We start from the raw sequence: 113,962 nt of genomic DNA, 5'->3' as shown, positions 1-113,962 counted from the left end.
CACGGTGGTGGTGCTCTCGCCGAGCACGCGGCGGCTGGGGCTTACCGACGCCCATAATGGCCTGCGCGCGTTTAACCGTCGGGTAGCCCAAGAGCTGAACCTGCGGATGAACGGGATGAGCCATGCCAGCGAGTTCGTGGACCTGATGAGCCAGAATCAGTGGCGGGTGGCCGAACAGCCGGTAGATATTTTGTACACCGAGTATTCGATGGCGAAGGGCCAGTCGTTGATTAATGGCGTCAATATTCTGGCCGATGGTTTTGTGTCGAAGAGGCTGCGATGAGTTCTCAGATGTTGATCCAGTCCCTGCTGCTGCTCGCGATGCTGGGCGTGATGCTCTACTTCGTCGCGAACCGACGGAAAGCCCGCGCGAAGGCTGGTGTGAAAATTGGTTTTGTGGTGTTTGTGGCCGCCTGTGTGTGGGCGGTGCTGCGCCCCGATGACCTGACGGTGGTGGCCAATTGGGTGGGGGTTGCCCGCGGCACTGACCTGCTGCTGTACCTGGTGACGATGGCTTTTGTGTTCGTCACGGTCAGTGCGTATATCCGGTTCCGCGAATTGGAACTGCGCTACGCCCGGCTGGCCCGCGCGGTGGCATTATCCAATGCGGTGCCGCCGGATACTTCTGGGGATGAGCCGGTCGTGCACAATGGCGAGCATGACTGATTCCGAGAACACGCCGCCGAACGCCTCCCCCACCCCGGATGGGGCAGGCCCCGCTGAACCTCAGGAGGCAGCTGAGGCTTCTGAAGCAGTTGACACCACTGCGGATACGCAGGAAAAAAGCCTGCGCACGGTTCCGACCTGGCTGTGGCCAGCTGTGGCCGCGGCGCTGCTATTCGTCGCTGGCGCCGGCTATTTCGTGGGTGCCGGCACCGCCGGTCCGGATGTGTCAGAAGGCTCGGTGAACTGGGCTAATGTGGCCGCGGGCAGTGAGGACAACGACCCCACTGCCGACGCGGATGGCCGCTATGACGCGGATATTTATGGTCCCCGTAAGGGCACCCAGATCCAGGGCGCTGAGGATATTCTCAATATCCACCGCCGCGACCCCAATGACCCCTTCGCTATGGGTGCGGTCGATGCGCCGGTCGTGATCTCGATTTTCTCTGACTTCGAATGCCCCTACTGCGCTAAGTACGCCTTAGAGACCGAGCCGCGCCTCATCGCCGACTATGTCGACACCGGCCTGGTGCGCCTGGAGTGGAATGACCTGCCGCTGGGCGGTAAGGAATCGCTGCTCGCCGCCCAGGCTGGTCGCGCCGCCGCCGCGCAGAATACGTTCTGGGAGTTCAATAAGGCCGTCTACGAGGCCGCCCAGGAAAAGGGCGGCGGGCACCCGAAGTTCACCCAAAAGGACCTCATCGCTGTCGCCAAGGACGCTGGTGTTCCCGATATTGACCAGTTCACCAAGGACCTGAAGGACGAGAAGTACAAGAATGCCGTTAATGCCGCCGGCGGCTTCGGCAACAGCCTGGGCATTGGCGGCACCCCGGCGTTCATCGTCGGCGCCAGCAGCATCTCCGGCGCCCGGGATTACAGCATCTTCCAGGATGAGATCGAGATGCAGCTAATGAAGCTGAAGCGAGCCCGCTCTTAGTCGCGGAAGTACTCCACGGTGCGGCGCACCCCGTCGGCAATATCGACCTGGGGGCGCCACCGGAGCACCTCACGGGCCCGGCTGGCATCCAGAGCAGAACGCGGCACATCACCCAGGCGTTCCGGGGCGTGTTCGGGTTCATCGGGGCCGCCGACAGCCTCGGCGACGAGGCTGTGTAGGCGCCGGTCCGTGGTTTCCACACCGGTGCCGATATTGAACCGCATGCCGCCACCGGTGTCGCCGGAGGCCCGCACAAAGGCGTCCACTACATCGCCGACGTACACGTAGTCGCGGGTATTGGCGCCCTCACCGAAGACGCGGGTGGGCTGACCAGCCAGTAACCGCTGGGCGAAAATAGCCACCACACCGGCCTCGCCGTGCGGGTCCTGGCGCGGCCCGTACACATTGGACGGGGCGATGAAGGAGCACTCCAGCCCATAGAGGCGACGGAACGTGTTGAGGTAGACCTCGCCGGCGTACTTCGAGGCCGCGTACGGGCTCATCGGCTGCACCGGGACATCCTCAGACACCGGGAAATGGTCCGGCACGCCATAAATCGCGCCGCCGGACGACGTGTGCACCACCTTGCGCACATCCTGTCGCCGAGCAGCGTCGGCCAGACGGATCGTGGCCATAATATTCAGCTCAGCGTCGGCAAGCGGGTCGGCGACGGATTCGCGCACATCAATCTGCGCGGCAAGGTGGAACACCACTTCGGGGCGCACCCGGGCGAAAAGCTCATCGAAATCAATCTCGCGGATATCGGCGACAACCAACTCGACGCGGTCGCCGTAATCGCGCTCAGCAGCGGCAAGATTGGCGCGTTTGCCGTGGGAGAGGTTATCGACCACGACGACGCTATGGCCGTCGGCAAGCAAACGATCAACGAGATGGGACCCAATAAAGCCGGCTCCGCCGGTAACAACAGTGCGCATATAGCCCATCCTAACGATGTAACCGACGCTCAGGTTGGCTAATCCGTACCGCCCTGCGGCAGGTACGCCCGCGAATACTTGCTGACAATCACCAACATGCCGACGGCAACGACCATGCCGAAGGTAAGCATCACCGGGTACGTCATCCATTCCCAGTGCTTCGCAAGCTCGGTGAGCATAGCCGGGAACGCGAAACCGATATAGGACAGGCCGTAGAAAATACCGGACAGGCCCGCCAGGTCCCGGGGGCCAGCGATGCGCTGCACCTCATTGAGGCCGGTGTACATCACCAGGCCATAGCCCATCCCCAACACCATCGAACACGGGATGGCGGTAGCCAAATGCGGGTCGCGGGACATCAACGCGGCCATGCCCATACCAATAAAAACAAGCACCAAGGCCACTACCGAACCACGCGCCGAAGTGTCCGAGGAAATCCTCGGCCCGAACTGTTGGATGGTGAAACCGCAGATAAGCGCCACACCGGTGAGCACACCGGAAATAAAGATCGGTTGGGACACCTCCTGCTGCACCAGCGACGGGATGATCGCGTAGGCCACCGCCGCGCACCCGAATACCCACGGGGCGGTCAGGGCCGGGATAAGCAGGAACCGGGGGTGCTTGACCGACGGTGTCCGCAACGCCTGCACCAGCGACGGCACCCCGCCGGTGGTCGGCGACTGGCGGGTTTCCGGCACGGCGAGCAGCAACAGCACCGTCGGAATGGTGACCACAATATGCAGGATGTACGCCAACTGCCCCGGCAGCGGGGCGAATTGGGCGAGGATGGCGGCGATAAAAGCACCCACCCCAAACCCGGCGGTCAGCGCCATGGACTGGCGTTTTGCGCCTGAGGTACTTTTCGCAGCCGCGTCGAATCGCGGTGTGGACAGTTCTTTTACCCAGGAACCACCCACAGCCATGCCAATGCCGACGGCAATACCGGACAGCAACCGCCCTACCGCGAGAACCGGCGCGGTGGTCTCCCCCACCGCAATCAGCACCGACCCCAGGACGGAAAATAGCGGCCCGGCCAGCATCACCGGTTTGCGGCCAATGCCGTCGGAAAGCGGACCCGATAACAACAGGGCCGGGACAATACCAACGGCGTACACAAAGAGCAGGAGGTCCACGAATACGAGGTCGAGTTCGCCCTCCTGGCGGTAGAGAACCATCAGCGGGGTGAACTGGTTGCCGCCCCAGGCAATGGCGAAAACGGCCAGCGCAACCACAAGCCAAGGTTGCGCCGACCGGGACTGGGTGCTCGCTGCCGACGTTGCCATGCGGCACATCATACGACCGGGGTGGACATGATCGGCGGCTAATCCGCAGACAGCCCCCGCCCAATCTGCTGACCGGGCGGGGGCTGTTTTTACGAGCCGCCTGCGAGAATCGAACTCGCGACCTTTTCATTACGAGTGAAGCGCTCTACCGACTGAGCTAAGGCGGCATGTGCCCGCGCAAGCGAACACCCGACGTATGTTAGTGCACGGATTTATTGCACACCAATTCGGCATACCTGCTGCAGATCACCAATCAAGCCCGTCAGCACAACCTCAGGCCGGGCGAAAGTTAACCGCTGGCGGGCCGCAGCAATACAATCCGTACACCGCACCAGGTCCTCGCTGGATAAGCGCCGGGCGAGCTCATGGATGGTGTGCTCCCGATCGATATTGATGATCTCGGTGGCCCCACCCATCGACACCATCAGCGCATCCCGATACAGGGTGAGCATGTCGATCATGGCCTGGTCGATAAGGTCCAGCTCAACGCGCCTGCGGCGGCGTTTATTATCCTTCTCCAGCGCTTTCACCTGCGCCGCGTGCCCAGGAATAGCAGAACGCACGCCCTTGCCCTGGGCACCTACCCCCAAAGAATTCAGCAGCCGATCCTTCTCCCCTTCCTCAACCGGCTTGAGCACTTCAGTAGCGCGCTGGGCCGCGCCCTTAGCCAACTCGGCGGCATCGAGATACACCCGCGCTGGGGAGTACACATTTTCCACCAGATCCAGCGCCCGGGCCCGCCACTGCCGGGTGGTGTCATCAATCACCAAACCGCGCGCCCGGCCCACATGACAATTCGACACCCGCGCGGCCCAAATGAGTTGCTCATCGGTGGGTTGGACCTGCTGCACGACGGGGTCGTCGGTAAGCAAAGAGGCGACCTCACTGGTCGTCGAGGCCGGGATATAGAGGTGGCGGCAGCGCGAACGCAAGGTCACCGCGAAATCGCGGGCACTATCGGTCGGCGCGCAGAAAATCACAATGGTGCGCTGCGGGGGTTCCTCCACCACCTTCAGCAAAGACTGGGCGGCTTCCTCCTCCAGGCGGTCGGCCTCCTCAATCACAGCCACCCGCCAATCAGCGGTGGTGGGGCGCCGATATAACCACGGCACAAGATCATCACGCACGGTGGCGGTAAGAATCGTCGCGCCCGTAGACATCACCCACCGGAACTCGGGGTGACTCCTGCTGCGCACCGTAGCCAGTGTGCGCTCCGCGTCGGCGGCGCCACGACACAACAAGGCGGCGGCGAAATTCTCCGCAGCAATAGTGCGCCCAGAACCCGGCGGGCCGGTGAATAACCAGGCGTGGGCGAGGGCGGAATCCCCAGAATTATCGAGGCGGGCGTGTTCTGCATCGGTAATGCCAGTGCCGTCCCCAGCGCGCACCCGGGCGGCGAGGACAGCGTCGGTAAGCACATCGCGTGCACCACCGGCGGTGGGGATGCGCTCCAAGGCAGACCGGAAATCCATGCCGCCAAGCGTAGCGTTCGGTTGCGACAACGGCCTCGGCATGTCCGTAGTCCAGTTAAAGTAGTGGGTATGCGCGCGATGTGGCGGAATCTTCGGTGGCTTGCTGGCACCCCCTGGCCGGCATATGCCGCTGGCGTGTGCATGTGCAACCTGATCGGCGGCATCGGCGTCGGTATTTTCCTCACCCTGCTGCCGCTGGAAAGGCTCACCGGTTTTTCCGAACTTCCCGCCAGTATGGTCATCGGCCTGGCGATATATGTCGCCGTCGCAGCAATCGTCGGTATTGCCACCACCTATGTGCTTTTCCGCCCGCTGCTGGCCTGGCAACGCCACCGCGATACCGCAGACCCGAAACGAGTACGCATCCTGGTGCTGCGCATCCCGGTCTTCCAAGCCCTGCTGGGCGGGGTGATCTGGATTCTCGGCGAGGTCGTTTTCGGTGTGGTCGCCTACCGGGTGGACCCGCGTTTGGGGGCAGTGGTGGTGATTACCGCCATGTTCGGTGGCGCCACAGTTGCGGTGATGACGTACTTCATCTGTGAGCGTCTGGTGCGCCCAGTGGCCACCGAGGCACTCAACCGGCATATGCCGGAGTCCTCACTGGAACCACCGGTTTCCCAACGCCTCATCCTGACCTGGCTGCTGACATCTGGCTTGCCGACGATCGGCATCGTGCTGGTGCTATTCGCCCAAAAACGCGGCTTTTTCACCTCGGACAGCTCGGACCTCATCCCGGCAATTAGTGCCCTGGCGCTGCTGACAATTATTTCTGGCGTATTCGGTACCTTGCTGATGTCGATGTCCGTGGTGGACCCGATCCGCGACCTCACCGACGCGGTCAACCGGGTGCGCCGGGGCGATACCGGCATTCGGGTGCCGATTTATGACGGTTCCGAAATGGGTGTGCTGCAGGCCGGTTTCAACGAAATGATGCGTGGCCTGCATGAACGGCAGCGGATGCGGGACCTCTTCGGCCGGTACGTCGGCACTGAGGTGGCACGTAAGGCCCTGGAGGAACGCCCAGAGCTCGGCGGTGAGGACAAACTTGTCGCGGTGCTGTTCGTCGACGTTATTGGGTCAACGAAATTCGCGGTGAATAATCCCCCGGAGACAGTGGTCGCCGAGCTCAATGCTTTCTTCGAGCATGTGGTGGACTGTGTGCACCGCAACCGCGGCATCATCAATAAGTTCCAGGGAGACGCGGCCTTGGCGGTCTTCGGCGCTCCGCTGCCGCTTGACGACGCTGCCGGCCACGCGCTTACCGCTGCCCGCGAGCTGCGCCAGGAACTGCGCAATCTAACCCTGTCGGCCGGTATTGGTGTGGCCGCAGGGCACGTGGTGGCCGGCCATATCGGTGCCCGGGATCGTTTCGAGTACACCGTCATTGGGGACGCGGTGAATCAGGCCGCCCGCCTTGTGGAGCTGGCCAAGGACACCCCTGGTGGGGTGCTGGCCACGGCGGCGACAGTGCGCCGCGCCCATGAGGACGAGCAGGCCCGCTGGACCTCCATGAAGTCCGTGGAGCTGCGCGGGCGTAAGCACATCACGCAGTTGGCCCGCCCGGTGCGGCCGACCTTGGCCGACCGCTCCTAGCGTGCCGACGCTGGCGCCTGCCGGCGGCTAGCGGTTCGAGCGGCGCGACACGGTCCGCTTCGTCAGCGTCGGGGCGGACTTTTTCCGAGTCGCCTTCTTCGCTGATTTCTTCGCCGTTTTCTTGGCCGACTTCTTCGCGGTCTTCTTCGCCGCCTTCTTGGTGGCCTTCTTCTTAGCACCACCATTGGCTGCGTCCTTGGCGCGGCGCTCAGAAAGCAACTCACAGGCCCGGGCGTCAGTGATGGTCTCCGGGGTGTCGCCCTTGCGCAGCGAGGCGTTGGTTTCACCATCGGTGACATAGGGGCCGAAGCGACCATCCTTGACCGACATCGGCCGGCCCGAGACGTCGTTATCGCCCAGTTGTTTCAGCGGCGGCTTCGCAGCAGCCCGGCCCCGACGCTTCGGTTCGGCGTAAATACGACGCGCCTCATCGAGGGTGACTGTGAAAATCTGCTCCTCATTTTCCAGAGAACGCGAGTCACTGCCCTTCTTCAGGTACGGGCCGTAGCGGCCATTCTGGGCGGTAATGGTCTCCCCATCAGCAGGGTCCACACCCACCGTGCGCGGCAGCGACAGCAGACGCAGCGCCTCCTCGAGAGTCACCGTGGAAGGCTCCATGCCCGAAAACAGCGAAGCCGTCTTAGGTTTCAGGGTTTCCTCGATGATCTCGGCGGTGCGCTTTTCCTTCTGCTTCGCCGCGGTTTTGGTCTCCCAGTTCTTCGCCCGCTTGCCTTCTTCGGCGCGCTGCTTATCCTCGGCGGCGCGTTCTTCAGCGATGATCGCCTCGGCTTTTTCGGCAACCGATTCACGCTCGTCGTCGGTGACCAGTTCGGTGACATACGGGCCATAACGGCCATCGCGGGCAACCACCATGCGGCCATTGGCCGGGTTCTCCCCCAGCTCACGGCCACCCTGCGGCATGGCCAACAGTTTTTCCGCGGTCTCCAGGTTCAACTCATCGGGGGTCAGTGACTCCGGCAGGTTAGCGCGCTGCACCTCATCGGCACCGTTTTCCCCGGCACCGGGGCGGATGCGCTCCAGGTAGGGGCCATAGCGGCCAACGCGCACCACAATCGGGTTGCCGTCTTCATCATCGAAAACGTGCAGGGAATTGACCCGACGGGCGTCGATGGCCTCCAGGTTGACGTCGATGATGTTCTTCAGGCCACCGCGGGCGGCCACAGCGTCGGCAACGCCATTACCAGCCGATTCCGCGCCGAAGTAGAAACCACGCAGCCATTCTGTGCGGTCTTCTTCACCGGCTGCGATCTCATCGAGCTCATCTTCCATCCCGGAGGTGAAGTCGTAGTCGACGAGGTCTTCAAAGTTCTGTTCAAGCAGGCCGGTGACGGCGAAGGCCACCCAGGAAGGCACCAGGGCGTTACCGCGCGGGTACACATAACCACGGTCCTGGATGGTTTTGATGATGGAGGCGTAGGTCGACGGGCGGCCGATACCGAGCTCTTCCATCTTCTTCACCAACGAAGCCTCGGTGTAGCGGGCCGGCGGGTTGGTGGTGTGGCCTTCAGCAGCGGCCTTCGTGGCGGTGAGGCCATCGCCCTGCACCAGGCGGGGTAGGCGGGAACGCTGGGAATCGCTGCGGGTATCGCCCTCATCAGCGTAGGCCCGCAACCAGCCCGGGAAGGTGATGGTGCGGCCAGAAGCGGTGAACTCGAGATCACTGCCTGCGGCTTCGCCGGCGACGGTGACCTTCATCGAGGTACCGCGGGCATCGGCCATCTGGGAGGCGACGGTGCGCTGCCAGATGAGTTCGTAAACCTTGAACTCCTCCGCGTCCAGGGAATTAGCGAGCTCTCCTGGGGTGGCGAAACGCTCCCCGGCGGGGCGGATGGCCTCGTGGGCTTCCTGGGAGTTTTTCACCTTGCGCTGGTAACTGCGCGGCGCTTCAGAGACGAACTCACGGCCATAGAGTTCGGTGGCCTGGGCGCGGGCAGCGGCCGTGCCGGACTTCGACAGGTTCGTCGAGTCGGTACGCATATAGGTGATGTGGCCGTTTTCGTACAGGCGCTGGGCCACGCGCATGGTGCGCTCGGAGGTGTAGTGCAGGCGTCGGCCGGCTTCCTGCTGCAGCGTCGAGGTCATGAACGGCGGGTAGGGGCGCCGGGTGTACGGCTTCTCCTCTACCCCGGTGACCTGGAAGGACGAACCGTTGACTGCCTCGGCAAGCGCTTCGGCGGCGGACTGGTCAAGCACGGTGACCGAGTCGGGCTTCTTCAGCCGACCCCGGTCGTCGAAATCGCGGCCCTGGGCGACCCGGTCACCATTAACGGTGCTGATCCGGGCTTCGAAAGAACGCGGCTGGGTGTCATCACCGGGCTGGCCGGTGTCGAACGTGGCGGAAAGATCGTGGTAATCGGCGGCGCGGAAGGCCATCCGTTCCCGCTCCCGCTCAACGATGACGCGGGTGGCTACCGACTGCACACGCCCCGCAGACAGGCGCGGCATGACTTTCTTCCACAGCACCGGGGAGACCTCGTAGCCGTAGAGGCGGTCCAGGATGCGGCGGGCTTCCTGGGCGTCGACGAGGTTCCCGTCGAGTTCGCGGGTATTAGCGGCGGCCTCGAGGATGGCGGGTTTGGTGATCTCGTGGAAGACCATGCGGCGCACGGGCACCTTGGGTTTGAGTACCTCAAGCAGGTGCCAGGCGATAGCTTCGCCCTCACGGTCGGGGTCTGTGGCGAGATAAAGTTCGTCTACCTCTTTGAGCAGGCGTTTAAGCTCGGCGACCTTTTTCTTCTTATCCGGGCTGACGACGTAAAGAGCCTGGAACTCGTCATCAACATTGACGCCGAGGCGTGCCCACGGCTTGTCTTTGTCCTTTTTCGGCACGTCGGCAGCACCGCGCGGAAGGTCTCTGATATGACCCACTGAGGCCTCGACGATGTAGTCGTTGCCCAGGTAAGGCGCGATTTTGCGGGCCTTTGTCGCCGACTCGACGATCACCAGGCACTTGCTGCCGTTGTTATCTGCCACTTCGGAACTGTCCTGCATCTCTCGCGGTCATATCCGCCTGCGGTGGGGTGCCCACGTGGCGGGACGAACTGACCTTTTTAGGGAACTTGCTGTGGATCTAAAGGAATACCGTACACATGTCGGAGAAACAGTCCCGTAGTTTGCTGTCTCTTCGCGTTTTTGTACTACCCCCTAGGCAGCACAAAACCCCGGGGCGACAGTGCCTAATGCACTGTGGCTTCTCCGGGGTCTCCGATGGATACGGCAGGAAACGAGAACGTCGTTACTGCATTATCCGGGGATTAATGGCTGCCCTACGGGGCATGTGTAAGTCTGTAACTTACAGCGCCTGGACGTTAAGAGCCTGGGGGCCCTTCTGGCCTTCGCCGACCTCGAACTCAACCTGCTGGTTTTCTTCGAGGGTCTTGAAGCCGTTGCCCTGAATTTCGCTGTAGTGGACGAAGACGTCGTTACCGCCGTCGGCCGGGGCGATGAACCCGAAGCCCTTCTCCGAGTTGAACCACTTTACGGTGCCCTGTGCCATTAAAATACTGCTCCTTGCTTAGAAAAATTGAGAACGCAGTCAGGGCTTCCCTCGGGAACTCCCTGGTGCGCATTGGCCATTGTGCCACGTCTGGTCCCAGATCGACGCACTGAGTTTTTGGCACCGGTAGTTCTGCGCCACTTCAGCGCACAATTGAGGTGCAGATAATCGCTTCTAGGAGGGCAGCCACGATGGGTGAATTTGGTCGCGAGTTGCTTGCCCCGGTGCTGCGCGCCGCCCCGCCAGCGGCACTAACTCATCTCAGCGACACCCCGGCCCGGCCCGCCCAGCACGCCCCGTGGCCGCAGTGGGTGGGCCCGGATCTGCGGGCCGCTTTTGCCGAACGAGGCATCGATACTCCCTGGTCACACCAGGTGGCGACTGCTGACTATGCCCACGCGGGCGCACATGTGGTCGTCGCCACCGGCACCGCATCAGGCAAATCCTTGGGCTATTTATTACCGGTTTTGCACCAGTTGGCTTCCTCCCCGGCAGCGACTGCGCTGTACCTGTCCCCCACCAAAGCACTAGGCGCAGATCAGCTCGCGGCGGCGCGGGAATTGGCTATGCACGTCGCCCCGGAGGCGGGGGTAGCTAGCTATGACGGGGATACCCCCTCCGCGGCCCGGCCGGTGGTGCGGAACTCGGCTCGGTGGGTATTCACCAACCCGGACATGCTTCATCTTGGTGTCCTTGCCCACCATCAGCAATGGACCCGGTTATTGCGCAATCTTCGTTTTGTGGTGATTGATGAATGCCACGCCTACCGGGGTGTCTTCGGCGCCCATGTGGCGCTGGTGCTGCGCCGCCTGCTGCGCATTGCCCGCCGTTATGGGGCGAATCCGACGGTGGTGTTCGCTTCTGCGACGACGGCGGACCCGGCTGCTCATGCCAGTGCCCTCATTGGCGAGGATGTTGTTGCTGTCACCGAGGACGGCGCGCCCGTAGGTGAGCGCACTATCGCTTTATGGGAGCCGGTGGCTCGCTCGGCTGGCCAGGGCCAGGTGGATTTATTGCGTCCGCCTGCCGACGATGGGGTCGTCGACCTGCTGAATCAGCCCGCCGTGGGTGGGCAGCACCATCGTCGGTCGGCTACGGCGGAGGCCGCGGAGATCATGGCGCGGCTGCTCGGTGAGGGCGCCCGGGTGTTGACTTTCGCGCGTTCCCGGCATGGTGCCGAGCAGATTGCGATGAGTGTGCGCGAGTTGCTCGCCGACTCCCACCCCGACCTCGCCCAGCGCGTGGAGAGTTACCGGGCTGGCTACCTCGCCGAAGAGCGCCGCGATATTGAGCGCCGCCTTGATAACGGGGAGTTATTAGGTGTGGCGGCAACGAATGCCCTGGAGTTGGGCATTGATGTCGGTGGGCTGGATGCGGTGGTGGAGGCCGGTTTTCCGGGGACGGTCGCCAGTTTTTGGCAGCAGGCGGGCCGGGCGGGTCGGCGTGGCCAGGGCGCGTTGGTGGTGTTGGTGGCCCGGGCGGACCCGATGGATACGTATTTGGTGCACCACCCGGAGGTGTTGTTGGGCCGGCCGGTGGAAAAGACGGTTTTCGACCCGACGAATCCGTATGTGCTGCGCGGGCATGTGTATTGCGCCGCGGTGGAGCGCCCCCTGGAGCCGGCCGATATTGAGGCCTGGGGTGCGGGCGCGGTGGTGTCGGAGATGGTGGCCGATGGGTGGCTGCGCCAGCGCGGTGGCCGGTTGTTCCCCCGGGATCGTCGGGACATACCGGATGGGCCGACGTTGGCGGGTGCCCATGCTGCGGTGAGTCTGCGTGGCGGTAGCGGCACTGAGGTCACCATCGTCGATGCCACTGATGGCCGGGTGTTGGGGTCTATTTCTGCGTCGAAGGCGACGACCCAGGTGCATGACGGGGCGGTCTACCTGCACCGCGGGGAGTCTTTTGTGGTTGATGAGCTGGATGTGGATGGCGCGTTGGCGCTGGTGCACCCGGAAAGCCCGGAGTGGACCACGATGGCCCGCTCGGATACTGATATCCGGGTGTTGCGCACGGTGGAGTCCCGTCAGCTTCCCGACGGGGTGGATATCGCGTTGGTCGAGGTGGAGGTCGAACGCCGGGTGACGTCGTATCTGCGCCGGATGCGCAGCGGTGAGGTGCTGGACACGGTGCCGTTGGATTACCCACCTGAGCTGCTGCATACCCGGGCGGTGGCGTACACGGTGCGTGATGCTGCCCTGCGCCGGTGGGGTGTGGATGCTGCTGATGTGCCCGGGGCGTTGCATGCCGCCGAGCACGCCGCGATTGGTATTTTGCCGCTGGTGGCCACCTGTGATCGGTGGGATATCGGTGGGGTGTCAACAGCGGTGCATATCGATACTGGCTTGCCGACGGTTTTTGTTTATGACGGCTACCAGGGCGGCGCGGGTTTCGCCGATCGTGGTTTTGAGGCTTTTGCGCACTGGTTGGCGGCTACGTGTGATGCGGTGCGTGAGTGTGCCTGCGCGGACGGGTGCCCATTGTGTATTCAGTCGCCGAAGTGCGGCAACGGCAATGAGCCGTTACATAAGGAAGCGGCGATCAAGGTGCTCATGGGGGTCTCAGAGGCCGCCTCGATTTAGTCCCGTTGTTTAGGCCCGGCGCGAGCTGACCCGAGCTGCTGCCCCACGTCGACGCTGACGATGATGTCTTCGCCGTCGGTGTTGCATTCGGTGAGGTGCGCGTTATTGGCGTGCGCGATCCTTGCTGCGGTGCGGCAGGGGTGGGCCACGCCGCGTTGTTTGACTGTTGCTGCACCAATAGCGGCAAGGTCGGCTGCGTTGTGGGCGCGGTGCTGGTCAATAAGTGCGGTGGCGGCGATCAGTACAGCGGCGACCACCACCGCGATAGCGCTGGTCATCAGCGCCGCGGTGATGGTGGTGGAGCCGCGGTGGGCGCGCCAGGCCGGGTGCATTTAGGCACTCTCCTCGTCCAGGGCGACGGCGTGGGCGTGCACGTCGAGCAGCGGCATCTCGACGGTGAGGTCCACCATGACCATGCCTGCGGTGGTGCTGGTGTGGACGGTGGCGTCGGGAAGCTGGTTGGCGAGTGCGTCGGCGGTGTCGGTGTCCCCACGGGCGGTGGCCCGGGCTATCTGGGAGGCGATGCTGGTGGCGCTGAGGTGGGTGGTCACGGTGGTGATCGCCCCGATGATGAGGACCAACACGGCGCATAGCGCGGCGATCGCGAAGGCGGTTTCGACGGTGGCTTGGCCGGAGTCTGCGCGCACCAGCCGCCCCGGCACCAGGTGCGGTGCGGGGGCGAGCCATGCCTGGGTGGTGCTCATCGAGTCGACAGTGCCTGTTCGATGATGTCGGTTAGTGCTTCGGTAATCGTGCCGCCGGTGACGACGGTGTAGAGCAGTGCGCCGAAGGCGGCAGCGGCGACGGTGCCGAGGGCGTATTCGACGGTGCTCATGCCGGATTCGTCGGCGGCGTAGCCGGTGATGGTGGACATGGGAATGGGTTCCTTTCTGGGTTGGTGTGTGGTTGTGGGTTTTTTGGGTGCGCTGCGGTGCGGTGGTGCGCGGCAGCGCCCGGTGTGAGTGGCGGGTCTCATCGGGTGGCCTCCACCATCGGGCCGGCCAGTCCGGCAATAGCGGGCACGAGGCCGAGGGCGATGAATGCGGGCAGGAAGCACAGTGCCAGCGGGCCGGCGATGAGCACCCCGGCGCGTTCGGCTGCGGCTTCGGCGCTGTCGGCGGCGCGGCTGCGGAATCTGTCGGCGAGTTCTGCAATGGCGTGCGCGAAGGCGGTGCCGGAGTCAGCGGATCGCTGGGCAAGGGCCGGTAGTTCACTTAAACATGGGTTGTCGGCCACGGGTTCCCATGGGCGTGCTGCGCCGAGCTGTAGTCGCGCTGCGGTGGTGGTGAAGCATTCGGCGAGGTCGTCATCGACGACCGCTGCGGTGGCGTGCGCCGCAGCTGTGATGTCAAGGCCGCAGCGCAGGCAGGCGGCGAGGATACCGAGAGCTTCGGCGGCAGCGAGTTGGCCGGATGCGCCTCGGCGTGGCCTGCGCACGGTGGCGGCGATGGGGTCGAGGACCCGCCGCACCCATGCCGGCATTCTTAACGCTGCTGCTGGTGGCGCGATGGATGCGCTCATCTCCGGCAGCCGCAGCGCAGGTCTGGGCGGGCAGCTCAGCACTAGCGCACCCGCGAGGACTAAGAGGGCAAGACTCATCGGGGTTGCTCCGCCCCGCGCAGGATAGCCAGTGCCCACAGCACCCCGGCGCAACTCAGTGTTACTCCCACCACCAGCACCACCGCGCCTAGGCCGTGGGTGAAAAAGCGCAGCGGGTCCGCGCCCAGCAGGTGCCCCATCACCAGGCCCAGCAGCGGCAGGCCAGCGAGGATGTACATCGTTGCCCGCGGCCCAGCAAGGCTCGCATTCGCCCGGCTGCGGAAGGCTTGTCGGCCCCGGGCGTCGGCACGCACTCCCTCTGCCATATCCGCCGGGGCGAGTCCGTAGTGCTCGGCCAGCGCCCAGGCGGCAGCAAGGCCACGCAACTCATCGATTCCGCTGGCACGAATAGCTGCCGCCGCCGAACCACCTAATTGGGCGCGAGTCGCCGCGGTGGTGAGTGCCTCCCCAATAGGTGGCCCCGCATCGGTGCCCGCCGCGTATAGGGCAGTTGCCGCACTCGCCCCGGCCCGTAATTGGGTGGCCAGGGTGTCGGCGGCGCAGGCGGTGGCAGTGAGCACCGCGTCCTGGTGCGTGCGGTGGGCCCGCCACCGGTGCACTGACAACACCGTGCGGGCAATCAGCACGACGGCAATCGCCACTGCCGGGGACGACCACAACGCAATCACTAGCCCAGGCACACACCACACCAATGCGCTGACCTGCGGCAGGTGCCGGGCAGGTACCAGAATGTCCAGGCGGTGCTTGGGGTTGGCGGCTGGCCAGGCCAGTACCGCACCGGCCCCGGTGAGCAGGGCAAGCGGCAAGCTGGTCATGACAGCTCCCCCACCCGACGTTGGAAAGCGTCCCGGTCCCCGGGCCACACCTGGCTCACCCGCATCGGCTGGTCGGGTTCGACCACACCAATAGCGGCCAGCCGACGGCCCTGGGCACTTCGGCGCACCCCAATGACCACGTGTACTGCCGCGATGAATTGGGCGGCGATAGCCTGCGCGGACACCCCTCCTAGGGCCCCGAGGGCCTCCACGCGGGCGGGCACATCACCGATGGTGTTCGCGTGCACGGTGCCGCCACCGCCCTGATGGCCGGTATTGAGCGCACCAAGCAGGTCCACGATCTCCCCGCCGCGGACCTCACCGACCACCACTCGGTCCGGCCGCATGCGCAGCGCCTGCCGCAGCAACTCAGCCCGGGTGATTTCACCAGCGCCTTCGATATTCGGCGGGCGGGTCACCAAGCTCACTACATGCGGGTGCGCGGGCTGCAGTTCCGGGGTGTCCTCAATGCACACAATCCGCTCAGTCGCGGCGACCTCTGCCAACAGAGCCGACAGCAAGGTGGTCTTGCCCGTGCCGGTGCCACCAGATACCAGGAACGAACACCTGTGGGCGATGACCGCGCGCAGCATGGCGATGGCCTCTGGTGGGGCGAACCCGCTTTCGGCCAGGTCCACAAGACCACGCCGGGCCGGGTGCAGCACCCGCAGCGAAATGAGGGTGTGGTCTTTTGCCGGCGGGCTCAGTACCGCGTGCACCCGCACTCCGGCGCCCCCGACCCCGCCGATACCACCAGGCAGATGGGCATCCACGTAGGGCTGGGCATCATCGAGGCGTCGCCCGCAGGCCCCCGCCAGGCGCACCGCAAGCCGACGCACTTCAGCCGGCCCGGGGAAGCACACCTCGACTCGTTCCATGCCGGCGCCGCGGTCGATCCACACCTCATCAGGGCTGGTCACAAGGATGTCGGTGACACCTGGCAGGCGCAGCAGCGGGTCCAGAACTCCCGCCCCGGTGAGCTCATCGCGCATCGTGCGCACCATGCGCAGCAACTCAGCATCACCAATGACACCGCCAGCTTCCTGGCGCACCGCCTCGGCGATTGCCTCGGCAGTCGCGGCGGTGGGATCAGAAGCGTCGGCAAGGCGGCGGCGGACCCGGGTGAGCAGGTCATCGGCAGGGGGCTGCGCCACTAGCTGGCCCATCGTTGCCACCACCTCGGGTGCGCCTCGTCGGCGGCAATGTCGGTATCGATAAGACCGCGCACAGCGTCGGCCAACCGACTTGAGCTGCGCGCAAGACCGGTGTGCTCAATTTCGGCCGCAAGACCCCGCAGCCACGGCATGGTGGCGACCACGCTCATATCGGTGGCGTACTCAATATCGTCAGCGCACACCCCGCCGGGTGCTGGACCAGTGGCGATGGCAACTGGTTCGGGGCCCAGCGCCCGCACCATGCGGGCTTGCTCAACGCTGGCGGCGATACCCCGCACAGTGCGTGGCACCACCACCGCAGCAATATCGGCCCGGGGCAAGATGTCGGCGAGTACCTCGCCACGGCGGGGCAGGTCCACCACGCCCACTCCCCCGTGGGCGACGACTGCATCCGCGACGGCCCCGACGGCCCCGGAAGCAATGGACTCAGGTACCCCACCGCGGGCACGCGGCATGGTGATAAGGCCCGGCCCGCCGGAAGCCCAGGTAGAACGCGGCAGGGCGTCAATCAGTGCGGCGCTGTCGATGCGCCCACCGGTGCGGATATCGGGCCAGCGCACCCCGGGGATATGTTCCATGCCGAGCAGCAGGTCCGCCCCACCGGAAAGTTCATCGGCATCAATGAGCACCGTTGGCCAGGTATAGGCGCTAGCCAGGGCACATGCTGCGGCGGTGACGCTGGTGCCCGCCCCGCCTGCAGCCCCGATGAGGGCCAGCACAAGGCCATCACCGCTGCCGCGCTCTGGGCGGCCCAGGTGCTCGATGAGGCGGGCGCCGCCGCTGGGCAGGGCGAAGGTTTGTTCCGCACCAATATTCAACGCGGCACGCAGGTCCGGTTCCTCAGTGTCGTCGTGGATGAGGAAAACCGCGTCCCGGCGGTTGTGGGCACCATCGGCGGCGATGAGTTGCGCGGTGGGTGCGTCAATGAGGATGGCTGCTGCCCGGCGCCACGCTCCCCCAGCCGGGTCAGGAGTTGCCACGGTACTGCTGGCGTGCCCCGAGGCCGCAGCGATGGCGGTGGCTTCTTCGCGCAGGCAGGCCTGGGCGGTGGCGATGAGGATTTCGGGTGTGGACTCGGCAGGTGGTGTCGCGGCGCTCATGGCCCGCATCCTGCCGCGGATCTAGCCACCACCGACGCCCGCCGCGGTGGGGATAAGCCGTAATTGTGGACGAGGCGTATTCGGTGGATAACCCACCAGCAGGGGCCGAAAAAGGCCTAGATATAGGTAAGACGCCTCGCCCGGGGGGGGGGATGGGCGAGACGTCTTCCCGGCCGGGGGGGGGTTGGCCGGGGGCGGCCACGCAAATGGGGCCAGCCAGACTCAGTATGACAAGCCGCTTTCAGGCGCGCAACCCCTAGAAGGATTTTTTATTCCCCCGCCCCACCACCACAGGTAGCTATGATCGACAGGGTGATTGGAGGAGGCACTTTTCCCGGCGACGGCAGCGCGGCCCACCTGCTGCCCATCGCCACGCGCCGCCCGCACAGCACAACGGTGGTGCACAACACCACCACAGCGGCGTTTTTCGACCTGGACAAGACGATCATCGCGCGCAGTTCCGCGCATGCTTTTTCCCGTCAGTTCATGGAATCGGGCCTGCTGACCACTACTGGTGTGCTCAATATGACCTTCGGCCACATCATGTACGTCGCCGGCGGGCACGACTCAGACCAGATGGCCGCCGCCCGTGACCAATTAGCGTCCATGGTCGCCGGCTGGCGGGCCGCTGATGTGCGCGCCATCGCCGAGCAGTCGCTCCACGAGGTCATCTCCCCGCACGTCTACACCGAGGCAATTAATCTCATCGCCCACCACCAGCGGTTAGGCCACGACGTGGTGGTGATCTCAGCGTCGGCACGCGAGGTTGTTGAACCCATCGCCGCCACCCTGGGCATCACTGATGTCATAGCCACCGACTTGGCTGTGGCCGACGGCCGCTATACCGGGGAGGTGCAGTTCTTCTGCAGCGGCCCACATAAGGCCACCGCAGTGCGCGAGCTTGCCGACGCTCGCGGCTACGACCTTTCTCGCTGCTACGCCTACTCCGATTCGGCCACCGATGAACCAATGCTGTCCGCTGTGGGCCACCCGGTGGCGGTCAACCCGGACCGGGCGCTGCGCAAGATCGCCGCAGAACGCAAATGGCCGATCCGCGAGTTCCTCACCCCGGAGCCACTATTCGCCTCTACCCAGCAGGCGGTGGGTTTCGCCGCCGGCGGTGTCGTCGGCGCGGCTTTGCTGGCCGCGGCGGCAGTGGCGGTACTGCGTTACCTACGGCGCTGAGCAGGCACAGAAAGTGCCGTCGGGCGTGTTCTAGACCGCCTCGGCAATAGAGCGCGCCTCTGCCGCACCGGCCTCCAAGCCTTCCAGGTGCAGCAGCATCCAGGTGCGCACACCTTCTTCGGTGCCGGCGGCGAATTGCCGGGAGGCTTCCACATAGCTGGTGCGCTTTTTGGACCAGCGGGATTCAGGCACGCCCAGGCCACGCGGGTCCAGGCCATTAGATACGGTCACCAGCCGGGAGGCAGCGCGGGCGATGATGCCGTTATTGTGCGCGAACGGCGCCAGGGTCAGCACCTCACCGTGGACCACACCGGATAACACCGCAGCGGGCACATCAGTGCCGCCGGTGATGAGGTCACTGAGAATATGCAGGCGTTGTTCTTTCATCGCGGCGCTCAGTCGTGCGTCACCGACGGGCCGTCCGGCCTCATCGTCGGGGTGGGCATTAGCCCCGGTGGGGCTGGCCAGGGCAGCCATGCGGGCAAGTACCTGCAGTGGGGCGCGTTTCCAGGTTCGGGTGGTCTCCCCGATGGTGTCGGGGGCCAGCAGTTCGGCCACCCGCAGGGCGGCGGCGAGCACGGGGTCGTTGACGATGCCGTCGTCTGGGATGGTGGGGTCGGCCCCGTCGAGCCATGCCGATGCCCGCGCCCCGCGCAGCACTGATTCGGAGCCGGTGATATTCCACTTACGCAGGTTGACCCGGTGGCGGTGCACCGCACTGATGGCTTGAGCAGCGTTGTGTACTCCGCGTTCGATGCCTTTGAGTTCCAGCAGCGGCGCCAACGGGTCGGGCCGATCGGGTTTCGGCGCGGGCTTAGGGGCTGCCGGGCGTGGGCTGCTGGGCATCGCTGGCATACCTAGTCCCCCGCCGCCGGGGCGGCCAGTTGGCATGCCCAGGCTGGCTGGTTTTTTCGGGCCGGGCTGGGCTGCGTGGTTGCCTGCGGGGTTTTCGCTCATGGCACCACAGGATAGGCCCCTGGGCGTTTGCGCTGGCCTCCTGGGCAGTGTTTCTGGGAAGATTTTTTCCTACTCGGCTCGCCTGAAACGACTATCAACGTGGCATATCGGCGGGTTATCGGTATTATCCCAAGAGTCATAGCAGTGCCAGCGAAAATATGCAGGAGGACGCACGTGAGCGACGACGGTAAGAAGGGCCTGTACACGGACGGAAACGAGGACCTCTCGCCGCGCGTTTCCAGCATCCCGCTCTCGGATGTCGATACCAACGCTACCGGCAGCGCCAGCCTGGGCACGCTGGTACAAAACGCCAGCCAGCAGGTGTCGGCCCTGGTTCGCTCCGAGGTGGAGTTGGCCAAGGCTGAGATTGCTCAGCAGGCTAAGAAGGGCGCCATGGGCGGCGGTTTCTTCGCCGTGGCCGGCGTGATTGCGCTGTACTCCACGTTCTTCTTCTTCCTCTTTGTGTCCGCACTGATCGCCGTGTGGCTGCCCTGGTGGGCTGGTTTCCTGATCACCTTCGTGGTCATGCTGGTCCTGGCTGGCGTTTTCGCCTTGCTGGGTCTGAAGAAGGTCAAGAAGATCGGCAAGCCGGAAAAGACCATCCAGTCGGTCCAGGATTTGAAGAAGGTTGTGCCGAATAAGGGTGCGCGCGGCGCGAACCCCGGTGACACTGACGGCCTTTACACCTAAACAGTGACCCGGAAATCCTCCGGGACGCCTCCCGCCCCGCAGCTCGACGATTTGGTGCCGGTTGGCCCGTGGCAGCACCGCCAGGTGCATTCCCGCGGCCAGCGGTTCGATGTCGCTGAGTGCGGGGCGGTTGGTGATCCCATGGTGTTATTGCTGCACGGTTGTACCGGTGGTTGGTTTGACTTCTCGGCCCAGTTGCAGCCCTTAGCCGATCGTGGTTTCCACGTCGTTGTGGCGTCGTTGCGTGGTTGGGGCAATTCGGACCGCACCCCCACCGGCTACCGTGCTGATGTTGCCGCCGACGATATGGCGGGGCTGATCCGTGCGCTGGGGCATAGCAATGCTCTTGTGATCGGCCATGATCTGGGTGGGGTGTTGGCCTGGACGATGGCGTCGCGGCACCCCCGGCTGACCCGGGCGATTGCGGTGTTGTCCGCCCCGCACCCGCTGTTGTGGAATCTGCGGTCGGTGGCGGTGCGTCGCACGGGCCCGCCGGCGACATTGATGTGGCAGCTCACTCGCCCCCGGTCCTCATCTATGGAGGATAAGTACCAGCTTGCCGACGTTATGGTCGACCTGTGCGGGCCTGATTTTCGCGGCTCTGCGCAGTGGGAACAGTTGCGGGATCTGCACCGGGCGGCTTTAGCTGCCGGCGCGTATGGGCCAGCTCATAGCCATATCAGCTGGTTATCGCACCCGTGGTCGCGGGGCCGACGGCAGTGGTTGGCGCGGTTGCAGGAGTACTCGCATGTGGCCCGCCATGTCGGTGGTGCCGCCCCGGCGTTGGTGATTAGTGGCCGGGATGATGTGTTGACCCCGCCGGAGGTGGTGCAGGCCAGCGCAGAGCTGATGGTTGGCCGGGATGGCTGCCTGGGTGATGGGGAGTACCCGGCCCCACTCATCATTGCCGATTGTGGGCATTTTCCGCAGTATGAGCGTGCCGACGTGGTGACTGCGGCTTTGGCTGATTTCGCCGAACAAACCCGCTAGCCCGCACCGGGGTGTTTAGGCGTCGCCAGCGCCCCAGATGATGATCCCGGCCCGGACGTGGCGGCGTACCGGGATGGCGTCGCCGTGGCGTTGGTGCAGCGGCTCAAGAACGTCGGCAAGCGTGGTGCCGTATTGCCTGGCGGCTTCGGCGAAACGCCCCGAGTATCGGGCGATGAGGTTGTCGAAGTTCATGGGTTTTTCGGTGATGACCTCAGGTTCCTCCACTACGCAGGGCACGCCCTTGCCGGAGAGGTAGCGCACCACATCTGAGATGAATGAGGCGTCGTTATGCGCGTCGGTCTGGTCCTGAATGCCGAGCTGGAGGCGCACGAAGTCCGCGATATCGTCCTGGTCGAGGGCCAGGTGGTTAATGGCCACCAGGCCACGGCTGGCGGCGGTGAGTTTGTCGACGGCAGCGGGTTGGCGCAGTACCGGCACCATGGAGGCGAATACGAGGTCGAAGGCGTTGGCCCAGCCTTGGGCGTCAAGGTCCACGCCGAGCCAGTCGGCGTGCACGGTGCGTAGGTTCACGGCGCGGCGGGCGGCACGCTCAGCGGCCTCAGCCAGCATTTTGGTGGAGATATCGGTGCAGGTGATTTCTCTGGCCGTGGCGGCCATCCGCAGCCCATAGCGGCCCGTGCCAGCACCGACGTCGAGGACAGTTTTCCCGGCGACGTCGATATGCCGACTAAGGCGGGTGAGCACTGAGTCGGTGAGGACTCCGTCGTCGCAGTCCTGGCTGACGGCGAAACCGGCGGCACGGCCGTCCCAGTAGTCCTCGGCGATGGTGTTATCCGGGGCGAGGTCCGGGTCGCCGAAATAGTCCGGGGCGAATTCGCGGCGGGTTGTGGGCATAGCGGGACTCCTTAGGTGCCGGGTTATTGCTCGACGCACTCGCGGGTGCTCACGGGGGTGTCCGCGCTTTCCGCGAACTGTAGGTGCCGCAGAGCTTCGGCACTGGTCAGAGCGTAGCCGGTGTTCTCCACATCAATACCAGCACCAAAGACCACACCAATGACATCGCCTTGCGGGGTGATCAAGGGCCCGCCGGAATTACCGCGACGCACATCTGAGCGCAGCACGTAGGCTTCCCGCTCAATACGGCCCGCGGAGTAGATATTGGGGCCCCGGATAGTCAGGCGGTCATCGATACGCGCCGGGGTGGCGGTAAACGGGCCAGCCAAGGGGAAGCCCAGCACCACCGCACCGGAGCCGATATCGGCGGGCTGCTCGGCCCACCGCATTACTGGCAGCGGCAGGTTGGGGCTGCGCAGCACCGCAATGTCCTCTTCAGGATCGAAGTAGACAACAGTGGCGTCGAAACGCCCGGAAACACTGTCAATACTGACCGAATTCACCCCGGCGACCACGTGGGCGTTGGTGACAATAAGGTCCGGGGCTGCGACGAAACCGGTGCCCTGCAGCAGCCGTTCACATTGCCGGGCTTCACCATTGACGGTGACCACCGAGGGCCGCACCCGGTCTACTACCGCCTGGTCGATGACGGCGGGGTCTGCGGGCGTCGGATCTGCCCGGCTGCCGGAGTGGAAGGGGGCGACGGCGGCGCGCATGCTGTCCACGTCGAGTTGGCGCACCAGTTGGGCGGGTACGTCGGTAAGCGACTCGGGCGCAAGATTATCGACGGTGGAGAGCACCTTCGAGCCCCGGATGGTGGTGCCGAATTCACCGGGGATGGTGGTGGCCAGCGGGATGGCCACTATCCAGGACACGACCAAGGCGGTGATGGTTTGCAATACCGCTCCCAGCCCGGAGTCCGCGCCCACCAGCAGCGGGGAGACCAGCATATTGCGCAGGGATTGGCCCGCTACCGAGCCGACGGCATTGCCGACGATCACCAGCACCACGATCAGGGCCAGGCCGACGCTGAGTTTGATCATCTGGTCATCGAAGAACTCCATGACCGACGGCGCCAGGTTGAAGCCGATGATTGCGCCGGCCACCACGCCGAGGATGCCGAGCACCGAGGAGAATAGGCCCTGCCGCCAGCCGTTGATGGCGCTGAAAAAAGCGATGATGACGAGGACAAGATCAACAATGGCCGAGCCGCTCATCGCAATTTCCCTTCCGTCGTGAATGCTTCCTGATTCGCCGAGGCGGCCAGGGTTTCGCGCAGGTCATGGACAGTGCTGTCGTCCCAGTCCTGGGCCCAACCGGCCAATGCAAACAGATGGGACAGTACGCCACCAGTAAAGCCCCACACGATAAACTCGCCGACCCTGAACGCGGGCCCACTCCACCCGGCGAAACCAACCATGAGCCGGTTTTCCGGGTTGAGCAGGTCATCTATCCGCACGTCGAGTACTGCGTCAGTTTCGGCGGGATCTACCACGCGCAGCGGGTGCGGGGCCCGCCAGTGCGCGAGCACCGGGTGCACGGCAAATCCGGTGCGGGAAATATCAATGCTGTCGAGCACATGCAGCGGGCTAACCGTTGCCGGGTCCAGCCCGGTTTCCTCTTCGGCTTCGCGCAGCGCGGTGTGCACCAGGTTGGTGTCACCGGGGTCAACTTTGCCGCCGGGGAAGGCCATCTGGCCAGCATGGCTGCGCAGTGTAGGGGCGCGGTGGGTGATGACCACCGAGGCGTCCTGGGGCCGCGCGGTGGCGGTGGGGTCCCCGGAGAGCAGCACCAGCACAGCCGAGGACCGTGGTTTGAGCAGCGGCTCGCGCAGGGTGGAGGACCGCTGGCGGAGTTGTTCCATATCGGTATCAGCGGTGCGCAGGGCGGTGGCGAGCCACGGCGGGGCGGCGGTGGCGTCGATCTCGCGGTCAAAACGGCTCATGGCTACCCCAGGGCTTCGGCGACGGCGGCATCAACGTCGGCAGTTGAAGTAAAAGCGCTGGGCAAGATGGCGGCGACAGTTGCGTCGGCGTTGATAATCACGGTGACCGGCAGAACTCGGGGCAGCCCGAGTGCAGGTCCGGTGACATCCGCACTGTCCTGGTAGGACGGCAGCCCGACGCCGAGGTCGCGCAGCAGGGCCGCCCCGCGTGCCGGTGAGGTGCTTTGTTGCACCCCGACCACGGTGATGTCGGGATTGGCTCGCGACCACTCTTCGAGCACGGGCAGCTCTTCGCGGCAGGCTACGCAATTCCACGCCCAGAACGTGATGATGGCTGGCTGACCGGCCAGTGCTTCGGCGAGGTCGATGGGTTCTTGGTCAGTGCCCAGGCATGGCACTTTCACCCCCACCAGAGGGCTATTAGGGCTGGCAGCACCGGCTGCGATGGTGTCCGCACCGGTGGGGCAGGCGGGTCGGGCTTCAATATCGGCGATGGCCGGGGCGTCGGTGCTATCGCCCTGGCTGTCCTGGCCGATGGTGATAACCCCGGTAGTGGATAGGGCAAACCAGATCAGCACGATGGTGCCGAGAATGCCGACGGCGGCAACAGCGATCCACCAGCGGCCGGATACCTCGTCCTCGCTGTACGGGGCGGGCTGTGGGGTTGGCGAACTCATGAGGCGGCCTCCGCAGTGGTCGTGGTGGGTTCGCCGAGGGCATCGGCGATACCGGCGAGGTCGAAAAGATGCTGACGGTCATCGGATTTCACCAGCTTGGCGGCTGCATCGATCTCTGCGGGGCCAGCCAGCCCGAAGGAGGGGCAATCCGCGGCGAGGAAACAGGCTCCGCAGGCGGCCCGGCGGGAGTGACAAATCCGTCGGCCATGCCAGATGAGCCGGTGCGAGAACCAGGTCCACTGGGGTTTTTCGATGATCTCCATCATCTCGCGCTCCACCTGGACAGGGTCTTCCTTTTCGGTCAGCCCAAGCCGGCGCACAAGACGACCGAAATGCGTATCGACGGTCAGGCCGGGCACCCCGAAGGCATTTCCGAGCACAACATTGGCGGTTTTGCGGCCTACCCCGGATAGTTTCACCAGTTCGTCGAGGGTATTCGGCACGCGCCCGCCGTGGTTTTCGGTTACTGCGGTGGCGAACCCAATGAGGTTATTGGCCTTGGCCCGGTAAAAGCCGGTGGACCGGATGACTTCTTCGAGTTCCCGGATATCGGCTTTGGCGAGGCTGGGGGCGTCGGGCCAGCGTCGGAAAAGCTCAGGGGTGACCATATTGACCCGTTTATCGGTGCACTGTGCAGACAGCACGGTGGCGACGGTGAGCTCGTAGGGGTTGCGGAAGGTCAGTTCGCAGTGCGCGTCGGGGTAGGCCGCTGCCAGGGTGCGGTTGATACGTCGGGCGCGGCGGACCATACCGAGGTGGGTTTCTTTTCCCTTTGCTGCTGGGTGTGCGCCGGGGTTGCGTCGGGTGGTCGATGTCAGTGTGCCCGTTGGCACCACCGGCTGCGGAACTTCTGCCTGGGCAGGGTTCGGGGTGGGGTCGGGCGCGCTCATGTGGGACATCCTAACGGGCGGGTGGACATTGGTTGGGGTGAGCACAAACTGACTAACTAAGGGAAAAGTGACGTATCTAACGCGCGCGCCCGGTGACGTCTGTACGATTACTCCAGTGAGGGTGCTGCTCATCACAAGTGTGATGTAGTGAGCATGCAACAACAAGAATGGAGCAGTACTAGTGGACGATGTGCACAAAATCCTGTCTCGCGCAGGTGTGTTCCAGGGTGTAGACCCTGATGCGGTCGCCAGCCTTCTCGGTGAACTGGAAACTGTGCGCTTCCCCCGTGGCACCACGATTTTCAATGAGGGAGATCCTGGTGACCGGCTCTACATCATTATTGACGGCAAGGTGAAGCTCGCCCGGCACGCCCAGGACGGTCGGGAGAACCTGCTGACCATCATGGGCCCGTCGGATATGTTCGGCGAGCTGTCTATCTTCGACCCAGGTGCTCGTACGTCTTCGGCGATCTGTGTCACTGAGGTCACCGCGGCAACAATGAACTCCGAGTTGCTCAATAATTGGGTCGATTCGCACCCGGGTATTTCTTCACAGTTATTGCGCATGCTTGCCCGACGGTTGCGCCGCACCAATAACGCCCTGGCAGATCTCATCTTCACCGACGTGCCCGGCCGTGTCGCCAAGGCCCTATTGGGGCTGGCGAATCGCTTTGGCCAGCAGGAAGGCCCGAATCTGCGCGTCACCCACGATCTGACGCAGGAGGAGATCGCGCAGCTGGTTGGTGCCTCCCGGGAGACCGTTAATAAGGCCCTGGCCGAGTTTGCGCATCGTAAGTGGATTCGGATTGAGGGTAAGTCGGTGCTGATTACCGACGCTGAGCGGTTGGCAAAGCGCGCCCGCTAGCCACCCGCTAACCCCGCGCTTGCCCCCGTCAACGCGCACTAAACGCAGAACACCGGCGACCCCGATAGCAATGGGGTCGCCGGTGTTCTGCGTGCCGTGGGCTTATCGGCCTGGTGTGCGCTAGCGGGCCTATTCGCCGTTTTGGGCGAGGTAGCGCAGCGCTACTCGGGTGGATTGTTCGGCGGCGTGGCGCAGGACGGGGTCTACGTCGGTGTAGATCTCGTCGACAATCTGGTTGACGCTTGCGTCAGCACCGAGTTTGGCTTTTGCGTCGCGGACTTGCTGGAGGCGTAGCTCGCGGCGCTCGATGTATTTCTGGGTCATCACGGTGATGTCGGGCAGGTCTTCACCGTGGCCGGGCAGCAGGCGCACCCCCTTGCCGCGGGCGTCGAGCTTGCGCAGCGATTCCATGTACTCACCAAGGTCACCGTCGGTTTCGCTGATGGTGGTGGTGTGCCGGCCGGCGATGGAACCGCCGGTGAGGATGCCTTCGACGTCATCGCTGCCGTCGCTGGTGTGCACGAAGAAACACACGGAGTCGGAGGTGTGGCCGGGGGTGGCCACGACCTCAACCTGGGGGGTAATGCCGTCGAGGATGATGCGCTCGCCGTCGGTGAGCGGTTCCTCCCCGGAACTGCAGTAGGCCTTATCGACTGCGCGCACTGGTGCGCCGGTGATTTGCCGGAAGCGCTGGGCGCCGTCGGCATGGTCGGGGTGTCGGTGGGTCAGGAGGATAAGTGCGACGTCACCGGCTTGGGAATGGAGCACATTGAGGTGTCCTTCGTCTTCCGGGCCGGGGTCGACAACAATGCTGCGTTGGTCGCCCTCGGCGCGAATGACGTAGGAGTTAGTACCTTCAAGCGCCGTGTAGCTGGGGTTGGCGCACAGGACTACGCCAACGGAATCGCTAATCGGCCGCAACTGGCTATAGGCGGGATGCTGCATAACACCATTCTAAGCCCCCGCGGCGGACAAACAGGGTGTCTTACTTAAACCGCGCGATAACTTCTATTTCCAGCGGGGCATTGAGCGGCAGGTCGGATACCCCCACGGCGGACCGGGCGTGCTTTCCGGCCTCGCCGAAAATCTCGCCGAAAAGTTCGGATGCGCCGTTGATGACGCCCGGCTGGCCTTGGAAGCCCGGCGCGGAGGAGACGAAACCCACGACCTTGACGATCTGGTCGATTGCGTCCAGTCCCACCACAGAGTCGATGGCCGCTAGGGCGTTAAGCGCTGCGGTGCGGGCGAGGTCTTTGGCGGTTTCGGGGTCGACGTCGGCTCCGACGCGGCCGGTGACAGCTAGTTCGCCGTTGACGAAGGGCAACTGCCCGGAGGTGTGTACCAGGTCCCCGGTGGCGACTGCGGGCACGTAGTCAGCCACGGGGGCGGCGACATTGGGCAGCGTGATGTCGAGTTCGGTGAGTCGGTCGGTCCAGCTCATGTTTATTCTCCTTCCTCGGGCACGGGGCGCTTGAGGTAGGCGACGTGTTGTTCGCCGGTGGGGCCGGGCAGGACGGAGACGAGTTCCCAGCCGTCGATGCCCCAGGAGTCGAGGATTTGTTTGGTTGCGTGCGTCAGCAGCGGAACGGTTGAGTATTCCCACTTAGTAGTCATGTCGACGAGGATAACGCGGCGCGGCCTGCCCTGGCCCGGCTACGGTGGTGGCGTGGAACACGCGGGAGAGTCTAGGGCCGGTTCGGGTGGCGTGGCTGAGATCCATGTGGTCACCGGTAAGGGCGGTGCGGGTAAGTCGACGGTGTCGGTTGCGTTGGCTTTAGCCTTGGCTGCCGGTGGGCGTCGGGTTTTGCTTGCCGACGTGGAGGGTCGCCGTCCGGCGGTGGCGCCGCTGGGGCTTGCGGGGTTGCCGGAGCAGCCGGAGCAGATTGCGCATGCCGACGGCGGCGGCGTTGTGTGGGGTTGCGCTCAGCCGGCGGAGGCGGTGCTGGAGGGCTATTTGCGGACTAATGTGGCCTCGGCGGTGGCGGTTGCTGCTGCCCGTCGGTTTGGGGTGACGGATTTTGCGACGTCTATTGCCCCTGGTCTGAAGGATGTGCTGCAGTCGGGTTTTGTTGTGCACGAGGCGCAGTCGGGCGGTTGGGACGCGGTGGTTGTTGATGCCCCGCCGACGGGCCGGGTGGGCCGGTTTTTGGATGTGACGCGGGCGTTGACTGATATTGCCACCTCGGGCCCGATTCATCGTCAGGCGCAGGATACTGCCCGGTTTTTGCGTTCTGAGTACACCCAGGTGCATTTGGTGACTCTTGCCGAGCAGTTGCCGGTGGAGGAAACCTTGGAGGCGGTGGCTGAGTTGGGCGGGATGGGCCTGCGTTTGGGTCATGTTGTGGTCAACCAGGTGCTTTCCGACGCTGTGGGCGACGCGGCCCGGTATGCCGCGGCTCATCATGAAGCGGCCGCTGCGGCAGCTAGTGCACGGTTGGGTGCTGAGGTGGTGGCTGGTTTATTCGATGAGCTTGCTGATGTGTCTGCCCGCAGTGAACAGGAGCGGGTGGCTTTAGCGGCGCTGGATGCTGGGTGGTCTGGCCCGGTGGTGCATCTGCCGGCGAAGACGGGCGGTGTCTCCACGGAGGATTTATATGACCTTGTCGATGATCTTGGGCCCCTGGGAGGTCAGCGATGAATGCTGCTGGTGATGCGCGGGTCATTGTGTTGGTCGGCCCGGGTGGGGTGGGTAAGACCACGGTGTCGGCGGGTTTGGCTGTGGGCTTGGCCCAGTCGGGTGCGCGCACCTTGGTGCTGACTATTGATCCTGCTAAGCGGTTGGCTCAGGCTTTAGGCCTTGCTGAGCTGGGTGGGGAGCCTGTTGCGGTGCCGGGAGTGGCGAATTTATCGGCGTTGATGTTGGACCAGCAGCAGCGGTTCCGTCAGCTGATGGCCCGTTCTGGTGCTGCGGAGCTGGCTGATAATCCGGTGGCGCAGACGGTGGCCCGGAGTTTCGGTGGCCTGCAGGAATACCTGGCGATGGATTTGTTGGCGGAGCTGTATGCGCAGCAGTGGGATGTCATTGTGGTGGATACTCCCCCGGCCCAGAATGCGCTGGATTTTTTGGATAGTGCTGAGCGGATGGGGCGGCTTTTGGGGCACCCATTGATGCGGGTGTTGACGGGTTCGACCTCTGTTGTTGGTGCCGGGGTGGAGTTATTGGGCCGCATTGTGGGTTCTGGTGTGTTGCGCAGTGCGGCGGAGTTTGCGCGGGTGGTGAGCCCGGTGGCCAATGATGTGTTGGCCCGTTCTCGTCGGATGCGTCAGGCTTTGGCTGAGCGCGGCGAGTTTGTGGTGGTTACGGCCCCGATGGTGGATTCATTGCGGGAGGCTCGAGAGATGTCGGAGTCGTTGACTGCGCAGGGTATTGCTCCGCGCGCGGCGATTGTGAACCGGCTGCACCCGGTGAGCCCGGCATTGGTGGATGCTGCTGGGCTAGCCGACGCTGATGTCGCTAGCGCTGGTTCTGCAGCTGATGGCGGCGATGAGGCGTTGGCGGCGCTGCTTGCGGTGCACCGCTTTCGGGTGGTTCTGGCGCGGGCGGAACAAAAGCAGCTGAGCCGGTTTCGGCGCTGGTTGCCGAAGTTGCCGATCACGACTGTGCCGGCGGTGCGCGGCGGCATCGGCTGCACCGATGACCTGCGTGATGTAGCTGCCGCCGCGTTGCCTGCTATTGCCGATGAGGTCGGCTAGCGGGTGGGTTAGTGCACGCCTTGGGCGCGTGCGGTCTGGGCGGCGTAGAAGTCCGCCCAGCTGGTGATTTCGGGGTGTTCGCGCAGCAGGGCGCGGCGTTGGCGTTCGGTGAGGCCACCCCACACGCCGTATTCGACTTCATTGTCGAGGGCGTCGGCGCGGCATTGCAGTACCACGGGGCAGTGTCGACAAATGACAGCTGCTTGACGCTGGGCGGCGCCGCGGACGAAAAGTTCGTCGGGGTCTACGTCCCGGCATTTTGCGTGGGTGATCCACTCTTGTCGGTCTCGAAAGCTATCGGGACCGAGTTCGTCGGGATCACCGGAGCCCATTGCGTGTGGGGAGAGGGTGGCGGTCATCGGACGGTCCTCCTGGGGTACCGCGTACATGGCTGGAGCGAACAGGACAGGTGCCGTAACCCCCGAGGTGTGGGGATAGTCGCACGTGATGCTTCGGCCAGGTCAGTGGCCAATAACAGTGAAAAGGATTCTTTGCACCGTCTCTGTTTTGCGTGTAAGTCTAATCACACATTTTTATTCATGTCTAATGGGTCACATTTGGGGGCAATTTCAGCATCCGTCACGCCGATTAGATATAGACAACTACAGCTTTTCCGCGAAGAAATCACCGCACCCTACTGAGCCTGAGGTTGCCTCCAGTAGGATTTAGCCCGTGAATACGGCACGACACCTGGTGACCTTGATTGTCGCCACAGCGCTTGGCGGACTACTGATGTCCAGTGCGCTGTTCCCGGCAGTAGGCGTAGGTGGCCACGCCCTGGTGCGCACCCTTGATGCCATCGAAGACTCCTCCCGCTCCCTCACCTCTGGTGACGCCCCTGAGATCAGCACCATCACCGACGTCAATGGCGAACCGATGGCCTGGATCTATGAGCAGCGGCGAGTAACTGTCGACGGTTCCCAGATCTCCCAAGCCATGAAGGACGCGATCGTGGCTATTGAGGACCGCCGATTCTGGGAACACTCCGGCGTGGACTGGCAGGGCACTGCCCGCGCACTGGTGACCAATGTGCGCTCCGGCGAGGTCCAGCAGGGTGCGTCCACCATCGAGCAGCAGTTCATTAAGAACCATGCGCTGCTCGTCGAAGCTAAAACCGATGCGGAGCGCCGCAAGGCGGTGGCTACTGACTATGGCCGTAAGCTGCGCGAGATCCGGATCGCCCAGGACCTTGAGCAGACCATGACCAAGGATGAGGTGCTTACCGGCTACCTCAATTTGGTGCCTTTCGGCAACGGCGCGTTCGGTGTGGAAGCAGCAGCTCAGACCTACTTCGGGATTCCCGCCGCCGAGCTTTCTATCGCCCAGGCGGCGTTATTGGCCGGCATGGTGCAGCAGACTTCCGGGCTGGACCCTTATGCCAATCCGGCTGGTGCGCTGGACCGGCGCAATGCGGTATTGGCCGCGATGGCGGCTACCGGAGCGGTGCCCCAGGAGCAGATCGACCAGGCCAGCAATGAGCCTTTGGGGGTGTTGCCGGAGCCGAACCGGATTCCGCAGGGGTGTATCACCGCTGGTGACCGTGGTTTCTTCTGTGATTATGTGGTCGATTGGCTCAACCGGCATGGCCTGGATACTCAGGAGCTCGCCCGGGGCGGCTACCAGGTGCGCACCACCTTGGACCCCAGGGTGCAGGAGTCCATCCAGAATGCGGTGCGCGCGAATGCGGACCCACGGGCTGAGGGTGTCGCCGAGGTGATGAATGTTATTGAGCCCGGCGAAGATTCACGTCGGGTGTTGGCGATGGCTTCTTCCCGCGCATACGGGCTGAATATGGAGGAAAAACAGACCGTGCAGCCGCAGCCGTGGGCGATGCTTGGCAATGGTGCTGGTTCGGTCCATAAGATTTTCGCCGCTACCGCTGCCGTTGAGCGCGGCATGGGCATTGAGGCAACCCTGGACGTGCCGAAGCGCTATGAGGCCTCCGGTCTGGGTGAAGGTGGAGCGGACAACTGCCCGCCGGGGAAATACTGTGTGGAAAACACCGGTAGCTATAAGTCGAAAATGACGCTTACCGACGCCTTGGCCCAGTCCCCCAATACTGCTTTTGTGATCCTGGCGGAAAAAGTTGGGGTGCCCGCTGTTGTTGATGCCGCAGTGCGACTGGGCTTGCGTTCCTACACTGACCCCGGCACTTTCGACGGCGAATCCAGTATCGCTGACTATGTGCGCGACAATCAGCTGGGTTCTTTCGTGCTGGGTCCCACCCCGGTTCGCGCCTTGGAGTTAGCCAATGTCGGCGCCACCTTGGCCTCCGATGGGCGCTGGTGTGAACCCAACCCCATCGACGCCATCACCACTAAAGACGGCGATCCGGTGCCGTTGGATGTGCCTGACTGTGAGGACGCGGTTGATAAAGACGTAGCGCGGGCTGTCGCCCAGGCTTTGAGCAAGGACGTCACCGACGGCACTGCGAAAGACGCGGCGGAAAATGCGGGCTGGTCCGGTGGGCTGGCGGCAAAGACCGGCACTACCGAATCGCACCAGTCCGCCGCCTTCCTGGGCTTTACCAAGGGGCTTGCTGCCTCGACGTACGTGTACAACGATTCCACCACTACCCGGGAGCTGTGCAGTTCCCCGCTGCGCCAGTGCGCAAAGGGGGACCTGTTTGGCGGCAAGGAGCCGGCACGCACCTGGTTCGCCGGCATTAAGCCCATCATCGGTGATTTCGGCGGCCCGGGTTTGCTCGAGATGAATGATGACTATAAGTCCAACACTGCTGGCATTCCCGACGTGGTGGGCCTCGATGAGGATGACGCCACCGAGATCCTGGAGGATGCCGGGTTTACGGTGCGTCGCACCTGGGTGTCTGAGACTGGCCGCCCCCGCGGCGAGGTGCACGATATCGCCAACCGTGAGTCGGTGATTCGCGGCGGCACGGTGGTCATTGCGGTCTCTGATGGCACTGACCCGCCGGCCCCCGAGCCGGAGCCGGTCGATGCTTTCGAGGACCTGCCCGAAAGTATCGATATTCCCGGTTTCGGCGAGATCCCGCTGCCGCGGAGCGATAACGACGGCGAGTAGTTCTGCCTGTTCTGCGACTAGCTACTGCTGCAGGCGCGCCCGAACTGCCTCGGAGAGGCGGCGGCCGTCGGCGCGGCCTGCTGCGCGGTCTTTCGCCAGAGACATGACCTGGCCCATTTTCGCCATCGCTGGTTCGTCGCCGCAGACTTCGGTCACGGCGTTGTCGACGAGTTCGCTGAGTTCAGCGTCGTCAAGCTGGGCCGGCTGGTAGCGGGCGAAAACCTCGGCTTCTGCTTCTTCTTTCTCGGCGAGTTCGGCGCGGCCGGCGTCGCGGTAGGTGTCCGCTGACTCGCGGCGCTTTTTCACTTCCCGCTCGATGACGCGCAGCACATCGGCGTCGGTGAGTTCATGCTTGGCGCCGGAGACCTCTTCGGTCTGGATGGCGGCTTTGAGCATGCGCAGCGCGGACAAGGTTTCCTTATCGCGTGCCTTCATGGCGGTCTTCATATCCGAAACGATGGTGTCTTTAAGTTCGCTCATGATGTTCAGACTACGTCGCACAGGAGCTATCAGCGGCACATCGGCGCTACTGTGTGCATGAAAACGTGCGATACAGCCTGCGGTTTTGGCGTTTGGGCGATACCGGGGTTAATGTGTTCCTCGTTGCTTTTACCGGGGTATGGCGCAGCTTGGTAGCGCGCTTCGTTCGGGACGAAGAGGCCGTGGGTTCAAATCCCGCTACCCCGACCAGTACAAAAATGTCCTCGCAAGATTCTTGCGAGGACATTTTTGTGTGCCTGGACAGCACCCGCGCCCGGGGCTGCGATAGCCGCTGCTAGGTGCTTGGCTCGAATTCTTCGGTGTCGGCCTCATCGTCATAGCGGTGCGCGGAGGCGTCCTGTGCGCTGCGGTTGCGTCCGGTCATGACAATCCCGGCGGCACTGCACCCGGCAACGGCCACGAGGACTCCAAGCGGCCAGGCCCAGTGGTCGGCGGCTGCGCCGGTCAGTACTGCGTTCATTGCTGCTGCCTGGTGGTGTGCGGGCAGCAGAGCCGCCGCCGCGCTCCAGGCGGTCGAGCCGGCATCGGTGGCGGCAAGGCGCCAGGCGTAGCCCACCACTGCGGCTTGGCCGATAATGCCGGCCATCACAATAACCGGGGCGGCGGGGCCTGCGATGGCGCGTAGGGCGGCGGTGAGCAGTGCGGTACTGGCTGCGGCGGTGAGCATGATGAGGGCGACTGCGGCCATCTGGGAGGCAGTTGTTGTGGTTAGTACTGCGGCAAGTGCTGCAATACCGACAGCGGAAATGCCCAGCACGCCCAGCACGGTGTTTCCCACACGGTCGGCAGTGGTTGCCCCGCGCCCCCATAGGGTCCACCCGGCTACTGCGGCTAGGAGCAGCACCGCCAGCAGGGATGCCATGGCGGCGATACCGGGAGTGAAGGTGGTGCCGGGGGTGTCGGTGGTATCAGTCGGCGCGGTGGCTGAGTCCGGGGTGGCGTTGGTCTGGCTGAGTGCCTGCTGGGCGGCTGCGATATCGGCGCTGAGTGCGGTGGCTTTGTCCCGGATTTCCTTATGTCCCTTTTCCAGCTCGGTGAGTCCGTTGGCGAGCTGGCCGGAGCCTTCGGTGGCCTGTTGCACTCCTGCGGAATAAGGCCCGTTGACTTGGTTGGTGATTTCCCGGGCACCATTGCGCACTTTGCCTAGTTCGGTGTCCATGGCTTCGAAGTCGGCGACGTCGAGTTGACGTTCCAGCGATTCGATATCGGCGATGGCGGCTTCTGCGTTGGGGTCATCGGAGGCGGCCAGTGATTCCCGGGCTCGTTGTGCAGCGACCTTGACTTGTCCTGCGGCCACGGCTGCCAGGGAGAGCCCTCCGGTGGCGGTTTCCACTCCGTCGGCGAGCTGGTTGGCGCCTGCGCCTAGTTGGCCTGTGCCGGCTTGGATTTCTTTCATGCCGCTGGCGAGTTCGGTGGAGCCGTCACTGAGTTCGGTTATGCCGCCGCCGGCTTTGTCCAGGCCGGTGTTGAGGAATGCGGCGCCGACTTTGGCTCGGCCGAGTGCCTGATTGAGTTCGTGGAGCGCGACTGTGGTCTCGTTGGTCGCCGGTGTCTCATTATTCGGTTCGGGCGTAGCTGTTGGTGGCCGTAGCGCGCCGATTCCCGCAGCGGCACAGACCGCGGCGATGATGAGGGGTAGCACGGCTGCGGCGATGAGTCCGACGCGGGCGGCGCCGCGTCTGTGTGGTGGGGTGTCGGGGTGCTGAGCTGTGGGCGCGGACATGGTTATCAGCCTAAATGGAAATGTTGTTTGCTGATGGGTGCCTCGCCGGTGCTGACCGGTGCTGAGCTGGGGCTGAGCTGGTGAGGCGCTGAGCAAACAATCACAATTGCTAATATAAAAGCTAAGACTTGTGAGGCTTTTGCCTCATCCGCGCGCCGCGTTCTGCTGCGTTGCGGTGCCCGCCAGCATCCCGGCTGGTGGTTTGTTCCCGCCCGCGATTTTGGAAAGCGACCCAGCCGTGACTCTTATTAGTGTCCCAGTACTGGTTGCCGTCGCACTGGCGGTCACTCCCGGTGCGGTTCGGCTGCTTGGTCGCCACGCTGGTTGGCCGTTGGTGGCACTGTTTGCCACAGCGGCTTGGCAGTTAGGCCGCCTAGCTCCGGATGTTTTCGGCGGTGTGCCGGTTACCTGGCACGCAACGTGGGCAGCTGATGTGCTGCCTGGTGGTATGAGCGCCGATTTCTCGTTGCAGCTTGACCCGTTGTCCTTCGTTTTTGCGATGTTGGCGCTGGTCATTGGTTCTGTGGTGTTCATCTACTCAGTGTCGTACCTGCATGAGGGTGACGGCATCATGAGTTTTTATGTCCTCATGACCGGCTTCATGTTGGCGGTGCTGCTGTTGGTGCTTGCCGACGATGTGGTCTTGCTCTTTATTGCCTGGGAGCTGGTCAGTCTTGCCTCGTTCATGCTCATTGCCCGTTCGGGTTCGGGCGGCGAGGACGGCGCGATGCGCACTTTGCTGCTCACCTTCACTGGTGGTTTGTTGCTGCTGGCGGGCCTGGGCCTTGCCGTGTGGGCTACTGGTACGACGGACCTTACGGCGATGTTGTCGTCGACGGTGTGGGATGACAAGCCACTGTTCGCTGCGCTGGTTGGTGTGCTTATTGCCTTCGCTGCGTTCTCGAAGGCGGCTCAGTTCCCGTTCCATCCGTGGTTGCCTGAGGCGATGGCTGCGGCCACCCCGGTGTCTGCATTCCTGCACGCCGCTGCGGTGGTGAAGGCCGGTATTTACCTGTTGCTGCGGTTTTCGACGGCTTTCCATGCTGTTCCGGCCTGGCAGGTCACGCTCATTGTGGTGGGCATGGGCACTGCGGTAGCTACTGCGGTGTTCGCTATCCAGCAGACCGATATTAAGCGCCTTACTGCGTATTCGACGGTGTCTCAGCTTGGCTGGATTGTGGCGACCATTGGTGTGGGCACCCACTTCGCCATCATGGCTGCGGTGGTGCACACCTTGGCCCACGCGATGTTCAAGTCCTCGTTGTTCATGCTGGCTGGTGTGGTGGATCACCAGGCCGGTACCCGCGATATGCGTCGTCTTGGCCCGCTGTGGCGCCGGATGCCGTGGACTTTTGGTGCCATGGTCATCGGTGCGGCCTCGATGGCTGCGGTGCCGCCGACGTTTGGCTTCATGTCGAAGGAAGGCATGCTTGAGGCGTTCACTGAGGCTCCGCTGAGCGGGGCTGGTGTGATTGTGTTGCTGCTGGCTGCTGGTGTGGGTGCGCTGGCGACGTTTACGTATTCGGCTCGTCTGGTGCTGGGTGTGTTCGTCGACGGCCCGCGTGATGTTTCGGATGTGCGCGAGGCCCCCGCTTCCCTGTTGATTCCGGCCGCATTGCCCGGTGTGTTGTCCTTGCCGATTGTTTTCTTCGCGGGCTGGCTGGATAAGCCTTTGGATGAGGTGTCGCAGGCTGTGCTTGGTGGCAACTGGGCGCAGACGCATTTGGCCCTGTGGCATGGGGTGACTGTGCCGCTGCTGATTTCGGTTGCGGTGCTTATCGCCGGCATGGTGCTCATCATTGCCCGCCGTGGCGTCTACCAGGTGGTATTGGAGCGCAAGCTGGTTCCGTTTACTGGTGTGCAGGCCATTGCCGCTGGTGTAAATGCTGCCCGTCGGGTCGGTACGGTGCTGGCCCGCCCTGCGATGTCACATGCTCCGAGCCGCCATTTGGCGCCGCTGTTGGTGCTGCTGGGCACCTATGCCGCCGCTGTTGCGGTGGCCCCGGGTGTGGGCGGGCGCCCCTTGGCCGCGAAGGTCGAAGGCATCGATCAGCTCTCGGACCTCATTCCGTTGGCCGTGGTCATCATTGGTGCCTTGGCGACGGTGCAGGCTCGCAACCGGCTGCAGGCCGCTGTGCTGTTGGGGGTCACGGGTACTGGCGTGACGCTGCAGGTGATCATGTTGGGCGCCCCGGATGTGGCGATGACGCAGTTCATGGTGGAGATCCTCACCGTTGTGTTGATGATGCTGGTGCTGCGCCACCAGCCGCGTGCCTTTACCGAGACCACTGCGGCCCGCCGTGCAGGTGCGGCGCTGGTGGCACTGGCGGTGGGCGCGGCAACCTTTGGTGCGGTGTGGGCCCTGACGGGTCGGCGCGGTAAGTCCGAGATTGCCCAGTGGTACTTGGAGCAGGGCCCGAAGATCACCAATGAAGGCAATGTGGTCAACACCATTTTGGTGGAGTTCCGTGCATTCGACACCATGGGCGAGTTGGCGGTGCTGGGCATGGCTGGTGTGGCGATGGCCGCGGTGGTTGCGTCTATTCCCCGCTGGCCGCATGACCCGGCGATGCCTGGTGAGCTACCGGAGCGTGTGCTCAACGCTTTGCCGATGCAGATGTTGGTGAAGTGGATGGTGCCGTTCTTATTCGCCATTTCCGTGATTGTGCTGTGGCGCGGCGGCAATGAACCCGGTGGTGGCTTCAACGCCGCCCTGTTGGGCGCGTCTGCGTTGATGATGAAGTACTTGGCGCAGCCTGATGACCGGGATTTGTTCCGCCACGAGACCCCGTACTTGCTGTCTGCTGGTGGTGTTCTGATTGCTATTGGTACTGGTTTCCTCGGTTTCGCTAAGGGCTCTTTCCTAGCGCCGCTGCATGGCCACCTGCTGCATCAGCACGTCACTACTGCCCTTATCTTCGACGTCGGTGTGTACCTGGCGGTATTGGGCATTGTGGCTACGGCATTGAACTTCTTGGGTGGGCCTACCCGGCCTGGTTCGGAGAAACCTCACGGCGACTTGGGCCGCGACACGGAGCAGCGCACCGGTATCAACCGCCCGCCGATGCAGGTGGGTACTCGGGGCACGCTCCCCCATGATGTGGCCCTGCCCGATGGTGATGAGGGCGATGAGGAACTGTTCGCGGCGAGCCTTAGCTCGCGGGCCGGCAAGGGTTCGCGTCGGCCTGCTGCGCCGCACTCCCAGGAGGACGATGCGTGATGATTATTGCTTTGATTGCTGCTGTCCTTGCTGGCGCTGGCGCTTATTTGGTGCTGCAGCGCGGCATGGTGCGTCTCATTATTGGCATAACGTTTATTTCCCACGCCGCGAACTTGGTGATCTTGGCCGCCGGTGTCGGCGCCTGGCGCGCCGAACCGCTAATGGGAGAAAGCAGCCCGAATGCTGCTGCTGATCCGCTGCCCCAGGCTTTTGTGCTCACCGCGATTGTGATCACGATGGCGGTCACTGGCTACATGCTGGCTTTGGCGGGCTTGGGCCGTGATGATGACACCCGGGTGGTTGAGGATCATGATGCGAATTCTTTGCTGTCGACTGCGGGGCGTCGCGCCGGTAAGCGAAACCCTGATGAAGGGCTGACCCAGGGCCGGATGCATTCTGCTACTGACGAAGCCACCAACCATGCCGAGGAAGGCGAGCTGTGATGGCCGAATCCACGATCTCTGCCCTGTTGCCGCTTTTTGTGGCGCTGCCGTTGGCGCTGGCTGCTGTTGCTGCGGTGGTGCGCCCACCGGTGGTGCGTGCGGGCCTGTCGATGTTGACCCCGGCTGCGGTAGCAGCCTGCGCTTTTGCCCTGTTGGGTTACACGATGGTCAATGGCCCGGTCGGCCACAGTGTGGGTAATTTCCCCGGTGGTGTGGCAATTCCCTTCGTCGCCGATGCGATGAGCATGTTGATGCTCGCGGCGGTTGGCGTGGTGGTCACCACCGCTAATTGGTTCGCCCAGACCGTGGGTGAGAATTCGTCGCGGTTTTTCGCGTCGCTGACCCTCATGATGCTCGCCGGCGCTGCTGGTGCGTTGCTTACTGCGGACCTGTTCAACTTCTTCGTGTTCATGGAGGTGATGCTGCTGCCTTCCTACGGCCTTATTGCCGTATCGGGCACGTGGCGTCGCCTTGCTGCCGGCCGCTCTTTCGTGCTGGTGAACCTACTGACCTCGACGGTGTTGTTGGTGGGTGTGGCCCTGATTTATGGCGTGACCGGGACGGTGAATATCGCCCAGTTGGCTGGTGTTGCCAGTGGTGGCGGTGCCGGCGCGGTGGCGTTGGGCCTGGTTGTGTTGGCGCTGTGTGTCAAGGCTGGTTTGGTGCCGGCGCATACGTGGTTGCCGCGCACGTACCCCAATACTTCTCCGGCGGTCATGGGCTTGTTCTCTGCGGTGCACACCAAGGTTGCGGTGTACATGCTGATGCGGATCTATGTGGTCATTGTGGACCTTAATCCGGCGTGGCATTGGCCGATTTTGTTGGTGATGGTGGCCTCGATGATGGTGGGTGCCTACGCCGGTATGGCTGAGCGCACGATGCGCGAGATTCTGGCTTACCAGATGGTCAATGGCATGCCCTTCATCCTGATTGTGCTGGCCTTTACCGACGGCGATCCTCGCGCCGCACTGGCTGCCGGTGTGCTCTACGCGGTGCACCATATGGTCACTGTGGGTTCGTTGATTCTGGCTTCTGGTGCGGTGGAGGAAACCTACGGCACCGGTACGTTGACCCGGTTGTCTGGGCTTGCCCGACGTGACCAGCTGGTTGCTTGGGTGATGGCGGCGATGAGCCTTTCGCTTATTGGCTTCCCGCCTTTCTCGGGCATGTGGGGCAAGGTCGCTGTGTTGTTCACTGCCGCGCAGGGTGATGGGCTGCGTTCTGCCCTTGCTATTTCGGCTATCGTCCTGGCCAGTTTGGGCGCGTTGCTGTCGATGGCTCGGTTGTGGCGGGCTGTGTTCTGGGGTCGTCCCATGCAGGGTGTCGCTTCGGATCTGCGTGTTCCCGGTGCCATGGTTGCCCCGTCGGCGATGCTGGCGTGCGTGAGCGTGGCCCTATTTATCGGTGTGGGCTGGGTTTCCCAAGCTACTGGGGCTGCTGCCGACGCGCTGTTGGATATCCCTGGTTATGCCGGAGCGGCACTTGGTAACCCAGCTGACATTATTGGAATGAATCCCGGAGGTACCCAGTGAAGCGAGCGCTACATCTGACTGTGTATGCGGCCTGGCTGGTGGGCCAGGTGATTGCTGCAGCTACTGAAGTAATTCTTGACAATTTCCGTGCTAATCCAAAGCAGCAACCGGTACTGCTTTCGGTGCCGCTGCGAATTACCGACGACGTCAATATTGTCTTGCTGACTGGTTCCATCACGATGACCCCGGGCACGTTGGTGTGTGGGATTAGGGAACTGCCAGAAGGCCGACGGCAACTGTTGGTGCATTGCATCTTCGGCGCCGACGTGGCCGCATTGCGTTCTGATTTTTATGAAATGGAGCAGCGGTTAGTACCTGCGCTTCGCGATGAGCCGTGGCCTGAGGTCACTGTTATTGAGGACTACGACGCGGATCGTTACCCGGATTCTGCCGCTGTTACCGGAACTCAGTACGAAACGAGTTCATCCCGCGACACGGTGGAATCTGCCGATTCTGCTGGAGATGAGGGCACGAAATAATGCACACATTCTTACAGCCGCAAGTAGTGCACGTGGTGGCGATTGCTGGTGTCGTTATTTGCAGCGCGGCTTTCATTATGGCCGCGGCTGCTGCGTCACGAGCACGCGAGAACGTCTCCCGCGCAGTGATGGCTGACGCTGTCTTGTTCGCAATGGTGGGTGTTTTCCTTACCTCGGCCTTGATGCGTGTAACCGCGGTGCGATTCGATATTGCGATGCTCGCTGGCCTGCTGGGTGTTCTTTCTACCGTGGGGTTGGCTCGTGTGCTCACCCGAGGACGGAGGTAGTCATGGTTGGCACAATTCTTGTCACTACGCTTTTCGCTTTCGGAGTTCTGGCCGGTTCGCTGTACCTATTGGGCGCGGTTATTTCTATGTGGCGGGCGCACGATGCGCTTTCCCGGCTCAATCAGCTTTCTGCAGGCATTACCGTAGGCATTCCATTGCTGGTGCTGGCGAATGTGTTGCTCGATTGGGATGCAGGCCGGTTGACGATCGGTCGTGTGCTCACCGCGGGTATCGCGATTATTGCGATGTTGGTGGTCTCTGCGGTTGCGTCGCAGGTATTGGGTCGCGCAATTCTTGGAATTAGGGATGGTTCTGGGGAGGATTCTGCCCCCCATTAGTCCTAGGTTTTCTCGGCGAGGTCAGGCCGGGCCGATCTAGACAACTTATTCCACCCTCATATGGGGCTACATCTTGTGTATCTTCATAGTTATTCAAGCTCTCCTGCCGACGCTGTGACCATGGCATTTACCAAGCGCACACCGTAATTTTGCCTACTATCTCCTTTTAGCTACCGGATGTTACATCTAGTGTTTGCGGACTTTGCCCGGATCTCATAACGTCTTTGGCACCACCACAAAGGCCGTGGCACCAGCGTCGAGCAGGGTGCGCCCTACGGCAGGTGCGTTCAACCCAACATTTTGTTTTTTCAAGGAGCCTGTAATGGATAATGCCGTCGCAATCATCGATGCGCTTGCCCCCGACACCGTAATTTTCCCGGATCTGCCGTTCGCCAACGTTGAGGAAATCAACGGCGACGTGAACTTCGGTTCCTCCTTCGGCGACGTGAACCTGCCGTTCGGCAACGATGCCTTCGATATCTCGTGGGATGAGTCCACCCACGACTCCAACGACGACAACCACCAGATCCACGATTCTCACGACCGCATCCTGAGCCCCTCCGGCGTTGAGGCTCCCGAGGCTGCTGTCGCAAACGACGCATAGGCTTAGATCCATACTGAGCTCCACAACCCTCTCCCGCACTATGCGGGAGGGGGTTTTGGCCTATTTGTAGCGCCCTTGGCAGGTGATTATTCATTGCTATAGTTAGCTCCATGCCGCAGCACTGCAGTGAGGATTCGGTCACGCGCTTGGCCCTACAGGCCGGTCGCGGTGATGCCGATGCGCTCAGTGAATTTATTCGCGCCACTCAGACTGATGTGTGGCGCTTTTTTGCCCATCTTGCGGACCCCGATATTGCCGACGATCTCACCCAGGAAACGTATCTACGGGTAATGGGGGCTTTGCCTCGATTCGCTGCCCGGTCCTCTGCACGAACGTGGCTTTTGTCTGTAGCCCGCCGGGTGTGGGTCGATTCTGTACGCCATGATTTGTCGCGTCCTCGAAAGTCGACCGTCACTTTAGAGGACGCAACTGATTCTGTTGTGGGTAGCTCGGAGAAAAATTCTTCCTGGGCGGATTTAGTGGACGTCAAGATTTTGCTTGATGGCCTTGAGCCTGCGCGACGCGAGGCGCTTATTCTCACTCAGGTGCTGGGGTACTCGTATCAGGAGGCCGCAGAAATCGCGAACTGTCGAGTCGGCACGATTCGTTCTCGGGTATCCCGGGCACGTAATGACCTTATTGCCGCTAACCGCCTTCAGGGCCAGCACAATCACTCTTCCAGCGCTTAAGTATTGGCGGGGCATCTCACCTCCGCCCCATTCTGGCTTCGGACAATCCGGCTAGTAATACAGAAAAATCCTCCGCAGCACTTGTAGGTGCTGCGGAGGATTCTTTTGGCTCAGCGGGAAGGACTCAGCTAGCTGAGCTGCTTGCGCATCAGCGGAATAGCGGCAGCTATGACCGCTAGTGCAGCTAAGACGAACGGCAGCTGGCCACTGCCGCCGGTCTTGGGCAGGTTACCGCCTGAGCGGACGTCTGCGACCTGCGCAGTCCACGTGTACTTCGCGTCTGCACCGGACCCGGAGGTCAGTTCCACAATCCCGCCGTCGGCTGTGCCGTTGGCAAGAGTGAACACGTAGCCGTCAGTTGTGCCCTCTACGTCGATGAACACTGGCTGCGCGAGGAGGTCGTACCCTTCGGGCGCTTCGGTCTCAACGAGGGCATATTTGCCGGGGGTGATATTGCCGATATCGGCGACATCACCATCGTTGAACCGGTAGTTGTCATCGGTGCGGTACAGCGTGAAGGACGCACCATCTATCGGCTGGGGGTCCGAAATATTACCTTCGGCATCCTTGTCGAAGACGACCTTATTTATACCGAGGGCAGCGTTTTTGGGCCTACGGAGTCCAACGCAGGCGTAGCTGTTCTCGAAGCGATCCTTCTTGGACAGCGCTGCGTTGCCGACACCGCCTCTGGCCGGGGCTTCGCCCATCTTCTTTTCAGCGTCTTCTGGGGCTTCACACCGCTCGACTTCTTCCCAGTTCACTGCTCCTTCGCCTTGGAGCTGGACCTGAATCGGAACCGTGATGTTGAAGACAGCTGATTTCTGGGCTTCGACGAGAACGTTTTTCGCGAGGGTGAACTCGTTGTTCTTAATATTCTTCGTCGGAATTTCGCCTGCGGCCTCGGTGACCGTCACTCCATTAGGTGCCTTGACCGAGACTTTCACCTTCGAGTCCCCACCAGCAAGGCTGACACCCGTCGGCAACAACAGCTGGTCGGTGATGACGCCCGTTTCGACGTCGGCTGCATCGGCTTCATCGCCGCCTGCAACGTTCACCTGGTAGGTAAGCGTGCCACGGCCGTCAGGGGTTATTTGGGCAGCCTGGCCGTCGCCGTCACCATCTACCGGCGTTTTCGTGACCGTAGCCCGATTTTGTTTATTGACAGCCGTACAGGTGACTCCGCGGTAATACTTGTCGAGGTTCAGCGGGAAGGTGACACCGACGTACTTGTCTTTGCCGTTGTTTTCTTCCCATGACGTGTTCGTGACAGGAATACTTTCCTGGCTCACTTCGCCGTTTTCATCGCCGACCTGCCCGATGCAAACAAGGTTATTGCCGCCGTTCTTCTGAATGGCGTAGCCACCTGTTTGACGCTCGCCAATGCGGATATTATCGACCTCATCGATGAGCTGACGAACGGCACGCACCTTAGCGATGCCATCAGCATTGGTCTTTTCGTTTTTACGATTAGTGGGAGCTCCCGCGTTCACATCGTCTTCAACTAGACCATTAATATCCTTGTCTTTGAGGTAGGAATTAATCGCGAAGTCCCAGTTTTCCCCTGGGCTCTCTTCACCCTTCTCATTAACAATATTCTTCTGAATAGTAATGATGCCTTCACAGGGCGACTGGATGATTTTCTTCAGCTTTTGAACAGAGTTATCGTAGCTGTCGACGAAGTAGGAGGAGGTTGGGTCAGAAATCTGCGCCAACATCACCTCAGGAGTCAAACGCTCCGGGAATCCGTTTCGATTGCGAGCCGACCAGTAGTACGGGAGATCATTGACTCGGGCCTGGCCACGACTTTCCCAGGGAATGTCCGCCCTAGTACTTGAATTGAAAATGCTGACATTTCCGGTATCGCTGGTAACGCGACGGAACTGCTGCGCAGACTTAGCAAAGAGACCATCATCTCCCCTGAAAAAGACGTCACCCTCTTTTGCTGAAAATCTCTGATCAAGCTCCATATACTTCACTTCATCGCGAAGAACCCACTGTGCTTCCGGGACTTTGTCGACCATAATGGGAACGACTCGGGTACCGGACTGCTTCAGCCGGTTAGCGGCAGCAATAGCGTTATCAATATCGCTAATATGAGTGAAGGTCTGAACATCGTTTGCGACGTACGATGATGTCGAATTAGCGCTATCTTTATAGGCCGTCGTGGGAACACCATCTGTGATGAAGTACACCACGTCATATCCTTGAGTGACCTCACCTGCGCCATCAGTTTGCTTCAGCGGTACGTCTTCTAAACCAGCCTGCCAGTTGGTGCCTTTATAGCCTGAGGGGCGATCTTTGAGGTTATCAATAACTTGACGAGCCTCAGAGACACCACTGGGCTGAGTTAAATCATGCCTTTGTGCTGATTTTGCAGAGGCAATAGAAGGCGCATCGGTAGCGAAGTTGTAGACGCCGATTCTCGAGTTAGTGCCGGCGAGCTTGGACACAACACCCTTGCCCGCTTCAGCAGCTTTTTCACGCTCGCCTTCGTTTAGAGAGCCGGACATATCGAAAACCAGGGCAATGTTCAGCGTCCGGCCACACTTCAGCGGCACCGGAGGGTTAGCAGCAGGGGAATTACGCAGCCAGTCCGGGTTACCGGAAGTACGCTCAACGAATTTCTCTAATTTACCGTAGGTGGTGTTATTTGGCGGTTCGGCCGGCTGCGGGCCTCTACCCGCAGCTCGAGCAACGCGAGAACGTCCTGCGCGATCCCGCTCTTCTTCTTCGCGCTTTTTGTCCTCTTCGTCCTGCTTGCGCTTTTCTTCCTCTTCGCGCTTCTTGTTCTCTTCGTCCTGCTTGCGCTTTTCTTCTTCGCGCTTCTTCTCTTCGTCCTGCTTACGCTTTTCTTCTTCGCGCTGACGTTCTTCTTCCGCGCGCTGCTTATCGGCATCTGAAGGAGCCGGTTCGGCCGGCCGCTGCGTGGAGGACGTTTCCGGAGCTGAGGTCGACGGTCGAGGAGGCTGCGGCGTAGCAGTCTCACGGGTTGGTTCCGGCGTAGTCGATTCGCTGGTGCGCTCCGGGGCGGCGGACTCGCTAGCCGAGCTAGTCGTTGTTTCGTCGATATCGTCGGCCGCAGCTGCGGGCACGCCGGCAGCTAAGAGCCCAACGGTGGCGCATACGGCAAGCAGCCGACGCTTTGTGGCCCTGTGCTTGGTGGCCTTGCTGGAGGATGCCATTACTCGGCGTTCCTTTCTTCGCTCCGGAAATACGCTACGCGGATTCTGTTACGGAAAATAGTTAATTCTTGTGCGTAGTTGCACGGCATATATTGACTGATAGTGCGATTAACCACGTCGGTCGCCTCGCTTACCAAGCCGGAGGAACAGCAGGCCAGCGCCGAGCAATACAACGGCTGCTCCTGCAATACCCATCACGGCCGCGCCGGTCACCGGTAGGTCTCCGCCGCCACCGCCGCCGCTGGAGCCATTGTCACCGTCATCATCAGAATCGCTGGAACCGTCATCGGAACCATCACCAGGGGTGTCATCGGAACCATCGCCTGGACTATCACCCGGATCGTTGTCTGGGTCATCACCTGGTCCCGGCGTCGGGTCGTCACCTGGTCCCGGCTTGGGGTCGTCAGTGTGGCCATCGGGCTTCACCAGCAATACCGGGTCACATGTCCATGCGTCACCTGCACCGACCGGGACAGTAACCAAGAACGGCTCGAAGGTCATGTACCGGTATTCGGTGTTATTGGGCGGCTCGGCGGTAACCAGATAAAGTCCGCGCTCAAGACTGTTGAACGTTGCGCGACCGCCATCATCGGTGGTCGCGGAATGCGGCTCTGCGAGTTCGGCTTCCTGAGCTTCGGCGACAGTCATGGACTTCGCGCGTTCCCAACCTTCGGCAGTTGCTAGATCAACACCCTGCACGCGAGCGATTGTGAAGGTTGTCCCAGACACCGGTCCAGCTGGCTTTTGCCCGGCTGGGGTCTCGTCGTGGGGATTGCCCGTAGGTATCTGCAGCGCAAGTGAGAGGGATTCACACTCTGCTGTGGTGGCTGGGTTAAGGCCATCCGTGTTGCCAGTGATGGTGCGGTCGACCGCGTATGCATTCACCGGAATAATTGATATACCGGCAGCTACTGCCAGCGCCGTAAACCGTGAGGTTTTAGAAACTTTAAGGCCGCTCATCAGAACTGCTCCTGTCCGGGGGTCGTCGAATTATCGACGTAGTCAGCGCTGTTTTCGTTATTCCGGCGCATTACCTTACGAATCCACAGGGCGAGCATGAGCAGAATCAAGACTGCTACCGCAACGATGACCCACATCCACCACTGCCAGTGCAAACCGGAGTCCTCGAAGGCGCTCGCGTCCTCAGGATCGAGGGGTACGCGGTGGCCAGTAACCAGCAGACGGTGAGTGTTGATGCCATACGGAGTACACGTCACCAAGGTGACGAGGTCTTCACCTGCTACGGGCTTCAGGCTGTCTGTTTCTTCGGGCAGGACCACGCGAATATCGTGAACTTCGTACTTGAGCTTCTCGCCGGCAACAGCAAGGTAGAAGGGGTCACCCTTTTTGACATCACCGAGATTGTCGAACAGCGTCGCATTGGTCAAACCAGTGTGACCCGTGAGTACGGAGTGCGTATTTTCGCCACCCACTGGCAATTCAGAACCATAGAGGTGACCGACACCTCGCTGGAGGGTGTCTTCCCCGGTACCGTGATAAATCGGCAGGTCCACCTGGGCGGCCGGAACGATAATTCGGCCCATGACCTCGTGAACCGCTAGCTCTTTGAGATACGCCTGGTATTCGACGTTATCGCTACTAATTCGAGCAAGCCAGGGGTCCAAGATCGGGCCGGTGCCGCGCTCGGCGTTATAACGGTGAGCGCTTTCCCATTCTTGGCTCAACACGGCCGGGTCAGTGTTCTGCTCGAGTTTGGAATATTCCTGAGCAGCTCGCAGCTGCTGGGCGTTATTCCATTGGGTAGCAACCACTGGGTAGAGCAGGATGAGTAGCCCCAGGAGTACTAGGACGACTGGTAGCAGTATCTTTTTTAAGCTGCTACCCGACGACGGTTTTGGTTGATCTTCCTCAACCACAATCTGAGAACCATATTCCCGCACTGACGCACTCCATTACTTGCTCCGCCAAAAGCACGCAGGTGCGTACTTGTCGCGTTGATTATTTGAGTAATAACGCACTGCGTCCGTGGCCCATAGATGCGTATAGCGTTTATTTGCCGCTCATACCACTACTGGCGATAGGACACAGTGCCCCAGGAGGTGCCGTCCATTTGGACGACACCTCCGGCCCTCTAAAACCTAGAGGTGTTGGGCCACAATGCAGCCCAACTTCCTACCCATTATTCGGGCAGGTGTTCTCTTTAGGCCTCAGAGCTGTTGCGCTTGGCCAACCATGCACCGACACCGACGATGATGGCACCAAGGGCGGCAAGAATGCCGATACCCATGCCACCGGTGCTCGGGAGACGGGTACCAGCGTCTTCAATGTTGACCACATTCTTGGTGTAGGTCTTGGAAGGCTCCTGGCCTTCACCCTGGCTAGCAAGCTGGGGCTGGGTGAACTCAACCTCTACCGGCTCAGCAAGCAGCTCGTAGCCCTCAGGCGCCTCGGTCTCAACGAAGCAGTACTTCATCGGGCCCGAGGTGACCTGCTCACCGTTCTTGTAGTCAGCAACACGCAGACCCTTAACAGTGATCATGCCAGCCTGGTCAGTGACGAAAACGGTCTCGCCGCCCACCTCAACCTGATCGCCGAGGTTGTCCTTATCGGAGCACTGGTAGAGCTCGAACTTGGCGCCCTGAAGCGCTTCGTCGGCCTCGTTGGTCTTCTTCAACTCAAGGTTGCCGAAGACGCTCTCAACTTCATTGGTGGGCGTGGTGGTATCACCGGAACCGTCACCATTGTTATGGGTGGTGGTCGCTTCGTTCTTCAGAGAAACGCCGCCATTGGGGTCGACGTCCTTGCCCTCAACGCCCTTGAAGGTCGGGGTCAGGGTGGTCACCAGGGTGCCGCCGCTTTTACCCAACTTTTCCCTGCCAGCTTCAGTCAGCGTGACAGTGACGACCTTGGTATCACCCTGGTCGTCGATGGCGACGGTGTAATCGTCATTGGCCGTAAGAGCCTCGCCGCCTTCGACCTGAACCGAAACATCGCTTGCTGCGACGTCGAGCAGGAGACCATCAAGGCGGTCGGTCACGACGTACTTGGACATCGTGTCGCCCTCGGCGACGGTCGGGATAGCCGACTTAATCGTGTAGGTGATCTTCTCGCCGGCCTGGACGTCGTTGTCGTTGACTTCCTTGACGTCATCCTCAGTCTTGGTGTTCTTCGGGTAGACGTGGACGTCGTAGTTCCAGCCGGTGCGGTCGTTGTTGGTCATCGGCAAGAAGACCAGGAACGGCTTAGCAGGCTTGAAGCCCTCCGGAGCCGCAGTCTCCTCAACGAGGTAGACACCTACGTCGAGACCGGTGAACTCGGCAACGCCCTGCTCATTGGTAGTGATGGACTCGCCGTCGCCAGCAAGCTTCTGCTTGGCCTGCTCGACAGTGAGCTTCGTGGCTGCCTGAACCTCTGCGTTGTTCGAGTAAGGCTGGTTGACCTTCGTGACCCTGAACGTGGCACCCGCAAGGGTCTCACCGGGGACACCGGTCATCTCTTCGCCAGTGTGGGTACCCGACGCGTTTGCACCATTTTCGAGCTGCTGCTTGTGAACGGTCAGCGAGGTCTCGGCGTCGAAGTTAATCGCGGAGGCCGGGGCCTGGGCCGTAGGCGTGGGACCCTGAGCGACTGCCATCGGAGCGGCGAAGGTACCGGTTGCCAGAGCCAGGCCAGCAATGGCGGAGAAGGTTACGGAGCGAAGCGTGCGCTGCGACTTGTTCATAGAAACAACTTTCTGTCTTGCCGGATGTCCCGGCGGGAAAATAGAACCCGAGTAACGACCAGTGCGGTAATCGGAATAACCACTGCACGGGCGTGAGAAATACCCCTCAGCCGCAGTTCCACACGATTCCCCAGCGGGAAACCGCTGGACGATTCGTTACGAGATTCTGCAGTCGCCAGAAATACTTCTCACACGACACAGCACTGCCTGGGCAGCACCATGTTCTTCCTGAACCGTAGACCAGGCCGAAGATGGCCGACAATGGATAGCGCCGAGCGGCCGATATCGCCACCCCCGTTATTTTTTGCCTGCTACGCACTGCCGACAGCCGCCGGCACAGCGGTTTTTCAGCCCACGACACCCACGTTTTTATAAGAATGTGGTTACTTATTCCCATTCGCAGTTTTCGGCCACTGCGCACGACCTGCAACTTCATCGTTCGCAAAAATTAATTAAGTCTAACCTATCGTTTTTTCGCTAGTTAATACATAAGTCGAACGATTGAATTTGGACCGACATAAATAATGTCCTATCACCCCCGTTACGTGACTTATGTCACATTTTTAGGGCAGTCAGGCGATGCAGGCAAAGAAATACCCCTACCGGTATTTCCGGTAGGGGTATCCACAAAAACATCACACACGCTCGGCGTGTAGGCCGCCTAGAGCAGCTCCGCGATCTGCACGGTATTCAGCGCAGCACCCTTACGCAGATTGTCCCCCGAGACAACCAACACCAGGCCGCGCCCCTCCGGCACCGACTGATCCTGACGAATCCGCCCCACCAACGACGGATCCACACCAGCCGCAGCCAACGGGGTAGGAACATCAACAAGCTGCACGCCCGGAGCGTCGGCAAGCGCACCCTGAGCCTGCTCCGGAGAAATAGCCGAGTCGAACTCCGCATGAATCACCAGGGTATGACCAGTGAAAACCGGGATACGCACACACGTACCGGCAACAGCCAAGTCGGGAAGATTAAGAATCCGCCGCGACTCATTGCGCAACTTCTGCTCTTCAGCAGTCTCCAGCGAACCATCATCGACGATATCGCCCAACATCGGCACCGCATTAAAAGCAATGGGAGCCGCATTCGGCCCAAGATCATCAGCCGTCAAAGCCGAACCATCAAGAACCAACTGCTCCATAACATCCAGATTCGCGCGGGTCTGCTCAATCAACGTCCGCACACCCGCCACGCCCGAACCAGAAACCGCCTGGTAAGACGCGACCTGCAGCCGCTGCAAACCAGCAACATCATGAAGCGGCTTCAACACCGGCATCGCAGCCATCGTGGTGCAATTCGGGTTCGCAATAATGCCCTTAGGCAGATCCCGAGCCGCCTCCGGATTGACCTCAGAACAGATCAACGGAACATCCGGGTCCTTACGGAAAGCCGAAGAGTTATCCACCACGGTCGCGCCCGCCGCAGCGAAACGCGGCGCCTGCGCACGCGAAAGCGTCGCCCCAGCAGAGAACAAGGCGATATCAATACCCGCCAACGCACTATCAGGGGTGTCGTTAATATCCTCGACTACAACGTCCTCGCCCCGGAACTGCAACACAGTGCCCGCAGAGCGAGCCGAAGCGAAAAACCGCACCTTCTCCGCCGGAAAATTACGTTCCTCAAGCAGGGTACGCATAACCCGACCCACCTGGCCGGTGGCGCCAACAACAGCGATAGTCGTCATCGGTAAACTCCTTCGCCCCGGACCACCCGCTCACGACACACGCGGCGGCAGCCATACAGACGGAATAGGCGGCAATAATTAGCAGTCACGATACGCCCTAGCGTCAGCCCACTGGGCTAAGCAGGCCAGCGCGTCGCAAGATTTTCGCCCTTAACTACACGGCACTACCGGCCCGTGCCGGCATACACCGTTGCCTCTTCTTCCCCACCGAGCTCGAAAGCCTCGTGCAAGGCACGCACCGCATCATCAACATCGGTATCGCGAACCAGAACCGAAATGCGGATCTCAGAAGTAGAAATCAACTCAATATTGACGTCGGCCTGCGACAAAGCCTCACAGAACGTGGCAGTCACACCAGGATGCGACTTCATGCCCGCACCAACCAAGGACACCTTGCCGATGTGATCGTCGTAAGTCACATCCTGCCAGCCGCCGTCTTCACGCATAGCGGTGAGCAGCTCCATGGCACGCGGACCATCAGCCTTCGGGCAGGTGAACGTGATATCGGTGCGGTTATCCGCCAGCTTAGAGACATTCTGCAACACCATGTCGATGTTGATCTCCGCCTCAGCAACGGCACGGAACATCCGCGCGGCATGACCCGGCTCATCCGGAATGCCCAACACGGTGACCTTCGCCTCCGAAGCATCATGAGCGACGCCAGTTAGCACTGCTTCTTCCACAGGAATATCCTCCACTGATCCAGTAACGAGTGTGCCCAGCTCATTGCTATAGGACGAACGCACCCGAAGCGGCACATTAAACGCGCGCGCGTACTCCACGCACCGCAACTGCAAAATCTTCGCACCCACCGCAGCCATCTCCAACATCTCGTCAAACGAGATGGTCTCCAGGCGCTGCGCATTCTTCACAATGCGCGGGTCGGCGGTGTACACACCATCGACGTCGGAATAAATCTCACACACATCAGCTTCCAACGCCGCGGCCAACGCAACAGCGGTGGTATCCGAACCGCCACGGCCCAAAGTGGTCACATCGCGGGTCTCCCGGTTGACGCCCTGGAAACCGGCGACCAAACAAATATGGCCCTCATCAAGTGCTTGCTGCACCCGCCCCGGGGTGACCTCAATAATGCGGGCATTACCGTGCCGTTCAGTGGTAATCACACCTGCCTGCGAACCCGTAAAAGAACGCGCCGACGCGCCAAGCGAGGCAATCGCCATCGCCACCAGCGAGTTCGAAATACGCTCACCAGCAGTGAGCAACATGTCCATCTCACGAGCTGGGGGGACCGGATTGACCTGGTTAGCCAGGTCCAGCAAATCGTCGGTGGTGTCACCCATTGCAGAGCACACCACCACAACGTCATTGCCCTGCTTCTTCGCTTCGACAATGCGTTCTGCGACGCGGCGGATGCGCTCTGCGCTCTCCAAGGACGAACCGCCGTACTTCTGCACGACCAATGCCATGTGCTGGCTCCTCGAACACTGCTGTGGTTTCGGCCCGGCCGCTAAGCCATTAACGCGCCAGGGCCGTGATGTCCATTACACCGTACAACAGCACTAGGCCTTGATCCCGAACGGCAACATGGGTTTAACACTGGGCGCGCCACCAACGGGTGTGACCACCCCCGCCACGCCCCAACCGGCCCATCACCGCCACACAAACCACGCACCGGTAGTCTATGGCGCGTGCATAATCCGCTCATCGCCGTCACCCTCGGTCTCGCTGCGGCCTTGAGCATCGCTTTTGGCACCGTCATCCGTCACCAACTAGCCGATACCGTCCCCGACGAATCCGGGACCTTCAGCGGCGTCATCGACGTGATCAGCAGACCCCGATGGTGGGCCGGCCTAGGTCTGGCTCTTGCCGGCTACGGCCTGCAGATAGCGGCCCTCGCCTTCGGCTCACTACTGCTGGTCCAGCCGCTTCTGGTGATGAAACTCATGTTTACGCTGCCGCTATCAGCCCATATCAACGGCCGACGGATCTCCGTCGAAGAAGGATTCTGGGCCACAGTACTCACCGTCTCCGTCGGTGTACTCGTCATCCTGGGCCGTCCACTGCCAGGTGCCTCCCAACCCCCACTGAAAATCTGGATTCCCGCCCTCGTCGTCGGTGCGGTCGTGTTCTTCTTCATGCAGCGCAGCGCAGACCGCATGGGCAACGGCGAACGAACCCCCAAAGCACTCACCCTCGGCCTGGCCACCGGCCTGCTCTACGGCTACGTGGCTGTATTAAGTAAGGCCGTCATTGACGTAGGAGTGCACGAAGGCACCGTGGCACTGCTGATCTCCTGGCAACTATGGCTGCTGATCGCGCTGGCCCTCATCGGCGCCGGCGTACAGCAGGCAGCTTTTAATGCAGGACCGCTGCGCACCAGTCTGCCGGCGATGAGCTGCGGTGAGCCGATCATCGCGTTCATGCTGGGCTATATCGTGCTCGGCGAGCGGTTCCAGGTCGACGGCAGCGGGTGGTACTGGTTGCTGCTGGCACTGATCGGCATGATTGTCTCCACCGTGTATTTATCAAGCGACCGAACCGTGAAGAACTAACCGGCTTCTCTTTCGCCTCTGCTACCAGCCCGAATCGCCCTTGACTCCACGAACGCTGAACAGCGCGGCAGCCACCCCAACGGCCATAGCGGCTATTACCCACCGGTGTGTCGGATTCGGGGCGCTGATGAGCCAACCACCCGCCCATATCGCGCTGACGGTATTGGCTGTATAACCAATCACCAACACGAGAGCAAATCCTACTATTGGCGCAAAAATTCGATTGAGAATCGTGCCTACACCAACGACAACCGACCAAGAAACAAAAAGACCGGAAGGTTGATCCTCATTGGCAACCCGGCATTAGCACCAACAAACGCTCTGGCAATGCAAGACGCACCCAAGAGAATTAAAAGCCAAAGCCCTTCACCCACACGGGCAAGCAAGACTTGAGGCTCCCACATCATGCCGCCGGGTCGTAAACACAACAGACTCCAGCAGCCAAAAACCGGACCGGTAAACAGAGCTAACTTAGCGTGCACTGATACGCCTCCCACCAAGGGGAAGCTACCCAGCAGATAGAAGACCGCCAAACTCGCCATAAAGGCACACACAAGTGGATAATTAAGGCCAACCTTGATGTGGGCGCGCACTCCCTGGAAAACGAGTTCTACCAGCCTCAGAATTCGCACCGCTTAAGCTTCTCCATACTCTTACTCAAGATTTCAGCAGCACCCGCGCGACGTTCCCGCCCGGCATGGTCATCGAGCAGTATTACACCCGCTTCGACGGCGGAGAAATGCAGCTCTAGATACTTAGAACTAGGCCCTTCTTCGGAATGCAGAACCGCACAGCGCGCCGGATAGGTTAGACCTTCCATGAAGGATTCCACAGTGACGTTGCTCCTAGGATCTGCAAGCTCTGAAGGGGTTGGTTGCCAGCCTGCGATATCGGGCGCCTCGCGTAGCGCCCAGGTCGCATTGGTAGGAGCTGGCCCGCCGGCGGCAGTTGGCCCGTACGCCTCAATAACAGAAGCTGGAACCACGTTGTCCACTCCAAAATTTTTAGCAGCCTCTCTCAACTGCAAGTTGCGGGTGTCGAGATTGTCTAAAAACCGAATATGTTGAGCACTAGTGCAAGTCCGTGGCAGGGGAGTCCCGCCCACACACGTTAAGTCATTACGTGAACTAAAACGTTCTGAAGACAGTTGGAACGAAGGACTCACCCCCGCGATAACCGTCAAGAAAAAAACAACGACCATCGCTCCAACAGTTGAGCCTTGCTCTTTAAAGCCGTCGGTTTCATATAAACCTTCACTACGGCCACGTTGGGCTAACAGAAAAGCAGACAGACCAACAAGCGCCAGAGCGAAAAACGCCTGGACCGCTAACGTCGTGGGGACTGGCTCAAGTCCGAGCAAACTACCGCTTGCACCCCCAAGCAGAACAAGGCTTGAGGATTCCATGCCTACGAAGCACAGTCCGGTGACAACTAATGGCGTGAGGACCAACCCAATACCGGAAAATAAGCGCTAAGAGTAACGGCCAACAGGAGGAGAGCTACATACCAAAACCACGCCACCAAAAAATGAAGAAGCACGGTAGCAACCATCTCGTTGGCATAGTGTGGCCAGAATGTGGCTCCAAAAATGAAAGCACCGAAGAGCGGCAGCGAAAATCCTGCGATTAAGAAAGCCGAATACCGGATTACGTAACGGTTCCACAGCTTCCCAGCAACAAGAACACTTTTGCTTCTAGGTCCAAATCGGAACCACCCGTCGATCGCGATAGCCACCGATGTCAAAACCGCAGCCGGGATCGCATTACCCTCAATCCATTGAGCTGTGGTGTAGTACTCCCCACGCCAAGACCAATTACCTATCAAGAAAGCAAGTTGCGAAGCGATCCCAGAAACGAGCGCAACTAAAGGGCAATAGAAGTAGTTACTACTATCTTTAGGCTTTTCACGGAAATCCTTCCTAAAACCCCGGAATTTATGCGTTTCGACGCGTCCAGTATCGATAAGCAGCAAGTTTTCTACTATCTCCGGTTTCGACCTCAAGGTGCGCCCTAGAAAGAAACCCTGGCGGCGAACCATCAAAAGTCATCTTGCCTGCCGCAAGAACCACAACGCGGCAGATATCTTCATTTAGATCGGTTAATTCATGACTTGAAAATAAGACAGGAATACGCTTTCCAACTTCGGTTATTGTCGCGCGTAAATTTTCTCTCTGATCCACATCAAGGCCAGCCGCAGGTTCGTCAAGCAGTATTACTTCAGGCTGCCCCAAGGTCGTCAAGGCCACAGAGAGTCGGCGTTTCATTCCGCCCGATAGCGCACCACAACGCTCATCGATTCGTTCAGTCAGGTCCGCTACCTCGAAAACATTCCGGACTGCCAGTTCTAGCTTTTCGCCTTTCATACCACGCTGCCAACCAACGAATGCCGCAACGTCTCTCAGCCTGGAAAAACGCGGTAGCGTTTCTTCCTGCTTAAGCAGCGATACTCTGCAACCTTCCTTTCGGAGAGTATTGGCTAGTTCGCCCAAAAATAAGCTTTTGCCAGCACCGTTACCGCCCAGCAGCAGCACAGAGCCTGGCGAGATTGAGCCGAGGTCGACAGGGCCAAGTTGAAACTTTCCAACGCGCTTAGCTACCGATGGCAGCTCCAATTGTTCACCCTGTTGCATTTTTACCTCCTAACGCGATTACCCTCATCCACGCAAGGGTCGGGCCTGAATCGAATGTTTTCGCACTCTCTTACCTTGACCGATGTCTCGCCGTGGTGGTTGCGAGAGGCACATTTTGCGTACTCGAACGCCAACCAGGAGAGTCGGAACTGAGTCCCCTGCTTGGTCGATATGGTTCAGAGTTCGTTCACCTGCCCAATCTCATTCAGTTCGGCTCGTCCAGGTATCACCGCCCGATCTGGGCTTACCATCAGCAATAGCGCAGCAGTATCCGCGAACGATCTATGTACGACGTTTTTCACATACTTAGCCCTCTCCAAACACTTAATGAGCTTTTCCACTCCCCGTGGATACGTCAACCCTCAACATTCGTTTGTAATGTTTTCGCAACCATCCTTGGTCGACCTTCGGTTGCAGACGCGTCACGCGCCCCTCCTCGCTGTGTGCGCAAACCCTAGGTACCTACCCACATCTTGGTTCCGCGAGACAGTAAGCCCGAGGCTCGCTTTTTCCGCGAGAACTTCGCCTACACCGCCGCTCGGTTGTATGCTGCCCCTATGCAACAGCGCGTGCTTCTCCTTCCATGCCGCGGCGGGGCCTAACAAGACCGGCTTCCCTTCCGCGGGGATTCATTGGGGCCGGTCACTCGTTACAAACCCGTCCGCTATCACTCGAGGAAGAACAAGCACCATGACTTCTCCTGACGCATTTATCTCCGCACCTGCCCGCATCACCACCCCGAACGGTGACATCCCCGCTGACCAGCCCGCCTGGAATAAGCAGCGCAACTCGGCAATGCCCGCCCACCGTTATGAGCCCTATGACGTAGAGGTTCAAGACTTCCAGCTGGCTGACCGCACCTGGCCGAATAACCGCATCACCTCCGCCCCGCAGTGGTGTGCGGTTGACCTGCGTGATGGCAACCAGGCGCTGATCGACCCGATGAGTCCGGAACGCAAGCGCCGCATGTTCGATCTGCTGGTGCAGATGGGCTACAAGGAAATCGAGGTTGGTTTCCCCTCGGCCTCCCAGACGGACTACGACTTCGTCCGCGAGATCATCGAAAAGGATCTGATCCCCGATGATGTGACCATCCAGGTGCTGGTCCAGGCCCGCGAGCACCTCATCCGCCGTACCTTCGAAGCCTGCGCTGGCGCAAAGAACGTCATTGTGCACTTCTACAACTCCACCTCGATCCTGCAGCGCGACGTTGTGTTCCGTAAAGACAAGGAACAGATCAAGAAGATCGCTACCGACGCCGCCGAGCTGGTCACCTCCATCGCCAAGGACTACCCCGGCACCAACTGGCGCTGGGAGTACTCCCCCGAGTCCTTCACCGGCACCGAGGTTGAGTACGCCAAGGAGGTCTGCGACGCGGTCATCGAGATCCTCGATGCCACCCCGGAGCACCCGGTCATCATCAATCTGCCGTCCACGGTGGAGATGATTACCCCCAACGTCTACGCCGACTCCATTGAGTGGATGAGCCGCAATATCGCCCGCCGCGACTCAGTCATCCTCTCCCTGCACCCGCATAATGACCGCGGTACCGGCGTGGCCACCGCAGAGCTGGGCTACCTGGCCGGCGCGGACCGTATCGAGGGCTGCCTGTTCGGCAATGGTGAGCGCACCGGCAATGTCTGCCTGGTCACCCTGGGCTTGAACATGCTGGTCCAGGGCGTTGACCCGCAGATTGATTTCTCCGATATCGACCAGGTGCGCCGCACCGTCGAATACTGCAACCAGCTGCGTGTCCCTGAGCGCCACCCCTACGGCGGCGACCTGGTGTTCACCGCGTTCTCCGGCTCCCACCAGGACGCTATTAATAAGGGCCTGGATGCGATGGCCGAAAAGGTTCGCCCTGGCGCCAGCGTCAAGGAGCTTTCCGACGCAGAACTGCGCGAGGTTGTGTGGGAGGTTCCGTACCTGCCCATCGACCCGAAGGATGTCGGCCGTTCTTATGAGGCGGTTATCCGCGTCAACTCCCAGTCCGGCAAGGGCGGCGTGGCCTACATCATGAAGACCGACCACGGCCTGAACCTGCCGCGCACCATGCAGGTGGAGTTCTCCAATGTTGTTCAGCACGTCACCGACGCCGAAGGCGGCGAGGTTAACTCCAAGGCGATGTGGGATATCTTCGCCGGCGAGTACCTGGATCGTGAATCCCCGCTGGAGACCATCTCCATCACTGTCGATGCCGCCCAGACCGAGTCCGATGAGACCCGTGTCAAGGCCCGCCTGAGCCACCGCGGCACTGAGCAGGTCATTTCCGGTGTCGGCAATGGCCCGCTGGCTGCTCTGGCCAATGCCCTGGAGAGCCTGGACATCAACGTCGAGGTGCAGGAGTACGTCCAGCACGCCCGCACCGCCGGTGATGATGCTGAGGCAGCCGCCTACGTGCTCGCCGATGTCAATGGTCAGAAGGTGTGGGGCTGCGGTATCGCCGGTTCCATCACCTACGCCTCGCTGAAGGCTGTGCTGTCCGCAGCGAACCGGGCCCTGGCGGAGAAGTAATCCGACGTGTCTGACCAGCCCAACGCACCAGGCAACGCCCCCGTCAAAGACGGGGAATACGTTGCTGTTTCCGTGCGTGCTTCAGGGATTCATCCCAAGACCGCACGGATGGTTGCGTTGGGTGTGCAGGTGTTCACCGCCGACGGCACGGTGCACAAGACCTGGCATTCGACCTTCACTATTGGTGAAGATCCCGGGCCTGAACACCTGCATAATCTGCGCCCGGAGGATTTACACAATTCCCCGCGCTTCGCTTCGAAGCTGCGTGAGGTCTGCAATCTGATCGATGGGCGCACTGTGGTGGCCCACCATTCCCCGATGGTGTGGGGTTTTATCGTCGAAGAGGCCCGCCGCGCCCGGGTGGCCGCCAACCGGAAGAACCGTGGCCGCCGAGACCGGGGTCGCTCACGCAAGCGTGGTGGGCGCCCGCCGCGCCCGTCGGCTGTTGTCGACACCCTGGCCACTGCCCGAATCCAGGGCACTGTGTTCAGTGACCGGCGCTTATTTGCGGTTGCCCGCAGCTATGGTGTTGTCGCCCCCGACCCAGTAGCGACGGTGGACAATATTGAGGTGTTGGAAAAAGACCGCACTATCGCCGAACTCAACGCGGTGCGCGAGCTTTTCCTCGCCCAGCGCAATGACACCACACATCCCGTCTTGTCCTGGGCCCCGTCGGAATTGCGCGCAGACCCGGTGGGTTTGCAGCGTTCGGCGGTGCGGGTCGACGCTATGGAGGCTCCACGCCCGGTGGCGAACCCAGGCCGGTATCAGCCCGGTCATGCCCTGCAGACTGGTATGGAATTCGCTATCGCCCCGGAGATTTCTATCCCCGGTGACACTCTGATCGCCGCCGGGGTGGCTGCTGGCTTGGCCTACTCAGAAAAAGTCACCCGGGAAACCTCCGTTCTGGTGTGTAACCAGCCTGCCGATATCCCCCCGGACGCTTTTACCGGCAAGGCAATGCACGCCAAGCGCAAGGAGATTCCGCTGGTTGCCGACGAGGCTTTTCTGCGGCTGGCCGCCGATCTGCAGGATTAGTCCCGGTCAATCCAGTAGGCCTGCTGCTTAAACCCGGTCTTGCGGGGTAATTTCCAGTCGTTTTTCACGATCTTGGCGATGCAGCGGGTGCGCTTATTATCGCAGTGAATCCACGCGAACCGGCGCACCCCGTCGCCCGGATCAGCCACCGCCGCCCGCGCCGCAGCGACGATTTCAGCCTGCTCCGGTTCAACGTCGGCACGCGGCAACCAGGTGAGGGTATCGCCTGGAAGTATCGGCAGCGGGATATCCGGGTCGTCGTCATGCTGTTGTTCTAGGAATACCCGGGCGGGTGCAGGCTCCCCATCTCGGTGCGGTGGCCGTGCCTGTAATAAGTCAGAGATCGCTGGCACCGAGGCGGTGTCTCCGAAGTAGAACCACTCTGCAACGTCGGCGGCGTCGTCGGGAAGCTCATTTTTTGATCCCATCGCGGTGCAATGAATGGTGTCTCCCGGCTGGCACCGCCGCGCCCACCACGGGGCCGGGCCGTCGTGGATAGCGAAGGCGATGGTGCCCTGGTTGGTGGCCGGATCGGTGTCAATGATGGTGTATCCGCGCTGGCGTAGCTCATCGACATCTCCGGCAGCGGGCAGTGGGCCGTTGCCCTCGGCGCTGGTGGCGTTGCATACGGGCACCCACATGCGAATCCACTGGGCGGGGTGCGGCGGGTGGTCATTGAGTAATCCACCGAGGTCAAAGCGTACTTTCCAGTACCCGCTGGTGATTTCTGCGCAGTCGATAACGGTCAGGGTGTAGTCGTCTGCGCCGAGCAGTTTGAGTACCACGCCCTCGATTCCGCGCCCCATCCCAATCCTTTCTGTGGCCCATACCTTTATGTGCGTGCCGAGGTTACTCTTGCCGCCACCTAAGCGGTAGCGATATTGTTATGCACGCCTATCCCCTATGGCGGTTAGTAATTCTGTTAGCCGAAAGGATGCGGGTCATTTGAGCACCCCAGACACCAACGACCTCATTCTCGATATCCGCGATCTGCACTGCCACCGCGGCACCGGCAATAAACGCGCCGAAATCCTCCGCGGCATCAACCTCACCATCCCCCGCGGCGGCATCCTCGCCGTCCTCGGCGCCAACGGTGCCGGCAAAACCACACTCATCAATGTGCTGTCCACCCTGCTGCCCGCCTCCTCAGGCACGGTGATGATCAACGGGCACGACCTCGCCACCAACCCCGCCGGTATCCGCTCCTCCATCTCCTTAACCGGCCAATACGCCGCAATCGACCAGGAACTCACTGGCCGCGAAAACCTCATCTACTTCGGACGCCTGATGGGCCTATCCAAATCCGAAGCCACCGGACGCGCCACAGAACTACTCACCACCTTCGACCTATCCGCCGCGGCAGACTCCAAAGCCTCGGACTACTCCGGAGGCATGCGCCGGCGCCTCGATATCGCAGCCTCGCTCATGGTGCCGCCGGCCCTACTCTTCCTCGACGAACCCACCACCGGCCTGGACCCGGCGGCCCGACGTTCGGTGTGGCAGATGATCCACGCCCTCGCCTCCGACGGCACCGCCATCTTGTTGACCACCCAGACCCTCGAAGAAGCTGACGCCCTGGCCGACCGGATCGCCATGCTTGCCGACGGCAAGGTCCTCGACGAGGGCACCCCGGCCGAACTCAAAGACCGCTACGGCGCCACCACCTGCCGGATCGCCATGCTGGACCAGGACACCGCGGAACAGTTCACAGCCACCCTCACCGAGCGTGGCTTCACCGCCCACTCAGCTGACGGGGTGGTCTGCGTCGACGCCCCCGACGGCTACCGCACTCTGGTTCACGCCCTGGCCGAATGGACCGGTGATGACAACACCATCGTCGATGCCGGGCTGGTGCCCGCCACCCTCGATGATGTGTTCTTCGCCATCGCCGACTCCGGTGATATCGCCCGGCGCGGCACAGAAACGAAGGAGGCGGGTCAATGAACCCCGGTGGCGCAGTAGCCGCCGGCTGGCGGCGCGATACTTTGCGGGTATTCCGCAATCAGGCGGTGATGGTCTCGGCGCTGATTATTCCCAGTTTGTTTGTGTGCGCGTTCTACGCAACTTTTTCCCTCACCGCGCAGTCCATTGGCTTCAACTACGCCAACTTCCTCTTACCTGCCGGCATGATCCAGGCGACCATGTTCACCGCCGGCGGCTCCGCTTTGGCAGTGTCCCTCGACGCGGAAAACGGTATCCACTCCCGCATCCTGACCACCCAAACCCCCACCTGGACTATCGTCGCCGCCAGGTTGCTGGCTGATCTCACCCGCCTGTCCTGGTCCGGTGGTGTGGTCATTATCGTCGCCATGCTGCTCGGCGCCCGGTTCGAAGGCGGTTTCTGGCGCACCGTGGCCCTATTTGGCTTATTCGTGGTTTTCGCCATCGTGGTGTCCGGCTGCATCGACGGGGCGTGTTTATTGACGAAAAAACCGACCTCTACTGCCATGTTGTTCCAGGGCATGGTGCTGGTCATCATCATGTTCTCCACGGCTTTCGTGCCCGCGGAGGCCCTGCCGGATTCCATCGCACCGGTCATCACACACGTGCCGCTCTCCCCGATTCTCGACACCGCCCGCGCCCTCATGGGCGACGGGGACCTCGGCAGCACCGCCATTGAGGCTGCCGCCTGGTTGGCCATCATGACCATCATCGCCATCTGGGGATTCACCCACGCCCTGTCCCGGAGGAACCATGTCTAAGGCCACCCCCACCGTCGGTGCCATGGAACTGACCATGGTGCACTTCACCCGCAATATCCGGGTCATGCTGCGCGACTCCGCCGTGGTGGTCAACACGTTGGTCGTCCCCGCCATGTCCTTCATCGTGATGCGTGTTCTTTTCGGTGAACTCATGTCCACCGCCCAAGGCGTCGGCACGCTCGATGTGCTGCCCCTGACGGTGATGCTCATTATCAACTCGCAGATGATTTCGGCCCAGGCCTCGGCGGCCTACGCCCTGCGCGAGCGGCAACGCGGCATGCCCGCGCGCATTGCCACCACAACCGGCGGCATCACACCAATGCTGCTGGGCCGGTTCTTAGGCGATCTGGCCCGCTCGATTGCCTCCGGCATAACCGTCATCATCGCCGCATTCATCCTGGGGATGCGCATTCATACCCTCAGTGCTGGGCTGTGGCTGGCGGCTGTGCTCATCGTCGGTTCGCTTTTCGGCTCCGCGGCGGCAATGTTCATCGCCTCAGTGGGCACCACCCCAGAATCGGCGATGATCGCCACACCGCTGCTAATGGTGGTGTCTTTCCTCAACGCCGGCATGGTTCCCGCGGAGCGCTTCGTCGCAGCTGTGCGGCCCTTCGCCGAACTCAACCCGCTGACGTTCATGGTCAAGGCGGCACTGGCGTTCGATAACACCCGCACCGCCGAAGTCCTCGGCATCACAGATGGCGGGCACTACGCCCTGATTGCGTCAACGACGGTGCTGGGGTTGACCGCGGCACTGATTATCGGGGCGATGTGGTTCCAGCGCGGCGGCCGTCGCGTAATGGCCTAGTAACACCACGCGACTAGACTGCGCACCATGACCGAGCGCAGCATCCCCCGCGGCCCGAACCGGATGAGCCCCCGTTCCCGGCTCGCCGCCACCGCCGCCCGCGCCGCCACTTGGGCGTCCCGTACCACCGGGCGTGGCGCAGGCGGCATGATCGGTGGCCTCATTGCCCTGAAGATTGACCCCCATATTCTCGCCGGCCTCGGCGGTGGTCGCCCCGCGGCCATCATCACCGGCACCAATGGCAAATCCACCACCACCAGAATGCTAGCTGCGGCTATGCGTTCTGCCGGTACGGTCGCCACAAATGATGGTGGCGACAATATGGATGCTGGTGTGATCTCCGCGCTGCTGGCTGGCAAGGACGCCGACCGGCTGGTGATTGAGGTCGATGAGCTGCACGTGGCCCATATCGCCGCAGACCTCAAGCCCGAGGTCATTGTGATGCTGAACCTCTCCCGCGACCAGCTGGACCGCGTCGGTGAAATCAACACCATCGAACGCTCGCTGCGGGCGGCGGTGAATAACAACCCGCAGGCCACCATTATCGCCAACTGTGATGACCCCCTGATTACCGCAGCGGCCTGGGACGCCCCGAAGGTGGTGTGGGTCGCTGCTGGCGGCGGCTGGACCAATGACGCCACCAGCTGCCCGCGTACCGGCGGCGCCATCATCCATTCCGATGGTGACTGGTTCGCCTCGGAGCCGCTGCCCGATGGGGGCGAGTTCCGTCGCCCCACCCCGGACTGGACCGTCGACGCTCTTGGGGTGCAGTCCCCTGAAGGCACAGTGCACCCTCTAAGCTTGCGGCTTCCCGGCAACGCTAATCGCGGTAACGCCACCCAGGCGGTAGCTGCCGCCGTGGCGATGGGTGTTCCTACCTCCTCGGCGATTCGGGCAGTCTGCAGCGTTGATTCAGTGGCTGGCCGCTACTCCACCATCTCTGTCGGTGAGCATGAGGTGCGCATGTTGTTGGCCAAGAACCCCGCTGGCTGGCAGGAGGCGCTGTCGATGGTGGATCGCACCGCCGATGGTGTGGTGATTGCCGTTAATGGACATATCGCCGACGGCCAGGATTTGTCCTGGTTGTGGGATGTCCGTTTCGAAGATTTCGGCGATATCGCGGTCCGCGCCTCCGGTGAGCGGGCCACGGACCTGGCGGTTCGGCTGCTTTATGCCGATATTGAGCACCAGCGCATCGCCGACCCCGTCGAGGCCATCGCTTCGTGCCCGCCGGGCCGGGTGGAGGTTTTGGCTAATTACACCGCGTTCCGGGATCTGCGTCGCGCCATCGACCGCGACGCGACCACCGGCAATACTGAGCATGCGGCAGGCACCGCCGAGGAGGACTCGAAATGAGTGACACGCTACGCATCGGCCTGGTGCTTCCCGACGTGCTGGGCACCTATGGCGACGATGGCAATGCTCTGGTGTTGCGCCAGCGCGCCCGGATGCGCGGTTATGACGCAACGATTGTCCCCCTGCGGCTTTCCGACGCTATCCCCGACGACCTGGATATTTACACCATCGGCGGTGGTGAGGACGTGGCCCAGAAACTGGCTGTGAAACATCTTGCCGACGATGGTGGCCTGCTGCGCGCTATTGACGCGGGCCGGCCGGTGCTGGCGATCTGTGCTGGTTTCCAGGTGCTGGGCAATAGCTTCATCGCCGGTGGCGAAGAGGTCTCCGGGCTTGGTGTGGTCGATGTGGCCACCCATCCCCAGCAGGCCCGCAGCATCGGTGAGCTGGCCACGACCGCGCAGCTCGATGGGCTCAGTGCCCCGCTGACTGGTTTTGAAAATCACCTGGGGGCAACCACATTGGGCCCGGATGCGAAACCACTGGGCCTGGTGACTCGTGGTTTCGGTAACCCGGGTGCTTCTGGTGCCGGTAAGCCTGGTGCCACTGATGGTGCTGTGCAGGGTTCTGTGGTGTGCACCTATATGCACGGGCCGTGTCTGGCGCGCAACCCTGAGTTGGCGGACTTATTGCTCGCCCGCGCTCTTGGGGTGGAGGCCGATACGCTCACCGCCCTGGATTTGCCGGTGATTGACCGACTGCGGCAGGAGCGTTTCGCCGCGAAGGAACGCCCCAAAAGCGAGCAGTAGTTATACCGTGAGCCGGCCGCTGAGGGCGCGGGACAAAGTCAGTTCGTCGACGAACTCCAAGTCCCCGCCCAGCGGCATACCAGAGGCTAAGCGTGTGACCCGCAAGTCCGGGAAATCACGCAGCAACTTAGCGAGGTAGGTTGCTGTGGCTTCTCCCTCAGTATTGGGGTCGGTGGCGATAATGACCTCGTGGATGTCCGGGGCGTCCTGGTTGACCTCGGGGTCATCGGCGCTGGGGATATCCGGCAGTACCCCGCCGATACGTTGCAGCAGGGTGCGGATATTGAGTTCATTGGGGCCGATCCCGCCCAGCGGGTCCAGCGCCCCACCAAGCACGTGGTAGCGCCCCCGAAATTCGCCGGTGCGTTCAATGGCCTGCACATCGCGGGCTTCTTCAACAACGCAGATAAGGCCGAGATCGCGTTTGCGATCGGAGCAGGTGCGGCAGACTTCCTCGGCGGAAATATTGCCGCAGATCCGGCAGAAGCAGATCCCTTCACGCACGGCCGATAGCGCTGACTGCAGGCGGGTGATGTCCTCCGGTTCCACCTTCAGCAGGTGGAACGCGATGCGCTGCGCGGACTTCGGGCCGACGCCGGGCAGGCGGGAGAACTCGTCAATGAGGTCCTGGAATGGTCCTTCGAACACGTGGGTACTTACAGCCCCATACCCGGAAGACCGCCGCCGAGGTCACCGAAGCCCTGCGACAGCGGGCCCATCTTCTGCTCGGCGAGCTCAGAGACCTTACCGGTGGCATCCTGGAATGCGCCCAGGACGAGGTCCTGCAGGGTTTCCACATCGTCGGGGTCGACGACCTTGGGGTCGATGGTGATGTCCTTGATTTCACCGCCACCGGTCATAGCGATCTTCACAAGACCATTACCGGCCTCACCTTCGACGGTGCTGGCGATAATCTCCTGCTGGGCGGCCTGCAGCTGGCTCTGCATCTGCTGGGCCTGCTGCAGGATGGCGTTCATATCCGGCTGGTTCACTTCTTGTCCTTTCGTATGGGGTGTGGCCCGATACTGGCGACTGCCGGGCACGGCCAAGAGTGTACCGGCGGGGTGGACATGGACCGATCACATGCGGCGCGCGCCGAGCTCCTTGGCCAAATAATCCACAACGACTTCAAGTTGGCTGCGCTGATCTGTCACGCCCTCATGAGGATCGGCGTCCAAATATTCCTGCAGCTCATCCTTTGTCGGGGCGGCGTGGGTATCCGGCGGGGCGCCCCCATAATCCGGCTCCGGGGGAGGTGGCACATCATCGTAGGGCTCCGGCGGTGGCGGAATATCGTCGCTGCCGGCGCGGTATCCCCCGCCGCCGGTTTTCGGGGCGAAGGCGCGCTGCAACTGGGCGATAGTGCTCTTAGTCTGCTCTTCCTGCAGCGGCTTGGCGTTGCCGGAGGCGTTGTGTTGGGCGCGCTGCTGGCGTTGCCTGCGCTGCTCCAACACCTTCCGGTAGGCAGGCTCATTATCCTGTACCGGTTCTGGCGCAGGAGCAGGTTCTGGCGCAGGCGCCGGTGCTGGGGTGTGTTCAGCTGGCGGGGCCGAATCGTCGGCCGCCGCCTGGCTGCTATCACTCTTGGCAGCCTGGTGCTGGCGCGGCCGAGCACCGCTGCGGTTGGTGCCCACCACACACTGCACCTCGAGGCGCACACCATGCACCTGGCCGATCGCCTCTCCAAGGGCCGCAGTATTGTCCGGCGCGTTGAGCCGGTTAGCCAACGCCCCGGTGTTGTGGGCGATGGTCAGGGTGGTGTCGTCGAGTTCGACGGGCACCGCAGCGCTCGCTAAGACCATCACGGCCTTGGCGGACTCATCAATGGCGGCGATGATATCCGGCCAGCTGTCGCGGATGGTCTCCACGGTGAGCTGCCGCTCAGGCTCAGGCTCGGGTGCTGGTTCAGGCTCGGGTTCCGGCGCTGGTTCAGGCTCAGGCTCCGATTCAGCAGCAGGCACGGGCGCGGGCTCCGCAGCAGGCGCGGGCGAGACCGACGCTTGCGCACTCACAGCAGCGTCATCCTCAGCGGCATCCTCATCGGCGGCGGCAGCGTCGGCACGCCGCGTAGCTTCCTCCCGCGCCAAAGCTTCCCGCTCCCGCTCCAGACGCTCCTGCTCACGGGCGGCTTCCTGTAAACGCTTCGCCTGCTCACGGGCCTCCCGGGCCTTACGGGCACGCTCCTCAGCCGCACTCGGCGACCCCGCAGTCTCACGCTCAGCAGCCCCACGCTCAGCATCCTGCTGTGGGGCCGACCCCCGCTTCTTCGCCCCACTCTTCTGCTCACGCTGAGCACGGAACTGCGCCAACGCAGCATCCACACTCTCCGCACTCGAACCAGCCGCAGGGGCCTGCGCACGCTGCTCCGGCTCCGGCTCCGGCGCGGACTGACCAGCAGGCGCCGCAGCTGGCTGGGCACCACCACCGGACTGGTCACTTGCCGGCGGAGTCACCCCAATACCCTTCTCCAACTGCTCCACACGCTGAGCCAGGGCCAAGTAATTGTCCTCCGTGCCGGGCAGCACCATGCGCGCACATAACACTTCCAACAACAACCGCGGCGACGTTGCGCCCACAAGTTGGGTGATCCCGCGGCTGACCACGTCGGCAAGCCTGGTTAAAGTCTCCATACTGAACGCCGCAGCCTGAGCGGTGACAATATCCACGCGCTCCCCAACAGCGTCGACAAGTGCCGCATCAATGGCATCCGGCACGGCCTTGACCAGCATCAAATCCCGCAGCACATCGAGCAGATCCTCAGCGAACCGACGCGGATTCTGGCCGGCATTAATGACGTCATCCACCGCACGCAATAAACCGGCACCATCACCGCGGGCCACACAATCGACCGCCCTATCCAGCATGGCGCGATCGGTGACCCCCAACAGGGCACTAGCGCGCTCATACTCGACCCCATCAGGGCCAGCACCAGCAATGAGCTGGTCCATCACGGATAATGAATCACGCGGCGAACCACCACCAGCGCGCACCACCATCGGGAAAACCCGCTCATCAACCTGCACCCCCTCCTGGGCACAAATATCCTCCAACAGCTGGCGCATAGTATTCGGCGGCAACAGCCGGAACGGGTAATGATGCGTACGCGAGCGGATCGTATCGAGCAGCTTCTCCGGCTCAGTGGTCGCAAAAATGAAAATCAGGTGCTCCGGCGGCTCCTCCACCACCTTGAGCAGCGCGTTGAAACCCTGATTACTAATCGCATGGGCCTCATCGATGATGTACACCCGATACCGGGCCTCAGCAGGGGCGTACTGGGCGTTCTCACGCAACTCACGCATGTCCTCGACACCATTATGCGAGGCTGCGTCCATCTCAATGACGTCCACATGGCCCGCGCCCTTCGGGCCCAGGGCAACACAGAAACGACACTGCCCACACGGAGTAGATGTCGGGCCATTAACGCAGTTCAGACTGCGGGCAAGGATGCGTGCCGAGGAGGTTTTACCGCAGCCACGCGGGCCTGAGAACAGGTAGGCGTGATTAATCCGGTCAGGGGCACCGTCGCTGCCGCGCGAATCCAGCGCAGCCGACAGCGGCACGGTGACATGATCTTGTCCCCTGACCTCGCCGAAGGATGCCGGTCGGTAATTCCTGTACAAAGCCACGGCACTCAGCCTACCGGGGCCCTGGACACAACGCGGGGCCTAAATCACTGACTCCCGGCACAGATCGCGCGGGTCGGCCCCAGCATCAGCAATAGCCTGCAGTACTGCATCGGAACCTTCGCGCTGCGCGTACTCGAACTCCGCATCAGTCAACGCAATGAGCTGGGCGACAGTGGTAATCCGGCCCAGAGCCAGACGAGAACCAGGAAACGGGCCGGAATCACCATCATGCAGGGATACTTCGCCCGGGGGTTCGGTGAGCTGGGGAACCCCGTTGGCCCACACATGGGGCACCGCAACAACAAAGTGCGAAACAGTGGGATGAGCGGGATGGGCGGCGCCGGACTCGGCGGCGGCTTGCAGACCCAAGGTCACCGCATCAGCGAGGAGAGTTCCCGGGGTGGGAGCTAGGGATTGCTGCTCACCCTGGGGGCCGGAAACACTCCTCGAGCGCATCAACGCTGCGGCCGTCGTGACCAAGAACGCCGACAAAGTAGGGGGATTATGTGCGTCTGCGTCCTCTTCAAGCAGCGCGGCCGAAGCACGTAGGGAATGTGCTTCGACAGCCGAAGCACGTAGGGAATGTGCTCCGACCACCGATTCAGGGCCCGGATCCTGAGCCACAACGGTGAAGAACTCCACTCGGACTTCCTCGCCTTTCGATGTGCGCAATGCAAAATCTAGGCGAGACAAATCAAGCGTGCAACTCAAGTCGAGTTGTTCGTCAAAATTAAAATTTCCCGCGCAAAACACCTGGTCAGGCGATGGCTGATTACCCCCTTCAGCTACCCCCGGTGCGATTTCGTAGATCGACATCTCGCCCGGAAAGAGCTGATCCACCCAGTACTCAATTTCTGCTGCATTCATCAATCGCGATAGTAGCCCCGGACCACAAGGCCCGGGGCTACCAACGTCGGCTAGCCAACAGAACTACGAGAACTACGCAGAGAGCTTCTCCGCAGCCGCAAGCAGCACACAGGTGGCCACACCGTTCATTGCCGTATCAAGCTCCTCAATCGGCGGCAGCGACGGCGCAAGACGGATATTGCGGTCATTCGGGTCATTCTTCAGCGGGAAGGACGAACCGGTACCGGTCAGCGCAATACCGGCCTGCTTGGCCAACTCGATAACGCGGCCAGCGGTGCCATCAACCACATCAAGGGAAATGAAATAACCGCCCTGAGGCTCGGTCCACTGCGCTACCCCATAGCCGCCGAGACGCTCATTGAGAATCTCCAAAACCCGGTCGAACTTCGGGGCCAAAGACTCAGCATGGCGACGCATCTGAGAGCGCACCCCCTCAACATCGCCAAAGAAAGCGGCGTGGGCAAGCTGGTTGACCTTATTCGGGCCAATGCCGCGGATACCGGCATGGGCGCAATAGTCAGCGATATTGGCATCAGAGGCGGCGAAGAACGCAACACCAGCACCAGCAAGAGTCATCTTCGACGTGGAGGCAAGCTGCCACACGCGGTTGGGATTGCCGGCCTCCTGGCACATAGCGACGATATTGTGCACCTGCGGGAACTCGTCGGTCAGCGGGTGCACCATATAGGCGTTATCCCACATCAGGCGGAAATCAGGGGCCGCAGTTTCCATCGCGGCGAGGCGCTGGCAGGTCTCTTCCGAGTAGCTAATGCCAGTCGGGTTAGAAAATACCGGCACATTCCACATGCCCTTAATCGCTGGGTCGGCCGCAACAAGGCGTTCGACCATATCCATATCCGGACCATCCTCGGTCATCGGGACATGAATCATCTCGAAACCGAACTCCTCCGTAATGGAGAAGTGCCGGTCATAGCCAGGCACCGGGCACAACCACTTCAGCACCGGCTCCTTCGACCAAGGCCGCTGCGAATCACAGTTGCCGAAGTGCATCGCCCAGCTGATCAGGTCGAATTGGATATTCAGCGAGGACGAATCCCCGGCAAGAACATTATCGACCGGCAGGTCGAGCAGGTCAGCCCAAATGGCACGAATATCGGTGATGCCCTTGAGGTTGCCGTAGTTGCGCGTGTCCTCACCAGAAGCGGTGCGGTACTCCGGGGCGGGCAAACCAAGCAGGGGGTTGGCGAAATCAAGCTGCGCCGATGACGGCTTACCGCGGGTGAGGTCCAGGTTCAGATCCCGGGCCTTGAGTTGCTCATAGTCAGCGGTGAACTTGTCCTTCAGCTGTGCCAGATCGTCGGCACCGTACTCTTCGAGCTTCATAGTCCCGAGGATAGAGCAGGTAGCAGCAATGGGCTATCACCAATTACCCAGCCCCCAGTGCGGCAGGCATAAAAAAAGGGGGACCCACGCACCCGCTAGAGCTCGCTGACCCTTGCTGCATTCCTGCCCTGGGGGAGTTCACGAGATAACGCCGCGTGGGACCCTGCCCATAGGTTAGCGCTAGTTCCAGATACGCACAAACCCCCGAGCCGCTGTGGCTCGGGGGTCGTGACTATGGCGGAGGATAGGGGATTTGAACCCCTGAGGGATTGCTCCCAACTCGCGTTCCAGGCGAGCGCCATAGGCCGCTAGGCGAATCCTCCGCACGGAAGGTTACCTAAAAGCACAACCAGAGCAAAATCACTGCGTACAACAGCGAAAATAGGGCTACTTATGGCGAGCAACCTTCCAGGCTTGCGCAATCATCGGAAACTGCAGCGGCAACCGCCCAAAAGCAATGACCTTCTTCACCGTGGAACCACCCGCCCACTGCCGGGCCATCTCAATATTGGCCGGGAAAACCGCCAGGAACAGCGCCATCGCCGAGTACCCACCCAAGGTGCGAGTCTTATCCACCCGCAGCAACGCACCAGTGACCAACTCAGCCACACCCGACCAGTACGTGGCCTGCCGCTTCGTCATCGGCACATAGTCCGGGACGATCGCATCAAATGGCTCCGGCTTCACAAAATGCAACACGCCCATGCCCAACAGGGCATTCGACATGGTCTTGGCGGTGTCCTCGACGGACTTATCTTTTTTGTCCTTCTTGCGCAGCATCATGGTCTTGACGCTAGTCCTGGCCACCCGGCGCGGCAATGGGCCGGAAATGACGCAGCCGCAAACTATTGCTCACCACGAACACACTGGAAAGCGCCATCGCCAACCCAGCCAACATCGGGTTGAGCAAACCACACGCAGCCAGCGGAATCGCCGCCACGTTATAGGCAAAAGCCCAGAACAAATTGCCATGAATCGTGCGCAGCGTCGCCCGGGCAAGCCGCACCGCATCAGCAGCTGCCCGCACATCACCGCGCACTAAGGTGATATCGGCCGCAGCAATCGCCGCATCGGTACCAGTACCCATCGCCATGCCCAGGTCAGCGGCAGCCAAAGCGGCAGCGTCGTTAATGCCATCACCGACCATCGCCACCGCATGACCCTCATCCTGCAGCCGCTGAACGTGGGCGACCTTATCTTCCGGCGCCACCCCCGCAATCACCGTGTCGATACCGACCTCATCGGCAATACACCGCGCCGCCGCCGCAGAATCACCAGTCAGCAGCACCGGTTCCACATCCAGCTTCCGCAGCATCCGCACCGCCTCAGCTGAAGTCTCCTTCACCCCATCACTGACCACCAACAGCGCCCGCACCCGACCGGACCAGCTCACAAAAGCGCAGCTCCCGCCGGCCTCACGCGCCCGGCCCACCGCGTCGGCAAGCTCTGCTGGCACCGCACTATCAGCAAGCTTTCCGACGCTGACCTCCACACCAGCATCAGTGTCATCCACAAGACCAGGCACCACGCCACTAATGCCCCGGCCCGGCTCATCGCGGATATCAGTGGCCGGCAGCAGATCCCCCTCAGCTGCGGCGGCAGTGGCAATAGCGCGACCAATCGGGTGCGTCGAAGCCGACTCCACCGCCCCAGCAGCCCGCAAAGCCACCGCAGGGTCAGTATCGCCAGCAGGAATAACATCAGCCAGCGCCATATCGCCACGAGTAATCGTGCCGGTCTTATCCAGCACCACCGTGTCAATAGTCTTCGTGCGCTCAAGGACCTCCGGGCCGCCAAGCAAAATCCCCAGCTGCGCACCACGCCCAGTACCCACCAACAACGCCGTCGGGGTAGCCAAACCCAAAGCACACGGGCAGGCAATGATGAGCACCGCCACCGCCGCAGTACACGCCTGGGTGAACTCGCCACCGACGGCAAGCCACCCAATAAACGTCGCCACGGCAATAAGCAGCACCACAGGCACAAACACACCCGAAATGCGATCAGCCAAGCGCTGCACATTCGCGGTACCGGCCTGGGCCTGGGCAACCAAATCCGCCAACTGGGACAGTCGCGTATCAGCACCAACTGCGGTGGCCTCAACTAACAACCGGCCGGACTGATTCACCGTGGCACCAGTAACCCGGTCGCCCTCGACTACCTCGACTGGCATGGACTCACCGGTCAACATCGCCTCATCGACCGCGGACCGCCCATCAATGACCACACCATCAGTGGGGATGCGCTCACCGGGACGGACCACAATATGGTCCCCGACCACAAGATCCGTCGCGGCGACGCGCTCCTCCCGGTCCCCGGCGACACCAGGGCTGCCATCGGCGGCACGTAACACCGCCGCCTGCTTAGCACCCAGGTCGAATAATTCACTAATGGCCTCAGCGCTGCGGTGCTTCGACCGACGCTCAAAATAACGCCCAGCAAGGACGAAAAGGATGACCCCGGCAGCGGTCTCTAAATAAATATGGCTACTGGCATCGCCGTGCCCAGCGGTGAGGTGGAACTCATGCACCAGGCCGGGCTGGCCCGCAGTGCCGAAAAATAGGGCCCACAGCGACCACAGGAATGCCGCGCCGGTTCCGACGGTGATGAGCGTATCCATCGTCGCCGCGCCATGTTTAAGATTCATCCAGGTAGCGCGATGGAACGGGTAGCCACACCACACCACCACCGGGGCAGTAAGCGTCAGACACAACCACTGCCAATTCGGAAACTGCAGCGCCGGGATCATCGACAACACAATGACCGGGACCGCCAACCACAACGCACCAATAACACGAGTGCGAAGCGCATTGAGCTCCGCAGCGCGATGAGCTTCGGCCGGATCGGCGGCCGCCGGCGCGGCCCCCGGCGTGGCACCAGGCGCAGAATCCCCGCGCGACGGCGAGGCATTGCCGTCGGCAAGCGGAAAAGCCTGATACCCCGCAGCCTCCACCACATCAACCAACTCCGCCAGCTCATGGCCGGCCTCATCGGTGATATGGGCGCGTTCTGTGGCGTAATTGACCTGTGCAGTCACACCATCGAGCTTATTGAGCTTGCGCTGCACCCGATTCGCACACGAAGCACAGGTCATTCCGCCAATATCGAGTACAACCTCAACAGCCATAATGGCCGATACTACCCAAGAGCCTCCGCCTCGTAGCCGGCCTCCTCGACCGCAGCAATCACATCAGCCGGGTCCACCGGGGTACGGGACACAACACCTAACTCCCCAGTGGTGTGATCAACAGTGACGGACTCCACACCGGCAATGGCAGAGACCTCTTCGCGCACACTGGCTTCGCAGTGCCCGCAGCTCATACCGGTGACCTTGAAATTCGCAGTAGCCTGAGTAGACATAATGCCTCCTAAAAAACCTTGGGCTTTCCGACGCTACCGGAAGGCAACTTCACCCACCGGGCGCCGCAATTTACGTGAATGCAACTGGTCCGGGTCCGCCGCCATCGCCTCACAGGCACGCACCGCAGTCATCAAGTGCTCCACCTTCGAGGCCTGATAAAACCGACGAGCCGAACGCGGCAACTTCGGCTTATCATGCAGCGGCATATCCGACACACTCAACAACGCCCCATAAGGCACCCGAAACCGGTACCCATTAGCGGCAATGGTCGACGACTCCATCTCCACCCCAATCGCCGTGGATTTGCGCAGCTCCCGGTAAATATCTTCCTGCGGGCGCCACTCCCAATTCCGGTCCGAGGTGGACAACACCGTGCCCGTACGAAGCCGCTTTTTCAACTGCTCCCCGCTTAACCCCGACACCTCCCGGAAAGCATTGGTCACCGCCTGCTGCACCTCCGCAATCGGCGGAATCGGCTTCTCCAGCGGCACATGCCCATCCAGGACACCATCAGCGCGGTCATAACCATTGGCCAAAATCATGTCGCCAATACGCATCCGGCCATCCAGGCCCGCACAATGCCCCACCATCATCCAACAATGCGGCCGCAACACAGCCAAACAATCCGTGATGGTCTTAGCATTCGACGGGCCCACACCAATATCAATAACCGTCACACCCAAACCGTCGGGACGCACCAAGTGATACGCCGGCATCTGGCAACTATCAGCCTCACTGCGGCATTCCCGCGCCGACGGCACCGAACCGATCTCGTGGACATGGTCACCGGGAGTCACCAAATGCGTATAGCCATGCGGATTCGCCGCGGCGCTATCAGCGTCGGAAAGCACCGCCTCCTGGCGCTCATCACCGCAGTTCACCTCCCCCGCAGCCTTGCCCAAACTATGCGCATAATCCAGGAACACATCAGTGTGCAGCTGGTAATTGGTGAACAACACGAACCGTTGAATCCGCGCCGCCGACGAGCCGGTGTAATGCTCCAACCGGTGCAATGCCAAATCCACCCGAGGTGCCGAAAATAGGCTTAATGGTTTGACCGAAAGACCCAGGAAATCCGCATCACCATCAGCAATGGCATCATCCACATACGCCGAATCAACCGGGGTGAACGCCCGATCCACCATCGCCAACTGGCTTTGCTCCAAACCCGAGGTATCCAACTCATCAAAACCCGGGGCAAAACGGGCCGGAATCGGCGTCCGGGACAGACGAACCTGCACCTGACCACCATGATTGCGCAAAACATCAGCAACCTGATCCACCAAATACTGGCGGAATAACCGCGGCCGAGCAATAGCGGTGGCATACGTGCCAGCACGGTCAACAAAACCATGCGATAACGACGGGTCAACCTCACCCAAATGCGACACACTAAACCGCAACTCCGGGTAACACCGGCGCACCGGAGTCACCGACTCCGCGCCCGCACGCACCTGCTGACACGCCCGCTCATAGGCGGCCACAAGATCCCCAGTAGCAGCGTCATACAACTCAATAAGCGCCGCTACCGCCTGGTCAGCAGAGGTGAAGAAACGACCATCAAGATCATTGACCGGAGGCGTCATCGCGACTCGCCCATACCGCTGGACAATGCGTGCGCAGCCATCGTCGCACCAAGCTCCCGCAACTGGTCAGCATGCTCATCCGGCTCACCGACAAAACACACCGGTTCGGCGGACAACTCCCAACCAAAACCCGTCGTAATGGCCTGCATCGCCTTCTGCGCACCAGTGGTGTCATGCCCACCACGAATCCAATAACTAAACGGCAAACCCTTCCGCGCTTCACCACACTCAGCAAACGTGCTGTCAAAGAAGTGCTTCAGCGCACCGGAGATATAGCCAAAATTCGCGCTCGTGCCCAACACAATGGCATCAGCGGCGCGAATATCGCAGGCAGTGGCGTCCAACGCATCCACCACCGAAATCTCCACCCCCTCCAAATCAGGGTGCGTCGCACCGGTGAGCACATAATCGCGGACCGTGCGCAATAACGGCGTAGGAGAATGATGGACAACCAGCAAATTTCCCGACTGCTCAGACATACGCCCAGGCTAGGTGAAATTCACCGACCTAGCCGAAGATCACCGGCTCGCGGGGGATATCACCAATAGCCAACCGGTCCGGCAACTCCGCCACCGGCACCCCAGGCAGCCCAAGACTGCGCATAATCCACGCCTGGGCAGCACCAGCAGTGATATCCCGCAACGTCACATCCCCATCGCGCTTCGCCAACCGCTTACCCCGCTGCGACAACACCAACGGCACATGCACATACTCCGGCGCCCGGTACCCCAATAAGTCCGCCAGGTACGCCTGACGCGCAGCAGAGGACAACAAATCATCACCGCGAACCACCTGGGTCACGCCTTGCTCAGCATCATCGACAACAACGGCGAGGTTATAAGCCCACCCCCCATCGGCACGCCGCAACACCACATCATCCACCGCCCCGGTGACCTCACCGTGAAGCGCGTCCTGCACCCGCCAGGAAGCAACGTCGGCACGCAACCGAATAGCCGGCTCCATACCCACCTCCGCACGCTCAGCGGCCTTCACAGCAGCCACCTCCGGGTCAAGATTGCGGCAGGTGCCCGGATACGCGCCCGGGGCGCCATGCGGGGCCGACGCGGCAGCCTGAATCTCCCTGCGACTGCAATAACAGCGATACGTCGGCAACGCCGCCAAGGCCTGCACATAACGCTCCGTACGCTCCGACTGCCGCACCGGCACGCCATCCCACTCCAAGCCCACCGCCGCCAAATCCGCTAACTGCTGAGCCTCGAACTCCGGGCGGCAACGCTGCCGATCAATATCCTCCACCCGGATCACAAACCCCCCGCCAACAGAACGCGCCAACGACCACGCCAGCACCGCTGTGCGCAAATTACCCACATGCAAATGCCCCGTAGGACTCGGCGCGTACCGACCGGTGATGACAGACATAGTTATTACCGTAGCGGCCACGCTGAGTAGCATGACCAGCCATGACTGAAACCACCCCGAGCGGGCCTGGGCAGGGCGCGACCACACCGGCCGCGTCCGACAATCCCAGCACCGAACCCCACCACATCCCCATCCCGCACTCACTGCACCCGACGCTGCTCGCACTATTCGTCGGCGTGCTGCTGATCTCCAATATCAACGCCACCAAAGGCGTCCTCATCGGGCCGCTAGTCACCGACGCCGCGTTCTTCCTATTCCCCCTCAGCTACGTCATCGGCGACGTGCTCTCCGAGTGCTACGGCTTCCGCGCCACCAGACGCGCCGTGTGGACCGGATTCGGGGTGCTCGCACTGGCCACAGCATGTTTCCAGATCGCCATCGCACTACCGGCCGCCCCGTTCTACGACAACCAAGAAGCCTTCGGCTCCGTTCTCGGGTCGGTACCGCAACTCGTACTGGCAGGCCTGGCCGGCTACCTGGTGGGCCAACTACTCAACGCCTGGTCGCTGGTGAGCATCAAACGCCGCACCGGCGAAAAATCCCTCTGGGCGCGACTGATCGGCTCCACCGTGGTCGGCGAATTCGTCGACACCCTCATCTTCTGCTCAATAGCCGCCCCCGTCATCGGCATTTCCACCGCCGGTGACTTCATCAACTACGTCATCGTCGGCTTCGTGTGGAAAACCTCCGTGGAAATCCTGATGCTGCCAGTGACCTACGCCGTCATCGCCTGGGTGAAAAAACGCGAGGGCTACTACGACCACGCCACCAGCTAGCAGCCACAGGCCCTGAACTAGGCCTTCTTGCCCGCGTAATAGCGGCCCATGAACTCCTCCCGGAACTCCTCGAACCGGCCCTGCTCAATCGCCGCGCGGATGTCATCAACCAACGTGACCATGAAAAACAGGTTGTGGATGGTGCAAATAGTGCCCGCCAGGAACTCCTTCGCCTTGAGCAAATGATGCAGGTACGCCCGGCTGTACTGCTCCGAAATCGGCGAATGGGTGAACGGGTCCAGCGGCCCGAAATCACGCTTAAAACGAGCATTGGTCAATGTGATCCGGCCATCGCGGGTATAAATCCCGCCGCGGCGCGCCAGCCGGGTCGGCGCCACACAATCAAAAGTGTCCGCGCCGGCCGCCACCGCGGCAAAAATATCGTCCGGCTCAGAAATGCCCAGCAAGTGCCGGGGGCGCTCGTCGGGAAGCTCCTCGGCTACCCAGCGCACAATCGTGCCCAAATTATGCTTCTCCAAGGCGCCGCCGATGCCATAGCCAGCGAAACCACGCAGGCCCTCGGCCTCGAACTCATCAGATAACGCCACCAGCCCCTGCGCGGCGCTGCGGCGCAGATCCTCATACTGGGCGCCCTGCACCACACCCCACAACTGCTGCTGCGGCAACTGGTTCGCGGCCAGCGAAGCCGCCATGCCCGGAACCTGATTGCGTTCCACGCTCAGCCGGTTGTGCTCAGCCAGGCACCGGCGCGCCCACCGACGTGTGCGCTCAACCGAATCCACCTGGTAACCGCGGGTATTCATCAACGTGGTCAGCTCATCGAAAGCGAAAATGATGTCCGCCCCAAGCCGGTGCTGAATCCCCATCGACACCTCAGGAGTAAACCGGTGCTCACTGCCGTCGATATGCGAACGGAACGTCACCCCCTCCTCGTCGACGAAGGCGTTGCGGGTCTTGCCCGGCGCGACCACATCATCGTTCTGCAGGCCCGACACATCCATCGCCAAGGTCTTCTTAAACCCCACGCCCAGGCTCATCACCTGGAAACCACCAGAGTCGGTATATGTCGGGCCATTCCACGCGGAGAACTTCGCTAACCCACCGGCGGCCTCAACCACATCCGAGCCGGGCTGCAAATACAGGTGATAAGCGTTGGCGAGAATAGCCTGCGCCCCGGTGGAGCGGACCTGCTCCGGGGTGAGGGTCTTCACCGTGGCCTTCGTGCCCACCGGGATAAACGCCGGGGTGGCGATCTGCCCATGCGGGGTGCGGATAATGCCAGCGCGGCCGGGGCCGTCGGCGATACCCGCAGTGACCTCAAAACCTTGTGACTCGCTCACAGATGATGCCTTCCGGTACTGGTGGTCAATTCCTCACCGGAGGCGCGCTTGGCCTCCGCGAGTAGTTCGTTGCGATGATCCTCGATGCCTTCGCCCTCCACATCAACCGACGGCAATATGCGGTCCAGCCACTTCGGCAGCCACCACACAGCGCGGCCCAGCAAAAACATGGACGCCGGGATGAAGGTCATGCGGACCAGGAATGCATCGAAAAGCACAGCAGCGCCCAAAGCGAAACCGAAAATCTTCACAAATGCCAGATCCTGGCCAATGAACGCCACGAACACACTGGTCATAATGATGGCGGCGGCGGTGACCACGCGGGCCCCCAGGGCGAAACCTTCCACCACAGATTCCTCCACGGCGGTGTAGCCGGAACCTTCCGTGGCCTTACCGCGCGACTTGGTGTAATGCTCCCGCATCCGAGACACCAAGAAAACCTGGTAGTCCATGGCCAGGCCGAAGGTCACACCGATAAGGAAAATCGGCATGAAGGAAATCAGCGGGCCGGGCGTATCCACCAGGCCCCACAGGCCGTCCTGCCAGAACAGCACGGTCAGGCCGAAAGCGGCCCCCACCGACAGCAAAAAGCCCACCCCGGCGGTCAGCGGCACCGTCAGCGAACGGAACACAAGCAGCAGCAAGATAATCGCCAGGCCGACAACAATCGCCAGGTAGATGGGCATAGCGTCGGCAAGCTGATCGGTGACGTCATTCATAATCGGGACCAAACCAGTAAAGCCCAAGCCGATACCGGCAGCCGTCTCAATCTGGTTCTGCTGCGCGCGCAGCGCTTGGATGAGCTTCTTGGTGTCCTCATTAAGCGGGCCCGTGGTTGGGGTGATCAGCAGCTGCGCGGCGGTCTGATCATCATTAACCCCAATGATCTGCACATGCCCCACATGGGCGTTGTTCTTCAACTGCTCCACTGAGTAGCTAAACGACGCCAACCGCGCGGCATCGGCACGGGACTTCTCCGGATCGGTGGCGGTAATGCCCTCCACCAGCGGAGCCAACGCCGGGGCATCCGCATCAACCTCACGGGCATCGACCACACCAATAATCTGGGCCGAACTGCCCGGGCCGAACGCATCCTCGGCCATCATCACAGCCTGCCGCTGCGTGGAGTCATACGGCAATGTCGAATCCGACGGCAACGCCAAATCCAGGTGCCGCGCCGGCAACGCCAAGGCCACCAAACCCAACAGCACCGCAATCAAAAACAGCGCCGGGAAACGGTGCACCAGCTCCACCCAACGACGGCCCATCGTCTTCGACCCGAATAAAGAAACCCGCTTGCCGCGCACCGGGTTGCCGGCCACACCAGGAATCGACCACGCAAAAATCTTCGACCCAAAAACACCAAACATGGCCGGGACGAACGTCAACGAAATCAGCACCGCCATCGCCACCGTCACCGCGGCCGAAATGCCCATCAGCGACAAGAACGGAATCTGCACCGCCACCAAGGCAGCTAAGGCAATAAGCACCGTCAGGCCCGCGAAAACCACCGACGACCCTGCCGTGCCGCAGGCCAAGCCCGCAGCGTCGGCACGCTTAATTCCCGCAACCAGCTCCGCCCGGTAGCGCGCCATAATCAGCAGCGCGTAGTCAATACCCACCGCCAAGCCAATCATGATGGCCAGCACCGGGGTGGAAGAGTTCACGTCATAAAAGGCTGTGAGCAGCACAATTCCCGCACCACCAATGCCTACCCCCACCATCGCCGAAATCAGCGGCAGCCCAGCAGCAACCACCGAACCGAAGGCGATGACCATGACCAGAAACGCCACCCCCATGCCCACAATCTCAGAAATCGGGGAAATAACGACCGGGTCGAAAAACCCCGGACCCATCGCATTGACCTCAAGACCAGCCTCACGGCCCATCTCCATCGCATCAATCACGCCCTGCCGGTTCTCCGGCTTAATCTCATCCGGCGCATCCACCCCGAAAACAAAACGGGCGGTGCCGACGGTGGCGTCGTCGGAAAGCACCCGGAGGAAATAAGCATCCCGCTCGGCAACATCACGCGGCATCCCGGACTCCACCGACCCGTCAATAATGGCCGCACGCTGCTTCGGATCGAGTGTCACCGGATTAGCCAGCTGCATATCAGAGGAGATCTGGCCGACATTGTCCTTGATATAAGAAACAACCTCATCCACCGCCGCGGAATTCTCCGGGTCGGTGAGCTTCTCCCCCTCCGGGGCGCCGAAAACCAAGGTCACCGAGTTTTCCTTGATGGGGTTCGCCGCATCGCCGAAAGTATCAGTCAGCAGCTTCGCGGCCTTCGATGACGGAGCACCCGGCAACTCAAAAGCGTCGGAGAAGCCCTTCTGCAGGGCACCAGCGGCACCACCAACAGCAGCGAGGATGATGATCCACGCAATAATGACGATTTTCCTGTGTACAAAGGACCAGCGACCCAGCTGGAAAAGGGCTTTGGCCATCGTTGAATATCCCCTTCGGACGCTTCCGGCATGGCAAGCTGCACGCCATCTGCCATGGTACGGGTTCGGTGGACAAACCCTCGATGCAAAAACCCCGTGGCCTGAGCAAACAGACCACGGGGTTTCCCGTTGGCGGTGGCGGAGGGATTTGAACCCCCGGTCGCTGTTACGCGACACTCGCTTTCGAGGCGAGTACCTTCGGCCGCTCGGACACGCCACCGTCGCCTGACGTTACCGTCCAGGCTAAAAACCGCCAAACCCGCTGCTTAAACAGCCTAGAGCGCGGCGGTCACAATAACGTGACCCCCGGAAGCAACCACAAAAGGTGCAACCGGGGGCACGACAAAAGTCATACCGACTTACTTGTCGCCGGTGATCTTGCCCAAAGCTTCGGCAGCCTTGTCCTTGACGTCTTCGACGCCCTGCTTGATCTTGGACTGAGCCTGGTCGCCCTGGCCCTCGGCCTTCAGATCCTGGTTGTTGGTGGCGTCGCCAGCAGCTTCCTTAGCCTTGCCGCCGAGCTCTTCAGCCTTGTTAGAAAGGTCGCTCATGTATATCTCCTTCATGGATGACGTTATGGGTGAAACCTCACCCACCCTGGCCTTGAACCGGGTACCGACCAACCATAGTGCGCGGAATCAATCCTGCCCACCACCGCGCAAATAATTCACCAAAAAGTTATCCTGCGCTGCACTAACACTATTCACATGGGGGTTTGCTAGCGCCGCCGCGCCGGCCCCGGAAGAACTCCGGCAACAACTGCGCGCACTCCTCAGCCAGCACTCCCCCACTGAGCTGTGGAATAAATGAATGCGCTGGCTCGCGCACCACATCCACCATCGAACCGCACGCGCCGGTCTTCTCCGACCAAGCACCGAAAACAATCCGCCCCACCCGGGCCATCACCGCCGCCCCAGCGCACATCACACATGGCTCCAACGTCACCACTAAAGTGCACTGCTCAAGGCGCCAACCATCACGCACCACCGCCGCTGCCTCACGCAAAGCAAGCACCTCAGCGTGCGCCAATGGGTCACTATCCGCCTCCCGACGGTTCACCCCAGTGGCCACAACAGCACCATCAGGGCCAACCACAACCGCCCCCACCGGCACATCACAGTCCGGGGTAGCACGAGCCACTGCAATGGCACGACGCATCCACTGCTCATCGCGAAGCCGCCAGGCAGGGCGCGGCAACACCGACCCACCACCAGCAGGTTCGGCAGGTTCGGCGGGCAAGGGCGCTGCGGGCTTAGTCACTGTCCTCAGGCTCGAAACCAGTGGTCTCAGCCAACTCATCCTCAAAGCCCAAGACCTGGGCCACCGCGTGCAACTGCTCGCTGGCCCACAATTCCTGGTCTTCACAAATGACGGCCAACATATCCTCGGCCAGGCCTAAATCAGCGAGGATCTCCATATCTCCCTCAGGCCAAGCGTCCATCTGCTCGATCTCGTCATCATCAGCGTCGATGATGTCCTCATCAAGCTCATCCATCACATCAGCAGCAAGATCATCGCTGGCCGCAGCAGTAGCGTCGGAAAGCACAAGACGTACCGAATCCGGCGCCGTACGCACAATGACGAAATAATCATCATCGACGTTCAACAACGCGAAACACGCCTGCTCAGCGCGCATCCGACGCAGCTGCGCGACAGTCTCATCCAACGAGTCGAGGGCAGCGTCGGAAAGCTCAGTTACTTGCCAGCCGCCGTCAGTCAGGGTTACCGCGACAGCGTAGGAACAATCCTCATCGCTATCGTTTGTATCCCGGTAGGTGGTGCTCATAACTCACAACGGTAGCCCGGATATGCGATAGTTGTCAGATGAGCTCTTCTGTCCCCGACACCCCCACGTGCATCCTGGGCCTGGGTCTCATCGGGGGCTCCCTGCTACGCGATCTCGTTGAAGCGGGGGCCCCGGCCTATGGCTGGAACCGCCCCGGTGGAACCGCCCGCGGCGCCAAAGCCGACGGCTACGACGTCAGCACAGACCTCGCAGAAACCCTCAAACGCGCCAACGACGACTACGCACTCATCGTCATCGCCGTGCCCATGCCCGCCGTACCCGCGATGCTCGACGCCATCCTCGAACACGCCCCCAACTGCACCATCACCGACGTGGTCAGCGTCAAGCAGCCCGTATTCGAAGAAGTCCGCAAACGCCGCATGGCCGGCCGCTACGTCGGCTCCCACCCCATGGCCGGCACCGCCGACTCCGGCTGGCACGCCACCATGAACGGACTCTTCGCCGGGGCCGTATGGGTAGTCACCTTCGACTTCGCCGACGAAGCCCGCCGCGCCGGAATGCGCGCCGGCCAACGCTGGTTAACCGCCTTCCGGCAGGTCATCCAGCTCGGCACCACCGTGGGCTCGGAAATCATCCCGTCCCGCGCCCGCTACCACGACCAAGCCGTAGCCCGGATCTCGCACCTGCCGCACCTACTCGCCGAAGCGCTCGCCGCAGTCGGCGATAACGGTGGCGCGCTGGCCCTCTCCCTGGCCGCAGGTTCCTTCCGCGACGCCACTCGCGTAGCCGGAACCTCACCGAAACTGGTGCGCGCAATGTGCGAAAGCAACTCCACCGCGCTTCTCGGCGCCCTCGACGAAGCGATGGATCTCCTCGCCGCCACCCGCGCTGAGCTGGAAGAAAACGGGTCGGTGAAGAACCTGGTGACCGCCGGGCATATCAGCCGGATGCGCTACGAGGTCCGTTCTGGCCGTCACAATGACCCTGGCTTGAGCAAAGAAATCGCCGCGCACACGCACCGGCCGGTGATTCGGGTCAACTTCGAGCAACCCGACTACGTCGCCCAGCTTGAACACGCTGAGCACCTCGGCGCACGACTAGAAATTTTCTAGCCTGAGGCCGCAGGTGCCTGCCGCGGCTTCCTGCTGCCCTGCGGCCCGCGTCGGCGTCCCCCGCGCGCAGATCCGTACCTTTTACGCAAACCCGTACGGAATTTCGCACGGATCTGTGCAATTCGTACGGATCTGCCCCACAAGCCTTCCCCCAGAGCTTTCCGACGCCGACGCCGCCGCATTCACCCCACCCCCAGCGCCACGACCGCGCCCGGCCACCCCACTGCCCGCCCGCGCACCGGCCACCCCACAGTTCGCCGCTCCCACCCCTCTTCCTGGCCCCTGCCACCGCCCCCCGCGCGCAGATCCGTACCGTTTGCGCAAACCCGTACGGAATTTCGCACGGATCTGCGCAATTCGTACGGATCTGCGCCACAAGCCCCACAAGCACCCAGCCACCCAACGCAAGCCCCCAGCCCCACCACACGCAAAAGCCCCGGTTCTGCGTCATGCAAAACCGGGGCTAGAAGTGGTGCGCCCGAAGGGATTCGAACCCCTAACCTTCTGATCCGTAGTCAGATGCTCTATCCGTTGAGCTACGGGCGCTTACCGCTGTGCAGAACCTGTCTGCGCAACGCATTGAAACATTACTCCAGCACTGCACACCGAACAAATCCGCAGCTCAGCAAGCAAAAACCCCGGTTCCGCGTGATGCAAAACCGGGGCTAGAAGTGGTGCGCCCGAAGGGATTCGAACCCCTAACCTTCTGATCCGTAGTCAGATGCTCTATCCGTTGAGCTACGGGCGCGTGGCGGAGGCGAGAGGATTCGAACCTCCGGCCCGCGAAAAGCAGGCAACTCCTTAGCAGGGAGCCCCATTCGGCCGCTCTGGCACGCCTCCGCACGATGATAAAACCGGCTAGCGGCTCTATCGGGGTGGAAGTGTACCGCCGAGTGACCCGATGGGGCAAAAACCGTGTCTCACCGGCGCCCCAGCTGCGTGTTTCTGCGGTGCTGGCCGGTGGTGTTTGTCCGCGACGTATTGTTTAGCCCATGATTCGCGCTGATTTGTCTGATATCCCCGCTTATAAGCCCGGCAAGCTGGCTCCGCGGGCGCTCAAGCTTTCGTCTAATGAGATGGCGCATCAGCCGCTGCCGTCGGTGCAGGAGGCTATCGCTGGGGCTAGTGCGGGTATTAATCGTTATCCGGATATGGCTGCGGTGCAGTTGCGTACTGCGTTGGCTGGTTATTTGGGTGTAACTGCGGAGCAGGTTGCGGTGGGGTGTGGTTCGACGGCGCTGTGTCAGCAGTTGATTGAGGCTACGTGTCATGACGGCGATGAGGTGGTGTTTGCCTGGCGCAGTTTTGAGGCGTACCCGATTTTGGTGCGGGTTGCCGGTGCTACTCCGGTAGCGGTTCCGCTTACCGACGATCACCGCCATGATCTCGACGCTATGGCTGCGGCGATTACTGACCGCACTCGGCTGGTTTTTGTCTGTAACCCGAATAATCCGACTGGTACGACTATTAGCGCCGCCGAGTTCGATGCGTTCCTCGAGCAGGTGCCGGACAATGTTGTTGTGGTGCTCGATGAGGCTTATATCGAGTTCACGGATGATTTCGATGCCGCAGACCCAACGGCCGCGACTGAGGCGACTCCGAATGCGCTACAGGTCATTGCTGAGCACGCCAATGTCGTCGGTATGCGGACTTTTTCGAAGGTGTGGGGCTTGGCGGGCCTGCGGGTGGGGTACCTGTTTGGCGCCGAGGAGCTCATTGATGCGGTCAACCGCTGTTACCTGCCGTTTTCGGTGAATACTGTGGCTCAGGTTGCCGCTATTGCGTGTCTGGAGCCCGCGGCCCGCGCTGAGTTGTTGGGGCGTACCCGGGAAGTCAATGCGCAGCGGGAGCGGGTGACGGGTGCGGTTAATTCTGCTGCCGACGATGAGGCTGTGGTGCCGGATTCGCAGGGCAACTTTGTGTGGATTCCGGAGGACAAGGTCGCTGCGGTGGCTGGCATTGCCGACGCTGAGGGCGTGACCACTGGCACCGGTTTGGCTTCGGTGCTCACCGAGCGTGGCGTGGTGACCCGTTGTTTTCCCGGTGAAGGCCTGCGCATAACTGTGACCACGGCCGCCGAGACTGAGCGGCTACTAGCTGCCCTGCACTTGAGCTAGGCGCTGCCGGCAGCTGTTGGCGCTACCGGCAGCTGCCCCCGGTGGCGGGGTGGGCGGCGATGGCGTCGGCAAGCTCATTGAGCATTTTCACCCCGGTGGTGTAGCTGCCATCGGCGGGGCGCACTGCAATTGCGACGCCTACAAAAGAACTCGGCGGGTCAGTGTTGTCGTAGTCGGGGTCGGCTAATGGGTCCGGGGTGGCCGGCGCGGTGCGCACGGTGGAGGCAGTCGAGCGGGTCGTCTTCGTCGTGGTGGGGGCGACCGCACTGTCCGGGATGATGCCGAATTGGCGCATGAAATAGCCCGTGTCCTCCGGCGACCAGCCGCCCTTGAAGCGGGCGCCTTCGATCCGGCCCAGCCCATAGGCATGCTCGGGGTGGATATGGGCCATCACCTGGCTGACTAGCTCCCCGCCGGAAATGCACAGCAGGTTCGCGCCGAAGGCGGCTTGGTCGTCGACACGCCACGGAACCTCACCAAAAGGCAGGTTGCCGAGTTTCTGGGCGCTGCCGAAGGTGGTGGTGGAGTCGCCGCCGTCGCGCAGCACCTCATCCATCGCTTCACCGGAATAACCCCAGCCGCCGAGGTCATTCCACAGTGCGCTGGCGGAGTCATTATCGGAAATGGTGATGGCGTTTTCCACGGCGTCGGTCACCTCATGGGTGCGGCGCACCGTGGCCACTGCCAGTGGAACCTTCGAGGTCGACCACGCCACCCCGTCCTGTACAGAACCGGCGTGCTCCACCTTCGGCGCGGACGAGTCCAGGCCGGCACCGGGGACGGCCAGAGAGATACCGACCTCGCCGCCGTAGCGGCGCTCAATATCGGCCACCGCGTCACGCCACTGTTGCGGCATCGCCCCGGGGGCGGGGGTGGTGGGGGCACTGTGGGAGAGCTGATTGTGTTCGGTGTTATCGCCACACCCTGTCGCACCAGCGATAACGCTGAGCGACGCAGCGGTTACCAGCGCAACAGTTCGGGTGCTGGCACCGGTGGCGCGCCGACGATATGGCGCGCGGCTGCGACGAGAAAACGCATCAAACATGAGAAAGAATCTACGCGTTGCTGCCTGGATCGCATACGCGCAGCGTGAGTGCGTGTATGCAGCGGAGATGGCGGGATTTGAACCCGCGGTCCGGGTTAGGGACGCTCGCTTTCAAGGCGAGTGCATTCGGCCGCTCTGCCACATCTCCATTGGCCCATCCGCACCTGGCCGGTGCCGTAGGGGCCGCAGCTAGCCTACCGTTACCGGCCTGCGGTGCGAAAGACAGGTGGTCTAGCCCAGGGAGGCCACGCCACGTACCAGCTGGTCGATATCGCTGGAGGTATTAAACGGCTGCAGTCCGACGGCCACCGCCCCATTGGCTTCGAAGACACCCATGGCTTCCAGCAGCGCGGAGTCGCCGTGCTGCACTGATGAGGTGACAACCCCGTTATTCATCAGGCGGCGCACCACATCGGCGGCGGGGATGGCCCCTTCACCGACGATGAAGCTCACTCGCGGCACCCGGTCCACACCAAGGGCGCGGGGGACGGCGCTGAAGATGGCCGGGCCCAGCGGGGAGTCATAGCCGCTGTCTTCGCTGCCGCCGCCGACGATATGCACCCGGGGTAGGTACTCCAGGGAATCCATCAGATGCGCGGTCAACGAGGTCAGGTAGTCACTGATCTGCGGCATGGCCACTTCCAGTCGCCGCCGGCGGGTACCGCGAGAGCTGGGATCGAGTTCTGCCAGGCACTGCACCGAAGCGGCCACACCACCGAGCAAACCAGGGGCGACACCGGCGACTTCAAGGCGGTGGGCGCCCTTGGCCCCACGGGACAGCGCCAGGGACATCAGCCGGTCCAGCATCCGGTTATCTCGGAAGACCAGGGCGGCAACATCGGGACCACCCCAGACCGCGGCGTCGATAAGCACAATGTCGGCGTCCCACTGGGCCATATCCACCAGGCGGTAGGGGGCGTAATCAGTAGCGTCGACAAGCACCCACGCATCGGGGGCGGCGCGGTGGACCGTGGTAGCGATATCGCGCACGGGGGCAACAGTGCCCACATGCGGGTCCGCGGCGGGCACCACCACAAGGCGGGTGCGTGAATTGACCAGCTCCGTGTACTGCCAGGACGGCAGCTCACCGGTGGAAAGATCCGCCTCGGCCATGCGTTCAGTGGCGCCGAACATATCGGCGGCGCGCTGCACCGGCACTCGCACTGCGGGCCGGCCGGTGCGCGACAACACCACCTCCGAGCCCAGGGTCAGCCGGCGGCTCATCCCGGTCATAAGTTGCTCAACCAGGGCGTGCCGGGAGGGGCCCAGCACCACATTTTCTGAGCGGGCGCCGACCATATCGGCGAAGGCCCGGCGGGCGGTCATCGCCATCTGCCCAGAAGCCGATACCCCGGCTTCCTGGGACCGGGCGTGCACACCGCTGCTGGCTTCGGCCTTGAGCTTCTTCGGGGCATTGCGGAAAGAAGAAGCAACCGCCGCCGAGACCCGCTCGGGTATTTGGGCGTTTTCTAGGCCATTGAGGTAGGTCCAACCATCGGACAGCGACGTGTAGTAGCCGCGAGTCGTGGGGACGTCGAACGCCATGACCTTCCCTTCTTCCTTCATCCACCAAGTTGCAATAACGCTGGAGTGATTAGGTACCACTATCCAGCATCCGTACGGGCGATGCTATACCGCCGCCTGGACATCATTGATGTCGACCGCGAAGTGAGGGTAAACCGCGACGTAGTTTCACTGCCGCGACCAGCACCGGGGCCTGGCGTTCAAGAAGCAGCGATACCGCAGGTAAGTTGTAGACCGTGGAGGAACCGAACGAGTCATATAACACCAGCGGCCGCACTCGAGATCTCGCTGCGGACGTGGCCCGAATGACCGGCGGTGGTACCCCCGGGGGTCCACAGAAATCCCGGTCCCGCACGGTCGCAGCCGCCTGGGAGGACCTCACTGAAGGTTTTCACCAGCGTGAACTGTGGCTCCAGCTGGGTTGGCAGGACATCAAACAGCGCTACCGACGCTCAACTCTGGGTCCGTTGTGGATCACTATCGCCACTGGTGCGATGGCCCTGGCCTTAGGTTTGTTGTATTCCCTGCTGTTCCAGCAGGAACTGTCGTATTTCCTGCCGCATGTGACTGTGGGCCTGATTGTGTGGGGCTTCATTTCCGGATGTGTGCGCGAAGGTTCGCAGGTTTTTATCGAAAATGAGGGCTTGATTAAACAATTGCCCTCGGCGTTGTCCGTGCATGTCTATCGACTGGTGTGGCGGCAACTATTATTTTTTGCACACAATATGATTATTTGGGTCATTCTGATCCTTATTTTCCGCCCGCACCTGTCCTGGGAATTCTGGCTCGCCATTCCGGCTCTTGTGTTGCTCGTTGCAAATGGTGTGTGGGTGACAATGTTCTTCGGCATTATCTCCACCCGCTACCGCGATATCGCGCCCCTGCTCGATAGCCTCATCCAGCTGGTGTTCTATATGACCCCCATCGTGTGGACTACCCGCACCTTGAAAGAACAGGGCGGCGCTGTTGCCGAACGCGCCCGAATCGCCGAACTCAACCCGCTCTACCACTACCTCGAGATCATCCGCGCCCCCTTAACCGGCCAACCAGTCGCGGCGTATCACTGGGGCATTGTGCTGGTGTGCACTGCCGCCGGACTCGGCCTGGCCCTGCTGGCGATGCGCCAGTGGCGTGGCCGCGTGAGTTACTGGGTCTAAGCAGAGTCGAAGGAGCACTCATGGTCAGCATTGACACCCACGACGCCTGCGTGGACTTCCCCATTTTCGACGCGAAATCCCGCTCGATGAAGAAGGCGTTCCTCGGGGCCGCCGGCGGAGCCATTGGCCGCAATGACTCCAATGTGGTCGTCGTGGAGGCACTTAAAGACATCAACCTGCACCTGCGTACCGGTGACCGAGTCGGCTTGGTGGGCCATAACGGCGCCGGAAAGTCCACGCTGCTGCGGTTATTGTCCGGTATCTACGAACCCACCCGGGGTACTGCCGCGGTGCGCGGCCGGGTGGCCCCCGTGTTCGACCTGGGCGTGGGCATGGACCCGGAAATATCCGGAATGGAAAATATTGTCATTCGTGGACTATTCCTGGGGCAAACACGGGCACAAATGCGCAAGAAACTCGACGATATTGCCGAGTTCACGGAATTAGGCGACTACTTGCACATGCCGCTGCGCACCTATTCCACTGGTATGCGGGTGCGTTTGGCGCTTGGTGTGGTGACGTCTATCGAACCGGAAATCCTTTTGTTAGATGAGGGAATAGGTGCGGTCGATGCCGCATTCCTCGCTAAAGCCCGCACTCGATTAGAGAACCTTGTAAGCCGTTCTGGCATACTCGTATTTGCGTCCCACTCGAATGAATTTCTCGCCCAACTGTGCGATACCGCGTTGTGGGTTGACCACGGCCAAATCCGAGCAGCAGGCACCGTTGACGACATCGTCGAAGCCTATGAGGGACCTGAAGCCGCGCAGCACGTACGTGCCGTCCTGAAGGAGAAGAAGTGAGCGAAGCCGACAAGGCCCCCGTGACCCAACCCAACGAGGCCAAGGGAACGAAGGACGACGCCAATAAGGCCGAAAAAACCAAGGACACTTCCACCAGCCTCGTCAACACCGCCACCATCGCCAGCGTGGTGGTCACCAAGGATCGTCTGGAGGACGTCACCGAGTCCCTGGGCTGCATCCTTGACCAGAACCGCAAACCGCAGTGGCTCATCGTCGTCGATAACGGCAATGACGACCGCGTCCGGGCCGTGTGCGACAACCTCGACGGCCATAATGGGGTCGAGGTCATCTACCTGGGCAGCAAAACCAACCTCGGTGGTGCTGGCGGTTTCGCCCTCGGCATGCTGCACGGACTCGCCCTGGGCGCGGACTGGATCTGGTGCGGCGATGACGACGGCCGCCCCGAAGGCCCCGACGTGCTGCGCCGCCTACTGGTCACCGCCGAGCGCCACGAACTCGATGTGGTCTCCCCGCTGGTCTGCGATATCGACGACGGCGCGAAGCTCGCCTTCCCGCTGCGCCGGGGCCTGCGCTGGCGCCGCGAACGCAGCGAAGTCATCGGTGAGGACAACCCGAACCTGCCGAGCGTCTACGACGACGAAGGCAACCGCTACTACGTCAATTTCGCCGTCCACCACGCAGCCACCGGCGAGGAACTACCCGAAGGTCTCGACCTCACCGACCCCGAAGGCGACCTGCTGCCCGGCATCGTCAACCTCTTCAACGGCGCTTTGATTTCGGCCAAAGCCCTGGCCCGCACCGGCGTGCCGGACTACCGTCTGTTCATCCGCGGCGATGAAGTGGAGTTCTCCCGTCGCTTAAAGCGCTCCAAGCTGCGCTACGGCACCTGCCTGACCACCGCGTACCTGCACCCAGCCGGTTCGGACGAGTTCAAGATGATTGTCAGCGGAGTGCACGCCCAGTACCCGGATAGTGATTTCAAGCGCTACTACACCTACCGCAACCGCGGCTACGTGATGAGCCAGCCGGGCATGTTGCGCCTGCTGCCCCAGGAGTACATCCGTTTCACGGCGTTCTTCCTGTTCAAGCGCAAGGACCCGATTGGGCTGGTGCGCTGGTGGGCCCTGCACCGGAAGGGCCGCCGGGAGCACTTCGACCCCTACGTCCCACCGGAGCAGCGCCAGTCGCGGTTCTCCCGGAAGAAGAAAAGCGACTAAGTCGCCCCCAGACAGCCCAGGCAGGCCTACTCCGCGCTGAAGAACTTCTCCCAGTTCTCAGGACTCACCAACTGCGGGGCGGCCTGCTGCCAACGCTGGCAGTGCGCATCCCAGTCCTTAGCCAGTTTCCGCAGCAGCGCGGTCAACTCCCCGCGCTGCTGCTTTTCTAGCCTCACATTGCGGGTTAAGTGGCGCACCCCCGACTGCGAAGCATCGGTGACCCACACGTCATCGAATGTGGAGACATGCCACCAAAACGAGTCCTCAAAACACACCGCTGCCGGGCCCGGGCGCTCCCGGCCCATCTGGGTATAAGCAGCGCGCTTAGCCAAAGTGCGGTCCGTAGAAGCGATCTCACGCGTCGGCGGCCGCACCGGGTCCAGGCCAGCCGGCATCTCCGATAAGGGCAGCAGTTTGGTCTCCGGGTAATCGGCGCGCCCACGCACAATCCGGCCGAAATCATCCTGCGAAGCGTTATCCAGCACCTCCGGCCCGCGCAGCGCATCCCGAATGGCCTCCAACTGGGTCCACACCAGGCCATACCGCATCGACACCAGATTCGACGCCACCATGCGGCCCACCGTCGCAGCCATCTGACGCCCTGACTGCTCACCATGCAAGGCCGCAGAAATCAGCGAATTACGCAGGCTGAAGTACGCGCCGGGGCCGTCGATATCCTTCCAGTAGAAATCGGCATGCCACACCGCATCACCAGGCACCGTATCGGTGGGGTAACCATGCGCCATCGCGCGGTGGCCGAAGTCAATATCGTCATGCTGGAAGAACAGCGGCAACGCCAGGCCGATCTCCTCAATAACGCTCGACGGCACCAAGCACGACCACCAGGCGTTGTAATCCACCCCAAGCCGGCGCAACTGGTGCTTGTCCCGCACATCCACATCAGCCATGCCATACAGCGGGTCATTGAGCAGTACCGTCAGGGTGGACCAATCAAAACGCTCACCCGTGCGGAATAAGTGCGTGGGGTTATACAGGAACAACATCTGCGCGCCCAGCAGCATCGGCTTCTCCGCACAACACCCCAAGGCGGACATACGCAGGGTGGTTTCCGGCTCCGGGCGGATGTCATCGTCGGTAAGCAATACCAGGCAGTCCCCCGCATCCACCGCATCACGCATACCGCGGGAAAAACCACCGGCACCACCCAGGTTCGGCTGACGCACCACGCTCAACCGCGAACCCAGGGCCTCCCGGGCGGCAGCGAAATCATGCTCGTCCTCAGGATGCTGGGTGCCCTGATCCACCACCCGAATCTGGCGCAGCCGCTCCAACGCACCAAGATCGCGGGCAAGCGTGGCCACCGTATTAGCGCAGTCCACGGGGCGGTTATAGGTGCAGATGACAATATCGGTGGGCACATCACGCATCACATGCTCAGCACCGACGGTAAACCGCACATCGCGCACCGTGCCGCCCACCCCACGGCTGACGAACAACGCATAGACAGCACCGCCGTCGGCGAAGCGATCCAGCGGGATATCAATAGCCACCGGCTGGGGGCCATCAGCGTCGGCAGGCACAAGCACCGAACCGGCCAAACCGACATGGCCACCAATATCCTCCGTGCAGGCAGTGACCCGGATACCGGGATCAGCCACCGCACGCAGAGTAATACGGGGCACCTTCGTCCACCGCTGCCAATGCGACGCACGGAACCGACCGAAATACGTATCGGTGCGCACCTGGGTACGCGGGCCGATAGTCAGCTCAGTGCGGGAGGCATCAATAACCTCTCCGATGCCGTCAACGCGGTAATACAGCTTCGGGTCGACCCACTCCGACGGCGAGGAGAAAAGAACACGCTGAGCGGTGAGATCAGCATTCGGGGCATACACATCCTGCAAAGTCACGGCCCTACACTAACGCCACCACCGGTCTTCTAGCCGCTACGCCACGGACGATTAGTGCAAGAAACTAACGCACCCGGAAAATCACCGTGCGCTGCACAATAAAGTTCACCACCGTGGCCACGCCCTGGGCCACCACAAAAGCCCCGAACTGCGCCAGGTACACCTGCCACCCCCAATTCGCCAGCACGGGCAGCAAGAACACGAAAATCTGGGTCTGGGTAATAAACGTGATGATGTACAGCGCCGCGACCGCCACAGTGCGCTTCACCGTGAAACTGGCCTGGAATGTCCACCGCAGGTTAATCAGATAAGCGGTGATAGTGCCCAGCACCCAACCACCGGTCTTCGCGGCGAACGGAGTCCACACCAGCACATTCAGCAAAAGCCACGTGGTGGAGAAATCAACGACGGCAGCGATCACGCCGGAGATGATGAAGAAGGTCAACTGGCGGCGCATCCCCATGGGGGTAGCGGGTGCGGCGGGCGCGGAGGGTGCAGAAGTCACGGCGCTGATGGTAGTCAGCGGCGCAGCGCTTCACGTAATAAACCCAGGCGCGTATCGGCCGGCAGCGCATTCTCGCCCACGACGCCAACGTCGGCAAGCACCTGCAAAGTGCCTGCGCACAAATCATCAATTTCCTCGCCGCTGAGCGGGTACCCATCCTCCCGGCACCACATCAACCGATCCATGGTGTGGGTGGCAACATCATGGCGCAGCTCCTCATTCAGCAGCGCCGCCAAACCCAAAATGGTGACCCACGCGGCATCACGGCCAGCGGCATCATCCACCGCCGTTTCCACCGGCAACGCACGCATTGCGGCAACCATCTCCGGCGCGCACCCACTCGGCCGCCGCAGGTCCAAGGCCTGCAACAGGGGAATGAACTCCAACGCCCCGGCGCGGTCAATAAGGTCCACGACCTCATCGCGAGTGCCGGCGAGGATATGGCTCATCGACTCCGCACCAGTAAGTTCGGCATTAATCGCCGGGATATCAATATCGTCCGCATCGCCGCCCGCACCCGGCACCAGGCCAGTACCACCAATAAGCAACACATCTGGGGTGGCGTGGTCACGGGCGAACGCCTCCCGCACATCCATCATGTGCTGCCACAGCCCCCACTCCCACACAAGCTGGTCCCCAGGGTGCACCAGCACCTCACCAATGCGCCAGTGCGGCGGCAGTTTCACCCCACCGACCAGGAAATGACTCGCCGCGTGCGCATCTGGCCAGCCGAACAGGACCCGCAGCGCCTCAGCGAACTCCGCGAGGCTTAGTTGGTCATTGACACCGAAAACGCGGGTGACCGTATTCGGGTCGGCATTGATATGGGCACCGATAATCAGCGTGGCAGGTTCGCTGGCCACGCGTACGCCGGGGAAGGCGATGACGTTATCGGTGTCCGTGGGCATACCCCCGATGGTAAGAGCGGCCCCCGCAGCATTGGCCACCGTGGCAGTAACCGAGTATAAGGGGCAGCTTTCCGACGTTTGCGCAGCTCACCAGGGTGCTGGCGGCGCCAAAGACGGCACCCCCGCCCTATGTGGTCACTACCGGCAACGGGCGGGCGGTGCTGTTATCACCATGCAGGAATTGGCGGCGCAGCCGCTGAGACTCAATATCGCCCCACAGGTCGGCGAGTTCCTCCAGGCTGCGGGCCAGACGCCAGGCCGCTTCGGCGCCCGGCTCCCCGTGGAAGGGGGCGGCCACTGGCTCCAGGTCCGGCACGTCGGGGATCACCGGCAATTTCAGTTTCCGGCCACTGGCTTTATTCTCCGCGCGGGTGGCCGCTATGAGCTGCGCACCGGTGTCCCGCATCAACTGCACTGTGGCCGCCGGGTCCACCACCGGCGCGGCGCTGATCGCGTCGGCAAGCTCTGCGGGGAGATCCCCCAGGTCACCGGCGGGCAGTACCGCACAGTTGGTGGTGATATTGGCCAGTGTGGCGGGGTCGTCATGCGCAACCAGCCACGCCCCGGACAGTCGCGCCCCCACAGTGGCCGGGTCCAGTTCGACATGCCAGACAGCCACCGGGTCGCCGGGATGCAACACAGCGACGGTCACGATATTTGCGCTCATGGCAGACAGGATAGTGTGCGAAGCATGTTTGGTTTTCTGCGGAAGAAGGATGCCCCGAAGCGCTATATCGCGGCGGAGCACACCAATACCCCCATGTCCCAGGAGATGACCCGCCTGGTCGCCGAGGAACTGCCGATGGTCGACTCGGCCAGCCGCGCGCGGGTGTACGAGATTCTTGACACCTACGACGGGCCGACCATCACCTCCCAGGAGGAACTGCCGGAGGAAATCCGGTCCCTGCTGGACCTATAACCCACCAGCCGGGGCGGTGTGCAGCCGCGCGCCGCCGGGCCCTGGCCAGCGTGCGGTAGTACCCTCGGCAGCGATGTCGACCAACACGGGCACGTCCAGCACCGCAGCTTCGAGCGGTGCCTCCGGGGCCCTGCACACAGAAGCGAAAACTCTCACCGGTTGGGGCCGCACCGCCCCCACCACGTCCGAAGTGCTCTCCACCTCGAACGTCGACGAGATCGCCAAGGCCGTTGCGATGGTCGCCGAGCGCAATGCCGACGCCCCCGCTGGCGGCACCCGCGGCGTGATCGCACGCGGTATGGGCCGCTCCTACGGTGACCCCGCCCAGAATGCTGGCGGCCTGGTCATCGACATGCAGCAGCTCAACCACATCCACTCCATCGACCCTGAGCACGCCATTGTCGATGTGGATGCCGGTGTCACCCTGGATCAGCTGATGAAAGCCGCCCTGCCTTATGGGCTGTGGGTGCCGGTGCTGCCGGGTACCCGCCAGGTCACCATTGGTGGGGCAATTGGGCCGGATATTCACGGCAAGAACCACCACTCGGCCGGTTCTTTCGGCAACCATGTTGTTTCCATGGAGCTGCTCGTCGCCGACGGCCGCATTCTGCACCTGGAGCCCGAAGGCACCGATGATGACCCCGATGGGGAACTGTTCTGGGCCACTGTCGGCGGCATGGGTCTGACCGGCATCATCCTGCGCGCACGCATTCGGATGACCCGCACCGAGACCGCGTATTTCATCGCTGATGGCGATATGACGCACAGCCTGGATGAGACCATTGCGTTCCACTCTGATGGTTCCGAGGTCAACTACACCTATTCCTCGGCTTGGTTCGACGCGATCTCGCCGGAGCCGAAACTTGGCCGCGCCGCTATTTCCCGTGGTTCGCTGGCTACGCTCGCCCAGTTGGAGGAATTGTCCCCGAAGCTGGCGAAGGAGCCGTTGAAGTTCAACGCCCCGCAGCTGGTGACGGTGCCGGATATTTTCCCCAGTTTCACCATGAACAAGCTGTCCATGATTGCCATTGGTGAATTGTGGTGGCTGAAGTCCGGCACGTACCGCAATCAGGTGCAGAATCTGACGCAGTTCTACCAGCCGCTGGATCTCATTGGTGAGTGGAATCGTGGCTATGGCAAGCGTGGTTTCCTGCAGTACCAGTTTGTGGTGCCCACTGAGGCTGTGGAACCGTTTAAGGATATTGTTCGCGATATTCAGTCCTCGGGGCATTATTCGGCACTGAATGTGTTCAAGCTGTTCGGCGAGGGTAACCGCGCCCCGCTGTCCTACCCGATGCCGGGCTGGAATGTGTGTGTGGACTTCCCGATTAAGCCGGGCTTGGGCCAGTTCCTCGATGAGTTGGATAAGCGGGTTCACGAGTTCGGTGGCCGGTTGTACCTGGCCAAGGAGTCGCGCACCTCAGCTGCGATGTTCCACGATATGTACCCGGAGATGGATGCCTGGTTGGCCACGCGCCGCCGCATTGACCCCACCGGGGTGTTCGCCTCGGATATGAGCCGTCGCCTCGAGCTGGGCTAGCGCTGGGTTAGCGCTGGGTTCGTCGAAACTTTTTACGCCAAGGAGCACAAATTGATTAATGCTGTGGGCACTGCCCAGTCCATCCTGGTTCTCGGTGGTACCAGCGAGATCGGGTTGGCTATTACCCGTGAGTTTTTGAAGCGCGGGCCTGCCCGGGTGATTCTGGCTTCGCTTGCCGACGATCCGGGCCGCGCCGACGCCGAGGCCGCCATGCGTGATGCCGGCGCCTCGGAGGTGAAGACCATCGATTTCAACGCCGCGGATTTCGAATCCCACCCGGCGGTTATCGATGAGGCTTTTGCCGACGGTGACGTCGATATCTGCATTGTTGCCTTCGGTTTGCTTGGTGACGCCGAGGAGTTGTGGCAGAACCAGCGCAAGGCCGTGCAGATCTGCGATGTGAACTACACCGGCGCGGTCAGCGTCGGCGTGCTGGTGGGCGAGAAGTTCAAGGCCCAGCGGCATGGTCAGTTCATTGCGATGTCGTCGGTGGCTGGTGAGCGGGTGCGCCGGTCGAATTTTGTGTACGGCTCCACGAAGGCCGGCCTGGATGGGTTCTACCTGAACCTGGGTGAGGCCCTGGAAGAGTACGGCGTCCAGACCCTGGTGATTCGCCCTGGTCAGGTGCGCACGCGGATGTCCGCCGATGTGCCCGATGCCCCGCTGACGGTGAATAAGGAGGACGTCGCCAAGCTGGCGGTGCGCTCGGTTGATGCCGGGAAGTCCCTGGTGTGGGCGCCGCCGCTGTTCCGCTACGTCATGATGATCCTCAGCCATATTCCGCGCCCGATTTTCAAGAAGCTGCCGATTTAGCGTCTCGTTGCGCTTTCCGACGTTGGTATCGGCCGGTATGCCACACTTATCGGCATGATGTCGTCGGTTGCGCAGTCCCCCTTGGCGCCTGCCCAGTCACGGCCGGTGCGCTCAGCAGCGGCGATCCTCCTTACTGGTGGTATCGCCGCTGTTGTGACGTTGGCGTGTTGGGCGGTGCTGCACCAACTAACGCTGCCGGCTTTCGGCGGTTCCCTGATGACCCGGGCACTGGCCACGGCCAGCACCGTCGGTGTGCTGGTGGTTGTTATCGCCGCGTTGGCGGTGCGGAGCAATGCGCAGCTGCGCGGGGTGGCTCGCTCGCGGTGGTTCGCTGCGCTGACCACAGCCCTGGCGTATCTCTGCCCTGCTGGGTTGGTGGTGGCCACTTTGGGCATTCCGCTGTCGACGACGCGGCTCTACCTGGATGGAATCAGTGTTGACCAGGAGTTCCGCACTGAGTATTTAACGCGGATGGCCGCGGATTTCGGCCTGCACGATATGGCCTATATCGACGTGCCCACCTTCTACCCGGCCGGCTGGTTCTTCGTCGGCGGGCGCTTGGCGAACCTGCTGGGCATTCCTGGTTGGGAGGTATTCCAGCCGTGGGCGCTGATGACACTGGCGGCTACGGGGGCGATGTTGGTGCCGCTGTGGCGTCACCTGACCGGGTCTTTGCCGCTGGCTACTGGGATTGCCCTGGCCACGACTGCGGTGGCGTTGTCCGCTGGTGCTGAGGAGCCTTATGCCGCGGCAGTGGCGATGGGGTTGCCGGCCTACGCGGTGTTGGTGCGCCGTGGTTTGCGTGGTGGGCGCTGGTCGCTGGTTGGCTCGGTTGCTTATCTGGGTGTCTCGGCGACGATGTACACCCTGTACACCGGCGTGGCGGCGCTGAGCGCCATTGTGCTGGCCGTGGCGGCGGCGTGGTCGGCGCGTTCGGTGCGTCCTCTCGTGCGCCTGGTGGTCCTAGGGGTGGGGTCCATCCTGATTGCTCTTTCGGTGTGGGGTCCTTATGTGTGGGCGCGGTTGACTGGGCAGCCGAACTCGGGTGCCACGGCGACGCATTATCTGCCGAATAATGGTGCGGTGGTGCCGCTGCCGATGCTGGCTGGCTCCATTATTGGGTTTGTCTGCCTGGTGGGTGTGGTGTGGCTGGTGGCCCGTTTCGCCGGGGCCCGCACCAGCGATACCGCCCGGGCTTTGGGGGCGGTGACGGTGGTGCTCTACGTGTGGGTGGTGGCCTCGATGGTGGCGACGCTGGGCGGTGGCACCCTATTGGGCTTCCGCCTGGCCGGGCCGATTGCGTTGCTGTTGGTGACCGCTGGTGTGTTCGGTGTGGTCGATGCCGCCCGGTGTGCTGCCAGTCAGGTGCGCGATACCGACGATGGTCAGGTGGCCCGGCGCGTCGGCGCGGCCGTGGCGGTGTTGCTGCTTATTGCTGGGGTGGCTTATGCGCAGGGGATTCCGCATCGGCTGCATGGCCCGCTGGATTTGGCGCATACCGATACCGATGGGTACGGCGAGCGTGCGGATCGGTTCGCCCCTGATTCTGGTTATTACTACGGGGAGATTCACCAGGTTCTTATGGATGCGGGTTTGGAGCCTGCTGAGACGGTGGTGCTCACCGATGAACGCAATTTCCAGGCCTTTTTCCCGTGGTATTCGTTCCAGGCTTTGACCAGCCACTACGCCAATCCGTTGGGTGAGTTCGACAAGCGTAATGCCGCAATTGAACAGTGGTCGCAGATCACGCAGCCCGACGAGTTGGTCGCGGCGCTGGATGCGACCGATTGGCGGGGGCCGGATGTGCTGATCTTGCGGGGTCAGTACAGCGACGAGGATTCGCCGTTGACGTTGGATATCGCTGACGATATTTACCCGAACAATCCGAATGTGCTGTTCCGGGGTCTTATTTTCCAGCGTTCTGCTTTCGCCGAGCATTGGGATATCCACGAGGTGGGCCCGTTCACGGTGCTGGTGCGCCAATAGCTGCAGACTCACGCAGAGACGATAAAAGAAACGGTTATGCACTAATCATGACGTAAAATCTCCGCATGTGACCTCCGACAACGCTCAGCCCAGCTCGCAGCCTGAGTCTCACCCAGACTCCGGATCGCAGCCTCTGTCCGCTTCCCATATGTCACCGAACACCAATGAGGTCGAAAGCACCACGGTGGACGGCGAAACGGTGGTGCGGGAGGATGTGGAAAAGCCCCCGATGGATGGGCCCCGGCCCTCCGGCCTGGTTCAGGCAATCGCCATTATCGGCGGCATCCTTGGTTTTCTGTGCTTCGCGGCGCTCCCGCTGCTGCCGGTGAACCAGACTCAGACATCACTGAGCTGGCCGCAGAATGATTCCGTCACCCCGGTTACCGCCCCGCTTATGGCGCAGGCACCGATCGATATTGATGTCGAGGTGCCAATTAATTTGGCTGAGGAGCTGCCCGGCACGACCACTGTGGTCGTCGGCACGCTGCCCCCGACTGCCTCCTCGGCGCTGAATGAGGGGTTGCAGGTCCGCAAGACCGACGATTCTTTCGATGTGGTGCTGCGCGACCGGGTGGTGCTCTCCCTCGATGAGCAGGAGTACCAGGCCAATCAGAACCGTTCGGTGGTGGTGCATTCCGACGCTGACCGCACCATCGCCGAGGTTCCCGGGGCGGTCGATGAGGACGGCGAACCCCTGCGTGGGGTGTTGGTGGGCGATACCCGCCCGCAGCTGACCGGCGTGTACACCGATCTGCCGGACGATGTTTCCGCCCAGGCCATTGCTGAGGGCCTGAGCGTGACCTCCACGATTGACTCGCGGTTCACCTCAACGCCGTCGCTGATCAAGGTCTCGGTGATGATTATTGGCATGGTGCTGATGGTCTCCTCCCTGGTGGCCTTGGCCCGGATTGACCGTATTGACGGCACCCGGCCTGCCCGCTGGCTGCGTCGGGACGCCAAAAAGTTCACCCTGATCGACGCTATCGTCGTCGGCACGCTGCTGGTGTGGCATGTCATCGGCGCCAATACTTCCGACGATGGCTATATCTTCACCATGGGCCGGGCCTCGGAGGGTTCGGGCTATATGGCGAATTACTACCGCTGGTTTGGTGTGCCGGAGTCACCATTCGGGTGGCCGTACTACGACCTGCTGGCGGAGATGGCGAAGATTTCCACCGCCTCAATGTGGATGCGCCTGCCCGCCCTGATTGCCGGGCTGCTGGTGTGGTTCACCCTGTCCCGGCTGATTATCCCGCGCCTGGGGTCCGGTATTGCCTCCCGGCGGGTGGCGTACTGGTCGGCCGGCGGGGTGCTGCTGAGCTTCTGGCTGCCGTACAACAACGGCCTGCGCCCGGAGCCGGTCATTGCCTGCGGCGCCCTGCTTACCTGGGTATTCATTGAGCGCGCGGTGTACACCCGGCGGCTTTTGCCCGCCGCGATTGCGGTCATCATTGCCACCCTGTCGCTGGGTAGTGGCCCCACCGGTCTGATGGCTGTGGCCGCGCTGCTCGGTGGCCTGCCCGCCCTGATCCGCATCGTCGTGGAACGCCACCGCCCGCTTGGTGGTGGGGTGCGTGCCGCCTTGATGCAGCTGGCCCCGTTCTTAGCCGCCGGTACCGCAATTTTGGTGGGGGTCTTCGGCGACCAGACGCTGGCGTCGGTGCTGGAAGCGGTGCGGGTGCGCGGCGCGGTCGGCCCGTCGATGGCCTGGTATGAGGAACCGATCCGCTGGTACTGGCTGCTGCTGCCGTCGGCTGATGGTTCGATGGAACGCCGCTTCGCGGTGATTTTGGTGCTGGTGTGCCTGATGATCACCATCGCGGCGATGCTGCGCCACCGCACCGTGCCCGGCGCGGTTTCCGCCCCGGCTTCGCGCCTGGTGTTCATGTACTTGGGCACCGTGTTCTTCATGACCTTCACGCCTACGAAGTGGACGCACCATTTCGGTGTGTATGCCGGTATCGGCGCCGCCCTGGCTGCCCTGGCGGCGATGGCGATCTCGCACTGGGCGGTGCGGTCGCGGCGGAACCAGGTGCTGTTCGTCGGCGCTATGGTCTTCCTCCTCGCCTACGCGCTGACCGGCACTAATGGCTGGTGGTATGTCAGTTCCTACGGTGTGCCGTGGTTCGATAAGACCGTACAGCTGCGCGGGGTGGAGGCGAACACCATTGTGCTGGCCATCGCCTTGGTCATTATTGGTATCGGCGCTGCCCTGAGCTTCTACGAGGAATACGCCGGGGGGCGTTCTGTCGGGACTACTTCCCGACGGGTTCGCCTGGGCACTATTGCCGCCAGCCCCATTGTGGTGTCGACCTTTTTGATTGTCGGTTTTTCGGTCGCATCCCTGGGCAAGGGCATGGTGTCCCAGTACCCGGCGTACTCGGTGGGCCTGGGTAATCTGCGGTCGTTGACCGGTAATCACTGTGCGCTGGCCGACGATATTTTGATGGAAACCAACACCAATGAGGACTTCCTGCGCCCCATCGGTGTGGACCTGAAGGATTCCCTGGCCCCGGGTGATACTGGCCGTGGGTTTACCCCCAATGGCCTGCCGCGCGATATGACTGCCGACGCGGTGTGGGTGCATTCCGGTATCACCAATGTCGACCCCGATGAGCTGGAGGAAGATAACCTCGCAGTGGGCCAGAATGCTGGCACTAATGGTGGTTTCCTCGGCAATGAGGGTGTCAATGGTTCTCGGGCACGGTTGCCGTATGGCCTCAACCGGCAGAAAATCCCGGTGCTTGGTTCGTACAGCAGCGATATTCAGGTTCCTGCCGCGCTGACGTCGGCATGGTTCGCGTTGCCGAAGCCCACCGAGGACACTCCACTGCTGGTGGTCACCGCCGCGGGCCGGATTGCCCATAACGATTTCAATGGTGTGCGCCAGCCCGGCCAGCGCCTGGTATTCGAATTCGGCCGTGATACTGGCGACGGCTTCGAAGTCCTGGGTGATGTGGAGCCGTTGGATATCGGCCCGGAGCCGTCCTGGCGTAATTTGCGCACCCCAATGGACCAGGTGCCAGAGGGCGCGACTGCGGTGCGCCTGGTGGCTGAGGATTTCAACCTCGACGATGAGGAATGGTTGGCGGTGACCCCGCCGCGGGTGCCGCGTCTGGCGCCGCTGACTGATGTCATTGGTGATGACCCGACCTTGCCGGACTGGGTTGTGGCGTTGCAGTTCCCCTGCCAGCGTGCATTCGACCATTTCGGTGGGGTGGCGGAGAATCCGAAGTTCCGCATCATGCCGGACCGGGAGATGAAGGTTTCCAGTACTGATACCTGGCAGGGCTCGTCGGCCGGTGGTGTGCTTGGTATTGCTGACACTGTCAATGATGCCGTGGCGGTGCCGACCTATGAGAAGGATGACTGGGGTCGGGACTGGGGTTCGGTGGAGCGGCTCACCCCGCGCCGGACGAATGGGGTGGCACCGGTGCCCGCCGAGATTGATAGTGAGGTTATTACTCGAAGTGGCCTGTGGTCACCTGGCAAGATGATCCCTGATGATGATGGCAATACGGCAAATCAGGCGACATGGGAATAGTTGATTCACCAGTATCACCACAACCACCGATTGAGGTCGCCGCGTGCGTGCTGACCCGGCCTGATGGCAGGGTGCTGACAGTGCGCAAGCGCGGCACCCGGATGTTCATGCTGCCCGGCGGCAAACCTGAACCAGGCGAAACCCCGGTCGACACCTGTATCCGGGAGCTGTCCGAGGAGCTCGGTGTGCATCTGGCCGCTGCGGACTTGGTGGACTGGGGCACGGCCTCGGATACTGCGGCCAATGAGCCGGGCCGGCGGGTGGTGGGCCACCACCTGCGCTATACCGGGGATACCCCGGAGGTCACCGCCCAGGCAGAGATCGAGGAACTGCGCTGGGTGGACCCGTATGTGCCGGCCGGCAATCTGGCGCCGATGTTGCTCAATCACACGCTGCCGCGGCTGCGGGAGCACACCCCGGCCCGCAATATTTCTGCGGTGACGGTGTTCGCGGGTGCGAATGCGGGCACCGATCCGGCCTGGGCTGCCGCTGCGGCTGCCTGCGGTGAGGTGCTTGCCCGGCATGGTGTTGAGGTTGTCTACGGCGGCGGTTCGAGTGGGCTGATGGGGGCGGTTGCTGATGCCGCCTTGGCTGCCGGTGGTGAGGTCACTGGGGTGATGCCTGCGTTGTTGTTCTCCCGGGAGTTGGCGCATCAGGGCCTGACTCGTTTTGAGCAGGTCGGCACTATGCCGCAGCGCAAGGAACGCATGTACGCCCTTGGTGATGCGTTCGTCGCTCTTCCCGGCGGCGCGGGCACTTTGGAGGAACTTTTTGAGGTCTGGACGCGCCAACATATCGGCATTCACCAGCAGCCGGTGGTGCTCATGGGGCCCAGCGAGTTTTGGGAGCCGTTGCTGACTTTCCTGTACCGGCTTGCCGACGCGGGCATGATTCACCGCCGCCATGTCGACGCGCTGGTGTGTGTCAGCGACCCCGAGCAGCTCTTGCCGACGTTGACGTTGTGGCAGGCCCCCGGCAATCGTTGGGCCGATAGGTAGCTGGCCAGGCTGCCTTCGGCTGCCGGCGTACAGATCAGCGCGAGCGCCGCGACCTTCCCCTGTCGCGGCGCTCGCGCCGTTGGCTTCTGAGGTTATGCCCTTAGCGGCTGGCGCCCTTCACTGCGGCAATCGCGTCGGACAGGGTGACGATCCGGCCATCCTGCTGGGCGCGCTGAGCCATTTCGTGCAGCACCTGGATGGATTCGTCCAGGTTGACCAGCGGCTGGGTGCGGTCCCCATTCGGGGCCGGGGTGTCTGGCTTATTGTCCGGATTCTGCTGGCGCTGGATTTGCTGAATCAGGTTGGCCAGGGCCTCGGCGAGGTACATGGCCTGCTCCGGGTCCAGGTTATTGCCGGTGGCCGCGTTGATCACGCGGGCAATATGGGCTGGGGTGATGTCGTCGGCCTCGAGCAGGTCGGCGATGGCTTCGAGCAGGTCAGCCGGGGCGATATCGGAGCTATCGATATCGGGGTTGTCCGTGCCCGGCTCGTCGGCGGGCTTGGGCTCGTCGGCGGGCTTGGGCTTCTCGGCGGAGTCGGCGGAGTCATCGGAATCCGTGTCCGGGGTGGTGTCCTCGGGGTCGAGGATCTTATCCGGGTCGAGAATGTCCGCGATGTCCTCGGCGTCAATCGGGGCCGGCTCGTCGGTTGCGGGAGCCGGCTTATCGGCGTCGTCGTCGGCGTCGCTATCGGAATCGTCGTCGGTATCCGGGGCGATGGGGGCCGGGATCAGGCCACCGATCTCGCTGACCAGTTTCTCCAGGTCAGCGTCGGAACCGTGGAAGAGGTTGGTGTCCACATCGGTGCTGATTCCGGGCACGCGGCCCTTGCTGGAGGTCTGCCATACAGTCATCGCGTCCCAGCCGCCGGGCAGGTACGTCGGCGGGTTATCGGTGTAGCAGGCGTACCACAGCGGGTACTCGGCGAATTCCTTCGTCCCCGCCATCTGTTCCTTCCAGAACCAGCGGTAGGTGTAGATCATCGGCTTGCGGCCGGTCTTTTCCTCAAGGCGCTCGAGGAAGGCGCGGGTCCACGTGCGCAGCTGCTCCGGGGACTGGTCATTGGCGAATTCGAGGTCCAGCACGGGCGGCAGCTTCTTCGCGGCGGCGGGCTGCAGTTCCAAGGCGGCGGCGAAATCGTCGGCCTGCGCAATGGGGTCCTTATCGGGCTGGCCCATGTGGTAAGCGCCGATCACCATGCCGGCTTCGCTGGCGGCCAGCGAGTCCGGGGCGAAGTACGGCGAGAGCGGAACGTCGCCGTCGGTGGCTTTAATGATGGTGAAGTCGCGGCCGGAGTCGCTCACGGATTTCCAGTTGATGGGGCTGGAACCGGGGTGCTGCCACCGGGAAACGTCGATGCCTGCGGGGGAATCGGCGGTGAATTTGTGGGGCGCGGCCTCGAGGGCGCCAGCCGGGACTGCCGTTGCCAGAAGCATTGCGGCTGCGGAGGCGGTGGCGGTCGAACCGGCGACGATGCGGCGCAGGGCGCGGCGGGCGGGAGATGCGGAATTGTCGCGTCGGGCGCGAAGTACGTCGTTAGTGCTGGCCATGGTTGTTCATCATAATCACACTATTCACACGCGCCACAAGCGACACACCGATAACATTTGTCACATGCGTCACACGTGGGGGTGTGGCAGTTGCCTACACTCGCCACCATGAGCACCACGCCAGCAAACCCCAGCCCCGCCGAAGACCTCTACCGACACGTCAACGGCGAATGGATTGCGAACCACACCATCCCCGCCGACCGCAGCGTCGACGGCGCTTTCCACGCACTGCGCGACCAAGCCGAAGCCGACGTACGCGACCTCATCGAAGCCGCCTCCCCCAACACCCGCATCGGCACGCTCTACCAGGCATTTATGGACGCCGACGCCGTCGAAAACGCCGGCATCGCCCCACTGGCCGAAGACCTACGCGAAATCGAAACCACCAACCGCGACGAACTCGCCCAAGCACTAGGCCGCCTCGACCGAAGCGGCGTCCCCGGCGCCGCCGCGTTCTGGGTGGAAAAGGACTCCCGCTCCGACAACACCCGCCTCTACCTCTTCCAAGCCGGCCTCGGCTTGCCCGACGAGGCCTACTACCGCGAAGACCACCACGCCACAACCCGCCAGGCCTACCTGGAACACCTCACCCAGGTCTTCCAAATGCTCGAAGACGCCACCGTCGCCGACAACAGCTTCGAAGGCTCCGACCTCGCCGATGCCTTCGATATCGGTGACGCCGCCGATGCCGCCCGCCGCGTCCTCGACTTCGAAACCCGCCTCGCCGCCGCGCACTGGGACGTTGTGTCCTCCCGCGATGCCGTGCGCACCTTCAACCCCACCCCCATCAGCGAACTTCCCGACGGTTTCCCCTGGGCCGCATGGTTCGCCGAAATGGGAGTCACCGGCGACGCCGCTGCCGATGACATCATCGCCATGCAGCCCTCCTACCTAGCCGCCTTCGCCACCCTCTGGCAGACCACAGATATAGAGGTATTGCGCCTGTGGGCCCTCGCCCGCGTTCTCTACGCCCGCGCCGCCTACCTACCTGCCGAATTCGTCGAGCAAAACTTCGATTTCTACGGCCGCACCCTCTCCGGCGCCGAGGAACTGCGCGCCCGCTGGAAGCGCGGTGTGGCCTTCGTCGAGGCCAGCGCCGGATTCGAGGTCGGCCGCGCCTACGTCGGCAAGCACTTCCCGCCCGAGCACAAACAACAAATGCTCACCCTCGTCGACTACCTGCTGGCCGCCTACCGGGAACGCATCCAGCAACTGGACTGGATGACCGAGGACACCCAAACCCGCGCCCTGGAGAAACTCTCCCAGTTCAAGGCCAAAATCGGCTACCCGGATAAGTGGCGCAGCTACGACGGCCTGGAACTGACCGGCGAGCTGATGGCCAATGCCCGCGCCGCCGCCCGCTTCAACCACGACTATGAGGTAGCCAAACTCGGCCACCCCGCCGACCGCGATGAATGGGTCACCACCCCGCAGACGGTCAATGCTTTCTATAACCCGGTGGTCAATGACATCACCTTCCCCGCCGCCATCCTGCGCCCGCCGTTCTTCGACCCGGAGGCATCCATGGCCACCAATATGGGCGCAATCGGCGCGGTCATCGGCCACGAGATCGGACACGGTTTCGACGACCAGGGCTCGCAGTACGACGGCCACGGCAACCTCAACCAATGGTGGACCGAGGATGACCGCGCCGCCTTCGACCGCCTCACCGCACGCCTGGTCAAGCAGTTCGACGGCCTGGTACCCACCGGCCTGCGCGAACTCGGCGAAACCGACCAGGGTGTGAACGGCCAATTCACCCTCGGCGAAAATATTGGCGACCTCGGCGGGCTGGGCATCGCTGTCGTGGCCTACCGACGCTGGTTGGCGGACCAGGGGCTTTCCGACGAACCGGGCGCCTTCCGGGACCTGTTTTACTCCTGGGCGCATGTGTGGCGCACCGCCATCCGGCCGGCCATGAGCCGCCAGTACTTAGCGATCGACCCGCACTCCCCGGCCGAATTCCGCTGCAATGAAATCGCCCGCAATATCGACGAATTCCACGCCGCCTTCGATGTGCAGCCCGGCGATGGCATGTGGCGCGAACCCGCCGAGCGCGTCATCATCTGGTAGCTGCCATGACCGACCGCACCATTGCCATCCTCCCCGGAGACGGCATCGGGCCTGAGCTTGCCGACGCTTGCGCCCCCGTGCTTGCCGACGTATTCCCCGGCTGGCAACTCCAACCCGCCGAGATCGGCTGGCGGTGCTGGTGTTCCGGTGGTGACCCGGTGCCGGCGGCGACGTGGCGGGTGCTCGAGTCCGCCGACGCGGCGCTGCTGGTGGCGGTGACCTCCAAACCGGCCCGCGCCGCCGAAGCCGAGCTGGCCCCTGCGTTGCAGAACACCGGCCTGCGCTACCGCTCCCCCGTGTTGCAACTGCGCACCCGGCTGGATCTGCACGCCAATATCCGGCCCATCCGGCTTGCCGACGGCACCGTGGTGACCATTGCCCGCGAGAACACCGAAGGCCTCTACGCCCACGATCTTGCTGGTAGCGAGCTTGGCGACGAGCTGCGCGGCATTATCGGTTCTGACGTGACTGTGCAGCACAGTGCACCGGCTGATCTGGCCGTGGCGCTGCGCGTGACTACCCGATATGGCTGGGCGCGACTGCTGCGCACGGCCGCGTCGCTGACCACACGCGGTGAGGTCACCATCGCCGATAAGCCGAATATTCTGCAGTCCTCGGGTGAGGTCATTCTGGCCGCAGTCGACGATGTGGCCCCGGAGTTTCCCGAGGTGCGTTTCACCATGGCGAATGTGGATGTGGTGGCTATGAAGATGGTCACCGACCCTGGCGCCTATGACGTGATTGCCGCAGAAAATGTCTTTGGTGATGTGCTCTCAGACCTCGGCGCTGGCCTAATGGGCAGCCTGGGGTTGGCCGCAGCGGCGAATATCGGCGCTCAGCACGCTGTTTTCGAGCCGGTCCACGGCTCTGCGCCGGATATCGCCGGCCAGGGCGTGGCCAATCCAGCGGCTTTCCTAGAAGCCGCGGCAATGTGCGGCGACCACCTAGGTGACGCCTCCGAGGCCGCCCGCCTGCGTTCTGCTGTGGCGAAGGCCCTGGAGGACCCGTCGGCACGCACTCCCGACGTCGGCGGGCACGGCACCACCGAGACCTTTGTGGCGGCGGTGCGCTCCGCGCTTGGTAGCGCCCGGTAGGTCACGGAGCAGGAATATTCCGGTCGCCACGCTCAGTGCATGGCGTTGGGATTCGTCAATGGCGCAGCTGATTTGTCTTGCGCTGCTGCGTGGCCTGATCCTGGTTATTTACTCAATCACGGAAGCCAGCGCACGTTCTTGCCGCGACTCGGCCCATCCGGATCCTTGCGCAGGGTGCCGCGTTTGCTCAGTGCACGGAGAATATCGGAGACCTCACGGGGATCGGCGCCAGTAGCCTCGACGATGTCACTGTTGCGCACAAAACCGTCAGAGTACAGCCGCTCCCGGATGCGGTCCTCCAGGGAAATACTACTGGGCTGCGTTGTTACCGCCGCCCCCATGAGGTTGCGGACATCGTCGGTAAGCGTCCAATCATCGCCACGTTGATAGAGCGATCCACGGACCAGTCACGATGCACCAGTGCATTCGTCAGCACCTCATCAACAGCCTGACTCGGGAAAGCCTGGATGCGATCCTCCTGGCCATCACCGAGATCCACAGTTGCTACCGACGTCGACAGGCGCCGGGGATTGCTGTGTATAGACCGCGGGTTTTCTAATCACAAGCCTTCGCACCACCCCACACGGCATCTAGGGCGGCGGTGACCTCCGGCGGAAGCGCTATCGACTCGCTTTCAGCATCATCGCCCGAGTAAGTTTCCGCACGACTTAAGCGGAAACTTGATGGAAACTGGAACAGCTTCGCACGGGCACCATAGACAAGGATTAACGATAAAACGCCAGTTCAAAGGTGTTTTTCGCAAGTTTCCGAAGTTTCCGCAAGTTTCCGACAACCTACGGAAACTAGGCAGAAACTACATCCCGAACTGGGAGAGGTCGATGCCTTCCAGCGGGTCGGATTCGCGGATGTCCTCCGGCGGCGGGGGCGGCACCTCGCACAGGATGGTGGTGGCACCGACGGAGTCGACCACCGTCGCCATCGGGCCGAACTCGGTATCGGCTGGCGGTACGGCAACCTCGCCGCCGTTTTTCTTGGTGGTCTTCACCGCGGCGTTGATATCCAGTACACCGAAGTAGGCCACCCACCCGGACCAGGCCGACACCGTGCCGGTGGAGATTCCGGCAAAAGCTGCGCCGTCGTGCATGGCGATGGCCACGCCCTCGTCGGCGGTGCGCTGCTGGATGGCGATATTCCACCCGAACAACTCGTGGTAGAAATTCACCGCTTCGTCGAATTTCTCGCCGGCAATGAGCTCGAACCACACGGGCGCACCAGGCTCACCAGCGGCGAAGAAGGACTGCTGGCCGGGTTGGCGCAGCAGGCCAACCAGCGCGCCGGTGGGGTCCTCGAATACGGCCATATGGGAGCCGTCGGCAAGCTCCTGGGGTTCGTGGAGCACCTTGGCCCCCAGGTCGCGGGCGCGGGTGAGGGTGTCGGCGACGTCGTCGGCGTGGAAGCACACCCGCCACCGGTTGTCCTCGCTGGAGTCGAGCACTGCGGAAATCGGCAGGCCCTCCAGGGTCGACATGGTGCGGCCCTCGGTGGAGTCCTGGTACGACCAGCCGAAAAGGTACTGGTAGAAATCGCGGGCGCTGCCGGGGTTGGTGGTGAGCAGGTCGGCGCGCAGCGGCATGCCGTCAACGGCGGGGAAAGCGGGCATTACATATTCCTCCACTTTTCGTAGTCGAAGTCATCGTCGGCGGTGGCTTCGTCGAAGTAGTCGTCATCGTCGTCGGTGGCCTCGGCGACGCGGGCGGACATTGTCCCGGCGCTGACCACGTCCCCGGGGCGCAGTACGCGGCCGCGGCGGGTGTCGACCTCGCCGTTGACGCTCACTTCGCCGTCAACAATGAGGCCTTTGGCCAGGCCGCCGGTGTCGGCGAGTCCGGCGAGTTTCACGAACTGGCCAAGGCGGATGGTCTCATCGCGGATGGCAACGTCATAGGGCTCCATGGTGGTCAAGTGTCCCACATCGCGGGCGCGCCAGCCCGCGCTCCCCTCCCTCCCCACTCCCCGCTGCGCCGCTGCCACCGCCCCGCCCCCGCGCGCAGATCCGTACCGTTTGCGCAAACCCGTACGGAATTTCGCACGGATCTGCGCAATTCGTACGGATCTGCATCGGCGCACCCCTCCCCCACAGCTTTCCGACGCCGACGCCGCCGCACTCACCCCACCGCCGACGCCACGACCGCGCCCAGCCACCCCACTGCCCGCCCGCGCACCGGCCACCCCACAATTCGCCGCATCCAGCCCCCTCGTCCCGGCCCCTGCCACCGCCCCCGCGCACAGATCCGTACCTTTTGCGCAAACCCGTACGGAATTTCGCACGGATCTGCACAATTCGTACGGATCTAGCCCACAAGCCCCCACGAGCCCCCGCAACACCAAGCCCTCCCCGACACTCACGCCCCGCCGCCCCAGCACCACATCCGGGTAGACTTTCGAGTGCACCGTGTTCACCATTGCTGCTGGCCAGCCCCCAGCCCCAATTCCGATGCGGTGTGCACGCTATTTCAACCCCCACCTGGAGGTTCACCCATGTCCCAGCCCAACGACAATCTTCCCGGAAACCCGGCCCCGCACACTCCGTCCTACGAGGAGCCAACCACCCCGCGCGAGCCACTGCCGGCCCACGACGACCAGCCCGGCCCCACCGCCGTCTCCCCGACTGGCGCTCGCCAGCCCGACGGCGTCACCGAAAACCGCCACCAGCAGGGTGCG

104 protein-coding genes, 8 tRNA genes and 1 other RNA gene (2 of these 113 only partly in view) are annotated in these 113,962 nt (G+C 62.2%); 44 read left to right on the top strand and 69 right to left on the bottom strand.

What is annotated here, in order from left to right; all coding sequences use genetic code 11:
- The 3 genes in view from KRX51_RS01040 to KRX51_RS01030 are tightly spaced (each overlapping or abutting the next) and all read left to right on the top strand, a layout consistent with a single transcriptional unit that may run on beyond the window.
- Nucleotides 1-283 carry the 3' end of a glycosyltransferase family 2 protein gene (locus KRX51_RS01040; RefSeq protein WP_218361110.1) on the top strand. 425 nt of this gene lie to the left of the window's left edge, so only the last 283 of its 708 coding nucleotides appear in the window; the start codon falls outside the window, past its left edge; it ends in the stop codon at nucleotides 281-283.
- Entirely contained in the window at nucleotides 280-666 is a 387-nt protein-coding gene (locus KRX51_RS01035) for a DUF2304 domain-containing protein (RefSeq protein ID WP_218361109.1), read from the top strand. The genes KRX51_RS01040 and KRX51_RS01035 overlap by 4 nt, the downstream gene beginning before the upstream one ends.
- A complete protein-coding gene (locus KRX51_RS01030; protein ID WP_218361108.1) occupies nucleotides 659-1,600 on the top strand; it encodes a thioredoxin domain-containing protein in 942 nt (313 codons plus the stop codon). The genes KRX51_RS01035 and KRX51_RS01030 overlap by 8 nt, the downstream gene beginning before the upstream one ends.
- Here KRX51_RS01030 and KRX51_RS01025 read toward each other — a convergent pair.
- The 4 genes from KRX51_RS01025 to KRX51_RS01010 form a co-directional block, all read right to left on the bottom strand.
- The gene (locus KRX51_RS01025; protein ID WP_218361107.1) at nucleotides 1,597-2,535 is read right to left on the bottom strand and encodes an NAD-dependent epimerase/dehydratase family protein; all 939 of its coding nucleotides are present in this window, start codon (nucleotides 2,533-2,535) and stop codon (nucleotides 1,597-1,599) included. The two genes, KRX51_RS01030 and KRX51_RS01025, sit on opposite strands and share 4 nt — an antisense overlap.
- Before the next feature lie 38 nt (nucleotides 2,536-2,573).
- Nucleotides 2,574-3,818: an MFS transporter gene (locus KRX51_RS01020; protein ID WP_255549334.1), complete on the bottom strand. Its 1,245-nt coding sequence runs from the start codon at nucleotides 3,816-3,818 to the stop codon at nucleotides 2,574-2,576.
- A 94-nt stretch (nucleotides 3,819-3,912) separates the two neighbouring features.
- Nucleotides 3,913-3,985: transfer RNA gene (locus tag KRX51_RS01015), tRNA-Thr, on the bottom strand.
- A 45-nt stretch (nucleotides 3,986-4,030) separates the two neighbouring features.
- Complete coding sequence (locus KRX51_RS01010) at nucleotides 4,031-5,290, bottom strand: DNA polymerase III subunit delta' (RefSeq protein ID WP_218361105.1); 1,260 nt, start codon at nucleotides 5,288-5,290, stop codon at nucleotides 4,031-4,033.
- Nucleotides 5,291-5,359: 69 nt separating this feature from the next.
- On the opposite strand from KRX51_RS01010, the gene KRX51_RS01005 reads away from it, so the two are divergent.
- Nucleotides 5,360-6,883 carry an adenylate/guanylate cyclase domain-containing protein gene (locus KRX51_RS01005; protein WP_218361104.1) on the top strand — a complete coding sequence of 508 codons (1,524 nt, stop codon included), beginning with the start codon at nucleotides 5,360-5,362 and terminating at the stop codon, nucleotides 6,881-6,883.
- Nucleotides 6,884-6,910: 27 nt separating this feature from the next.
- Here KRX51_RS01005 and topA read toward each other — a convergent pair whose 3' ends face one another.
- Complete coding sequence (gene topA / locus KRX51_RS01000) at nucleotides 6,911-9,895, bottom strand: type I DNA topoisomerase (RefSeq protein ID WP_218361103.1); 2,985 nt, start codon at nucleotides 9,893-9,895, stop codon at nucleotides 6,911-6,913.
- 301 nt (nucleotides 9,896-10,196) lie between these two features.
- On the bottom strand, nucleotides 10,197-10,400 hold the full coding sequence (locus KRX51_RS00995) for a cold-shock protein (protein WP_218361102.1): 204 nt from the start codon (nucleotides 10,398-10,400) through the stop codon (nucleotides 10,197-10,199).
- A gap of 191 nt (nucleotides 10,401-10,591) precedes the next feature.
- On the opposite strand from KRX51_RS00995, the gene KRX51_RS00990 reads away from it, so the two are divergent.
- Entirely contained in the window at nucleotides 10,592-12,982 is a 2,391-nt protein-coding gene (locus tag KRX51_RS00990; RefSeq protein ID WP_218361101.1) for a DEAD/DEAH box helicase, read from the top strand.
- On the opposite strand, the gene KRX51_RS00985 is transcribed toward KRX51_RS00990, so the two are convergent.
- From KRX51_RS00985 to ssd, 7 genes are all read right to left on the bottom strand, one after another.
- Entirely contained in the window at nucleotides 12,979-13,314 is a 336-nt protein-coding gene (locus KRX51_RS00985) for an Rv3654c family TadE-like protein (protein ID WP_218361100.1), read from the bottom strand. The two genes, KRX51_RS00990 and KRX51_RS00985, sit on opposite strands and share 4 nt — an antisense overlap.
- Nucleotides 13,315-13,686 (bottom strand): TadE family type IV pilus minor pilin, encoded by a 372-nt coding sequence (locus KRX51_RS00980; RefSeq protein ID WP_218361099.1) that lies wholly within the window; start codon nucleotides 13,684-13,686, stop codon nucleotides 13,315-13,317.
- Nucleotides 13,683-13,856 (bottom strand): DUF4244 domain-containing protein, encoded by a 174-nt coding sequence (locus tag KRX51_RS00975; protein WP_218361098.1) that lies wholly within the window; start codon nucleotides 13,854-13,856, stop codon nucleotides 13,683-13,685. Before KRX51_RS00975 ends, KRX51_RS00980 begins: the two co-directional genes overlap by 4 nt.
- A gap of 98 nt (nucleotides 13,857-13,954) precedes the next feature.
- Entirely contained in the window at nucleotides 13,955-14,581 is a 627-nt protein-coding gene (locus KRX51_RS00970) for a type II secretion system F family protein (RefSeq protein ID WP_218361097.1), read from the bottom strand.
- Nucleotides 14,578-15,357, bottom strand: a complete 780-nt coding sequence (locus tag KRX51_RS00965; protein WP_218361096.1) for a type II secretion system F family protein — start codon at nucleotides 15,355-15,357, stop codon at nucleotides 14,578-14,580. Before KRX51_RS00965 ends, KRX51_RS00970 begins: the two co-directional genes overlap by 4 nt.
- On the bottom strand, nucleotides 15,354-16,523 hold the full coding sequence (locus KRX51_RS00960; RefSeq protein WP_218361095.1) for a TadA family conjugal transfer-associated ATPase: 1,170 nt from the start codon (nucleotides 16,521-16,523) through the stop codon (nucleotides 15,354-15,356). Before KRX51_RS00960 ends, KRX51_RS00965 begins: the two co-directional genes overlap by 4 nt.
- A complete protein-coding gene (gene ssd / locus KRX51_RS00955) occupies nucleotides 16,511-17,632 on the bottom strand; it encodes a septum site-determining protein Ssd (RefSeq protein WP_218361094.1) in 1,122 nt (373 codons plus the stop codon). The genes KRX51_RS00960 and ssd overlap by 13 nt, the downstream gene beginning before the upstream one ends.
- Nucleotides 17,633-17,944: 312 nt before the next feature.
- Here ssd and KRX51_RS00950 point away from each other — a divergent pair, with 312 nt between their 5' ends.
- Entirely contained in the window at nucleotides 17,945-18,817 is an 873-nt protein-coding gene (locus KRX51_RS00950; RefSeq protein ID WP_218361093.1) for an HAD family hydrolase, read from the top strand.
- 30 nt (nucleotides 18,818-18,847) lie between these two features.
- Here KRX51_RS00950 and KRX51_RS00945 read toward each other — a convergent pair whose 3' ends face one another.
- Entirely contained in the window at nucleotides 18,848-19,774 is a 927-nt protein-coding gene (locus KRX51_RS00945; protein ID WP_370624957.1) for a hypothetical protein, read from the bottom strand.
- Nucleotides 19,775-19,948: 174 nt separating this feature from the next.
- Between KRX51_RS00945 and KRX51_RS00940 the strand changes: the two genes are divergently transcribed.
- Complete coding sequence (locus KRX51_RS00940) at nucleotides 19,949-20,464, top strand: phage holin family protein (RefSeq protein ID WP_218361092.1); 516 nt, start codon at nucleotides 19,949-19,951, stop codon at nucleotides 20,462-20,464.
- Nucleotides 20,465-20,467: 3 nt separating this feature from the next.
- Nucleotides 20,468-21,454 (top strand): alpha/beta fold hydrolase, encoded by a 987-nt coding sequence (locus tag KRX51_RS00935; RefSeq protein ID WP_218361091.1) that lies wholly within the window; start codon nucleotides 20,468-20,470, stop codon nucleotides 21,452-21,454.
- 15 nt (nucleotides 21,455-21,469) lie between these two features.
- Here the strand turns inward: KRX51_RS00935 and KRX51_RS00930 are convergent, their stop codons facing one another.
- Genes KRX51_RS00930 through nth form a run of 5 tightly spaced genes read right to left on the bottom strand, consistent with a single transcriptional unit; the run spans nucleotide 21,470 to nucleotide 25,680 of the window.
- Nucleotides 21,470-22,309 (bottom strand): class I SAM-dependent methyltransferase, encoded by an 840-nt coding sequence (locus tag KRX51_RS00930; RefSeq protein ID WP_218361090.1) that lies wholly within the window; start codon nucleotides 22,307-22,309, stop codon nucleotides 21,470-21,472.
- 23 nt (nucleotides 22,310-22,332) lie between these two features.
- Nucleotides 22,333-23,526 carry a MarP family serine protease gene (locus tag KRX51_RS00925; protein ID WP_218361089.1) on the bottom strand — a complete coding sequence of 398 codons (1,194 nt, stop codon included), beginning with the start codon at nucleotides 23,524-23,526 and terminating at the stop codon, nucleotides 22,333-22,335.
- A complete protein-coding gene (locus KRX51_RS00920) occupies nucleotides 23,523-24,254 on the bottom strand; it encodes a CoA pyrophosphatase (protein WP_218361088.1) in 732 nt (243 codons plus the stop codon). Before KRX51_RS00920 ends, KRX51_RS00925 begins: the two co-directional genes overlap by 4 nt.
- Before the next feature lie 2 nt (nucleotides 24,255-24,256).
- The gene (locus KRX51_RS00915; protein WP_218361087.1) at nucleotides 24,257-24,931 is read right to left on the bottom strand and encodes a TlpA disulfide reductase family protein; all 675 of its coding nucleotides are present in this window, start codon (nucleotides 24,929-24,931) and stop codon (nucleotides 24,257-24,259) included.
- Nucleotides 24,928-25,680 carry an endonuclease III gene (gene nth, locus KRX51_RS00910; RefSeq protein WP_255549410.1) on the bottom strand — a complete coding sequence of 251 codons (753 nt, stop codon included), beginning with the start codon at nucleotides 25,678-25,680 and terminating at the stop codon, nucleotides 24,928-24,930. Before nth ends, KRX51_RS00915 begins: the two co-directional genes overlap by 4 nt.
- 322 nt (nucleotides 25,681-26,002) lie before the next feature.
- Between nth and KRX51_RS00905 the strand changes: the two genes are divergently transcribed.
- On the top strand, nucleotides 26,003-26,686 hold the full coding sequence (locus KRX51_RS00905) for a Crp/Fnr family transcriptional regulator (protein ID WP_370624956.1): 684 nt from the start codon (nucleotides 26,003-26,005) through the stop codon (nucleotides 26,684-26,686).
- A 129-nt stretch (nucleotides 26,687-26,815) separates the two neighbouring features.
- Here KRX51_RS00905 and KRX51_RS00900 read toward each other — a convergent pair whose 3' ends face one another.
- The 3 genes from KRX51_RS00900 to KRX51_RS00890 are packed head-to-tail and all read right to left on the bottom strand — an operon-like array spanning nucleotide 26,816 to nucleotide 28,300.
- Nucleotides 26,816-27,631 (bottom strand): MBL fold metallo-hydrolase, encoded by an 816-nt coding sequence (locus KRX51_RS00900; RefSeq protein WP_218361085.1) that lies wholly within the window; start codon nucleotides 27,629-27,631, stop codon nucleotides 26,816-26,818.
- 40 nt (nucleotides 27,632-27,671) lie between these two features.
- A complete protein-coding gene (locus KRX51_RS00895) occupies nucleotides 27,672-28,127 on the bottom strand; it encodes a RidA family protein (protein ID WP_218361084.1) in 456 nt (151 codons plus the stop codon).
- Nucleotides 28,128-28,129: 2 nt separating this feature from the next.
- The gene (locus tag KRX51_RS00890) at nucleotides 28,130-28,300 is read right to left on the bottom strand and encodes a DUF4177 domain-containing protein (RefSeq protein WP_218361083.1); all 171 of its coding nucleotides are present in this window, start codon (nucleotides 28,298-28,300) and stop codon (nucleotides 28,130-28,132) included.
- Between the two features lie 91 nt (nucleotides 28,301-28,391).
- Here KRX51_RS00890 and KRX51_RS00885 point away from each other — a divergent pair, with 91 nt between their 5' ends.
- Nucleotides 28,392-29,324, top strand: coding sequence for an ArsA-related P-loop ATPase (locus tag KRX51_RS00885; RefSeq protein WP_370624953.1), 933 nt, complete (start codon nucleotides 28,392-28,394; stop codon nucleotides 29,322-29,324).
- Nucleotides 29,321-30,379: an ArsA-related P-loop ATPase gene (locus KRX51_RS00880; protein ID WP_218361081.1), complete on the top strand. Its 1,059-nt coding sequence runs from the start codon at nucleotides 29,321-29,323 to the stop codon at nucleotides 30,377-30,379. The genes KRX51_RS00885 and KRX51_RS00880 overlap by 4 nt, the downstream gene beginning before the upstream one ends.
- Before the next feature lie 8 nt (nucleotides 30,380-30,387).
- Here the strand turns inward: KRX51_RS00880 and KRX51_RS00875 are convergent, their stop codons facing one another.
- The gene (locus KRX51_RS00875) at nucleotides 30,388-30,738 is read right to left on the bottom strand and encodes a WhiB family transcriptional regulator (protein WP_218361080.1); all 351 of its coding nucleotides are present in this window, start codon (nucleotides 30,736-30,738) and stop codon (nucleotides 30,388-30,390) included.
- Between the two features lie 313 nt (nucleotides 30,739-31,051).
- Here KRX51_RS00875 and KRX51_RS00870 point away from each other — a divergent pair, with 313 nt between their 5' ends.
- Nucleotides 31,052-33,421 carry a transglycosylase domain-containing protein gene (locus KRX51_RS00870; RefSeq protein ID WP_370624952.1) on the top strand — a complete coding sequence of 790 codons (2,370 nt, stop codon included), beginning with the start codon at nucleotides 31,052-31,054 and terminating at the stop codon, nucleotides 33,419-33,421.
- Nucleotides 33,422-33,442: 21 nt separating this feature from the next.
- On the opposite strand, the gene KRX51_RS00865 is transcribed toward KRX51_RS00870, so the two are convergent.
- Nucleotides 33,443-33,901, bottom strand: coding sequence for a GatB/YqeY domain-containing protein (locus KRX51_RS00865; RefSeq protein WP_218361079.1), 459 nt, complete (start codon nucleotides 33,899-33,901; stop codon nucleotides 33,443-33,445).
- Nucleotides 33,902-34,034: 133 nt separating this feature from the next.
- On the opposite strand from KRX51_RS00865, the gene KRX51_RS00860 reads away from it, so the two are divergent.
- Nucleotides 34,035-34,111: transfer RNA gene (locus KRX51_RS00860), tRNA-Pro, on the top strand.
- 85 nt (nucleotides 34,112-34,196) lie between these two features.
- Here KRX51_RS00860 and KRX51_RS00855 read toward each other — a convergent pair.
- Nucleotides 34,197-35,645 (bottom strand): hypothetical protein, encoded by a 1,449-nt coding sequence (locus tag KRX51_RS00855; protein WP_218361078.1) that lies wholly within the window; start codon nucleotides 35,643-35,645, stop codon nucleotides 34,197-34,199.
- 238 nt (nucleotides 35,646-35,883) lie between these two features.
- Here KRX51_RS00855 and KRX51_RS00850 point away from each other — a divergent pair, with 238 nt between their 5' ends.
- The 8 genes from KRX51_RS00850 (at nucleotide 35,884) to KRX51_RS00815 (ending at nucleotide 43,237) form a co-directional block, all read left to right on the top strand.
- Nucleotides 35,884-38,865 (top strand): DUF4040 family protein, encoded by a 2,982-nt coding sequence (locus KRX51_RS00850; protein ID WP_370624951.1) that lies wholly within the window; start codon nucleotides 35,884-35,886, stop codon nucleotides 38,863-38,865.
- Complete coding sequence (locus tag KRX51_RS00845; protein ID WP_218362193.1) at nucleotides 38,865-39,308, top strand: sodium:proton antiporter; 444 nt, start codon at nucleotides 38,865-38,867, stop codon at nucleotides 39,306-39,308. Before KRX51_RS00850 ends, KRX51_RS00845 begins: the two co-directional genes overlap by 1 nt.
- A 14-nt stretch (nucleotides 39,309-39,322) precedes the next feature.
- Nucleotides 39,323-40,840 carry a monovalent cation/H+ antiporter subunit D family protein gene (locus KRX51_RS00840; protein ID WP_370625040.1) on the top strand — a complete coding sequence of 506 codons (1,518 nt, stop codon included), beginning with the start codon at nucleotides 39,323-39,325 and terminating at the stop codon, nucleotides 40,838-40,840.
- Entirely contained in the window at nucleotides 40,837-41,319 is a 483-nt protein-coding gene (locus tag KRX51_RS00835; RefSeq protein WP_218361075.1) for a Na+/H+ antiporter subunit E, read from the top strand. Before KRX51_RS00840 ends, KRX51_RS00835 begins: the two co-directional genes overlap by 4 nt.
- Nucleotides 41,319-41,606 (top strand): MnhF protein, encoded by a 288-nt coding sequence (locus KRX51_RS00830; protein ID WP_218361074.1) that lies wholly within the window; start codon nucleotides 41,319-41,321, stop codon nucleotides 41,604-41,606. The genes KRX51_RS00835 and KRX51_RS00830 overlap by 1 nt, the downstream gene beginning before the upstream one ends.
- Before the next feature lie 2 nt (nucleotides 41,607-41,608).
- Nucleotides 41,609-41,944 carry a monovalent cation/H(+) antiporter subunit G gene (locus KRX51_RS00825; protein WP_218361073.1) on the top strand — a complete coding sequence of 112 codons (336 nt, stop codon included), beginning with the start codon at nucleotides 41,609-41,611 and terminating at the stop codon, nucleotides 41,942-41,944.
- Nucleotides 41,945-42,266: 322 nt separating this feature from the next.
- A complete protein-coding gene (locus KRX51_RS00820) occupies nucleotides 42,267-42,548 on the top strand; it encodes a hypothetical protein (protein WP_218361072.1) in 282 nt (93 codons plus the stop codon).
- 110 nt (nucleotides 42,549-42,658) lie between these two features.
- The gene (locus KRX51_RS00815; RefSeq protein ID WP_218361071.1) at nucleotides 42,659-43,237 is read left to right on the top strand and encodes an RNA polymerase sigma factor; all 579 of its coding nucleotides are present in this window, start codon (nucleotides 42,659-42,661) and stop codon (nucleotides 43,235-43,237) included.
- Between the two features lie 128 nt (nucleotides 43,238-43,365).
- Here KRX51_RS00815 and KRX51_RS00810 read toward each other — a convergent pair whose 3' ends face one another.
- The 6 genes from KRX51_RS00810 to KRX51_RS00785 all read right to left on the bottom strand — a co-directional run bounded on the left by KRX51_RS00810 (nucleotide 43,366) and on the right by KRX51_RS00785 (nucleotide 53,221).
- A complete protein-coding gene (locus KRX51_RS00810; RefSeq protein ID WP_218361070.1) occupies nucleotides 43,366-46,419 on the bottom strand; it encodes a VWA domain-containing protein in 3,054 nt (1,017 codons plus the stop codon).
- 108 nt (nucleotides 46,420-46,527) lie between these two features.
- Entirely contained in the window at nucleotides 46,528-47,379 is an 852-nt protein-coding gene (locus KRX51_RS00805; RefSeq protein WP_255549332.1) for a pilin N-terminal domain-containing protein, read from the bottom strand.
- A complete protein-coding gene (locus tag KRX51_RS00800; RefSeq protein ID WP_218362192.1) occupies nucleotides 47,379-48,299 on the bottom strand; it encodes a class C sortase in 921 nt (306 codons plus the stop codon). The genes KRX51_RS00805 and KRX51_RS00800 overlap by 1 nt, the downstream gene beginning before the upstream one ends.
- 281 nt (nucleotides 48,300-48,580) lie before the next feature.
- On the bottom strand, nucleotides 48,581-50,101 hold the full coding sequence (locus tag KRX51_RS00795; RefSeq protein WP_218361068.1) for a SpaH/EbpB family LPXTG-anchored major pilin: 1,521 nt from the start codon (nucleotides 50,099-50,101) through the stop codon (nucleotides 48,581-48,583).
- A 661-nt stretch (nucleotides 50,102-50,762) separates the two neighbouring features.
- On the bottom strand, nucleotides 50,763-51,791 hold the full coding sequence (locus KRX51_RS00790) for an aspartate-semialdehyde dehydrogenase (RefSeq protein ID WP_218361067.1): 1,029 nt from the start codon (nucleotides 51,789-51,791) through the stop codon (nucleotides 50,763-50,765).
- Nucleotides 51,792-51,955: 164 nt separating this feature from the next.
- On the bottom strand, nucleotides 51,956-53,221 hold the full coding sequence (locus tag KRX51_RS00785; protein WP_218361066.1) for an aspartate kinase: 1,266 nt from the start codon (nucleotides 53,219-53,221) through the stop codon (nucleotides 51,956-51,958).
- Nucleotides 53,222-53,443: 222 nt separating this feature from the next.
- On the opposite strand from KRX51_RS00785, the gene KRX51_RS00780 reads away from it, so the two are divergent.
- Nucleotides 53,444-54,307, top strand: a complete 864-nt coding sequence (locus KRX51_RS00780) for a DMT family transporter (protein WP_218361065.1) — start codon at nucleotides 53,444-53,446, stop codon at nucleotides 54,305-54,307.
- Between the two features lie 619 nt (nucleotides 54,308-54,926).
- On the opposite strand, the gene KRX51_RS00775 is transcribed toward KRX51_RS00780, so the two are convergent.
- Genes KRX51_RS00775 through KRX51_RS00765 form a run of 3 tightly spaced genes read right to left on the bottom strand, consistent with a single transcriptional unit; the run spans nucleotide 54,927 to nucleotide 56,936 of the window.
- Nucleotides 54,927-55,712, bottom strand: coding sequence for a hypothetical protein (locus KRX51_RS00775; RefSeq protein ID WP_218361064.1), 786 nt, complete (start codon nucleotides 55,710-55,712; stop codon nucleotides 54,927-54,929).
- A 26-nt stretch (nucleotides 55,713-55,738) separates the two neighbouring features.
- A complete protein-coding gene (locus KRX51_RS00770; protein ID WP_218361063.1) occupies nucleotides 55,739-56,278 on the bottom strand; it encodes a hypothetical protein in 540 nt (179 codons plus the stop codon).
- Nucleotides 56,241-56,936 carry an ATP-binding cassette domain-containing protein gene (locus tag KRX51_RS00765; protein ID WP_218361062.1) on the bottom strand — a complete coding sequence of 232 codons (696 nt, stop codon included), beginning with the start codon at nucleotides 56,934-56,936 and terminating at the stop codon, nucleotides 56,241-56,243. Before KRX51_RS00765 ends, KRX51_RS00770 begins: the two co-directional genes overlap by 38 nt.
- Before the next feature lie 690 nt (nucleotides 56,937-57,626).
- Between KRX51_RS00765 and leuA the strand changes: the two genes are divergently transcribed.
- Both leuA and KRX51_RS00755 read left to right on the top strand, forming a co-directional pair.
- On the top strand, nucleotides 57,627-59,450 hold the full coding sequence (gene leuA, locus KRX51_RS00760) for a 2-isopropylmalate synthase (protein ID WP_218361061.1): 1,824 nt from the start codon (nucleotides 57,627-57,629) through the stop codon (nucleotides 59,448-59,450).
- 6 nt (nucleotides 59,451-59,456) lie between these two features.
- Nucleotides 59,457-60,488 (top strand): DNA polymerase III subunit epsilon, encoded by a 1,032-nt coding sequence (locus tag KRX51_RS00755; RefSeq protein ID WP_218361060.1) that lies wholly within the window; start codon nucleotides 59,457-59,459, stop codon nucleotides 60,486-60,488.
- On the opposite strand, the gene KRX51_RS00750 is transcribed toward KRX51_RS00755, so the two are convergent.
- Nucleotides 60,485-61,294, bottom strand: a complete 810-nt coding sequence (locus KRX51_RS00750) for a siderophore-interacting protein (protein ID WP_218361059.1) — start codon at nucleotides 61,292-61,294, stop codon at nucleotides 60,485-60,487. The two genes, KRX51_RS00755 and KRX51_RS00750, sit on opposite strands and share 4 nt — an antisense overlap.
- A 139-nt stretch (nucleotides 61,295-61,433) precedes the next feature.
- Between KRX51_RS00750 and KRX51_RS00745 the strand changes: the two genes are divergently transcribed.
- From KRX51_RS00745 to KRX51_RS00725, 5 genes are read left to right on the top strand one after another with little or no spacing between them, the layout of a single operon-like run.
- Nucleotides 61,434-62,432 carry an ATP-binding cassette domain-containing protein gene (locus tag KRX51_RS00745; protein WP_255549331.1) on the top strand — a complete coding sequence of 333 codons (999 nt, stop codon included), beginning with the start codon at nucleotides 61,434-61,436 and terminating at the stop codon, nucleotides 62,430-62,432.
- Nucleotides 62,429-63,190, top strand: a complete 762-nt coding sequence (locus tag KRX51_RS00740) for an ABC transporter permease (protein ID WP_218361057.1) — start codon at nucleotides 62,429-62,431, stop codon at nucleotides 63,188-63,190. The genes KRX51_RS00745 and KRX51_RS00740 overlap by 4 nt, the downstream gene beginning before the upstream one ends.
- A complete protein-coding gene (locus KRX51_RS00735) occupies nucleotides 63,183-63,998 on the top strand; it encodes an ABC transporter permease (RefSeq protein WP_218361056.1) in 816 nt (271 codons plus the stop codon). Before KRX51_RS00740 ends, KRX51_RS00735 begins: the two co-directional genes overlap by 8 nt.
- 27 nt (nucleotides 63,999-64,025) lie before the next feature.
- Nucleotides 64,026-65,354: a MurT ligase domain-containing protein gene (locus KRX51_RS00730; RefSeq protein ID WP_255549330.1), complete on the top strand. Its 1,329-nt coding sequence runs from the start codon at nucleotides 64,026-64,028 to the stop codon at nucleotides 65,352-65,354.
- A complete protein-coding gene (locus tag KRX51_RS00725; RefSeq protein WP_218361055.1) occupies nucleotides 65,351-66,103 on the top strand; it encodes a type 1 glutamine amidotransferase in 753 nt (250 codons plus the stop codon). The genes KRX51_RS00730 and KRX51_RS00725 overlap by 4 nt, the downstream gene beginning before the upstream one ends.
- On the opposite strand, the gene recR is transcribed toward KRX51_RS00725, so the two are convergent.
- The 13 genes from recR to gluQRS form a co-directional block, all read right to left on the bottom strand.
- On the bottom strand, nucleotides 66,104-66,751 hold the full coding sequence (recR, locus tag KRX51_RS00720) for a recombination mediator RecR (protein WP_218361054.1): 648 nt from the start codon (nucleotides 66,749-66,751) through the stop codon (nucleotides 66,104-66,106). It abuts the gene before it with no gap.
- Between the two features lie 8 nt (nucleotides 66,752-66,759).
- Nucleotides 66,760-67,095, bottom strand: a complete 336-nt coding sequence (locus KRX51_RS00715) for a YbaB/EbfC family nucleoid-associated protein (protein WP_218361053.1) — start codon at nucleotides 67,093-67,095, stop codon at nucleotides 66,760-66,762.
- Between the two features lie 87 nt (nucleotides 67,096-67,182).
- Entirely contained in the window at nucleotides 67,183-69,729 is a 2,547-nt protein-coding gene (locus tag KRX51_RS00710; RefSeq protein WP_218361052.1) for a DNA polymerase III subunit gamma and tau, read from the bottom strand.
- A 39-nt stretch (nucleotides 69,730-69,768) separates the two neighbouring features.
- Complete coding sequence (locus KRX51_RS00705) at nucleotides 69,769-70,371, bottom strand: suppressor of fused domain protein (protein WP_218361051.1); 603 nt, start codon at nucleotides 70,369-70,371, stop codon at nucleotides 69,769-69,771.
- Nucleotides 70,372-70,668: 297 nt separating this feature from the next.
- The gene (locus KRX51_RS00700) at nucleotides 70,669-71,940 is read right to left on the bottom strand and encodes an aminotransferase class I/II-fold pyridoxal phosphate-dependent enzyme (RefSeq protein ID WP_218361050.1); all 1,272 of its coding nucleotides are present in this window, start codon (nucleotides 71,938-71,940) and stop codon (nucleotides 70,669-70,671) included.
- Nucleotides 71,941-72,010: 70 nt separating this feature from the next.
- An RNA gene (gene ffs, locus KRX51_RS00695) (signal recognition particle sRNA small type) lies at nucleotides 72,011-72,108 on the bottom strand.
- 67 nt (nucleotides 72,109-72,175) lie between these two features.
- Nucleotides 72,176-72,263: transfer RNA gene (locus KRX51_RS00690), tRNA-Ser, on the bottom strand.
- A 64-nt stretch (nucleotides 72,264-72,327) separates the two neighbouring features.
- Nucleotides 72,328-72,723 carry a hypothetical protein gene (locus KRX51_RS00685; protein ID WP_255549329.1) on the bottom strand — a complete coding sequence of 132 codons (396 nt, stop codon included), beginning with the start codon at nucleotides 72,721-72,723 and terminating at the stop codon, nucleotides 72,328-72,330.
- Nucleotides 72,724-72,733: 10 nt separating this feature from the next.
- Entirely contained in the window at nucleotides 72,734-75,067 is a 2,334-nt protein-coding gene (locus KRX51_RS00680) for a cation-translocating P-type ATPase (protein ID WP_218361049.1), read from the bottom strand.
- An 11-nt stretch (nucleotides 75,068-75,078) separates the two neighbouring features.
- Complete coding sequence (locus tag KRX51_RS00675; RefSeq protein WP_218361048.1) at nucleotides 75,079-75,300, bottom strand: heavy-metal-associated domain-containing protein; 222 nt, start codon at nucleotides 75,298-75,300, stop codon at nucleotides 75,079-75,081.
- A gap of 33 nt (nucleotides 75,301-75,333) precedes the next feature.
- A complete protein-coding gene (locus KRX51_RS00670) occupies nucleotides 75,334-76,887 on the bottom strand; it encodes an AMP nucleosidase (RefSeq protein WP_218361047.1) in 1,554 nt (517 codons plus the stop codon).
- Nucleotides 76,884-77,366, bottom strand: coding sequence for a flavodoxin family protein (locus tag KRX51_RS00665; protein ID WP_218361046.1), 483 nt, complete (start codon nucleotides 77,364-77,366; stop codon nucleotides 76,884-76,886). The genes KRX51_RS00670 and KRX51_RS00665 overlap by 4 nt, the downstream gene beginning before the upstream one ends.
- 28 nt (nucleotides 77,367-77,394) lie before the next feature.
- Nucleotides 77,395-78,267, bottom strand: a complete 873-nt coding sequence (gluQRS, locus tag KRX51_RS00660; RefSeq protein WP_218361045.1) for a tRNA glutamyl-Q(34) synthetase GluQRS — start codon at nucleotides 78,265-78,267, stop codon at nucleotides 77,395-77,397.
- 41 nt (nucleotides 78,268-78,308) lie between these two features.
- Between gluQRS and KRX51_RS00655 the strand changes: the two genes are divergently transcribed.
- Entirely contained in the window at nucleotides 78,309-79,043 is a 735-nt protein-coding gene (locus KRX51_RS00655; RefSeq protein ID WP_218361044.1) for a queuosine precursor transporter, read from the top strand.
- Between the two features lie 17 nt (nucleotides 79,044-79,060).
- Here the strand turns inward: KRX51_RS00655 and tgt are convergent, their stop codons facing one another.
- The 6 genes from tgt to KRX51_RS00625 form a co-directional block, all read right to left on the bottom strand.
- Nucleotides 79,061-80,344: a tRNA guanosine(34) transglycosylase Tgt gene (gene tgt / locus KRX51_RS00650; protein ID WP_218361043.1), complete on the bottom strand. Its 1,284-nt coding sequence runs from the start codon at nucleotides 80,342-80,344 to the stop codon at nucleotides 79,061-79,063.
- Nucleotides 80,341-82,797, bottom strand: a complete 2,457-nt coding sequence (locus KRX51_RS00645) for an MMPL family transporter (protein ID WP_218361042.1) — start codon at nucleotides 82,795-82,797, stop codon at nucleotides 80,341-80,343. The genes tgt and KRX51_RS00645 overlap by 4 nt, the downstream gene beginning before the upstream one ends.
- A gap of 130 nt (nucleotides 82,798-82,927) precedes the next feature.
- A tRNA-Ser gene (locus KRX51_RS00640) sits at nucleotides 82,928-83,017 on the bottom strand.
- A gap of 139 nt (nucleotides 83,018-83,156) precedes the next feature.
- On the bottom strand, nucleotides 83,157-83,348 hold the full coding sequence (locus KRX51_RS00635; RefSeq protein ID WP_218361041.1) for a CsbD family protein: 192 nt from the start codon (nucleotides 83,346-83,348) through the stop codon (nucleotides 83,157-83,159).
- Nucleotides 83,349-83,496: 148 nt separating this feature from the next.
- Nucleotides 83,497-84,057: a tRNA adenosine(34) deaminase TadA gene (gene tadA / locus KRX51_RS00630; protein ID WP_370624949.1), complete on the bottom strand. Its 561-nt coding sequence runs from the start codon at nucleotides 84,055-84,057 to the stop codon at nucleotides 83,497-83,499.
- Nucleotides 84,050-84,583, bottom strand: a complete 534-nt coding sequence (locus KRX51_RS00625; protein WP_218361039.1) for a tRNA adenosine deaminase-associated protein — start codon at nucleotides 84,581-84,583, stop codon at nucleotides 84,050-84,052. The genes tadA and KRX51_RS00625 overlap by 8 nt, the downstream gene beginning before the upstream one ends.
- A gap of 38 nt (nucleotides 84,584-84,621) precedes the next feature.
- On the opposite strand from KRX51_RS00625, the gene KRX51_RS00620 reads away from it, so the two are divergent.
- The gene (locus tag KRX51_RS00620) at nucleotides 84,622-85,656 is read left to right on the top strand and encodes a prephenate dehydrogenase (RefSeq protein ID WP_218361038.1); all 1,035 of its coding nucleotides are present in this window, start codon (nucleotides 84,622-84,624) and stop codon (nucleotides 85,654-85,656) included.
- A gap of 470 nt (nucleotides 85,657-86,126) precedes the next feature.
- On the opposite strand, the gene KRX51_RS00615 is transcribed toward KRX51_RS00620, so the two are convergent.
- From KRX51_RS00615 to KRX51_RS00605, 3 genes are all read right to left on the bottom strand, one after another.
- Nucleotides 86,127-86,202, bottom strand: a tRNA-Arg gene (locus KRX51_RS00615).
- A 126-nt stretch (nucleotides 86,203-86,328) separates the two neighbouring features.
- Nucleotides 86,329-86,404 (bottom strand) — tRNA-Arg (locus KRX51_RS00610).
- Nucleotide 86,405: 1 nt separating this feature from the next.
- Nucleotides 86,406-86,496, bottom strand: a tRNA-Ser gene (locus KRX51_RS00605).
- Between the two features lie 152 nt (nucleotides 86,497-86,648).
- On the opposite strand from KRX51_RS00605, the gene hisC reads away from it, so the two are divergent.
- Nucleotides 86,649-87,773, top strand: a complete 1,125-nt coding sequence (hisC, locus tag KRX51_RS00600; RefSeq protein WP_218361037.1) for a histidinol-phosphate transaminase — start codon at nucleotides 86,649-86,651, stop codon at nucleotides 87,771-87,773.
- 22 nt (nucleotides 87,774-87,795) lie between these two features.
- On the opposite strand, the gene KRX51_RS00595 is transcribed toward hisC, so the two are convergent.
- The 3 genes from KRX51_RS00595 to KRX51_RS00585 form a co-directional block, all read right to left on the bottom strand.
- A complete protein-coding gene (locus KRX51_RS00595; RefSeq protein WP_218361036.1) occupies nucleotides 87,796-88,818 on the bottom strand; it encodes a hypothetical protein in 1,023 nt (340 codons plus the stop codon).
- 62 nt (nucleotides 88,819-88,880) lie between these two features.
- A tRNA-Ser gene (locus tag KRX51_RS00590) sits at nucleotides 88,881-88,966 on the bottom strand.
- An 83-nt stretch (nucleotides 88,967-89,049) separates the two neighbouring features.
- Complete coding sequence (locus KRX51_RS00585) at nucleotides 89,050-90,363, bottom strand: aminotransferase class V-fold PLP-dependent enzyme (protein WP_218361035.1); 1,314 nt, start codon at nucleotides 90,361-90,363, stop codon at nucleotides 89,050-89,052.
- Nucleotides 90,364-90,647: 284 nt separating this feature from the next.
- Here KRX51_RS00585 and KRX51_RS00580 point away from each other — a divergent pair, with 284 nt between their 5' ends.
- The 3 genes from KRX51_RS00580 to KRX51_RS00570 are packed head-to-tail and all read left to right on the top strand — an operon-like array spanning nucleotide 90,648 to nucleotide 93,480.
- Nucleotides 90,648-91,499, top strand: a complete 852-nt coding sequence (locus KRX51_RS00580) for an ABC transporter permease (protein ID WP_218362189.1) — start codon at nucleotides 90,648-90,650, stop codon at nucleotides 91,497-91,499.
- A gap of 20 nt (nucleotides 91,500-91,519) precedes the next feature.
- Complete coding sequence (locus tag KRX51_RS00575; RefSeq protein ID WP_218361034.1) at nucleotides 91,520-92,302, top strand: ABC transporter ATP-binding protein; 783 nt, start codon at nucleotides 91,520-91,522, stop codon at nucleotides 92,300-92,302.
- Nucleotides 92,299-93,480, top strand: a complete 1,182-nt coding sequence (locus tag KRX51_RS00570; RefSeq protein WP_370624948.1) for a glycosyltransferase — start codon at nucleotides 92,299-92,301, stop codon at nucleotides 93,478-93,480. Before KRX51_RS00575 ends, KRX51_RS00570 begins: the two co-directional genes overlap by 4 nt.
- Nucleotides 93,481-93,506: 26 nt before the next feature.
- On the opposite strand, the gene KRX51_RS00565 is transcribed toward KRX51_RS00570, so the two are convergent.
- The 4 genes from KRX51_RS00565 to KRX51_RS00550 all read right to left on the bottom strand — a co-directional run bounded on the left by KRX51_RS00565 (nucleotide 93,507) and on the right by KRX51_RS00550 (nucleotide 97,431).
- Nucleotides 93,507-95,351 carry a glycosyltransferase gene (locus KRX51_RS00565; RefSeq protein ID WP_218361033.1) on the bottom strand — a complete coding sequence of 615 codons (1,845 nt, stop codon included), beginning with the start codon at nucleotides 95,349-95,351 and terminating at the stop codon, nucleotides 93,507-93,509.
- Nucleotides 95,352-95,415: 64 nt separating this feature from the next.
- Nucleotides 95,416-95,856, bottom strand: coding sequence for a GtrA family protein (locus KRX51_RS00560; RefSeq protein ID WP_370624947.1), 441 nt, complete (start codon nucleotides 95,854-95,856; stop codon nucleotides 95,416-95,418).
- Between the two features lie 14 nt (nucleotides 95,857-95,870).
- Nucleotides 95,871-96,764, bottom strand: a complete 894-nt coding sequence (locus KRX51_RS00555) for a hypothetical protein (RefSeq protein WP_218361032.1) — start codon at nucleotides 96,762-96,764, stop codon at nucleotides 95,871-95,873.
- A 127-nt stretch (nucleotides 96,765-96,891) separates the two neighbouring features.
- Complete coding sequence (locus KRX51_RS00550) at nucleotides 96,892-97,431, bottom strand: hypothetical protein (protein WP_218361031.1); 540 nt, start codon at nucleotides 97,429-97,431, stop codon at nucleotides 96,892-96,894.
- A gap of 24 nt (nucleotides 97,432-97,455) precedes the next feature.
- Between KRX51_RS00550 and KRX51_RS00545 the strand changes: the two genes are divergently transcribed.
- From KRX51_RS00545 to KRX51_RS00520, 6 genes are all read left to right on the top strand, one after another.
- A complete protein-coding gene (locus KRX51_RS00545) occupies nucleotides 97,456-97,683 on the top strand; it encodes a hypothetical protein (protein WP_218361030.1) in 228 nt (75 codons plus the stop codon).
- Nucleotides 97,684-97,756: 73 nt separating this feature from the next.
- Nucleotides 97,757-99,223: an FAD-binding oxidoreductase gene (locus KRX51_RS00540; protein WP_218361029.1), complete on the top strand. Its 1,467-nt coding sequence runs from the start codon at nucleotides 97,757-97,759 to the stop codon at nucleotides 99,221-99,223.
- A gap of 51 nt (nucleotides 99,224-99,274) precedes the next feature.
- Nucleotides 99,275-100,036 carry a decaprenylphospho-beta-D-erythro-pentofuranosid-2-ulose 2-reductase gene (locus KRX51_RS00535; protein ID WP_218361028.1) on the top strand — a complete coding sequence of 254 codons (762 nt, stop codon included), beginning with the start codon at nucleotides 99,275-99,277 and terminating at the stop codon, nucleotides 100,034-100,036.
- 54 nt (nucleotides 100,037-100,090) lie between these two features.
- On the top strand, nucleotides 100,091-102,022 hold the full coding sequence (locus tag KRX51_RS00530) for a galactan 5-O-arabinofuranosyltransferase (RefSeq protein ID WP_218361027.1): 1,932 nt from the start codon (nucleotides 100,091-100,093) through the stop codon (nucleotides 102,020-102,022).
- Between the two features lie 148 nt (nucleotides 102,023-102,170).
- Entirely contained in the window at nucleotides 102,171-105,566 is a 3,396-nt protein-coding gene (locus KRX51_RS00525; RefSeq protein ID WP_218361026.1) for an arabinosyltransferase domain-containing protein, read from the top strand.
- Nucleotides 105,557-106,564 (top strand): TIGR00730 family Rossman fold protein, encoded by a 1,008-nt coding sequence (locus KRX51_RS00520; RefSeq protein ID WP_218361025.1) that lies wholly within the window; start codon nucleotides 105,557-105,559, stop codon nucleotides 106,562-106,564. Before KRX51_RS00525 ends, KRX51_RS00520 begins: the two co-directional genes overlap by 10 nt.
- Nucleotides 106,565-106,664: 100 nt before the next feature.
- Here KRX51_RS00520 and KRX51_RS00515 read toward each other — a convergent pair whose 3' ends face one another.
- Nucleotides 106,665-108,113 carry a glycoside hydrolase family 25 protein gene (locus KRX51_RS00515; protein ID WP_218361024.1) on the bottom strand — a complete coding sequence of 483 codons (1,449 nt, stop codon included), beginning with the start codon at nucleotides 108,111-108,113 and terminating at the stop codon, nucleotides 106,665-106,667.
- A 108-nt stretch (nucleotides 108,114-108,221) separates the two neighbouring features.
- Between KRX51_RS00515 and KRX51_RS00510 the strand changes: the two genes are divergently transcribed.
- Complete coding sequence (locus KRX51_RS00510) at nucleotides 108,222-110,186, top strand: M13 family metallopeptidase (protein WP_218361023.1); 1,965 nt, start codon at nucleotides 108,222-108,224, stop codon at nucleotides 110,184-110,186.
- A 5-nt stretch (nucleotides 110,187-110,191) separates the two neighbouring features.
- Entirely contained in the window at nucleotides 110,192-111,280 is a 1,089-nt protein-coding gene (locus KRX51_RS00505) for an isocitrate/isopropylmalate family dehydrogenase (RefSeq protein ID WP_218361022.1), read from the top strand.
- Between the two features lie 116 nt (nucleotides 111,281-111,396).
- On the opposite strand, the gene KRX51_RS00500 is transcribed toward KRX51_RS00505, so the two are convergent.
- From KRX51_RS00500 to KRX51_RS00485, 4 genes are all read right to left on the bottom strand, one after another.
- Nucleotides 111,397-111,540 carry a hypothetical protein gene (locus KRX51_RS00500; protein WP_218361021.1) on the bottom strand — a complete coding sequence of 48 codons (144 nt, stop codon included), beginning with the start codon at nucleotides 111,538-111,540 and terminating at the stop codon, nucleotides 111,397-111,399.
- Nucleotides 111,541-111,605: 65 nt separating this feature from the next.
- Complete coding sequence (locus tag KRX51_RS00495) at nucleotides 111,606-111,779, bottom strand: hypothetical protein (RefSeq protein ID WP_218361020.1); 174 nt, start codon at nucleotides 111,777-111,779, stop codon at nucleotides 111,606-111,608.
- A gap of 315 nt (nucleotides 111,780-112,094) precedes the next feature.
- Nucleotides 112,095-112,901 (bottom strand): VOC family protein, encoded by an 807-nt coding sequence (locus tag KRX51_RS00490; RefSeq protein ID WP_218361019.1) that lies wholly within the window; start codon nucleotides 112,899-112,901, stop codon nucleotides 112,095-112,097.
- Nucleotides 112,901-113,194: an RNA-binding S4 domain-containing protein gene (locus tag KRX51_RS00485; RefSeq protein ID WP_218361018.1), complete on the bottom strand. Its 294-nt coding sequence runs from the start codon at nucleotides 113,192-113,194 to the stop codon at nucleotides 112,901-112,903. The genes KRX51_RS00490 and KRX51_RS00485 overlap by 1 nt, the downstream gene beginning before the upstream one ends.
- A gap of 585 nt (nucleotides 113,195-113,779) precedes the next feature.
- Between KRX51_RS00485 and KRX51_RS00480 the strand changes: the two genes are divergently transcribed.
- On the top strand, nucleotides 113,780-113,962 hold the 5' portion of the coding sequence (locus tag KRX51_RS00480) for a catalase (protein WP_218361017.1). Its footprint extends 1,944 nt past the window's final position; 183 of the gene's 2,127 nt are visible here — the first part of the coding sequence; it begins with the start codon at nucleotides 113,780-113,782; its stop codon lies off the right edge, out of view.

Origin of the sequence: Corynebacterium sp. TAE3-ERU12 (genome assembly GCF_019209905.1) — a bacterium.
Lineage (GTDB): Bacteria > Actinomycetota > Actinomycetes > Mycobacteriales > Mycobacteriaceae > Corynebacterium.
Note: the sequence above shows the minus strand (reverse complement) of the source record. Positions and strands in the feature narration are given on the sequence as shown.

What these genes read in the sequence shown, in the direction of transcription:
- KRX51_RS01035 (WP_218361109.1), top strand. Translation starts at nt 280, where the DNA reads ATGAGTTCTCAGATGTTGATCCAGTCCCTGCTGCTGCTCGCGATGCTG.
- KRX51_RS01030 (WP_218361108.1), top strand. Translation starts at nt 659, where the DNA reads ATGACTGATTCCGAGAACACGCCGCCGAACGCCTCCCCCACCCCGGAT.
- KRX51_RS01025 (WP_218361107.1), bottom strand. Translation starts at nt 2,535, where the DNA reads ATGCGCACTGTTGTTACCGGCGGAGCCGGCTTTATTGGGTCCCATCTC.
- KRX51_RS01020 (WP_255549334.1), bottom strand. Translation starts at nt 3,818, where the DNA reads ATGGCAACGTCGGCAGCGAGCACCCAGTCCCGGTCGGCGCAACCTTGG.
- KRX51_RS01010 (WP_218361105.1), bottom strand. Translation starts at nt 5,290, where the DNA reads ATGGATTTCCGGTCTGCCTTGGAGCGCATCCCCACCGCCGGTGGTGCA.
- KRX51_RS01005 (WP_218361104.1), top strand. Translation starts at nt 5,360, where the DNA reads ATGCGCGCGATGTGGCGGAATCTTCGGTGGCTTGCTGGCACCCCCTGG.
- topA (WP_218361103.1), bottom strand. Translation starts at nt 9,895, where the DNA reads ATGCAGGACAGTTCCGAAGTGGCAGATAACAACGGCAGCAAGTGCCTG.
- KRX51_RS00995 (WP_218361102.1), bottom strand. Translation starts at nt 10,400, where the DNA reads ATGGCACAGGGCACCGTAAAGTGGTTCAACTCGGAGAAGGGCTTCGGG.
- KRX51_RS00990 (WP_218361101.1), top strand. Translation starts at nt 10,592, where the DNA reads ATGGGTGAATTTGGTCGCGAGTTGCTTGCCCCGGTGCTGCGCGCCGCC.
- KRX51_RS00985 (WP_218361100.1), bottom strand. Translation starts at nt 13,314, where the DNA reads ATGCACCCGGCCTGGCGCGCCCACCGCGGCTCCACCACCATCACCGCG.
- KRX51_RS00980 (WP_218361099.1), bottom strand. Translation starts at nt 13,686, where the DNA reads ATGAGCACCACCCAGGCATGGCTCGCCCCCGCACCGCACCTGGTGCCG.
- KRX51_RS00975 (WP_218361098.1), bottom strand. Translation starts at nt 13,856, where the DNA reads ATGTCCACCATCACCGGCTACGCCGCCGACGAATCCGGCATGAGCACC.
- KRX51_RS00970 (WP_218361097.1), bottom strand. Translation starts at nt 14,581, where the DNA reads ATGAGTCTTGCCCTCTTAGTCCTCGCGGGTGCGCTAGTGCTGAGCTGC.
- KRX51_RS00965 (WP_218361096.1), bottom strand. Translation starts at nt 15,357, where the DNA reads ATGACCAGCTTGCCGCTTGCCCTGCTCACCGGGGCCGGTGCGGTACTG.
- KRX51_RS00960 (WP_218361095.1), bottom strand. Translation starts at nt 16,523, where the DNA reads ATGGGCCAGCTAGTGGCGCAGCCCCCTGCCGATGACCTGCTCACCCGG.
- ssd (WP_218361094.1), bottom strand. Translation starts at nt 17,632, where the DNA reads ATGAGCGCCGCGACACCACCTGCCGAGTCCACACCCGAAATCCTCATC.
- KRX51_RS00945 (WP_370624957.1), bottom strand. Translation starts at nt 19,774, where the DNA reads ATGAGCGAAAACCCCGCAGGCAACCACGCAGCCCAGCCCGGCCCGAAA.
- KRX51_RS00930 (WP_218361090.1), bottom strand. Translation starts at nt 22,309, where the DNA reads ATGCCCACAACCCGCCGCGAATTCGCCCCGGACTATTTCGGCGACCCG.
- KRX51_RS00925 (WP_218361089.1), bottom strand. Translation starts at nt 23,526, where the DNA reads ATGAGCGGCTCGGCCATTGTTGATCTTGTCCTCGTCATCATCGCTTTT.
- KRX51_RS00920 (WP_218361088.1), bottom strand. Translation starts at nt 24,254, where the DNA reads ATGAGCCGTTTTGACCGCGAGATCGACGCCACCGCCGCCCCGCCGTGG.
- KRX51_RS00915 (WP_218361087.1), bottom strand. Translation starts at nt 24,931, where the DNA reads ATGAGTTCGCCAACCCCACAGCCCGCCCCGTACAGCGAGGACGAGGTA.
- nth (WP_255549410.1), bottom strand. Translation starts at nt 25,680, where the DNA reads ATGGTCCGCCGCGCCCGACGTATCAACCGCACCCTGGCAGCGGCCTAC.
- KRX51_RS00900 (WP_218361085.1), bottom strand. Translation starts at nt 27,631, where the DNA reads ATGCAGCATCCCGCCTATAGCCAGTTGCGGCCGATTAGCGATTCCGTT.
- KRX51_RS00895 (WP_218361084.1), bottom strand. Translation starts at nt 28,127, where the DNA reads ATGAGCTGGACCGACCGACTCACCGAACTCGACATCACGCTGCCCAAT.
- KRX51_RS00890 (WP_218361083.1), bottom strand. Translation starts at nt 28,300, where the DNA reads ATGACTACTAAGTGGGAATACTCAACCGTTCCGCTGCTGACGCACGCA.
- KRX51_RS00880 (WP_218361081.1), top strand. Translation starts at nt 29,321, where the DNA reads ATGAATGCTGCTGGTGATGCGCGGGTCATTGTGTTGGTCGGCCCGGGT.
- KRX51_RS00875 (WP_218361080.1), bottom strand. Translation starts at nt 30,738, where the DNA reads ATGACCGCCACCCTCTCCCCACACGCAATGGGCTCCGGTGATCCCGAC.
- KRX51_RS00865 (WP_218361079.1), bottom strand. Translation starts at nt 33,901, where the DNA reads ATGAGCGAACTTAAAGACACCATCGTTTCGGATATGAAGACCGCCATG.
- KRX51_RS00855 (WP_218361078.1), bottom strand. Translation starts at nt 35,645, where the DNA reads ATGTCCGCGCCCACAGCTCAGCACCCCGACACCCCACCACACAGACGC.
- KRX51_RS00845 (WP_218362193.1), top strand. Translation starts at nt 38,865, where the DNA reads ATGATTATTGCTTTGATTGCTGCTGTCCTTGCTGGCGCTGGCGCTTAT.
- KRX51_RS00830 (WP_218361074.1), top strand. Translation starts at nt 41,319, where the DNA reads ATGCACACATTCTTACAGCCGCAAGTAGTGCACGTGGTGGCGATTGCT.
- KRX51_RS00825 (WP_218361073.1), top strand. Translation starts at nt 41,609, where the DNA reads ATGGTTGGCACAATTCTTGTCACTACGCTTTTCGCTTTCGGAGTTCTG.
- KRX51_RS00820 (WP_218361072.1), top strand. Translation starts at nt 42,267, where the DNA reads ATGGATAATGCCGTCGCAATCATCGATGCGCTTGCCCCCGACACCGTA.
- KRX51_RS00815 (WP_218361071.1), top strand. Translation starts at nt 42,659, where the DNA reads ATGCCGCAGCACTGCAGTGAGGATTCGGTCACGCGCTTGGCCCTACAG.
- KRX51_RS00810 (WP_218361070.1), bottom strand. Translation starts at nt 46,419, where the DNA reads ATGGCATCCTCCAGCAAGGCCACCAAGCACAGGGCCACAAAGCGTCGG.
- KRX51_RS00805 (WP_255549332.1), bottom strand. Translation starts at nt 47,379, where the DNA reads ATGAGCGGCCTTAAAGTTTCTAAAACCTCACGGTTTACGGCGCTGGCA.
- KRX51_RS00795 (WP_218361068.1), bottom strand. Translation starts at nt 50,101, where the DNA reads ATGAACAAGTCGCAGCGCACGCTTCGCTCCGTAACCTTCTCCGCCATT.
- KRX51_RS00790 (WP_218361067.1), bottom strand. Translation starts at nt 51,791, where the DNA reads ATGACGACTATCGCTGTTGTTGGCGCCACCGGCCAGGTGGGTCGGGTT.
- KRX51_RS00785 (WP_218361066.1), bottom strand. Translation starts at nt 53,221, where the DNA reads ATGGCATTGGTCGTGCAGAAGTACGGCGGTTCGTCCTTGGAGAGCGCA.
- KRX51_RS00775 (WP_218361064.1), bottom strand. Translation starts at nt 55,712, where the DNA reads ATGGAATCCTCAAGCCTTGTTCTGCTTGGGGGTGCAAGCGGTAGTTTG.
- KRX51_RS00765 (WP_218361062.1), bottom strand. Translation starts at nt 56,936, where the DNA reads ATGCAACAGGGTGAACAATTGGAGCTGCCATCGGTAGCTAAGCGCGTT.
- leuA (WP_218361061.1), top strand. Translation starts at nt 57,627, where the DNA reads ATGACTTCTCCTGACGCATTTATCTCCGCACCTGCCCGCATCACCACC.
- KRX51_RS00750 (WP_218361059.1), bottom strand. Translation starts at nt 61,294, where the DNA reads ATGGGGCGCGGAATCGAGGGCGTGGTACTCAAACTGCTCGGCGCAGAC.
- KRX51_RS00740 (WP_218361057.1), top strand. Translation starts at nt 62,429, where the DNA reads ATGAACCCCGGTGGCGCAGTAGCCGCCGGCTGGCGGCGCGATACTTTG.
- KRX51_RS00735 (WP_218361056.1), top strand. Translation starts at nt 63,183, where the DNA reads ATGTCTAAGGCCACCCCCACCGTCGGTGCCATGGAACTGACCATGGTG.
- KRX51_RS00730 (WP_255549330.1), top strand. Translation starts at nt 64,026, where the DNA reads ATGACCGAGCGCAGCATCCCCCGCGGCCCGAACCGGATGAGCCCCCGT.
- KRX51_RS00725 (WP_218361055.1), top strand. Translation starts at nt 65,351, where the DNA reads ATGAGTGACACGCTACGCATCGGCCTGGTGCTTCCCGACGTGCTGGGC.
- KRX51_RS00700 (WP_218361050.1), bottom strand. Translation starts at nt 71,940, where the DNA reads ATGAAGCTCGAAGAGTACGGTGCCGACGATCTGGCACAGCTGAAGGAC.
- KRX51_RS00685 (WP_255549329.1), bottom strand. Translation starts at nt 72,723, where the DNA reads ATGATGCTGCGCAAGAAGGACAAAAAAGATAAGTCCGTCGAGGACACC.
- KRX51_RS00680 (WP_218361049.1), bottom strand. Translation starts at nt 75,067, where the DNA reads ATGGCTGTTGAGGTTGTACTCGATATTGGCGGAATGACCTGTGCTTCG.
- KRX51_RS00675 (WP_218361048.1), bottom strand. Translation starts at nt 75,300, where the DNA reads ATGTCTACTCAGGCTACTGCGAATTTCAAGGTCACCGGTATGAGCTGC.
- KRX51_RS00670 (WP_218361047.1), bottom strand. Translation starts at nt 76,887, where the DNA reads ATGACGCCTCCGGTCAATGATCTTGATGGTCGTTTCTTCACCTCTGCT.
- KRX51_RS00665 (WP_218361046.1), bottom strand. Translation starts at nt 77,366, where the DNA reads ATGTCTGAGCAGTCGGGAAATTTGCTGGTTGTCCATCATTCTCCTACG.
- gluQRS (WP_218361045.1), bottom strand. Translation starts at nt 78,267, where the DNA reads ATGTCTGTCATCACCGGTCGGTACGCGCCGAGTCCTACGGGGCATTTG.
- KRX51_RS00655 (WP_218361044.1), top strand. Translation starts at nt 78,309, where the DNA reads ATGACTGAAACCACCCCGAGCGGGCCTGGGCAGGGCGCGACCACACCG.
- KRX51_RS00645 (WP_218361042.1), bottom strand. Translation starts at nt 82,797, where the DNA reads ATGGCCAAAGCCCTTTTCCAGCTGGGTCGCTGGTCCTTTGTACACAGG.
- KRX51_RS00635 (WP_218361041.1), bottom strand. Translation starts at nt 83,348, where the DNA reads ATGAGCGACCTTTCTAACAAGGCTGAAGAGCTCGGCGGCAAGGCTAAG.
- KRX51_RS00625 (WP_218361039.1), bottom strand. Translation starts at nt 84,583, where the DNA reads ATGAGCACCACCTACCGGGATACAAACGATAGCGATGAGGATTGTTCC.
- KRX51_RS00620 (WP_218361038.1), top strand. Translation starts at nt 84,622, where the DNA reads ATGAGCTCTTCTGTCCCCGACACCCCCACGTGCATCCTGGGCCTGGGT.
- hisC (WP_218361037.1), top strand. Translation starts at nt 86,649, where the DNA reads ATGATTCGCGCTGATTTGTCTGATATCCCCGCTTATAAGCCCGGCAAG.
- KRX51_RS00595 (WP_218361036.1), bottom strand. Translation starts at nt 88,818, where the DNA reads ATGTTTGATGCGTTTTCTCGTCGCAGCCGCGCGCCATATCGTCGGCGC.
- KRX51_RS00585 (WP_218361035.1), bottom strand. Translation starts at nt 90,363, where the DNA reads ATGGCGTTCGACGTCCCCACGACTCGCGGCTACTACACGTCGCTGTCC.
- KRX51_RS00580 (WP_218362189.1), top strand. Translation starts at nt 90,648, where the DNA reads ATGACCGGCGGTGGTACCCCCGGGGGTCCACAGAAATCCCGGTCCCGC.
- KRX51_RS00575 (WP_218361034.1), top strand. Translation starts at nt 91,520, where the DNA reads ATGGTCAGCATTGACACCCACGACGCCTGCGTGGACTTCCCCATTTTC.
- KRX51_RS00555 (WP_218361032.1), bottom strand. Translation starts at nt 96,764, where the DNA reads ATGCCCACGGACACCGATAACGTCATCGCCTTCCCCGGCGTACGCGTG.
- KRX51_RS00550 (WP_218361031.1), bottom strand. Translation starts at nt 97,431, where the DNA reads ATGAGCGCAAATATCGTGACCGTCGCTGTGTTGCATCCCGGCGACCCG.
- KRX51_RS00545 (WP_218361030.1), top strand. Translation starts at nt 97,456, where the DNA reads ATGTTTGGTTTTCTGCGGAAGAAGGATGCCCCGAAGCGCTATATCGCG.
- KRX51_RS00540 (WP_218361029.1), top strand. Translation starts at nt 97,757, where the DNA reads ATGTCGACCAACACGGGCACGTCCAGCACCGCAGCTTCGAGCGGTGCC.
- KRX51_RS00530 (WP_218361027.1), top strand. Translation starts at nt 100,091, where the DNA reads ATGATGTCGTCGGTTGCGCAGTCCCCCTTGGCGCCTGCCCAGTCACGG.
- KRX51_RS00525 (WP_218361026.1), top strand. Translation starts at nt 102,171, where the DNA reads ATGTCACCGAACACCAATGAGGTCGAAAGCACCACGGTGGACGGCGAA.
- KRX51_RS00520 (WP_218361025.1), top strand. Translation starts at nt 105,557, where the DNA reads ATGGGAATAGTTGATTCACCAGTATCACCACAACCACCGATTGAGGTC.
- KRX51_RS00515 (WP_218361024.1), bottom strand. Translation starts at nt 108,113, where the DNA reads ATGGCCAGCACTAACGACGTACTTCGCGCCCGACGCGACAATTCCGCA.
- KRX51_RS00510 (WP_218361023.1), top strand. Translation starts at nt 108,222, where the DNA reads ATGAGCACCACGCCAGCAAACCCCAGCCCCGCCGAAGACCTCTACCGA.
- KRX51_RS00505 (WP_218361022.1), top strand. Translation starts at nt 110,192, where the DNA reads ATGACCGACCGCACCATTGCCATCCTCCCCGGAGACGGCATCGGGCCT.
- KRX51_RS00490 (WP_218361019.1), bottom strand. Translation starts at nt 112,901, where the DNA reads ATGCCCGCTTTCCCCGCCGTTGACGGCATGCCGCTGCGCGCCGACCTG.
- KRX51_RS00485 (WP_218361018.1), bottom strand. Translation starts at nt 113,194, where the DNA reads ATGGAGCCCTATGACGTTGCCATCCGCGATGAGACCATCCGCCTTGGC.